This window comes from Vibrio sp. YT-15, assembly GCF_033337445.1.
In the GTDB taxonomy this organism is placed as follows: domain Bacteria; phylum Pseudomonadota; class Gammaproteobacteria; order Enterobacterales; family Vibrionaceae; genus Vibrio; species Vibrio alginolyticus.
Map to the genome: position 1 here is coordinate 57,672 of NZ_JAWOQR010000002.1, position 113,655 is coordinate 171,326.

Sequence of the window (113,655 nt, forward strand, 5' to 3'; positions counted from 1 at the left end):
CTACATCAGGCCTAGTGTGCATTGAATATGATTTACAAACACAAAATGGTGAAGTGCTATGGCATATTACGCCATAAGTGTCTAAACCAAAATAAGCGTTTGCAAATTAGAGACAGAATAAGAAAGGCAGGAGATCCCTGCCTTTTCGTTTCATCGTGTCTACGGTAAGCCTGTTACTTTTCAGGAATTGAAAGCAACACTAACAACGCACCATCACCACCAAATTCTAGTGGCGCTTGGTGAAAAGCCATAACGTCAGGATGCTGTGCTAACCAAAGTGGGGCTTTCTGTTTCAGGATGTGTTTCCCAATACCATGTTGCACACACGCACAATGAATCTCGTTTTTGATGCAATAGGCTATCATCGCACCAAGCTCGCGTTTTGCTTCTTGCTGTGTCATGCCGTGCATATCGAGGAACACGTCCGGTACATACACGCCACGACGTAGACGTTTGACTTCATAAGTGGAGACGTCGTCACGTGCATAACGAGTTGGACCTTCATCGTTTAATAGAGGGACAAACTCATCTGAAAAGTAAAATTCAGAGTCACTCGCTTCACGGTTGGAGCGCTTGATTTCTTTTTGCTTAGTATTTTTTTTTGGTTGCTGGATTATGGTATCCTGTCGCAACTTTTTTACGCCCTGTACTGCTTCCTGAAACAAGGCGAAATCGTCATCGTTCTCGGTGTCTTTTTTGCTCATTAGGTAAACAATTTCATTAATAAACTTTATTGGCAGTATTGTAGCGCTTTTCGGAGGCAATTTTGGATAAGATTTTTGTAGAAGAAGCGGTATCGGAACTGCATACCCTTCAAGATATGATTCGTTGGACGGTAAGCCGCTTTAATGCAGCGAACCTGTTTTACGGTCATGGTACTGATAATGCGTGGGATGAAGCGGTTCAGCTTATCCTGCCAACCTTATACTTGCCGATTGATGTGCCTCCGCACGTATTGAACTCTCGCCTAACGACAAGCGAGCGTCTGCGTATTGTTGAGCGCGTAGTAAAACGCATCAACGAGCGTACGCCAACAGCATACCTAACAAACAAAGCATGGTTCTGCGGTCTTGAGTTCTTCGTTGATGAGCGTGTACTTGTGCCACGCTCTCCTATCGGCGAATTGATTCAAGCGGAATTCCAACCTTGGTTGGTGGAAGAACCTACGCGCATCATGGACCTATGTACGGGTTCTGGTTGTATTGCGATTGCTTGTGCGCACGCTTTCCCTGAAGCAGAAGTGGATGCGATCGACATCTCTACAGATGCTCTACAAGTGGCTGAGCAAAACGTACAAGATCACGGTATGGAGCAGCAAGTGTTCCCAATTCGCTCTGATTTGTTCCGTGATCTTCCAAAAGAGAAATACAACCTGATCGTGTCTAACCCACCTTACGTGGATGAAGAAGACATGAACAGCCTGCCAGATGAGTTCACGCATGAGCCTGAGCTTGGTTTAGCCGCGGGTACGGATGGTCTAAAACTAGTGCGTCGTATTCTTGCTAACGCGCCAGATTATCTAACAGATAACGGCATTCTTATTTGTGAAGTCGGAAACTCAATGATTCATATGATGGAACAGTATCCAGAGATTCCATTTACTTGGATTGAGTTCGAGAACGGCGGTCATGGCGTATTTATGCTAACGCGTGACCAGCTGGTTGAGTGTGCAGAAGAGTTTAAACTGTACAAAGACTAATAGAGTCTTGCACTAAACATCAAAACACCGAGCTTTATGCTCGGTGTTTTTTTTATGCATACCTCGCCGATATTAACTCTTTACATCAAAACGTAATAAAGCCACTATGAATCCACGAAGAATTGGAAAGCAGCTATGCTCTGTTTTGAGAGAGCGTGGCGATAAAAACTTGAGGAAGTAATGGCAGGAAATAGTATCGGACAACATTTCCGAGTGACGACATTCGGGGAAAGTCACGGTATCGCACTGGGATGTATCGTAGACGGATGTCCTCCGGGGTTGGAAATTACAGAAGCAGATCTACAAATCGATCTCGACCGCCGTCGTCCAGGCACATCACGTTACACCACACAACGTCGTGAACCGGATGAAGTTAAAATTCTTTCTGGCGTTTTTGAAGGCAAAACCACGGGCACATCGATCGGTTTGCTAATTGAAAACACCGATCAGCGCTCAAAAGACTACTCTGACATCAAAGATAAGTTCAGACCGGGTCATGCTGATTACACTTACCACCAAAAATACGGCATCCGCGACTATCGCGGTGGCGGCCGTTCTTCAGCTCGTGAAACCGCAATGCGTGTGGCGGCTGGTGCAATCGCGAAGAAATACTTAAAAGATGAGTTTGGTGTTGAGATTCGTGCTTACTTGTCACAAATGGGTGATGTATCTATCGACAAGGTAGATTGGAGCGAAATCGAGAACAATGCATTCTTCTGCCCTGATGCTGACAAAGTAGAAGCATTTGACCAACTTATCCGTGACCTGAAAAAAGAAGGCGACTCTATTGGCGCAAAAATCCAGGTTGTGGCAACTAACGTGCCTGTTGGTCTCGGGGAACCCGTATTTGACCGTCTGGATGCAGACATCGCGCACGCACTAATGAGCATCAACGCGGTGAAAGGCGTAGAAATCGGAGACGGTTTCGAGGTGGTAAACCAAAAAGGCAGTCAGCACCGTGATACGCTTGCTCCTGAAGGTTTTGGTAGTAATCATGCGGGTGGCATTCTTGGTGGTATCTCGACTGGTCAAGACATTGTCGCAAACATTGCGCTTAAGCCAACATCAAGTATCACTGTGCCGGGTGAGACCATCACAAAAGAAGGTGAACCAACTCAGTTGATCACCAAAGGTCGTCATGACCCATGTGTGGGTATTCGTGCTGTGCCTATCGCAGAAGCGATGCTGGCTATTGTGGTGATGGATCATTTACTACGCCACCGTGGTCAAAACCATGGCGTAACAACTGAAACACCGAAGATTTAAGAGCTTTGTGTCATTCCAGCGAGCTATAGCGAGACTAGGAATCTAATTTCAGCACGATGAAAAGAGAAAGAAACATCTCTGACAACAGAGTGCTCGGATAATAGATCCTGAATCATGCTCCTTCGTCGCTGTTCAGGATGACTGAATATAAAATTATGCCACTCACTGAATCGCGGGTGGCACAATTTTATCAGGCAACCTTTTTTGTTTAAGTAGTTTTTGCTTAATGAATCGAGCCTTCGGTTTCCAAATGGAAAGAAGGCAGACGCCACTTAAAGCGTACCGCAGCCATACGCAACATGTAACCAGTAACCAGTGTAATAATAGTGGCAGTGACATCGGGAACATTGAATTCTAATAGCGCTAAGTACATTCCTGATGCGATAAGCGCGACAGAAGCGTAAAGCTCTTCATGCAGTACCAATGGTGTTTGGCGACAGATTAAGTCGCGAAGTAGCCCACCGAATACACCAGTTACTAACGCTGAAACCATACAAATACCAGGGTGCAAGCCCATGCCCATCGCAATTTTTGTTCCGATGATACTAAACACGATTAAACCTAATGCATCGAGGCGAATGAACAGACCTTTCAGCTTAATCACCCATTTCGCTAAACCTGTTGTTAGCACACCTGCAACACACGTAATTGCAAGGAACTCTGGGTTTTTTACCCAACCAAGAGGGTAGTGGCCTAATAGAATGTCACGTACGGTGCCACCACCAATGGCCGTTGCGCTGGCCACCAACATAACACCAAACCAGTCCATCTTTCTTCTACCAGCACTTAACGCACCTGTCATGGCTTCAGCCGTGATACCAATGATATACAACACACTTAGCAACATAGGGAAACACTCAACGTAAAAAGTCACTACGTTCTACGAGAATCAGCGTAGGCGAAGTAACAACACTTACAAACGGTTCTATCTCTCTTAAAAAGTGATTAAAACCAGCAACATGCTTGTAATCAAACGGCTTAAAAATAGCGGTTTGAACGGCATCAAAATAAGGCGAGAGTGTAGTGGTAAATAAGTACGCTGACGAATGAGAAATTGTATGGAGAAAGCGATGTTCAGATAAATTCAACTAATAACCAAAAATGTGGGGTTGCCTTTACCTCATAGCTAAAAACAGCGACAATATGCAGCGCATGTCAAACTGAAGTACAAACTCGACGATGACCCACGAATACCAAGACTTAATCACCATTTTTAATGACACCTTTTTAGAACAATTTAATACGAAATTAGAGTTAGGTGGTGATGAGCCTATTTATCTTCCTGCTGATGATGAACACCCTCATCATCGGATTATTTTTGCTCGGGGTTTTTACGCCTCTGCTTTACACGAGATTTCGCATTGGTGTGTGGCTGGTCCAGAGCGTCGTTTGCTGGAAGATTTTGGCTATTGGTATGAACCCGATGGGCGAACAGCAGAAGTTCAAGCGGAGTTTGAGAAAGTTGAAGTGCGACCTCAAGCTTATGAATGGATTCTGGCACAAAGCGCTGGCTTCCCTTTTACGGTGAGTTGTGACAATCTACACGGCGATTTTGAACCAGATAGGCTCGGCTTTATGAAAAAAGTGCATAAAGAAGTGCTAGGTATTTTGGACGTTGGCTTGCCTTTGCGAGTGAAAATGCTTTCTGATGCCCTGCGCGCATTTTATCAAACTAAGCCACTGGAAGCGTCGGACTTTTGCGTTAAATAACCACTAATAACCTCAGAGATACACCATGATTATTGAATTTGAAGAAAAACTACTGGAACTGATTGATGCTCGAATTGAAACAGCATCTGACGATGAATTGTTTGCTGGTGGTTATTTACGTGGTCACATCTCTTTATCCGCGGCGTCTTGTGAAGAAGAAGGGATTAGCGATATTACTGAGCTGAAGTCACGCATTGAGAGCAGCTTAGAAGATGCGCGTACCGAGTTAAGCCCGGCCGATCGCGTGATTGTCAGTGATTTGTGGCAAGAGCTTCAGGCTCAGGCTTAATCCCTAAGCAGCGTTCTCCCTTTATTTAATCCTAGTCATTTACTACTTCGAAAAATTCGAACCTCTCCATAAAATTTTTGTGGTTGTAGCGAAACTGTTCAACTTTTATTCTGATCAGCATAAAACGTGAACAAAGGATTACAACCATGAAAATTGTCGCATTTGGTGCATCTACCAGCTCTACCTCAATCAACAAACTACTTGCTACATACGCAGCAAATCAAGTCGAAGGCGCTCAAGTGAATGTTCTAGACTTAAACGATTATCAAGCGCCAATGTTTAGCGAGGACAAAGAGAAAGAAATAGGTCAAGCTGAAGGGGCTGTCGCGTTTTTACGTGACTTGGCGGAGGCTGACGCTCTCGTTGTTTCCTTCGCAGAGCACAACGGTTCGTACCCAGCGGCCTATAAAAACTTGTTCGATTGGGCGACGCGCATTGAGCGTAATGTATTTCAAAACAAACCTGTCGTTTATTTAGCAACTTCCCCAGGTCCCGGTGGTGCACAAAGTGTTCTTGCGGCGGCGACAGGTTCTGCACAATTTTTTGGCGCGGATGTAAAGGCATCGTTATCGGTGCCGAGCTTCTACGAAAATTTTGACGTGGAATCGGGTAAGGTTGTAAACCCAGAAGTGGCAGAGCAAGTGAAACAGGCAGTTGCACTGCTGAAGTAATCTCAGTACGAGCAACTTAGTGAGTTAGCGATTCCCGACACGTATCTGTGTCGGGAATTAAAACGAGAGAATACTCTTACAGCTCGGTAATGGCTTTGCCTTTTCTTAGTTTACGAACCCACATTCGACTTGGGTGAAGTTCGGTTAATACATCAACAGGTAATGGCAGCGGGTCCCCACAGATCTGGGAGGCCAACACTTCAGCTAATAGTGGTGCAGAGCTCAGTCCACGAGATCCTAAACCTAAGAAGCAGAATAGGTTAGGGTACTGATGAATGGTTTCTACCTCTTCTGCTTTTTGATTTTGTAAGTTGGCGTATTGCGTTTTGATCGTCTCAAAGTCACCCACATTTCCGACAAATGGTAAGTGATCTCGGCTAACACAACGAATACCTTGGCGAGATTGATTACCAGTGATATCTACCTCTTTTGCCCATGTTTGATTCGGTACACATTTCACTAGCTTTTCCGCATTATCTTTTTGGGCGTTTTCATCAAATTCGTAGTCAAGGTGACTGCGGTCGTAGCTTGCACCGATACACAAGTGTTGATTACTTGGGTTAACAGGTGTCATGTAACCGTCGTAACACAACACCGTTTTCAGCTGACTCAGCGTTTCGGTTGCTGGCGCATGACTGACTTGTCCTTTCACTTGTCCCATTGGTAGGGAAGCGGTTTGACTCAATGTCTGGAACTCATGGCCGTTCGCAATCACAACCGTTGAGTGCTCAAATGTTTGACCACTCGCCGTTAGTAGCCAGAGCTGACGCTTTTCATCCCAATCTAATGCCTCAACATGGTGTTCAAACTTCGTTGAGAGTAACGACGTCTGCTCCAATTGTTTAATTAACCCACGAGTTAACTCGGCAGGGCACAGCCACCCTCCCATTGGGTAGTGCACAGATGCCATATCAATAGGTAACCCGATAGTGTTCGCAGTCTCCTCGGCGGACAGCTTGTGAATGAGCTCTGGTGTGAAGTTACCCGCAAGTATTTTCTCCAGTTTGTCTGTGGATTTGTCATCCCACATCAACTGAGTCACGCCACACCAGTCATGATCAAAATCGATCTCTTGTGCTGCTTGTTCAACAAACTGACGTGCGAACAAAAATGCAGGAGCAAACACTCGTGAAACACCCGTGTGCGGGCCATTAAGCAGTGGATAAACGGCTCCTTGTCGATTGCCTGAAGCTCCTTTGGCTGGTTGTTTGTCTTTACAGTAAAGGGTGACGTTTTGGCCACGACGAACTAACGTTTTCGCTAACGCCGCGCTGGCTATACCACCACCAATGATGGCTATCGAATCAAGATTGCTAGATGCTGTGCGATTGAACCAAGGGAGATGGTTCGACTGCTTTTCACGTTGCTCCATAGAGCCGGCGATCATTTCTCGTTTAGTGCCGAAACCTTTCACCTTTTTCATTGTAAAGCCAGCTTCGTTCAAACCACGACGTACAAAGCCTGCTGCGGTAAACGTGGCAACTGTACAATCTTGCTTGGCTAGCTTTGCCATGTTGTTGAACAGGCCTTGGTTCCACATCTCTGGGTTTTTGCTTGGCGCGAATCCATCTAAGAACCAAGCATCAATCAAACCTTGTTCGTTGTATGGGACTTGCGGCATGCAGTCTTTAATGTCACCAAACCAAAGGTCGAGTGTGATTGCACCGTCTTCTAAAACAATGCGATGACACTCCGGCACAGCGGCAGGATAGTGCTTTTGTAACTTTTCCGCGTACTCAGCTAGCTCAGGCCAAGCTTCATGCGCCTTCTTTAAATCGGCTTTGCTTAATGGGTATTTTTCAAAGCTAATAAAATGCAGCTCTTTCAATGTTGCGTCCGGATGCTGACGACGAAACTCACTAAACCACTGGCATACTGCTAAGAAGTTTAATCCCGTGCCAAATCCTGTTTCACCAATGACAAAACGTCTTTGGTCAAATTCCTGCCATCTTTCTGGGAGATGATTTTGTTTTAAGAAAACGTAGCGTGTCTCTTCAAGACCGTTTACGTTAGAGAAGTAAACATCATCAAATTGGTCTGAAACCGGAGTACCAGCTTCGTTCCAACCAAGTTCTGCGTTTTTTATTGAAGTCATAATGGTGCAAATTTGTGATTTGGCGCGGTAAGAATGGGGCGATTGTACGAATTTATGGGAAAGCTGACCACTTTTGTTGACTATCTTAGTTATCATCTAGCGGATTTTTGAATTATAGGAATGTCATAATGAAACGAGTCGTAATCACCGGTATGGGTATTGTTTCAAGTATCGGTAACAACGTCGAAGAAGTTCTAGCGTCTCTTAAAGCGGGCAAATCTGGCATCACTGCATCTGAGCAGTTCAAAGAACACGGTCTTCGTTCGCAAGTATGGGGTGACCTAAAAATCAACCCGGCGGAACACATCGACCGTAAGCAGATGCGCTTTATGGGTGATGCGGCTGCTTATGCATACCTATCAATGGAGCAGGCAATCGCAGACGCTGGTCTTACAGAAGAGCAGGTTTCAAACGACCGTACCGGTATCGTTGCAGGTTCTGGCGGTGCTTCTGCATACAACCAAACGGTAGCGACAGACACGATGCGCGCCAAAGGCGTAAAGCGAGTTGGTCCTTACATGGTTCCTCGTACTATGTCTTCTACTGTTTCTGCTTGTCTTGCTACGCCATTTAAGATTCGTGGCGTGAACTACTCAATGAGCTCTGCATGTGCAACATCTGCACACTGTATCGGCCATGCTATGGAGCTTATTCAACTAGGCAAACAAGATATTGTTTTTGCTGGTGGCGGCGAAGAGCTAGATTGGTCTCAAACTATGATGTTTGATGCGATGGGCGCACTGTCAACCAAATACAATGACACGCCAGACAAAGCATCTCGTACATACGATGCAGACCGTGACGGTTTTGTTATCTCGGGCGGCGGCGGCATGCTGGTTATTGAAGAACTAGAGCACGCACTGGCACGTGGTGCGAAAATCTACGGTGAAATCGTAGGTTACGGTGCGACATCAGATGGCTACGACATGGTAGCGCCATCAGGTGAAGGCGCAATTCGTTGTATGAAGATGGCGATGCAAGACGTTGATGGTGTGGATTACATCAACACGCACGGCACATCGACACCAGTTGGTGACGTGAAAGAGCTTGGTGCTATCCAACAATTGTTTGGTGAGAACAGCCCTGCAATCTCTGCAACAAAAGCAATGACTGGCCACGCACTCGGCGCAGCGGGCGTGCACGAAGCAATTTACTCAACACTTATGCTAGACAAAAACTTCATTGCTCCAAGCATCAATATTTCAAACTTGGACGAAGCAGCACAAGGTCTGGACATCGTGACAGAAGCTCGTGATGCAGAGCTAACGACCGTAATGTCAAACAGCTTTGGCTTTGGCGGCACAAACGCAACTTTGGTTATTAAAAAGTACCAAGGTTAACTGAATTTGTTGGCGCCTTGCGAGAGTACTGTAAACGCCAACAATCCAGTTTCCAGAGCTTGATCAGTCACACTGATCGAACAGACGCAGACTCTATCCCATGGAGAGCGGGATAGGATCCTTTTGTTCTGGAACTTTGCCCGGCTATTTAGCCGGGCTTTTTCTTTTCTCTGTTTCTGCTTTTCTCTAGGCTTCCCGTCAATCGATTCTATAGGAGTTACCTCCTTGAGGTTTATTGGTGTTATATCTTGAGATTTTTCGGGAAAAGGGCACAATCGCTTTAGTTTCGCATCTTGCGAATAAACGAACTCTTACAAATGGATGTTAGAACGCTGGCGCTATGAAAATTATTGTTGATGAAAATATGCCGTATGCTGAAGAACTATTCAGCCAACTCGGTAACGTAATTCTAAAACCAGGTCGTACACTGACCGCCGATGATTTAGTGGATGTTGATGCCCTAATGATTCGCTCAGTCACCAAAGTGAATGCTGACCTGATCAGCAAAGCAAACAAGCTGAAGTTTGTTGGTACGGCCACGGCAGGCATGGATCATGTTGACCAAGCACTCTTAAAAGAGAAAGGCATTTTCTTCACTGCGGCGCCAGGGTGTAACAAAGTGGGTGTGGCGGAATACGCGTTCAGCGTGATGATGGTGCTCGCTCAGCAACAAGGTTTCTCGGTATTTGACAAGACGGTAGGTATTATTGGTGCAGGCCAAGTAGGTAGCTACCTAGAGAAATGTTTGAAAGGCATGGGTATTAAAGTTCTCATCAATGACCCATTCAAACAAGAGGCTGGTGATCCTCGTAGCTTTACTCCGTTGACAGAACTGATTGAAAGCTCAGACATCATTACACTACATACGCCAATCACCAAAGATGGCCCATACCCAACGCATCATTTGATTGATGAGAAGGTATTAAATGGTCTCCGCAGCGATCAAATTTTGATTAACGCGGCTCGAGGTCCCATCGTTGACAACGCTGCTTTGAAGCAACGTCTTTTGAAAAATGATGGCTTTACAGCGGCACTCGACGTATTTGAATTTGAACCAGAGGTTGATATGGAGCTTCTGCCTCTGCTAGCATTCGCAACCCCTCACGTTGCAGGCTACGGCTTGGAAGGGAAAGCTCGCGGTACAACGATGATTTTCAACAGCTACTGTGAGTTCTTAAATAACGAATTACGTGCGCATGCCAGCGATTTACTGCCAACCGCGCCTGTTCCTACTATGGTATTGGACAGAGCTTGGGACGAAGCAACACTGCATAACATCACGCAGTTAATCTATGATGTGCGTAGAGATGACGCTCTTTTCCGCCGTGAAATCAGTAAGCCAGGCGCTTTTGACCTGATGCGTAAAAACTACTGGGATCGCCGTGAATACAGCGCTGTCACGCTAGTGGGTAACAAAACATGTAACCTTGCTCCATTAGCAGAACTAGGTTTTCAGATTGAGGTAAGTCAATGAGCCAGCAATATAATGTTGCCATTTTAGGTGCGACCGGTGCGGTCGGTGAAACAATTTTGGATGTGCTTCAAGAGCGCAAATTCCCAGTAGGCGAAATCTTCCTACTCGCGAGTGAGCGCAGCGAAGGCAAGACTTACCGCTTCAATGGTAAAACGGTACGCGTTCAAAACGTAGAAGAGTTCGATTGGTCTCAAGCGCATATCGCACTGTTTTCTGCTGGTGGTGAGCTATCAGCCAAGTGGGCTCCAATTGCCGCTGATGAAGGCGTGATTGTTATCGACAATACATCACACTTCCGTTACGAGTACGACATTCCTCTTGTTGTGCCAGAAGTAAACCCAGAAGCGATTGCAGAGTTTCGTAACCGTAACATCATCGCGAACCCGAACTGTTCAACCATCCAAATGCTGGTGGCACTAAAACCAATTCACGATGCGGTGGGCATTGAGCGTATTAACGTATCAACTTACCAATCGGTGTCTGGTGCAGGCAAAGCGGGTATCGATGAGCTAGCAGGTCAAACGGCGAAGCTGCTAAACGGTCTGCCTGCAGACAAGAAGCAATTCTCTCAACAGATCGCGTTTAACTGCATTCCACAAATCGATCAGATGATGGAAAACGGCTACACCAAAGAAGAAATGAAAATGGTGTGGGAAACACAGAAGATCTTTAACGATCCATCAATCACAGTCAATCCAACGTGTGTACGTGTTCCTGTATTCTACGGTCACGCAGAAGCACTTCACATTGAGACTCGTTCACCTATCGATGCACAAGAAGTCGTTAACTTGCTTGAACAAACTGACGGTATCGAAGTGTTCCACGGTGAAGACTTCCCTACACAAGTTCGCGATGCGGGCGGTAAGGACCATGTAATGGTTGGTCGTATCCGTAACGATATCAGCCATCATAGCGGCGTAAACCTGTGGGTTGTTGCTGATAACGTGCGTAAAGGCGCGGCAACTAACGCGGTGCAAATCGCAGAAGTTCTGATCCGCGATTACTACTAAGTCGCTTACAGTTCATTTCAAAGCCTCGCACAGTGCGAGGCTTTTTTGTACGAACGAAACAAAATAGTGTGAGATTAGTACGAATATGGCGAGAGCCACACATTTTTTATTCTCAACGCTATAGTTTTGCATGCGATATCCGATATATTTAACCGATCACCATTTCAAATTGTATCTAGCACAAAACTGAGCCTTCTATGCGTCAAAATTATAAGCGTTTGTTAGCAGCCCTTGTGTTGATGAGCGCGACTCAGACATCATCAGTGGTTCAAGCCGAAGGAATTCGTCTTGTTGGACCGTCTGGTGAAGTGCAATCATCTCCGAGCTATGCTGAAGATATTGAGCGAGCATTACCTGCTCCTCCTGCGAATACTCAACCGTCACGTTTCTTTGGTCCGACTGGTGAAAATCAAACACTATGGTCGATCGCTTCAGAATTACGACCTTCACGCGGTGTTACCGTTCAACAAACGCTTCTTGCCATTTACCGAATTAACCCTCAAGCGTTTGAGAACCAAAACATTCATGAATTGATCCCAGGGAGTCGGCTACGAGTACCTTCTCTAGAGCAAGTGCAAAGCGCGACCACAGCGCAAGCTGTTGCGATTATGAAGGCGCATGAAGCTAAGTTAAAACAGCCGAAGCCGACAAATAGAGCGACGCCAGCACAACGAGTCACCGAGCAACCAAAGCCACAAATTAAAGTAGAACCCAAGCCTGCGACTAAGCCAGATACAGTGGCAGCAACGGAGCCAAAACCAACTCCGAAAACAATACCCGTCATCCCTGCGCCACCAGTAACCACCTCTCCGCAGGGTGAAAAGCAGGTCAGTGCGCTAAAGAACAAACTTCAAGGCTCACAAAGTGAATTAGACTCATTAGAAGAGAAGAACCATCGTCTTCGATTGATGCTGTCAGAAGTGCAAAGCGAAGTCGAAACTTTGAAAAGCGAGCTGAATGACGAAGAACGCATTCGCTCAGAAGTCGAGAAGCTGCTTGCTGAAGAACGCCAGCGCCTTGCTGAACAACAACGCATGCAACCAAGCACTATGGACAAAATTTTGTCGAATGGTTGGCTTGTTGGTCTTGCGGCATTAATTCCTGGTGCTTTGATTGCGTTGCTAGTTGTTATGCTTCTTGGTCGACGCTCTAAAGCGAAAGAGGAAGATGCGGCTGCACAGGAACAGCAAAACGTTGATCCTCTTGCGGCGCCAATCGGTTTAGCGGCGGCGGATGAGCTGGATGAAGAGCTCACGCTTGATGATGAATTGTTTGCAGATGAAGATATCAACACACAGTCTTTACAAGAAGAGAAGTCAGATTTAGAAGAAGACGTCTTTGCTAACCTCGACGATGAAGAACTTGATTTCAATCTGGAAGGGGACGATGACCCATTTGCAGATATTGGCGATGACGGTGACCTAGATGTTGGTCTGGATGAGTTTGAGTCATCGAACAATGGTATCCAAGTCAACGGCGAAGAAAAGGCGCTTGGTTTAGAAGAAATGGAGCGAGCCTTAGATGAGGTTGCTCCAGAACTAGAAGTGCTCGATGACGATGAGTCTGGCTTCGATCTTTCGGATGATACGAATGAGAAATCAGACTCGCTTTCAGACGATGCATTTGCCGAGTTACTTGCAGCCGATGAGCCGTCAGAAGAGTTACCAAGTGACACTGTCGACCAGGATATGCTTGATGACTTGTTTGCTGAACTTGGCAACGATGACTTCGATTTAGATACTGATGAGCCTGAGTTAAAACAGCCCGTTTCGGATGATGACTTTAGTGTAGGAGAGGCATCTGACGACGATATCGATAAGCTATTGGCCCAGTATGAACAACCGGCTAGTGAATCGGAAGTTCGAGAAGCTGACGCCAATGAAGGCCCTGTTCTAGATGAAAACAGTACAGAGCTACTCGATGAACTCATTGATTTTGATGAAGATGACACAGACGAGTTTGATCCACTAAACGAGCTAGAAGCAATCTCTGGTTTTGAAGGTGATGACTCGATCGAAGAGTTAGACGCAGATAGCACAGACTTACTGGATGAACTCATTGATGATGTTACCTCTGAACTTGATGAAGAGACTGAAGCTGATTTAGATCCGTTTGATGATCTGATTCGAGAGGACGAGAGCCCAGAGCAGAATAAATCGGAAGAGGAAGAGTTACTGAAATCACTTGGTTTTGGTGAGCCAGACGCCGACGAAAAGCCATCTTCCGTAGTTGAGTCAGAACAAACTCATGAAGATCAGGACATTGAGTCTGGGTTGGACATCGACGCTTTATTAAGTGAAAGCCAACCAGACACGCAACAAGCTGCAAAAGAGCAACCATTAACCGAGCCAGAGGCTGCTTCAGAGCCATTTAGCAGCGATGAATTTCTTGGTGATTTAGAGGACCTCTCACCAGAGAATGATCCTTTAATGAGCGAGCTAGACGACCTATTTGAGTCAGACAGTGAAGAGCTTCTGCCAACAGAACAAGAAAAAGCGGATTTTTCTGCTGAACTTGACGCTCTATTTGATAGTGAAGACGATTTACCGCAGCAAGTTGAAAAAACACAAACGGAGATAGAGGAAGCTTCATCACTACAACAAGAGGCTACCGATACTGATTCAACACAAGAACCATCCGTGGAGTCCGATACTGAGGTACAGCCTCACGTTGAGCAAGAGGAAGACATTCCAGCCTTCACACCGACACCAAATACAATAGAAAATGAATTCGGTGTTCCACAAGAAGAAGATTGGCTACTGGATGAACCTGAATTGGAGCCGGAAACTGAGTCGACCAACGATTCAGAAGATGAACTCAATTTTGATGAGCTAGATCTTCCAGAATTCAGCGAAGAAGACGCATTGGCGTCTATGTCGGATGAGCCGGAGTCAGAAACGTCCGAGTCCGTTGAGTCAGAACAAGTTGAAGCAGGCTTACCAACTGAATCAGAAGATGAATTCAATTTTGATGAGCTGGATCTTCCTGAGTTTAGTGAAGAAGACGCATTGGCGTCTATGGCGGATGAGCCGGAGTTAGAAACGTCCGAGTCCGTTAAACCAGAGCAAGTCGAAGCTGACTTACCAACCGAGTCCGAAGAAGAGTTCAATTTTGATGAGCTCGATTTGCCAGAGTTCAGTGAAGAAGACGCATTGGCGTCTATGACGGATGAGCCGGAGTTAGAAACGTCCGAGTCCGTTGAGCCAGAACAGGTTGAAGCCGACTTACCAACTGAATCAGAAGATGAATTCAATTTTGACGAGCTGGATCTTCCTGAGTTCAGTGAAGAAGACGCATTGGCGTCTATGACGGATGAGCCGGAGCTAGAAACGTCCGAGTCCGTTGAACCAGAACAAGTTGAAGCCGACTTGCCAACTGAATCAGAAGATGAATTCAATTTTGATGCGCTAGATCTTCCTGAGTTTAGTGAAGACGACGCATTGGCGTCTATGGCTGGCGAACCTGCGTTAGAAACGTCCGAGTCCGTTGAGCCAGAACAAGTTGAAGCCGACTTGCCAACTGAGTCCGAAGAAGAGTTCAATTTTGATGAGCTCGATTTGCCAGAGTTCAGTGAAGAAGATGCACTGGCGTCTATGGCTGGCGAACCTGCGTTAGAAACGTCCGAGTCCGTTGAGCCAGAACAGGTTGAAGCCGACTTGCCAGCTGAGTCCGAAGAAGAGTTCAATTTTGATGAGCTCGATTTGCCAGAGTTCAGCGAAGAAGATGCCTTGGCGTCGATGGAAGAAGAGCCAGAATTACCGAGCTCTGAGACTGCAGATATAGAACCAATCTCCGGTGAGGATGAAGAGTTAAGTTTTGACGACCAAGATCTTCCAGAGTTCAATGAGGAAGATGTTCTCGCGTCAATGAACGAGGGTGCGCCAGAGAGCCCTAAGGTTGAAGCAGAGACATCGAGACCAGCTATTCAAGCCGATAACGATCATGATGCTTTGTTTGAAGTATTTGCGCAGCAAAACGGCTTTGATACTGACCCAGAAGTGCAGCCAACAGCGACAGAGGGTGAGCCGCTCAGTAATTTGGATGATGAATCATCAATGGCTAACCTTCTTGCGGAAGACGCAAACTCAGAAGTATTTGAAGGTAAACTAGACAGTGACACCATCGCAAGTGCAGGTATGGATTTTGAAACCATGCTTGATGTTGGAGATGATTGGGATGGCTTTAAACCCGCTGCTGATAACGTAAGTTCTACTGAAGAAGTGCCTGAGGACCAGCGTGATGTTTGGAATTCGAGTGATGCACTAAGTCAGCCAGAGATCGCGCAAGAAAACTGGGCAGAGCAAAGCGACTTGGATGACTTCGACCCGAAGAAAAATCAATTTATGACGATTGATGAATTGATGGCTCAGGTCGACAGAGAAGGTGGTGAGTTCGAAGAAGAAGACCTTAAGCTCGATGTCGGATTGAACGAGTTTCCAGATGTTATCGGTGAGATCGGCGATATTGACGTAGATAGCAATGCTGAAGCGGCTGGGAAACTGGATTTGGCTAAAATCTATCTCGAGATGAACGATTCTCAAGGGGCGATTAAACTACTAGAAGAGGCGATTGTTTACGGTGAGGATGATATTCGCCGCGAAGCAAAAAGCCTGATTGACGCCATTAATGGCCGATAAACCGAAACAAAAGGGTAGCGTTTGCTACCCTTTTTGTGTCCCGTTAGTAGGATGCTACCTTTATGTCACCCTTGGTGAAACTGGCAACTTGAGGTGACTTGAGTATATACTTCCCGCCCCATTTTAGAGTTCGAAGGTTAAGATGAGAATCGCATTAGGTATCGAGTACAACGGTACAAACTACTTTGGTTGGCAGCGCCAAAGAGAAGTGAAAAGTGTCCAAGAAGAGCTAGAGAAAGCATTGTCCGTCGTCGCTAATCACCCAGTTGAAGTTCAGTGTGCTGGTCGGACAGACGCAGGCGTGCATGGCACGGGACAAGTTGTGCACTTTGATACCAACGTTACTCGAAAAATGGTAGCTTGGACCATGGGCGCAAACGCGAACATGCCAAGCGATATAGTGGTTCGTTGGGCTAAGGAAGTTTCAGATGATTTCCATGCAAGATTCTCAGCGACAGCTCGCCGTTATCGTTACATTATTTTCAATCATGCTTTACGTCCAGGCATCCTAAACTCGGGGGTTAGTCACTATCATGGTGAGCTCGACGAGAAAAAAATGCATGAAGCAGGGCAGTTCCTACTTGGCGAAAATGATTTTACGTCGTTTCGCGCGGCGCATTGTCAGTCTCGCAGCCCATTTCGAAACTTGATGCATCTGAACGTTACGCGCCATGGGAACTATGTGGTTATTGATATTAAAGCTAATGCGTTCGTGCATCATATGGTTCGTAATATCACGGGTAGCTTGATAAAAGTTGGACGTGGCGAAGAGAGTCCTGAATGGATCAAGTGGTTATTAGAAGCCAAAGATCGCAAACTAGCGGGTGCGACAGCGAAAGCGGAAGGTCTGTACCTGGTAGATGTAGACTACCCAGAAGAGTTTGGGTTACCTGAAGTGCCGATCGGTCCACTGTTTTTACCAGATAATTTGAACTAATTTTACAAACTTATTTCAAAATATCGGTAGTGTTTACATTGAATGTGAACGGAAAACATACGCTATTTACGATATCAAAAATAGGTACAACCAGTTTTTTATCTACAGTAGCTGCAAGATATGGTTTAATCCGTCGGTATTATGTCGAATTTATATCTTTCGCAATGAAGCGGAAGAGTTGAGAGAAAAGGTCTTCCATGAGTTGGCTTGAAAAGATTTTAGAGAAAAGCAATCTAGTAAGTTCACGCAAAGCTTCTATCCCAGAAGGTGTGTGGACTAAATGTACCTCTTGTGAACAGGTTTTATACCATGCTGAACTAGAGCGTAACTTAGAAGTTTGTCCAAAGTGTAACCATCACATGCGTATGAAAGCGCGTCGTCGTTTGGAAACATTTTTAGATGAAGGTAATCGAGTTGAATTAGGTTCTGAACTTGAGCCACAGGATAAACTGAAATTTAAAGATTCTAAGCGATACAAAGAGCGTATCTCTGCTGCACAAAAAAATAGCGGTGAGAAAGATGCGCTAGTTGTGATGCAGGGTGAATTGCTTGGTCTGCCGCTTGTGGCGTGTGCGTTTGAATTCTCCTTTATGGGTGGTTCAATGGGTTCAGTCGTTGGTGCTCGCTTTGTGAAAGCAGTGGATGCAGCCATTGAAAATAACTGTGCGCTTGTTTGTTTCTCAGCAAGTGGTGGTGCTCGTATGCAAGAGGCTTTAATGTCTCTTATGCAAATGGCAAAAACCAGTGCTGCGCTTGAGCGTTTATCAGAAAAAGGTCTGCCGTTTATTTCTGTTCTAACTGACCCTACAATGGGTGGTGTATCAGCAAGTTTGGCTATGTTGGGTGATATCAACATCGGTGAACCTAAGGCCCTCATTGGCTTTGCTGGTCGTCGTGTAATCGAGCAAACTGTACGTGAAGATCTTCCTGAAGGTTTCCAGCGTAGTGAGTTCCTACTTGATCACGGTGCTATTGATATGATCGTTGACCGTCGTGAAATGCGTCAGCGTGTGGGTGGTCTTATCGCTAAGATGACTAACCACAAGTCTCCTTTGGTGGTTTCGGTTAACGAATCTCCAAATGAAGAGCCATATTCTGTACCAGAAGCGGACGAAAAAGGGTAAAGTATCAACTAACATAAAAACCAAAGAATTTAATGGTTAAAGTTAGATGACCCAAAACCCAACTCCTCAAGCCACATCTTCATTAGAGATGTGGCTTGATTATTTAGCAAATATTCATTCCTCAGCAATTGATCTAGGCTTAGACCGTGTCCAAGCGGTAGCAAACAAAGCCAATCTTACCAAACCAGCTCCAACCGTAATCACCGTTGCCGGAACCAATGGCAAAGGCTCAACGTGTGCGTTAATGGAAGCCATTTTACTTGATGCTGGCTATTCAGTCGGTGTTTACAGTTCTCCGCACCTGATTCGTTACAACGAGCGTGTACGCATTAATGGCGTCGATGTTGTAGATGCAAAGCACTGTGAAGCATTCGATTATGTAGAAAAGCAGCGTGGTGATATTAGCCTTAGCCTCTTTGAATTCGGTACACTTGCTGCGCTACGTATTTTCCAAGTAGAGAAAGTTGACGTTGTCTTACTTGAAGTAGGACTTGGCGGTCGTCTAGACGCCACTAACGTTGTTGACCATGATGTTTCTGTTATTACGAGCTTAGCGATCGATCATGTGGATTGGCTTGGTGATGACATCAATGTTATTGGCTTTGAAAAAGCGGGCATTTACCGTTCAGGGAAGCCAGCAATTTGTGGGCAACCAACGCCACCAGCGACCGTGGCGGCTCATGCTGACGATATTGGTTCTGAGTTCTTCCAAGTAGGTATTCAGTACGATTACCAACTAACTGATAATGGTTGGAAATGGAGCAGTGGGGCATTTGAGTTAGAGGATTTACCAATCCCATCGCTACCATTACAAAATGCAGCCACTGCACTGATGGCACTAGGGGCTTCGGAATTGCAAATCACTGACATAAATATTGTCAATGGCTTGAATAATGCTCGTTTGGCGGGGCGTATGCAGGTACTGCATCACGAACCTGAAATAGTCCTTGATGTCGCTCATAACCCGCACTCTGCTGAGTATTTGGTAGAGAGAGTGAAGCAACAATATCTGGGTAAGAATATCCATATTGTGGTTGCAATGCTGCATGACAAGGACATTAAAGCAACCATTGAAGCTCTAACTCCAGTTGCAACACAATGGTATCCAGCGTCGCTTACTGGACCGAGAGCGGCGACCGCTGATGAATTGTGCCAATACTTACCTGATGGGCAAGTTCATTTTGAAAACCCTGTTGACGCCTTCGAGAGTGCGAGAAGCCACGCAAAGACAGGAGACGTTATTCTGGTGGTTGGCTCATTCCATACCGTCGGAGAGGTATTGGAACATTGGCAATCAAATAATAAATAAGTAAAGGTATTTTGATGGCAAGTAAATTCCAAAGTCGTTTAGTCGGCACCATCATTCTAGTCGCAGTCGGAGTCATTGTTCTTCCCGATGTGCTAGATGGTAAGAAACTGCACTACAAAGAAGAATTTGCCAGTATTCCTATCAAACCAGAACTTGATAGTGATGTGGAAAACTTCGAAATATTAGAGCCAGTGGAAGACGACATTACGTTACCGGATTCTCCGGTTGAAGCTGTAGTGCAAGAACGTGAGGATGCTCAAGTAGCCGTTTCTGAGCCCGAGCCAGCGCCAACATCTAAACCTGAGGTCATCAAACAACCAGAGCAAGTTGAGGTCGTCACTCGTCCTGTTCAAGAGAAAAATCAATATGAAGATTCAGCTTGGATCATTCAGTTGATGGCACTTAAGAATCACGAAAATGCTGTCGCGCTTGTCGCGGATTTGCAAAAGCGTGGTTATCAAGCTCACACAAAGAAAGAAAACGAGTTTACGAGAGTGATTGTTGGCCCTGATGTGTCAAAAAGTAAACTTGAACGACAAGTTCAAGAATTACAAAAAATTACAGGTTCAAAAGGTCAATTGCTTAAATTTAAGCCATTAAATCCATAAGAAAACGTTTGCGTCAGCATTTTTTCTGTTAAAATGCGCGCCAACTTAAGATGAAGAAAAGATGAATTGGATAGATTTTATCATTTTAGGTGTGATCGGATTTTCAGCTCTGATCAGTTTAGTTCGCGGTTTTGCTAAAGAAGCTTTGTCTTTGGTGATTTGGTTTGGAGCGTTTTTTATCTCCAGTAATTACTATGCCAAATTGGCGGTGTACTTCACCAACATCGAAGATGATATGTTTCGTAACGGAGCGGCGATTGCGGCGTTATTTGTCGCAACCTTGGTAGTTGGTGCAGTGGTGAATTACGTCATTGGTCAACTGGTACAAAAAACAGGGCTATCAGGTACGGACCGAATTCTCGGGATTGTATTTGGTGGTCTACGCGGAGTCTTAATTGTTTCTGCGGTGCTGTTTTTTATGGATGCGTTTACTGCATTCCCAAGCTCGGATTGGTGGAAAGATTCACAGTTGATCCCTGAGTTCAGCCGTATCATCGCCCCATTCTTCGAGCATTTACAAGCAACATCAAGTTTTCTGTCTGGCACTATCTAGTAGTGCCAGCTACTGTCGCAAATCGAGGATTAGGACATGTGTGGTATTGTTGGAATCGTGGGCACAACGCCTGTAAACCAGTCTATTTATGACGCGTTAACGGTGTTACAGCATCGTGGCCAAGATGCCGCTGGTATTTGTACCATAGAAAGCAATCGTTTTCGTCTACGTAAGGCGAACGGTTTAGTCAAGGATGTATTTGAAGCAAGACACATGCAACGCCTGCAAGGCGAGGTCGGAATTGGTCATGTTCGTTACCCTACAGCAGGCAGTTCAAGCGCTTCAGAAGCTCAACCTTTCTACGTAAACTCTCCTTTCGGTATTACACTTGCCCACAACGGTAACTTGACTAACGCTAACGAAGTTCGTCAGAAGCTGTTTGAAAAAGATCGCCGTCATATCAATACGACTTCAGACTCTGAAGTATTACTAAATGTACTGGCGCACGAAATTGACTCAGTAAAAGGAAATGTCACGACCGAAGACGTATTCCGCGCAGTCACCAATGTTCATCGCACAATTCGCGGTGCTTATGCTGTGACCGCCATGATCATTGGTCATGGTATGATTGCATTTCGTGACCCACACGGTATTCGCCCGCTCTGTTTAGGTAAGCGTGAAGTTAACGGCAGAGCAGAGTACATGGTTGCGTCTGAATCGGTGGCATTGGATGCGGTCGGTTTTGATTTCGTCCGTGATGTTGCACCTGGTGAAGCGATTTACGCAACGTTTGACGGTGAGCTTTACACGAAGCAGTGTGCAGATAATCCTAAGCTGAACCCTTGTATTTTCGAGTTCGTGTACTTTGCTCGTCCAGATTCGTTCATCGATAAAATTTCGGTATACAGTGCTCGCGTTGAAATGGGTAAAAAGCTGGGCGAACGTATTCGTGAAGATTACGCAAACCTTGATATCGATGTTGTCATTCCTATCCCTGAAACGTCTTGCGACATTGCACTGCAAATCGCTCAAGCGATCGATATCCCTTATCGCCAGGGTTTCGTGAAAAACCGTTATGTTGGACGTACGTTTATCATGCCTGGCCAGCAACAACGTAAGAAATCAGTACGTCGCAAGTTGAATGCTATTCGTTCGGAATTCAAAGGTAAGAATGTGTTGCTGGTGGATGACTCTATTGTTCGAGGTACAACGTCAGAGCAGATTATTGAGATGGCTCGTGATTCTGGTGCCAAGAAAGTGTACATGGTCTCAGCGGCTCCTGAAGTTCGTTTCCCGAACGTATACGGCATTGATATGCCAAGTGCTACAGAGCTTATTGCCCATGGCCGTGACAACGATACAATTTGTAAGCAGATTGGTGCCGATGCGCTTATTTATCAACGTCTAGAAGATTTGGTAGAGGCGGTAGGTCTTGGAAACCAAGATATTACTCAGTTCGATACATCCGTGTTTAACGGCGAATACGTAACGGGTGATATTGACCAACAATACCTAGATTTTTTAGATGGTCTTCGTAATGATGATGCGAAAACACAACTTGAAATCCAACAGGATTTAGCAAATCTAGAGCTTCATAACGAAGGCGCATAGGATGCGCTTTCTTAAGTCGTAAAAAAACCAGAGCTTTGGCTCTGGTTTTTTGTTTTCGCTATCTAGTTAGTGAATGTTATAAGCGATCACAAAGTCAATAAAGAGGCGAACTTTCTCTGGCAGGTGGTCTTTGTGGTTGTAAAGCATATAAATGTCGCGCGGGTTTGCACTCCAATCTGGCAGTATGCGTACCAAATCGCCGCTCTCGATGTACTCTTTGATCATGACATCTGGCATTAGTGTGATGCCTAAACCTTCGGAACAAGCACTGCGCACCACATTGAGCGCGTTTGCTTGAAAACGACCACGATCAACATTCACCACAGACTCGCCTTTGCTATTAATTAAGGTCCACTTAATAAGCGGGTACCCTTTTAGCAATGAATGGTTAGAGAGCTCTTCTGCATGATGTGGCGCAGGATTCGAGGTTAGATAGTCAGGGCTTGCAACGAGAATATCCTTCACTTCGCCAATCTTACGCGCGATGAGGCTAGAGTCGCGTTGAGGTCCCACTCGAAAAATTACATCCCATTCAGTAGGGTCAAGCTTGTCCGCATTATTCTCTGTCGTTAGCTCAATGTTGATGTCCGGGTACTGCTTCATAAAGCTGTTGAACATCGGCATCATCATTCGTTTAGTTAAGTTGTAAGGCGCGGATATCTTAATCTTGCCGGATGCTCCTCGGCAGTCGTCAGTGATTTCCTCTGCTGCGGTTGTTAGCCTTTGTAGTAAAGGAGAGCACTCATGGTAAAAACGTTCCCCTGCTTCAGTGAGCGAAAGTTTGCGAGCATGACGGTTCAATAGTCGAAGATTGACAGAGTCTTCTAGCGCTTGAATGCGTCGGGTGATGGTCGCAACCGGGATCATGGTTTTTCGCGAAGTTGCGGTGTAGCTCCCATTTTCGACAACCAGTCGAAACAGGTTTAAGTCATCTAATTTCATATTTCCAGACACATTAAATTACCGATTACGGTTAATTTATAATTAACTTTGTGATCAAAGCTTGCTTTAAGTCAACATGTTGCATCATTTGAACACAGCAACCCTGTTTGAGTAAATACTGTTATACGCCGTAATATTTGTATTAATGCAGTTTCCGAGCTAAGTTTTATAACAAGGCAAAGCGGCCTCAGGTCTTGCTGTGACACGTTTTGCTGGAAGTAAACACAACAAAAATAATGACTTAATAATAAATCTGTTTTTTTGACTGAGCTTTGTGAGGGATAAAGGTATGTTTAAGACTCACAGTCAAACGGCAATGGTCTCGGCACAGGAAGTGATTAATCAAAAACTAATAATGTTGGTGGACGATGATCCAATATTTCGTAAAGTAACCAATGCCTATTTAGAAAGTCAGGGTTTTAAAGTAGTAGAAGCAGAAAACGGCCTAGAAGCGCTTCAACAACTCAGGGAATGCCAACCCGATCTTATCTTATGTGATTTATCGATGCCGGTCTTAGATGGTATCGAGTTCGTCGAAGAAGTTAGTCTCGAATACCCATATATGCCGCTTATCGTGGTATCAGGCACGGATGAAATGTCCGATGTCGCGAAAGCGTTGCGATTTGGTATTAAAGATTTTCTTCCTAAACCGATAGGTAATTATGAGCACCTATCTCAGGCGATAGAGAATACGCTAGAAGATACCGATAGCCACTTCTCAGAACAACGTGACTTTTCAAGTCAGTGGTTCAGGGTTGATGATGGTGGTGAAATCCCAGATGAACAAGAGCTGTATTGGCATCTGGAATATTTACAACAGAATCCGAGTGCGGCAAGAGATTTACTGCAAGCGCTATTGCCAGAGAAGGATGCTGCTCAGGGAGATTGGCGCTGCTCGTACCGTTTATTGCAATCGACGGATGTGATGCCCTTGGTTTTCGATTATCGTTGGTTAATGAATGGTCAATTTGCGTTTTATCTAGTTGATTCTGCTTCCCAAGCTAATGATGGAGTTGCGACGACATTGCTCGTTAGGGCATTGTTTGACGACTATCTCCGTAACTTGAAAAGTTTCAGTGCTGATCTTAAGGACATGGTAGGGATCATTGAAAAAGGAATTGAGTGTTCGGAGTGTGCGGGTGCAGTCAATGCTGTGTTTGGTGTCGCCGACCTCGCTTCATCCTCGGTCTCTATATTGCCTGCGGGTTTAGATAGCCATTGGTCTGACGGAAATATGAATCAACACATCGCAGCAGGTAACCGTTTAGGGGGAGGAAGTATGAAAAACTTCATCACCCGCGATTTACCGCTTAGTGTTGCAGGACAGTTGTCTATCGGGTGTTTAGGTTCTTCAAGTTTTAGTTTAAGTATTACCCGGAAATCCCGACTAGTATAATTATGACTTGCAAACCAATAAGCAGCGTCCTTACGCTGCTTATTATCTTTTTAGAACCACCAAAACAACATACGTTTAGTTTAATAACCTTACTTTTTACTGGTGTTTAGATTTGGCTGTTTAATGTATAGTCAGCGCTTAAAACAATAATGACCCATTTGTGCAACGATAATTTAACGCTGTGCCTTGGGAGAAGCAAAGTCAACTAGTGAGAAGACACATCATGGCAGACAAAGATTTTAAAGAGCCTTATAATATTTTTTACTTTTTAGGTTTTATTGCAGTTCTTTTGATCCCAACACTTCCTGCAACGCTAACCTGGCTTCGTGTAATGAATGGTTACGCAGGCTTTTAATCTAGCTATTTTGTACCGGAGTTCACCATTCGTATTAAGCGTTACTTTTTCAATACTGTTGGTGGACTCTGTATTGTGCTCGGCATAGCCGGCATAGCCCTTCCACTTTTACCCACCACACCTTTTATTTTGCTTGCTAGCGCATGTTTTATGCGTGGTAGCCCCGCATTTCATCAATGGTTACATAACCACAAAACGTTTGGACCCATTCTCGACAATTGGCATAAGCATCGGGCTGTTACTTCAAAAGTAAAAAAGCGTGGTGCGATTTTTATTGCGCTTAGTTTCATGGTTTCAATCGTTGTTGTCCCCCTCGTTTGGGCAAAAATTGGTCTTTTAGTGATGCTAATCGTTTTACTCAGCTGGTTTATGCGTCTGCCTGTGATTGAGTTGGTTGCTGACCGAGAAGAAAATCACTAAGATTGTAGAGAATAGTGTGCCCGCTCTTCGAGTGGGCGTTTGTATTTTCAGCGCCTGTGACTTTTACGAAAATAAGCACATAGTGGTGAAAACCTATTGTTCGTTGCCCTCGTGATACTGCGATTAGAGAGGGCGATGAGCCAATCTAAGTAAATCGGTATTATGACTACAGAAACAATTTCACTGATCAAATCTAGCATCAAAAGCATCCAAGACTACCCAAAGCCAGGCATTCTATTTCGTGATGTGACGAGCCTTCTTGAAGACGCGAAAGCATACCAAGCAACGATCAACTTACTTGTTGAACGTTACAAAGATATGGGCTTTACCAAGGTTGTGGGTACGGAAGCTCGTGGCTTTCTATTTGGCGCGCCTTTAGCGCTTGAGCTAGGTGTTGGTTTTGTACCAGTGCGTAAACCAGGCAAGCTACCACGCCCTACTGTTGCTCAATCTTATGAGCTTGAATACGGCGTTGATACACTAGAAATCCATACAGATGCCATCGTTGAAGGCGACAAAGTACTGGTTGTCGACGATTTATTGGCAACGGGCGGTACTATTGAAGCGACGACTAAGCTGATTCGCCAACTGGGTGGTGAAGTTGAGCACGCTGCGTTCGTTATCAACCTACCAGAAATCGGTGGCGATAAACGTTTAGAAGCACTAGGTCTAAACGTGTACAGCATCTGCGATTTTGAAGGACATTAATACATTCAATGAGTTATTTAGCTTTAGCGCGAAAATGGCGTCCTAATCAGTTTGACCAAGTTGTCGGACAAAAACATGTCCTGACGGCGTTGGAAAACGCACTGGCGCAAAACCGTTTACACCATGCTTATCTGTTCAGCGGGACTCGTGGTGTGGGTAAAACGAGTATCGGTAGGCTGTTTGCCAAAGGCTTGAACTGCGAAACCGGCATTACCGCGACACCTTGTGGTAAGTGTGATACTTGTCGTGAAATTGATGAAGGTCGCTTTGTCGATCTTCTTGAAATCGACGCAGCATCACGTACTAAAGTTGAAGACACTCGTGAACTGTTAGACAACGTTCAATACAAACCTGCTCGTGGACGTTTTAAAGTGTACCTCATCGATGAGGTGCACATGCTATCGCGTCACTCTTTCAATGCGTTGTTGAAAACCCTGGAAGAGCCGCCAGAGTATGTGAAGTTCTTACTCGCGACAACCGATCCACAAAAGCTGCCTGTTACTATATTGTCGCGTTGTCTACAGTTCCATCTCAAACCGATCAGCGTTGATGATATTCATCAGCAACTTGACTACATTTTGGGTCAAGAGCAAGTATCGGCAGAACCAAAAGCACTGGGTATGATTTCACATGCTGCAGATGGCAGTATGCGTGATGCTCTCAGCTTGACCGATCAAGCAATTGCTTTAGGTAACGGTGCGGTGCAAACCGATATTGTCAGCCACATGTTGGGGACGATTGATACCGACCAAGCGATTCACTTACTAGAGTCAATCAGCAGCAAGCAACCTCAACCAGCCATGGATAAAATCCAGCAATTAGCAGCAAATGGTGTTGAGTGGGATGGTTTGTTGCAGCAAGTCGCAACACAGCTTCATCGAATTGCGATGTATCAAGCGCTGCCAGCGTCGCTAGACCGAGCGCAGCCAGATGCAGAAAAAATCGAGTTGTTGAGTAAAGCACTAAGTCCGCAAGACGTTCAGCTTTACTACCAAATTGCATTGAAAGGTCGTGAAGATTTGACTCTCTCGCCAAATGGGCGAGTCGGTCTGGAAATGATTGTGCTGCGTATGATGGCGTTCCGCCCATCAAGTAACAGTGGGGCAAATGTTGTTTCCAGTAACTGCGAATCAGCTTCAGCCCCAGTTCAAAGTGCCAGTCAATCAAAGACTGCACCAGCTCGGACAGTAGCAGCTCCTCGAGCTCAGCAGCCGAGTCCAGCACAAAGCTCACCACAAGTGGCGCCTCAACCTTCATCCAATTCACAACCTGAATATCACGCGAGTGGATATGAGACGGTTCCGCCACAGTATGATATGGCGCCGCCGATGAGCGAAAACCCTGCACCGCAGCATGAAACGCCACCTCAACAAGTGCAAGAGAGCGTTTCAACACCGGCGCGCGGTGGTCTAAGCGGTTTACGTCACCAATTACGTTCTCAGCGTCAAGGCCTACAACAGAACACTCCTCAAAATGGTGGCTCAAAAAAGCCTAAAGCGGCATCTGCACAACCAGAATCGGTTATCGACCGAGTAGCGCAATTGCATGGCAATTCCGCGCAGGTGTCGCCAAACTCAGCTCCGAAGTCGACGGAGCCACAAGTTGAGGAAGCGTATCGCTGGCGTCCAAGCAAGCCTGTTGAGACAAAAGTAAATACAAAACTGACACCTACGCAGCTCAAGCAGGCACTTGAGCATGAGAAAACGCCTGAAATGGCACAAAAGCTCATCGATGAGTCATTAGAACATAATGAATGGGCGAAGCTCATCAGCTTAATGGAGATCCCTAAGCTGGTAGAACAACTTGCGCTAAACTCTCATTATAGTAAGGAAGGAACAACCGTTTCGTTACTATTGAGAAGCAGCCAAGCTCATTTGAATACTGATAGAGCTCAAGCCGAATTGCTCAAAGCACTTAATACCGTGTTAGGTGAAGAGTGCCACATGAGCATCGAAATAGGGGAGAGTGGAGAAACACCACTTGAACTGAGAGATAGGCTCTACCAAGAGAAATTACAGCAAGCGCTGAACAGTTTAGAAAACGATCCAAATGTTCAATTTATTGAACGTCGTTTTGCTGCAGAGCTTGATAAAGATAGTGTGCGCCCTATCTAATAATCGAATGGAATGGGGTTGAAAACCCAAAGGTATAACCCCATTAATTGATGCAACACCTCATTAAACCAGAGAGATAAACATGTTTGGTAAAGGCGGTATGGGCAACCTAATGAAGCAAGCCCAGCAAATGCAAGATCGCATGCAAAAGCTTCAAGAAGAAATCGCGAATATGGAAGTAACTGGCGAGTCTGGTGCTGGCCTAGTTAAAGTTACTATCACTGGTAGTCACAGCGTACGTCGTGTTGACATCGATGAAAGTTTGATGGAAGACGACAAAGAAATGCTTGAAGATCTGATCGCTGCGGCGTTCAACGATGCAGCCCGTCGTGTTGAAGAAACTCAAAAAGAGAAAATGGCTTCTGTAACTGGCGGTATGCAACTACCACCAGGCATGAAAATGCCATTCTAATCTGCTGATATTTAATTAAGCGGACTTTTAATGCGTACCAGTCATATGCTGGAGCAATTGATGGAGGCCTTACGTTGTCTACCTGGGGTTGGCCCCAAGTCAGCGCAGCGTATGGCCTTTCATTTGTTACAGCGCGATAGAAAAGGCGGTTTGCAGCTTGCAGATGCGCTGAGTCAGGCAATGACAGAAATAGGTCATTGTACTGAGTGTCGAACCTTCACCGAAGAAGAAGTCTGTCACATTTGTACCAACCCAAAACGCCAAGAAAATGGTCAAATTTGTGTGGTAGAAAGCCCGGCAGACATCGCAGCCGTTGAAGCAACAGGCCAATATTCTGGTCGGTATTTTGTTCTTATGGGGCATTTGTCGCCATTAGATGGTATTGGTCCAAGTGATATTGGATTAGATGTCCTTGATTACCGCTTACGTCGCGGTGATATTACCGAAGTGATTTTGGCGACAAACCCAACAGTTGAAGGTGAAGCCACTGCCCACTACATCGCAGAGCTATGTAAAGAGCACCAAGTTGATGCCAGCCGCATCGCGCATGGTGTGCCTGTCGGTGGGGAGCTAGAGCTTGTTGATGGCACGACGTTGTCACATTCGCTATTAGGTCGACACAGAATTTAATAAAAAGCCGCTAAATTCAGCGGCTTTTTTGATTTTGGGAGTTAGGAACGATTAATCGTTCGATTCTTTACCAAGAAGATTTTTGTAGATAACCGCACCAAGCACGCCACCCACAATAGGAGCAATCCAGAACAGCCATAGCTGAGAAACCGCCCATTCACCCACATATACTGCGACTGCCGTGCTACGAGCAGGGTTTACTGACGTATTGGTGACAGGAATGCTGATCAGGTGAATGAGAGTCAAACACAGGCCAATTGCGATAGGTGCAAAGCCTTGTGGCGCACGTTTGTCTGTTGCACCCATAATGACAATCAGGAACATCATCGTCATGACAACTTCAGTCACAAGTGCAGCGATCATCGAGTATTGGCCTGGAGAGTGTTCACCATAACCATTGGCGGCAAAGCCAGAACCCACAACATCAAATCCTGCTTGTCCAGATGCAATAACGTAAAGCACGCCACCTGCGATAAGCCCGCCGATCACCTGTGAGATGATGTAGGGAGCAACGTCTTTTGTCTCAAAACGACCGCCTGCCCAAAGGCCAACTGTCACTGCAGGGTTCAAGTGACAACCTGAAATATGACCGATAGCAAATGCCATCGTCAGAACGGTTAAACCGAATGCCAAAGAAACGTCCAACAGACCAATACCCACTTCAGGGAAACCCGCAGCCAACACCGCGCTACCACAGCCGCCTAACACTAGCCAGAACGTGCCAACAGCCTCAGCCAAATACTTATTCATGTTCTTTCCTGATCTTTAATTAAATGACCCGCTGAACATAGTCGAGAATTGTCAATAAATTGTGAGGGAGATCGCGCGAAAACCGCAAATGGAACGCTATGTGGCAAGAGTTCTCAAGGGTGAGATAAAAAGCAGAGGGGGAAAGTGCTAAATCTTGAGTTTCCTTTGATTACTGCCGCGGAGAGAAACAACCGAGGTACTAACTTTAAACGTGTGGTCTAGAGTCGCATTACGTCAATTGTTCTAATTCAGTGATGTTGTCGAGTGCTTCTTGATTGGTCTTGCCGCATACAATCGGACACGGTTTAAAATCGTGACAGACTTTAGGGCGTTCAGGCTTACCAAATAGCTTGCACAAATTGTCGTCGTTGAGTTGCACACAACGAACACCTGCAGGTTTGCCCTTGGGCATTCCAGGTATTGGTGAAGAGATACTTGGCGCAATACAGCACGCTCCACATCCTAATCGACAATCCATAATGTAAACCTCTTAAAAAATTAAGGGGGCAATTATGGTCATTTTGACGTGGATTGGAAGAGTGAAGAAAGAAAAAAACAAAAGGGCGCGCTTAACATTACGCTCCCTTTTTGGTTTTTTGCTTTTAAATCATCGTGATTATTTTAAGAAACGGTTATAAACAAACAACAGAATAAATGCGCCTAGTGTTGCGGTAATGATACTACCAATGTTGACGCCAGTTGCTCCGCCGAAACCGAGAATGCCGCCAAGGAAGCCACCTACAAATGCCCCTGCAATACCAAGTAACATTGTTGCAATCCAACCGCCCCCATCTTTTCCTGGCATGAGCCATTTAGCAAGTGCGCCGGCGATTAAGCCCAAAATAATCCAAGAAATAATACCCATGAAAACTCCTTAATGCCTTCTTGATCAATTGAGTAATGGAAACTTGTTTAAGGATAGAACAGTAAAACGAAAGTAGTTGAATATCTCCACCGTTATGTGGGAAGGATGCAAGATCTTCTCAAAACTTGAACTTTTGCGTTGAGAAGAGTATAAATCGCCCCCTAAATTCCCTTGGTGAGACCTGAAGTATGAGCACTCCATTTTGGCAAAGTAAATCGTTAGAGCAGATGACAGAAGAGGAATGGGAATCTCTCTGTGATGGTTGTGGCAAATGTTGTTTGCATAAGCTGATGGATGAAGATACCGATGAAATCTACTATACCAATGTGGCTTGTAGCTGGCTGAACAGTAAAACGTGTTCATGTAAGGATTACCCAAACCGTTTCACTTCGGGTGAAGAGTGCACCAAGCTGACCCGAGAAGACATCGACGATTTTACTTGGCTGCCACACACGTGCGCTTACCGTCTGTTGGCTGAAAAGCAGCCTTTACCAGAATGGCATCCGTTGATTACAGGCTCTAAGTCCGCAATGCATTCGGCAGGGGAAAGTGTCCGTAACAAAGTTGTTTACGAGATTGATGTGGTGGATTGGGAAGACCATATTTTAAATCATCCCAACCGTCCTTAGTCGAATACAAACAAGTCTTTCATTGATTAAATGAAAGGCTTGTTTGCTATTGGGGCTCCCAACTTTGACGTCTCGCTAACGAAATGCTGCTCAGTTTATTATTTAGTGTTGTAAACTTAGGAGTATGATTTCAACGCTTTACACTTCTATTCCTGATTGTTTTGATCAGGATTGTTCCCTATGAGGTAAACATGACGTTTCATTTCCCCCAGAAACTGCGCCAGACATCTTGGGTGACATTATTCGCACTTGCCGTCATTATGTTCTCCCCAATGGCTGTTCATGCGACTGCTACTGACGATATCCAAGAGCCTTCTGCTGCCGAAATCTCGATTGACAACTTGAACCGAGAGATTGTGGATTTATCCCAAAGCCTCTCGCAAGCGAGTGGCGACGAGCGTGATGCCCTTCAACTGCAACTATTCCAAAAGAATGAAGAATTAAGAAGCCAGTTAGCGTCAGCGATTGAACGTGAAACTATCTCTCGCGACAAGCTGATCTTGCTAGTTAAAAAACAAGAACAATACTCTGAGGACGCGACGAACTATCTATCGGAAAAAATAAAGAAAGTCGTCGAGGATTTAAATAAGGCTAAGGATGAAGAGAAGCTTGCTCTTGTTAATGATTATCGAGAGCTACAGCGTTATCTTGATGTTAGCTTCGATTCGAGCTGGCAAAATCTCGCTTGGTTGAAGGAGCTAGGGGCCCAAAACGAGCGCGCAGAAGCGGAACTAAAAGATAAAATTGATAAACGTATGCGCTTACTGTCTGCTTCTATTGAGTACTTGAGTCAGCAAAGTGAGATCATTGGCTCCCAACTTTCGTCTAGCCCAGAGTCGGAAAAAGCGTCGTTGCAACTTAGTCAGCTCATTACTAAACAAAGGCTAAATATTGCGACAGAAAGCTTACGCAACCTGATTTCAATTGGTGATAAAGTCGGTTTAGAAACGTCTGAATACAAACGCCAAATTTTTGAAGTGACGGGTAATATCACCCATGATTTACTAAATACCAAAGTTGTGTGGTCAATACTGAGTCACTGGTCCAACTCGGCACTGGATTGGTTTGCCGAGAATGCACCGCAGCATATCTTCCAGTTGTTTGTTTTTGCGCTGATTTTATTGATCGCTCGCGGACTGGCTAAGTTAACGCGCAAAGTCGTCCGTAAAGCAGTTGCATCGAAAAACTTAAAACTTTCCCACTTGATGCAGGACTTCTTTATCTCGATGTCCGGCAAATTCGTGTGGGTGATCGGTATCATGGTGGGCTTATCTCAGCTTGGTTTGAACCTAGCGCCAATCCTAACCGGTTTCGGTATTGCTGGTGTGATTATTGGTTTCGCGTTGCAAGACACGTTATCCAACTTCGCGGCGGGTATGATGCTGCTTATTTATCGCCCATTTGATGTTGGTGATTTTGTGTATGCTGGCGGTGTGGATGGCAAGGTAAGCCATATGAGTTTGGTGAACACCACAATCCGTACGTTTGATAACCAAATTATTATTGTGCCTAACAGCAAAATCTGGGGAGATGTTATTAAGAACGTCACGCATGAACGCATTCGCCGCGTGGATATGGTGTTTGGCATTGGCTATGCGGATGACCTCTTAAAAGCGGAGTCAGTATTGTCTGATATCATTACCTCTCACCCTTCGGTACTTCGCACTCCAGAGCCAATGATCAAAGTTCATACATTAAATACGTCTTCTGTAGATTTTATTGTGCGTCCTTGGGTAAAAACGGATGATTACTGGGATGTATACTGGGATGTGACTAAAGAAGTGAAACTACGCTTCGACCGAGAAGGTATTTCGATTCCTTTCCCACAACAAGATGTGCATTTGCATATGGTGGAGAAGCAAGACGCTTAATCACAGATCCCAACTAGTGAAAGGCACTCTAGATAGAGTGCCTTTTTTGATCTTCGGTTAGCGCTATAGTTACAGTTCGTTAAAGAACACCAGTTTCGGCTCGCATTCTAACAAATTGTCGATCTGGCTAATCAAAAGAGCAAAGTGTTCTGTTTTACCATGAAGCTCAAATGCTTGTTGGTCTTTAAATTGCTCCTGAAAAACGAAGTGGCATGCATTGTCTTTATCTTGGAACAATTGATAACGAACACAACCTTCTTCATTGCGAGTAGGTTCAAGCGCTCGGGTAAGTACCTCTTTCAACTCTTGTTCTTTTCCCGGTTGTGCATGAAAGGTAGCCGTCAAGTGAATCATAATGTTTACTCTTTTTGTTATAGGTAACGCCCTTGGCGTTGCAGGAACTCAATTTTGTAACCATCAGGGTCGGTTACAAAAAAGAACGTTGCTAAATGCTTTTGTTGATGGTCAAAGGCTTTGATGTCACCAGTTTCAATGCCGAGAGATTTAATGCGTTTGTGGGCTTGTTCAATGTCCTCCACGCTGACGGCAAGGTGGCCGTAACCTGAGCCGTGAGTGTAGGGCTCACTTTGGTCGTGATTGTGCGTCAGTTCCAATTCAAAGCCAGTTTCTTGGTTGGCTAGATAGGTTAGAGAAAAGCCATCAAAGATGTATTGATCAGCGACTTCTAGTTCAAGTACGTCACAGTAAAATTGTAGAGAGCGGTCCAGATCACTTACTCGGATCATGGTGTGAATCATTTTTGTCATAGGTACTCCTTGATAGTCCGCACAGGTTAGCGATTTCAAAAGGAGTCTGGGTAGTACTCTAGTACGACAAGTTAGAAGATGCTCAAGGGTTTATAATACGGATGCATAGCCTAGGATGGTTATTGCTCGGTTGGTTGCTATTAACTGTTAAGTTGCGCAAGTGCTTGACGAGTGGTCTCTTGAGGTTGGCGAGCGTACGTGAGGCAAGCGCATCGAAGTAAGGAGGCAAAGTTGTTCACTTCACCATTGTATTCGAGTGCTTCTTGATAAACAGTGCTTATGAATTTAGGAACCGTCATGTTTTGAGCACTAGCGATTTCCTCAAGAATTGTCCAAAAGCTCGCTTCAAGTTTTACACTGGTCGCGTGACCATCAATACGGATAGAGCGGGTGATGAACTGATAGTTGTCTTGGGGTTGCTTAGCAAAGATTTCGCACATTTTCTTTATTCATATAATTAAAGACCCATAATTATTGTGGTGTACGATTTAAAACGTCAACTGTTTTCATGCATAAAAAAACGCTCCCTTGCGAGAGCGTTGAAACATCACGAGTTGTGAAGTAAGTGCAAGTTGATTATTTAATTTGTTGTTTCAAGTACTCGCCTAGTTGCGAGTGGTGCATGATTTTTGATACTGGAAGGATAGTTTCTGCAGGTCCCCAAGCAAATACGTTGACAGGAGTATGCGTATGAGTACCCGTCCCCCATACTGTGTTTTGCTTTGTTGCATGCTCACGCGCTAGCAAGTTGCCACGGTCGTTGTAAGGAAAGAAAGCATCAAAGTCATTGATTGTCGGTACGTTCTCTTCGCTTAAGTATTTGTGTCCAGCGAGTCGGTATGGATTTGGTTTACTTGCTAATACGCGTTCTGCTTGCTCAGGCGTAATCGAAAAATCGCTATTTGCGTTCACGACTTCCGCAAACTTCTCTGGAGTTTGCTCTTTCTTATCAAGCGCTTGGAATTCACTGATCATGCCGTAGTAACTTTTCTTTTGGTTGTATAAACCATCGAGGATCTCGAACTGACCAAAGTTGAAGTTTGGCGCGTAATCCTGATTTTTGAATGCTTCGCCGTCGCGTTTTTGTGGTTTAGGCAAGTTTGCTGATGAGTAGCTAAAGCCAAAAGAGCCGGTTTCGTGGTCAGCAGTAACAATGATCAGGGTGTCATCACGGCCTTTTGCCCACTCATAAACTGAGTTTACCGCTTCATCGAATTTAAGCATTTCATGCAGCATCGTACCTGCATCGTTACTGTGGCCAGCCCAGTCAATTTGGCCGCCTTCAACCATCAAGAAAAAACCGTCTTTGTCTTTTGAAAGAATGTCGATTGCTTTGGTGGTCATTTCTTTCAGCGATGGCTGCGTGCGTTTTGGATCGTTTTTGCTTTGACTGTAGGCAATACCATCGTTCATGCCCGAGTAAGCAAAAAGTCCAAGTAATTTGTCACCTTTAGCTTGTGTGAGCATATCGCGGCTGAAAGCTAAGCTATAGCCTTGGTCTTGCGCTTCGGCAAGCAAGTTGCGTTCGTCTTTGCGTTTCGATTTTAGGTAGACATTACCTTGAGTGAGCTTTTCAAGTTGCTCGTATGTCTCTCCCTTGTCGTTTGTCGACTTTGGAATCCAATGACGAAGTCCCCCAGACATCATCACGTCTACGCCTGTTTCGAGCATATCCGCCGCAATACTGTTTTCTAGGGAGCGATGTGGTTGATGAGCGGCAAATGCTGCTGGCGTTGCGTGGGTCATACGCGTATCAGAGACGAGCCCAGTTGCTTTACCTTTACTTTTGGCTTTTTCCAAAATAGTTTCGACATGGTTGCCTTGGCTATCAATGCCAATGACTTCAGAAGCGGTAGGGATTCCTGTCGCTAGCATCGTAGCTGAGCACGCAGAGTCGACGACAATTGCATCTTCTGGATTGGTCAGTGATGATCCAATCACACCTTCTTGAGCGAGTTTGTATAACGCTGTGCTTTCGCCTTTGTAAACCGAGTTAGGTGCGTGTTTTGCGTAGGTCTCGAGTAAACCAACTTGTTGAGGACCCATGCCGTCGCCGATCATCAAAATGACGTTTTTGATTTCAGCTGAGAGTGCGTTGAAAGAGAGGGTAGATGCAGCCACTGCCGTAACGATTGGAGATACTAAGCGCTTCATTATATTTTCCTTGTTTATTGAAAGCGCAGGCATTAAAGCAATGATTTATGAAGGTTTTGTGTCGGTAATAAAAGTTTAACCAAATTGTCGTTTTTGTTTGGTTTTGCAGAAAAAATGAGTCGCTCTCTAACGTTCGTTAGTTTGGAAAGAAGAAAGCCCACAAACGTGGGCTTGGATTACGCTTAGGAGTTGAAAGCATGGACTAAAGTTATCCATTCAGTGCCTTCACAAGAAACCTAGTTTAGGGAGCAATAAACGAGCATGTATTATCGGGCCACAAGAGCGGTCGAATTCACTTACGTTTGCATCATATCGTTCTTTGGCTTATTAAATTATGGGCTGCAGTAAGTGTTTGGTTCAAATAGGATTTGTTGTCGTGACGATTATCAGACTGGTTATCAGACTAATGCCAGTATGATGCCACCAACGGTAAGTGCCGCAGAAAGGTATTGACCCGCAGAATATGAGCCATCCTCTTCTTTCTCGATTTTATCGGGGTGATCCATGCCAAGAGCACCATGCGTGAAAGATTCGACCTTTTCACCAACAGATTTATCTTCTGCTTCTATTTTCTTGCTGTCGTGCTCGATTTGTTGCAGAGCGGCAAGTAGCGCTTTGCCTTCGGTCGAAAGCGTCACCTTATTGTGTTCGACTTTCAGCGGCGAAGCACTAGTTTCTTCTTGTGCAATACTTGCTTGTTTAGAGGCGACAGATTGTTTGGCATAGCTATTAACAGAAGTGCTTCCTACTGGATTCATCGAATACTCCTTGGAACATCGACACTCGGTCACTGAGTGCGGGTAAAAAGCAGTTATATTTTTATCGGCGGCAAAGTTTATTTCTGAAGCTATTTGGATAAAAACAGGTCTGCTTTTGCCGCTTCTAGTTTCTATTGGTGATCTTTAGCAAAAAATAGACCAGCAGGAAGCAGACCGTTGTCACTCTATGAACTCGGAGCGGTGTGATGATGCAACGCAACGACAAGGTAGTAACTTAAATTGAAGACCAGCTACTTACATTGAAGATCGTTATTGCGTTTAGTTAGATGTTGATATGCCGCCATGCGGTGAGCATCTTGTACATACCGTACTGGTGGTGCGAGAACCTCTAACTGATAGTCTGTATTATCAGAAAGCACGTTATCTGTTGGGCTAATTACAACCACTTTTAAGCTCGGGTTGCGGCTTAAGATTGATGCTGCCGTACCCAACCCTTGCTCGGTGTGAAACTTGCCCGCAACATGGACAATCTGAGCGCCTGGGTTGTCGTCTAGATAGCTAACGATAGATTCCGCCATAGTTTCATCCCAAGTAACTTGAGCTGCAAACTGTTTTTCCGTCTGCTCTGGCTTACCGTGATGCATGGATGCCATGAACTTTTCTTTGTACGGACTACTACCAGTGTTGATGGCTTGTGCAATGAACATCCGCTGATCATCATCGAGCTTGTTAATGTAATCTAGCCCTTGTCGACCAATGCATCGGACAATGCTCTTTGGTGCATTTGCTGCAATGACCGGGAGATTTTTCTGCTTAGCAAACTCCACGAGAGGGCGATAGTCGCTTTCATAATTGGGCCAAGCGTTGGCTTGTTTCATTAAGTACTGTTCGCCGATCTCCCCACGTAGGTAAGCGTCAACAACAGGTTGTTTGTCGCGGGTAAATTGTTCCATAGATAACGCGAGTGAGCGGTCGTAGGACGTAAGTTGTTTGAGCATATCGGTTTGAAAGCGATGAACGCCGGCGTGTGTGTGCCATTCACCAATAAGAATGACATCTGCTTGTTGCAGCTCAATTGGCAGTTTGCTTAGAGCGATGTGCTCGCCAGAAGGGGTGTATAGTTGATAGTCGTAAAAACTAGTGACTTCCGCTGAGGTTGCGTGAGAGTTGGTGTGCGTATATGAAGAGCAACCAGTAAGTAAGCCTGCAAAGAGCAAGCTCAAAGTAGAAAAGCGCATTGAAAAGCCTCCAAAAATGTCCGGATGATATTAATGGAGGCTGAGCAATGAATCAATATAAATGATAACTATTTGCGTTTGTTGTTTTTTTTGACTTATTAATTGAGTGTTTTTTTGCGATATACACGCAACATAAAATCAGCCTCACATTGGAAAAGTGTAGCGGATTTCAACTCTTCACGAAGAGCATCGGTTGCTTTCCATGCGAATGGCGTCATTTGCAATAAATCGATTGCGGCTCCGTTTTTCAAGTCCATAACATAGTTAAGATGCTGCTGGTGCTCTAATTCAAACCCTTCAATATGTTCTGGTTCTTCATTGTGAAGACGAACATCTTGATAAATGCGCTCACGCAGTTGGTATAAGTGGCGACTAGCAGGAGTAACCGTGACAACAACGCCGTCGTTTTTTACAACGCGCTGCAGCTCCTCAGCTTTACAAGGGGCATAAATGCGCAAAATGGCATCTAAGGATTCATTTGCGAAGGGAAGTCGGTGACTAGAAGCCACACTAAAGTTGCAGTGCGTGTAACGCTTCGCCGCGTAACGAATAGCAACTTTGGAAATATCTAAGCCATAAATCGTGGCATGGTTCGCTTGTGTTTCTATCGTCTTTTGTACTTGATCTGTGTAGTAACCTTCACCACAACCAATATCTAATAATTGATGAGTGCTCCCCTCAGTGTATGTTGCACACAGCTGCGCCACTTCTTGGCGCATTGGGTTGTAGTAATCTCCTTCAAGGAATCGACGACGAGCTTGCATCATCTCTTTGTTGTCACCAGGATCTTTAGAACGTTTGTGGTGCGCTGGCATCAAGTTAACGTAGCCTTCTTTTGCTAAGTCAAACTGATGATTGTTTTCGCACTTAAACGTTTTTTCATTTAACGCTAGAGCTTGGTGGCATAGAGGGCATTGATAGTTCATGACGATCTCGAACAGAAAGTAGGGCGGCAAATTCTATCAAAAAGCATGGTCTCAAGTGAAACAAAAAGAGCCGACTGGGTCGGCTCTTATTAAGTATTAGTGGAAGAAGTCGACTTGCTCTTTCAAGTTTCGTGCTTGTTGTTGAAGTTCAATGGCACTTTGCGAGGTTTTTGCGCTCGTGTTGCGGCTTTCTCGGTTAAGTTCACTGATAGAATGGGCATTTGCTGCAATTTCTTGTGAAACTTGAGCTTGTTCTTCTGAAGTCGCTGCAATGGCGTCGGCTTGAGAGGCTATCGACTGCACTTGTACTGCGATGGCTTCTAATGCTGTGCCCGCGTCTTGTGCTTTGTCCAAGACCTGGTTTGCACTGCGTTGGCTGTCTGTCATCATATTAACTGCATTATGAGTCGACCCTTTTAGTTTCTCGATAATTTCCACGACATCCTGAACTGAGCTTTGGGTTCGGTGCGCAAGTGTGCGCACTTCATCTGCTACAACTGCGAAGCCACGACCTTGTTCACCTGCTCGTGCTGCTTCAATGGCGGCATTCAAGGCAAGTAAATTGGTTTGCTCAGCAATTTCATCAATCATTTTAGTGACGGTTTGAATACTCTCGCTATCGCGATTTACTTGCTCGATAGCCGTTGCTGATTGATCCAATTGATCGTTAAGTTGAGCAACGTCGATACATACGCCTTCAACAATCGCGAGACCAGACTGGCTATCGGTATTTGCTGAGCGTACGTTTTCCGCAATGCTTTCGACTTGTTGTGCGACAGATTGAGCGGAAGAGGCCATTTCTTCAATCGCTGTCACAACTTGCTCGACTTCTTGTTGTTGTCGGTCGGCTTGGGTCAAATTGCTATGTGCATCGTTGGCAACGCTGGTGGAGTTGCTCTCCACTAAGTCGCTTGTTGAACGGATCTTACCAACAAGTTCATTGAGCTGACTTGCCATACTGGCGACACCCGAGCTCAGGTTCGTAATTTCATTCTTTGATGCTTTACGAGACGCTGGAATGTTCAAGCTGACTTCGCCGCCCGCTAAGCGAGTCATGTATGAGTTTAGAGTCGTGAGAGGTTGTAAGCTGCGATTCAAGAAAAGCGTCAGTACAACAAAAGTAATGATTGCCGCTACCGAAGAAATGATGGCAATGAGTGTGAGAAGCGTGTCGCTACCTTTTGTAACTTCTTTGATAAACGTACCGCCTAGCAGTTTCCAATTCCAACCTGGAACCTCTGTGTAGACAAGATACTTTTCGCCTACGTTACCTTGGTACTCGAAAGGGTAGCGAATTAATCCACTAGATTGTTCGAAAATCTGACCAAAAGGCTTGTGACCATTGTAGTCGGCGACTTCTAGTATTGACGAATCTGAGCCGCTTTTTGCTGGATGAAGTAGGTATTTACCAAGATTGTTTTCGTCGTTATCAACGATAATGGTGTAACCAGTGTCGCCCCATTTTATCTCTTCGAGTGCATCGAATAAGGTTTGTGTCGCTTGGTCTACTGGTAAACCAATAAACGATAGGCCTACTACCTTTCCTGTCGCATCTTTGATTGGGGCATAGTAGGTAATGTAGCGCTCGCCATACAATTTAATTTGAGCGTAATACGGTTGCCCTGCTTTAAGTTGCTGATAACCAGGATGGTTGATGCCTAGCGTGGTTCCGACCGCTCGTTGACCTTGTGGATCTTTTAGGGAGGTGGACACCCGAATAAAGTCGTCACCCAATGGTGCGAATAGCGTTGCTATAGCGCCGGTATCACGTGTGAAACTGTCGACCAACTTGGTGTCATTAATTAAGCTTTCACTGTATTGAGTGATGTTTGGTACTTCATGTCCCATGAAGTCAACCGTGTAATTTTCGACATAGACACCGGCAAGGTAGCCATTGCGAAAAGTAGATTCGAGGACTTTAGCGGTGTGCAGGTAAGCATCGAATTGGCCAGCAATGGTTTTTGCCATTGATTCTACTTTAGATTGGTGTTCTTTCAGCGTGCTTTCCAATAGAACATCGGAAGCGTTGCGGTAAACAAGCGCTGCAATACTGCTGAAAGCAATGAATAGACACAAAGTAATCACCAGTTTCAACTGGAATCCGACACTTTGATTTCGGTATCTCTCTAACATAGACTAATTCCTGATATTTTTATTATTTATGAGTTTTGTATCGGTATGCTATCGGTTTATATGATCAATTTTTTTGATATTTATTAATGAAACCGTCAAAAGTGACCAGTAACCAATAAGTTAGTAAAGATAGGACCATCTAAGCAGAGCTTTTATTACAAAAAAAGCCGGGTATCCCCGGCCTTTATATGGTGATTCTTACTGCGCTGAAATGACAGTGACAAGTTCATGTGTCTCACCTGGTTGGAGCGTTTGACCTTGCTCAATACTTGGTGCATGAACAGCAGACTCCACACACAACATGGTTTGATAACCATCGTCAGCCATGTCACCCATGCTTTGCGCACCTTCTGCCCAAGGGTTCCATAATACTGCTGAGTTGTGGCCTTGGTTGTGTACGCTTAGCGTACGATCCAATACCGGGTCTTTTACCAAAATTTTCGCTTCTGGTTGCGTGTAAACGCGATCAATCGTGTCAGTTAGTTGTAGAACATTACCACCTTGGCATACCGCATCAGCTTTCAAGCTATCAATGTACTCGGCACCCATGCCTGTCGTTTGTGCTTGCTTAATGTCTCCAACGTTTAGGTAAGTATGTAATGCGCCAGAGAAGGTCCAAGCCTCGTCATCAATGTTCATGACTTTGAGCGTCACTTTTAGCTCATCGCCCACTTCAATCACCAAACGAGCGTCAAACATATGGGGCCAAATATCGTGGATTTCTTCTGTCGGGAACAGAGCAAGTTCAACAATCACACCGTTATGGTTCTCACGATGTTCAACCAACTCCCATTCTGCGGTGCGGGCAAAGCCGTGAGCTGGAGCAGCAATACGCCCAAACCAAGGCCAACAAACCGGAATACCACCGCGAAGAGCAGCTTTACCATCGAAGACAGCTTTTTCGCTCATCCAGATCAGATCTTCTTGACCTTCAGGCGTGAACGACACGACATGACCACCGTGTAGCGAGATGCCTGCCGTTGCTTTGTCATGAATCACGCGGACGATTTTTATCTGATCAACTTCAACGATAGTGACGTTATCAGATAGCACCGTTAGGGCTGGGAGAGTTTTTAAATCCATGTGTAGTTTCCTATCGCTGGGGGAGAGCTTTTAGACGCGCTTCGCACATTAAATGCAACATCGAGCCTGCATTCTCTCAAATTCCAGATACAAAAAAGGCGACTCTAGAGCCGCCTTTTCTTTAACGAAGTTATTCGCTAATTGCTAACTTTCTAATTACTTAGAGATGTGAGCGATTAGGTCTAGAACTTTGTTTGAGTAACCGATTTCGTTGTCGTACCAAGATACAACCTTAATGAATTTGTCAGTTAGCGCGATACCAGCTTTAGCATCGAATACTGAAGTGCAAACTTCGCCGATGAAGTCTTGAGATACAACTGCATCTTCAGTGTAGCCTAGAACGCCTTTTAGTTCGCCTTCAGAAGCTTCTTTCATCGCTTTACAGATGTCTTCGTAAGAAGCACCGTTAACTAGGTTAACAGTTAGGTCAACTACAGAAACGTTAGCAGTTGGTACGCGGAAAGCCATACCAGTTAGTTTGCCGTTTACTTCTGGAAGTACAACGCCTACAGCTTTAGCAGCACCAGTTGAAGATGGGATGATGTTTTGAGAAGCACCACGACCACCGCGCCAGTCTTTAGCAGAAGGACCATCTACAGTTTTTTGAGTTGCTGTAGTTGCGTGAACTGTAGTCATAAGACCAGATTCGATACCGAACTTGTCGTTAAGAACTTTAGCGATAGGCGCTAGACAGTTAGTAGTACAAGAAGCGTTAGAAACGATGTCTTGACCAGCGTAAGTGTCGAAGTTTACGCCGTTAACGAACATTGGAGTAGCGTCTTTAGAAGGACCAGTTAGTACAACTTTTTTCGCGCCAGCAGTGATGTGCTTACGTGCAGTCTCGTCAGTTAGGAAAAGACCAGTTGCTTCAGCTACAACGTCAACACCGATTTCGTCCCATTTTAGGTCTTCAGGGTTGCGCTCTGCAGTAACACGTACAGTTTTACCGTTAACGATTAGGTTACCGCCTTCAACTTCAACAGTACCGTTGAAACGGCCGTGAGTTGAGTCATACTTAAGCATGTATGCCATGTAATCTACATCGATAAGGTCGTTAATACCTACTACTTCGATGTCGTTGCGCTCTTGCGCTGCACGGAATACGAAACGACCGATACGGCCAAAACCGTTAATACCTACTTTGATAGTCATTATAGTTGCTCCACAACTTAATTTCTGATTAAAGATAACTGGTAGTAAAATTACAGAATCCAGTAAACATCTGCAAGTGATAATCGGACTTAACTTGTTTAAAGTCAAAAAAAAGCGACGCTTTTTTTAACAATTCTTTGCAAATGTACGTTTTTTAAACTTTTAACTGATTCTTCTGTAGCCCAGTTGGCGTAATATAACTGGTGAGATAAGTGCTCTTATCAAATTAATTACTCATGGTGTCCTGGTGAGAAAGTATGTGCTACAAGTGTTAAGAGAAGCAAGTTTTTTGCTAAAAAAGTCAATACCAAGAACAGTAAATAAGGAGCCGAAAGTCGTGGAACAAAGCGGGAAAAAAGTGACGAAGTCAGATGAACAGTGGCGTGAGCAACTGTCTGATGAAGAGTTCCGTGTTTGCCGAGAGCAAGGTACAGAGCCTCCTTTCAGCGGTAAGCTACTGCATAATAAGGAAACTGGTGTTTATGCTTGTACCTGTTGTAATGCCCCTCTCTTTGTCTCTGATAACAAGTATGACTCTGGCTGCGGATGGCCAAGTTTTGATGCGCCTATCAACGATCAAGCGGTGCGCTATTTAGAAGATCTAAGTCACGGAATGGTACGTACAGAGATTCGTTGTGCAACGTGTGATAGTCATCTAGGGCACGTTTTTGAAGATGGCCCACAGACCACAGGAGAGCGTTTTTGTGTTAATTCTGTGTCGTTAATTTTCAACAAATCAGAATAATAACGACAAAATTGTGCTCGAGATTGTTTTATCCTTTCAGGATGATTCAAGCTCAACAGTGATCTGAGTGTCGCTCGACTTAAATAAAAACTCCCGCTCATTGCGGGAGTTTTTCGTTTATATCTCAATGGGTATCATTGCTGGGGAATAGATACCTTTCTCTATGGCTTTCGCCACCGATTCGGCTAATTCATCCAACTGCTTATATCGCTCTGGATGACTGAAATTGAACATACGTTGGAGCTGCTTTTCATCAGCAAGCGGTACGTCGAATCTCTTCGCGACCATTGCCCATAGATACGCTTGCTCTTTGTCTCCAAGCCCTTGATGAATACTTGCCATTGACTTGAGAATGACCGGATTGATGTTGTCTTCATCAGATAAAGACAACGCGTTATTAAGAAGCTCCAGGGTTTTCTTGGTATCTCGGTTGGTATAAAAAGTGGCTAATGCATATTGCATCTCAGCATTATTTAATTGGGGAGACCCTTCCATTTGTAAAAATGCGCGCCGAGCTTGAGTATCTCCCGTTTGAGACCATAAGAAATACAAAGTAGCCGGGTCTTCTGAGCCTTTTAACTCGTTTACGATGCGCTCTAGCTCATCAATACTGTGTACCAATGCATTAAAGCGTTGTCTTTTGAGAGCACTTTGATCAATAGGGGTGATCTGGGAGGCGAGTTCTAAGCATTTCCTATATTCAGCGACCAGACCGTATTCGATGATTTGGTTGGCCTCTGATGGGTTTTTCAATTGCTCAAACCGATGCCAAACCAAATTTGTTCTTGGAATTCGACATTGGCCGTCATCCATATTGAGCTGCTCGCAACGTAGCTCTGGTGTTTTTTGGCACAACTCTTCGGTTGTCACGTTACCTTCAAAACAGCCCGATAGCGCAAAACATGCGAGGCTGAGAAGTAACCAGTTTGTTCTTTTCATGGCTTTGCTTGTGATCCGTTACACCAATTCATTTTCGTATTCTTGACTCAGTTTCTTAACCCGTTATGTTCTGTAAATAGAATGTAATAAGAAGGTACACTATGGACGCAGAACAACTATTACAAGCGATGACTCCAGAAGTTTATGATCGCTTAGTCTATGCAGTAGAAACGGGAAGATGGCCTGAGGGTACAACACTTTCTAAAGAGCAGCGAGATTCGTGTATGCAAGCTGTGATGTTGTATCAATCAAAACATAATACTGATGCGCAGCATATGACGGTTGCAGCCGGTGGTGAAATCAGTTTTAAATCAAAACAAGAGCTTAAAAAACAATTCAGCGGAGAAGAGAGCGATATTGTTCGTGTCAATCCGAACATTGATTAATCCTTACGCCTTATTTCTCAAAATTTTATTATTTTGATTTTGAAAGAAAAAAGCCCAAACTGTATTGGGCTTTTTAGATCGTAGAAAGCTTGAACTTACAGGCTCATTTCACCACGCAGTACTTGTTGCATTCTCTCTTTTACTTCTTCGTAAGAAAGGTTTTGGCTTAGAAGGTAGTGTAGTTTTGCCAGCGCCGCTTCGGGCGTCATGTCAAAGCCACTGATAACACCAGAGTCTGCGAGCGCACAACCTGTGGCATATCCGCCCATATTCACTTTACCTGCCAAACACTGAGTCAGGTTGACAACAATAACGCCGCGCTCAGAGGCTTCTTTCAGGTGACCAAGCAGCTCAGGGTTCTGAGGAGCATTACCGACACCAAAAGTCAGAAGAATCATCGCATTCACGGGCTGACGAAGCGTGTTGCGGATAACTTCGTGTGAAATACCAGGGTACATGGTGATCACACCGATTGGTTGTGGCGTGATGTTGTGAACCTTAAACTCACCTTCTGGTTGTGCTCCAACGGTTACGCTGTTGCTAACTTGAATATTGATCCCAGCTTCCAATAGTGGAGGAAGGTTTGGTGAAGTAAAGGCATTAAAACCGTCTGCATGAGATTTTGTGCTGCGGTTACCACGCATCAATTGATTATTGAAGAACAAAGTTACTTCGTTGATCGGGTAGTTTGCCGCAATATGTAGCGCGTTTAATAGGTTTGCTTGGCCGTCAGAACGCAGCTCTGCGAGAGGGATTTGTGAACCCGTTACAATCACTGGCTTACCAAGGTTTTCAAGCATGAAAGACAATGCGGACGCTGTGTACGCCATGGTGTCAGTACCATGTAGGATAACGAAACCATCGTATTTGTCATAGTTGTCACGAATATCATTCGCAATCTGCTGCCAGTCAGCAGGTGTCATATCTGATGAGTCAATCAGAGGGTCGTATTCGTGGATGGTGTAATCCGGCATTTCAGGACGATGGAATTCGGGCATGCTTGCTAATTGCTTTTCCATAAAGCCAGCAACAGGCACATAGCCGTGGTCGGATTTTTGCATTCCGATGGTACCACCGGTGTAAGCGATGTAGATGTGTTTTCTAGTCATCGTTTTTTCTTTCGTGTAGGGGAACAGAGGCGGGGATTATATACCTAAATAACCTTGAGATGCGAGGCTATACGCACAGCATCAGAAAGTCATCTGAGGAGATGCAAAGCCTAATAAAAAGGGCACTTCAAGTAGAAGCGCCCTTTGTAATATTGATGGAAAAACTACTGCACTTGGCAGTTCAAACAAAATGCGTATTGACCTTTAGGATCGTTGAAGCTTTGGAGCAAGCTTGCGTCTTGTTCGAATTGTTGAGCTACGGGTTGAAGACTTTTTGGTAGCAAGCTTGTTGCATCAATACCTAGAGAGACTTTCACCTGTTTCATAAACTCTTGCAGAAATAGTTCAGTAGGTGAAAGAGGCTCTTCTACCCAGTAAATGCCGTAATCGGTCACGTTCGCTAGTTTCGCCGCTAGCTCTACAGCATCATCAAAGTCACCCATTTGATCGACAAGACCAAAGGATAGTGCATCTTGGCCAGTCCAAACTCGACCTTGAGCAACTTTGTCAACTTCCTCTAGAGACATATCGCGATTCTCGCCAACTAGAGAAATAAAGCGCTTGTAACCGTGTTCGATACCTAATTGGAACACTTGAGACGCGCCCTCAGAAAGGCCAGTGGTAATACCGTCACCTGAGAACGGCGATGTGCCAACGCCATCAGTATTAATACCTAACTTGCTAAAGCCTTTTTCAAACGTGGTGATGACACTAAATATACCAATGGAGCCCGTCAGGGTTGTTGGCTGAGCAACGATTTTGTCTGCGCTCATTGAAATCCAATAACCACCAGAAGCGGCCAAACTCGACATGGATACAACAACCGGCTTACCTGCTTGCTTCAGAGCTTCTACTTCGTTACGAATCACTTCAGAAGCAAAGGCACTGCCTCCTGGACTATCTACTCGTAATACGACCGCTTTCACTTTTTCATCATTGCGTGCTTGACGCAGCAAGCTTGCGACCGTGTCACCACCAACAGTTCCGCGAGGTTGTTGACCGTCCATAATCGCGCCACTGGCTAGAACAACGGCGATGTCGTGCTGAGGTAGTGTGTAATCGGGACGAATCGTTGCAAGGTAGTCGTAGTAACCAATCGCGTTGTAGCTGTCTTTGCCGTCACTACCAAACTGTTTTGCAAATAGAGTGCGAATGTCTTGGCGTGTCGCAAGTTCATCCACTAGCCCCAGTTTGACTGCGAGCTGAGCAATATCGCCATTTACAGACTTCATCTCGTTAATCAGCTCATCCATGGTTGGATTAAGCACTTTCGCATCAATGTTTCGGTTTGTTGTTACGTCATCAACAAAAGCACTCCACAATTGAGTAACCCAGCGTGTTGCTGACTCTTTCGCCGCATCGGACATGTCATCACGAATAAACGGTTCGATAGCGGATTTATAAGTACCTACGCGAAAAACATGAGTGGAAACGTCAAGCTTTTCAAGTAACGTTTTGTAGTACATTGAGTAAGCGCTGTAACCTTTAATCAATACACCACCATCAGGTGCCAGATAAACTTTGTCAGCGTAACTTGCCAAGTAATATTGGCTTTGGTTGTAGAAATCACCTACGGCGTAAACGGGTTTGCCTGACGCTTTAAATTCGTTCAACGCTTTCGCGATGTAACGTAGTTTCGTGAGATTTGTTTCTGGCATGTCTCGCAGTGCTAGCACTAATCCAGACACTTTAGGATCGTCTTTCGCGTAGCGAATAGTATCAACGATATCGAAAAGGACGTTTTCTTTCGGTAGCTCATTACCCAAAAGGGAACCAGCAAAAGAGTCCATTGGGTTTACATAACGTCTTTGTTCGACAATTGGGCCTGAAAGGTTCATCACCAATGCCGATTCTTTTTCGACGACAGGTTGACCGTCTCCGGTATAAGTAAAGGCAAAGTAGAAAACGGCAATCATCAGCAAGAAAATTAGGTTTGCCAGTGCGAGTCTGATGAAAGTGATACTTTTCCATATCCCTTTAAATATCAAACCAATAAATTTGAAGAGTTTTTTCATCTTGTCTCCATAACGAGATAGTTACGCCGAGTCTAACAAAGTATGGGTTCTTATCTCTAAGATCTCAAAAGATAACATTTTTTTAGCTTATCACGACCACTCAACAATTGGCATATTTTCACACGAGATTGATCGGTGTTACAAAAATGTAAACGCTTGTTTGATTTTTTGGTTGAGCAGGCTTAATCTGGTCAGACCATGATAATAACAATGGATGTTAAGTGATGTCTGCCATGTACCCAAACCTATTAAAGCCACTGGACCTCGGTTTCACACAATTACGAAACCGAGTTCTGATGGGATCAATGCACACGGGCTTAGAAGAGCACAAAGAAGGATTACAGAAGCTCGCGGCTTTTTATGAAGAACGCGCGAAAGGCGGTGTCGGACTGATTGTAACCGGAGGTTTTTCTCCTAACTTACGCGGTCGTTTACACCCGTTGAGTGCTGAATTCAGCAAGCCAAAACATGCTAAAGCCCATAAAGTTGTGACAGAAGCGGTGCACAAGCACGGTGGTAAAATTGCGTTGCAAATTCTCCATGCTGGGCGTTATGCAATGCATCCATTCTCGCAAAGTGCATCTGGCATTAAAGCGCCAATTGCAAAGTTTGCTCCGAGTGAAATGAGCGACCGCCAGATAAAGAAAACCATCGACGCGTTTGCTAATAGTGCGGAGTTAGCACAGCTTGCTGGTTATGATGGCGTCGAGTTAATGGGCTCGGAAGGTTACTTGATAAACCAATTCTTATGTAAACGTACTAATATGCGTTACGACGAATGGGGTGGCAGCTATAAAAAACGTATGCGTTTTCCGCTAGAAATTGTTAAAGCGGTACGCAAGGCGGTAGGTGACAAGTTCATCATCATCTTCCGTCTTTCTATGCTGGATCTTGTCGAGCAGGGCAGCACTTTTGAAGACGTTATCGAATTGGCGAAAGCACTTGAAGAGGCTGGCGTCACGATTATTAATACGGGTATCGGTTGGCATGAGGCTCGAATTCCGACAATTGCGACTCAAGTACCACGCGGTGCGTTTACATGGGTTACGGAAAAAGTTAAACCTCACGTTTCGGTTCCTATTATCACTTGCAACCGTATAAATACGCCAGATGAAGCAGAACGTATTTTATCTTCAGGTCATGCCGACATGGTTTCGATGGCGCGCCCATTCTTGGCCGATCCTTACTTTGTTGCTAAAGCCGAACAGGAAAAAGCGCAGCTTATTAATACGTGTATTGGTTGTAATCAGGCGTGTCTAGATAACGTGTTTAAAGGTAAGCGCGCCAGTTGCTTAGTGAACCCTCTAGCGTGCTATGAAACCGAAATTGTTGTTGAACCAGCCTTTAAAAAGAAAAACATTGCAGTTGTTGGTGCTGGACCTGCGGGCTTGGCTTGTGCGACCACACTGGCTGAACGTGGCCATAAGGTTGATTTGTTCGAAAAGAACGACCGCATCGGTGGTCAGTTCCGTCTTGCGATGCAGATCCCTGGTAAGGAAGAGTTTCGAGAGACGATACGATATTTCGCTAACCGTATTGATGAAACAGGCGTGAATCTGCACTTATCGACGGAAGCGAACTATGACTTACTCACAGAATACGATGAGATAGTGATGGCATCGGGTGTTGAGCCACGTAAAGTCAATATTGATGGAATTGATAACCCAGAGAAAGTCGTCGACTATCAAACTCTCATTCGAGACAAAACGCCAGTCGGTGAGAAAGTGGCTATCGTTGGTGCTGGTGGCATTGGCGTAGATGTCGCGACCATGCTCACAGAGCCAGTTGGACAAACGTTGGATGACTGGTTGCATGAATGGGGAATCGACAAGGAGATGTCTCAGCCGGGTGGTTTATACCCTTACCCTGATGCGGTCAGCGATAAAGAAGTCTGGGTACTTCAGCGTCGTAAAGGTCGTGTAGGTAAAGGTCCGGGTAAAACGACAGGTTGGATCCATAAACGTACCCTTGAAAAACGGGGCGTACATTTAGTCGGCGGCGTGTCTTACGATAAAATTGATGATCAAGGTTTGCACATTCATGTAGACGGAAGCGCGCAGGTACTTAATGCAGACAAGGTTATCATTTGTGCTGGGCAAGAGTCTGTACGTCCGTTTGAAGATAAATGGTCTGAACTTGGAGAGAAGATTCATATCATTGGCGGAGCTGACCATGCGGGTGAACTTGATGCTGTGCGTGCGATTCGTCAAGGTGTTAAATTGGCGGTAAAACTCTAGCTTTTTAATGTGTGTTTACCATAAAAGCTGCGCTTTGAGCGCAGCTTTTTTGTATAGAACTAGTCACTGATATCTGGCAGTTGTTTGGCCATTACCACGCCAGCAAAAGTAATAAAAGAGAACACTAACACCACAGCTGAAAGGCTCAAGAAGTTCGACATAACACCAAGAGAGCTCATTAGAAGCAGCATTATCCCAACCACTGTGTTACTCACGGCTACATAGCTCGTCCGTTTGTCACCTTCTGCGATATCAACTAAATAGGTTTTTCGTCCGACTCGTATTCCGTCGTGGGCAATACAAACACAAAAGTAAAGCAGAGGAATCACGAATAGGAAGCTTTGGCTAGCGGTGACCCATGTATCGTAAACAAATAACACAACACCAAGTAGCGCGCTCATCATTGCGCCTATGACCATCACACTGCGGCTAGAGCGATCTGACATTCTTCCCCAGAAAGGACCTGACACAAAGGAGGCTAAGCCACTCGCAAACATAAAGAGAGCTAGCACCCAGAGCTGTCCACCCAGAGATTGCTGTGCCAGCACAACGTAGTACGGTGCACTCAGCGCAGAACATAAAAATAGTGTCCGCGTGATAACGAATCGACGAAAGGTCACGTCTGTCTTAAGTAACGCGAGTTGTTTAAATGCTTCGAGGACGCCATTTCGACCACCATCTACCTCACCGGCATACTCATTAATTCGCGCATAGACGAATGCCGCGATGAGCCATATGACGCCCGCTAAGCCTAAACTCAGACCGTAAAAGCGCTCTGTCGGCTCTACGTCCCATAACCAGGCTAGTGCCAGAAGGCTAGCGAAAAGCAGCGTAACCAGGCCAGCAGCGCTTGAAGACCAGCCGTTGACTTGACCTCGTTGGTTTTTAGGGATGGTTTTGCCCAATACATCTTTTGATGCGACGGAATTTAAACCGCGTGAGAGGCTGAAGATCACAAGACATGCAATCACACCATAACCCGCAGCTGCTCCTGTTAGAGTTAATGCGACCAATCCGATTGCAAATATGGAAAGAGCCTGCAAGATGCTGCCAATTACCCAGACCCATTTTCTTACTGGAATGCGTCGGATGTAGTGCGCGATGCTAAGTTGTGGGATAAGGGATCCTGACTCACGAATAGGAACCAGCCAACCAATTAAGTAAACCGGAGCCCCGAGACTTTGTAGTATCCACGGCAACGTGACTTTAGGATTGATTAACGCATCGCCGACTTTCGTTAAAAACTGAGCGAGAATGATTTTAAGAAAGTTGCCGGGAACTTGATGACAAGCTGATTCAGGAATCGCCTTACAGGCACGGGCATCTTCGTCATTAACGATCTTTTCGTAAATGCTGTTTTGTTTGTCCTTGTTCATCAACCTGCCTATGTTCAACTTATTCATTTCGCGAATAAATTAACATTAAACCCAGATTGATGTTAAGTGAAGCACGTTATCAAGCCCACAGAAAACCGGTTGTTATTCGCAGGAGCAGATTGTGCTAAAGTGGCGTAAACAAAATAACAACGATATTCAATAAGGATTCTTTCATGGACGCTCTCGATCTTTTGCTCAATCGCCGATCTATCGCGAAGTTATCCGCGCCTGCACCAGAAGGTAAAGCACTTGAGAACATCATTCGTGCTGGCCTTCGTGCGCCTGACCATGCGGGATTAACCCCTTGGCGTTTCGTTATCGCACAGGGCGATGGTTTGAAAAAACTGTCAGATATATTGGTAAAAGCGGCAGAAGCTGAAAATAGTGATGAAGCGGTGGTCGAAAAGGTAAAGAATGCCCCATTTCGCGCACCAATGGTGATCACGGTGATTGCTAAAGTAACAGAACATGAGAAAGTACCAGCACTAGAGCAACACTTATCTGCGGGATGCGCTGTACAAGCGATGCAAATGGCAGCCGTAGCGCAAGGCTTTCAAGGGTTTTGGCGCTCAGGTAAGTGGATGTTCCATCCAGAAGTTCATCAAGCATTTGGTTTAGAGGGTGACGATGAGATTGTTGGTTTCTTGTACTTAGGCACGCCTGGTTGTACACCGATGAAAGTTCCTGAGCGTGACCTTTCTCAGTTTGTTGAATTCCTATAATTAAAAACTTAAATAAACTGACTGTTTATTTATACAGTTTTTCTTGATTTATTAGGGCTACATTCGATAATGTGGCCCTAATTATATTTATTTCCAAAACGTTATGTCTCGTCTGTTTATTGCTGAAAAACCAAGTTTAGGCCGTGCGATTGCCGCTGCACTGCCAAACCCTCAAAAGAAAGATCAAGGATTCATCCGCTGTGGGAACGGGGATATCGTTACTTGGTGTATCGGCCACTTACTCGAACAAGTCGAACCCGACGCTTACGATGAGCGTTATAAAAAGTGGAATATGGCAGATTTACCAATTGTTCCGCAGCAATGGCAGCTCAGACCGAGGAAAAGTGCAAGTAAGCAATTAACAGTGATTCGTAAATTGCTCAAAGAAGCTAACGAAGTCATTCACGCAGGAGACCCAGATCGAGAGGGTCAGCTGTTAGTTGATGAAGTTCTCGACTATTGCAAGTTATCTAAAACCAAGAAGGAATCTACACAGCGTTTGTTGATTTCGGACTTAAACTTACCTGCGGTTAAACGTGCTCTCAGTTCTATGCGCAGTAATCGCGAGTTTATCCCACTTTCAGTTTCTGCATTGGCCCGCTCTCGGGCTGATTGGCTGTATGGTATGAACATGTCTCGTGCTTATACCTTGCTTGGTCAAAAAGCAGGGTATCAAGGTGTTCTCTCGGTAGGGCGAGTGCAAACGCCAGTTCTTGGCTTAGTGGTGCGTCGTGATGAAGAAATCGAAAACTTTGTCCCGAAGGACTATTTTACCCTACATGCTCTGATCCCATATCAAGATGCCAATGGTACTTTTGATATTCGTGCTCGTTGGAAGCCAAGTGAGGCATGCAAGCCTTGGCAGGACGAAGAAGGTCGAGTGTTAAACCGTAAGTTGGTGGAAAATGTTGCAAACCGTATCGCAAGTCAACCTGCAAAAGTGACGGAGTCGGAACAAAAGCAAACCAAGCAATCAGCACCATTACCTTATTCGTTATCTGCTTTACAGATCGATGCCGCGAAGCGCTATGGTATGAGTGCGCAACAAGTACTAGATACTTGTCAGGCATTGTATGAAAAGCACAAGCTGATCACTTACCCGCGTTCAGATTGTCGCTATTTACCGATGGAACACTACTCACAAGCAGGGACGGTGACAACTGCTATTGCGAATAACGCAAAAGAGTTGCAAGTTGCCGTTCAGGGAGCAGACTTAACATTAAAGTCCAAAGCCTGGAACGATAAAAAAGTGGATGCGCACCATGCGATTATCCCTACACCGAAGCAAGCTAATGTGAATGCGCTTTCCGGCAATGAGATGAAAGTGTATCAATTGATTGCGCGCCAGTACCTCATGCAGTTCTATCCGGCGGCGGTTTACGCAGAAGCGAAATTGGTTTTCGATATCGCTGGTGGTACGTTTGTCGCGAAAGGTCGTCAGTTAGTTTCGCCGGGTTGGAAAGCGCTAATGGGCAAAACTGACAAGGAAGATGAAGGTATTGATGCCGTGCCACCGCTACCCGAAGGCACCGTGTTAACTTGTCGTGAAGGGGAAATAAAAGACCGAAAAACCGAGCCACCAAAGCATTTTACCGAGGCATCGCTGTTGCAAGCGATGACCGGGATCGCCCGTTATGTTGCGGATAAAGAACTGAAAAAAATCCTTCGTGACACTGATGGGCTAGGCACGGAAGCGACTCGCGCTGGTATTTTGGACACGCTGTTCAAACGCCAACTGCTTACGCGTCAAGGTAAGTCAATTCTCAGTTCTCCTGCGGGAAGAGGTCTCATTCATGCCTTGCCAGAAGATTCAACATACCCTGATATGACGGCTCATTGGGAGCACCAGTTACAAGGTATGGCAGAGAGAAATCAAGCATATCAGCCGTTCATGCAAGCACTGGAACAACGCATTGATAGCTTGATGGCACAAGTAAAAGCAGGGCCTATCCCTGATTCATTATGTCATCTACCCAAGGTGGAACGTCCTGCGTTTAAACGTAAAAAGCGCAGTTATTCAAAGAATGGTGGCGCGACTAAATCTCGTGCAACCAAAGGTAAGCAGGCATAGGACAAGCGCGGTGTAATTAAACACCGCGCATGCTTGAAAATAGATTACTCGAACAGGTCACCGTGGTTTTGGATCGCGCCTCTTACTTCACCTTGAGTTAACACGCGTTTGTCCAGTACCTCTTTCACCTGGTTGCCCAAGTCAACTAATGTATCTCGATTCGCTTGAGTTTGGCGTTTACCAGCACTTCTCAAGCAGTAATTTAGTTCGTGCTCTTCGCTAAAATTAACCAAATCCCTATCTGCTGCCATCGTGCTTTCTCCTTATTTGTTCTACTTTTTCCTAAGTCTGGATTGGATGTAGATAAATTCAAGTTAGATTGCGCGAATTATGCTGGTGGATCACTGATGAACATTATGTTTGCCAACCAAGTCACGATTATGAAGCCTGGCTTTGATGGTATTTGGTTTAGTGATGGTTGTGTCTTAATGCTGCTACCAAGGTAACTCAGTACCATCGTAGTTAATAAATCGACCTGAAAGCTGCGGTGTGCTCAGTTCTATCACGTTCGCTAGGCCTAGCGCGGAGGTTTGCGTATCTATCAAAGCATTTGGCCCGCCCATCGCCGTTTTTACCCAACCAGGGTGAAGCGCTAAAACGGTAAATCCTTCAGGTGTTAAATCATTACTTAAGCTTTTCACAACCGAGTTAAGCGCCGCTTTCGATGAGCGATAAATATAGCCGCCGCCGGACGTATTTTCGGTCATACTGCCGACTTTTGATGAGATACAAGCAATCTTTTTCATCTTGCCTTGTTGTAAGCGAGGGTAACAGTACTCAACCAGTTTTAACGGAGCAATGGTGTTTACTTCGAAGACTTTACGCCATGCTTCTACGTCAGTATTTCCAAAGCCATATCCCTTGGGGCCGTAATATCCTGCATTATTGATGAGTAAGTCGATGGCAGGGAGTTTATCGGCAAGCTTAGCGACTTGTTCGTAGTGCGTGACATCCAGTTCGTGCAAAACTAGATTGCTGAATTGTGAGGCTAGAGTTTGTAGTTCTGAACTGTTCTCTAAGGAACGGCTAGTAGCATGTACTTGGTGGCCTTGCTTCAGGTACAGCTCAGTTAAGCTAAGGCCAATGCCGCGATTTGCTCCGGTAATAAAGACGGTTTGACTCATACAAACACCTATGTTTTTTTGATTTCAGTTGAAAGTCATTGTGTTAGCTAAGCACCATAAAATCAACCAACCACCACGCACCAACAACAAGAGATGAAAATAGGGACAGAGCACAAAGAGAGCCAAACAGTGCGCCGAGAATAGCAAAGAAAGTAGAATTCATATGTATATTAAATTTAATTGATATTGAAAATTATTATCAATTAAATTGCGTTTTATTCAACCCTTGAAGTTGATACTATTTCGTTACCATTGTTATTAAGAATTTCTCATGCTGCCATTTATCTACCACACGATTTATTCTCAACTTGAGTTGCCAGAGGGGCATCGTTACCCAATTATGAAATACCAGTACCTCTATGAATCGGTATTGGTGCATATGGAGAAAGATAACTGGAAAGAGCACACGCAGTTTTTCCAGCCCGAAGCATTAACTGTTGGGGAAGTAAAACGTGTTCATGACGAGGAATACGTCGAGTTACTTGTTAGTGGAAACATGCCAGCTGCGAAGATGCGCCGAATAGGTTTTCCTTGGAGTGAGTCTCTCATTACCAGAACGCTAACTTCAGCAGCGGGCACGGCTCTGACCGCAAAAAAGGCACTTGAGTACGGAGTGGCCATTCATTTGAGTGGTGGGTATCATCACGCACACAAAGAGTTTGGTAGTGGTTTTTGTTTATTTAATGACTTAGTGATCGCGGCTAGGCAAGCACTCGAAGTTGAGCATGTCGATAAAGTATTGATCATTGACAGTGATGTTCATCATGGGGATGGAACAGCAACTTTATGTGACGATGAGCCAGATATCATCACGCTTTCTTTCCACTGTGATAAAAACTTTCCAGCGAGGAAGCCTCAGTCTGACCTAGATGTGCCTTTAGTGCGAGGAACAGGTGATGAGGATTTTTTAATGGCGTTTAAAGAAGTGGTCGATATGGCACTTAATCTTCATCGCCCTGATTTAGTTATCTACGATGCTGGTGTCGATATACATCAGGACGATGAGCTTGGATATTTTGATGTGTCGACGCAAGGGATTTTAGAACGTGATAGATTTTTAATGCAAACAGTGAAATCTCGAGGTATCCCTGTCGCAGCTGTCGTTGGAGGTGGATATCGAACGAATCATGCTGACCTCGTCCCAATTCATTTGCAGCTTATCAATGCCGCTAAAGAAGTCTTTATTGATGAGTAGATACAACTAGACGTAAATATCAAATTGATTCAACACTGGAACGAACGAAAAGGGCATTAATTTTTTGTGGGTTCTTTCTGAGTGTGGCGGAGTGCTTAGTTGCGTTCAAGAAGTGATAAGCGATTTGTACAAATCTTTTTAAGCCTGGAGATGCGAAAAAGCCCGCTAATTTCTTAGCGGGCTTTTTCTAAAAGTGGCGGAGAGATAGGGATTTGAACCCTAGATACGCTATTAACGTATGCCGGTTTTCAAGACCGGTGCTTTCAACCACTCAGCCATCTCTCCATTGTTGAGGCGCATAATATAAGGCTTTGAAAATGTTGTAAACCCCTAGTTGAACTGATTGTATGTTTACTGCGCAAATTTGTGGTTTGTGTTGTTTAAATAAACAAAAAACTCCCCAAAAAGGGGGAGTTTGAATAGTATATGGATTGCTAAGTATTAATCGTTTTTAGAATAAAAACGCTGTAACTCAGTTAAACCTTGCATCAAAACTGGCAACTTCGGTGCATCATCTCGAAGTCGTTTGTAGTTTTTGTCATACAGCTTGTAGTTGCCAAACTTATCGATCACTGTGGTTTGTGAGCTAGTAATTAAGGCAAGCTCGCGAGTATCGCCCGCCAAGATCCAGCGACGACGACTTTCATCGAATAGGTTGCGACCACTACTGTAATCATATGGGTTGGAAGATACGCCGAGCATATCTTGCAACAGTGTAACTGAGAGGTCCAAGTGACTTGTGCTGTGATTAAATTCGCCAGCCAGCATTCCAGGCCAATGGATCACCATCGGAACTTGTAATTGATAACGGCTGTAGTTGCTGTTTGCTCCCCAGCTGTTCGTATTGGTTTCGTTAAATTCACTACCGTGATTAGAAGTGATGATTACGATGGTGTTTGTCAGTTGTCCCGTCGTTTCTAGTTCATCAATAATACCGGCGATAGTTCTATCCGCCGACTTCACTGCATATTCATAAGCTTTTTTGAATCGCTCACTTGCGGGCATTTCTTCGTCATTATTTGAAGGAATCGATTCAAAATTATCAACGGTGGTGACTTCGATGTAACTAAACCATGGCTGACTTGCTTTCTCTGCTAACCATGTATTCCAGTTTGCGATAGATTGTTTATCGGTATGAGCTTGCGTGCCATCTAGGTCTTCCGCTAAGTTCAAGTCGCGGAAAATAATTTCTGAGTAGAGATCATCTTCAAACCCACTGCCACTGAATAAACCAAAGTTGTAGCCCTGATCTTTCAGTACATCGAGCAATACTGGGGAAGCACCTTGCGCCTTGATGCTTGATGCATAACTGGTCGGTAAGCCATAGAACAAACCAAAGGCCCCGTATGTATCATTACTTGAGCTGTAATGATTACGGAAGTTCTGATTGTTTTCAGCAAACTCATAGAGGTTAGGCATCTCTTCTTGGTTCAGCGCATCCGCTCGTAAATTGTTTATGCTGATCATCAACACATTGAGCTTATTAACTCGGCGGTTAAACTCAAGCTTTTCAAGAGGGTAGTTGACTAACTCTACGTTGCCTTCGTTTTCTGCTAAACGTTTTAGGTATTCCTCACGGTCAAGTAGACCATGTTTTTCCATAAAACTCTTCGCTGTCATCGGGTAAGACAACGGGAAGTTTGAACGCTGGCTAGTAATTGGGTTGTAAAAATACGCATCTGCCCAAATGTAAACCAAATGGCTGGTCATAAAGCTGAGGAAAAAGACGGCCGCGAGAGGGCGTCCTACGTGCTTATGAGATAGTTTGCGCTGTTTTCGCCATACCCATTCGGATAGTGCGAGTTGAATAAGGAAGATCAGCGGCATCACAACAAATAAATGTTGTAGGTCAGTGCTGAGTGCACTTTTGTCTTCGCTGAATAGTAACTCCCAGACAACGGGAGTTAAGTGCAAATTGATCGACTGATACGCTTGGGTATCAATTAATAATATGGTTTGCCCAACGGTTGCGAAAATCACTGCCACCAAACGGAACAATTTCCGCGATGGCAGGATAAACGTCAACGGGAATAGAACAAGCAAGTAAAGTGCGAAAACTAGAAAGCCAAAGTGACCAACCCAAGAAACCGCCAGATAAAACTGACCAAGTAACGTCTCGGGCCAAGGAGACTGAACAATGTAGCGTGTGCCTATCAACATCGATGCAACGATATTGAAGAATGCAAACCAGTGACCCCAACCAACTAGTCGAGATACACGTTCGCCGTATGAGTTTCCGCTGTCTACCATGTATGTGTTCTATTGTCCGTGATTAGTGTGTTTTTGGTGTTTCTAAAGAAGACATCAGCGCCTGAGCAAATTTTTCAGCAATCGCTTTGCGTTGTGAAGCAGCAACACGTTGATTTAAGACATTGGTTGCGATATTTCCGGCAATCATTAGCGTCAACTCAGGAGAAGCAGCGTGTTTTTCAAGAACTGTTGCTACTTCAGCAAGAATTTTTTCTACTTGCTCGTCAGTATATTTAGATGTAATCGGCATAAAGACTCTAATAATGATAGTAAAAGCGGCTTATGATAACCTACAATGCCCATCAACTAAAACCTTGTAGCAAGATAAAATCACTATGAGTCTTCATCTTTCAAACGTTATTCTGCATCAACTGTGCAAAAACGATCAGGACGAGCTGGTTGTAAACTTTCGTCCAGCATCATTAGAGAACGATGCATCTACAGAAAACTTAGTCGCTGAGCTTCACCGAGTATTCCATTCTAAAGCTGGTAAAGGTTTTGGCGCTTTCCAGTCAGACAGCGAATTTCAATTTTGGCTTCAAGAAATGCGCAAAGGAGAGCGAGATTTTTACGACTTCTCACAAATTAGTGCAAATCGCTTGAAAGAAGAGTTGATTAAGTACCCATTTGCGGATGAAGGTATCTTGGTTTTCGCTGAGTATCAGAGTTTAGCAACGGACTACTTGTTCATCGGTATCCTACCAATGAATCAAAGTTTAAAAGTGACCGAAGGTTTGGACATCAGTGCGACAGATTACTTAGATATCACCAAAATGGATATTGCCGCACGCATCGACCTGTCGAGCTACGAGACCGACAAGGAATCCAATCGTTATCTGCAATACATTAAAGGACGCGTTGGCCGTAAAGTGGCGGACTTCTTCCTAGATTTTCTGCAAGCGGATATTGGCTTAGATACTAAACAACAAAACTTAGTGTTGATGCAGGCGGTGGATGATTTTTGTGCTGACTCGAAGCTAGAAAAGCAAGAAGTGAACGAGTACAAGAAACAAGTTTACGACTACTGCAATGAGCAAATTAAATCCGGTGATGAAGTTCAAATCTCAGAACTTTCCGGAGAGCTTCCTCAAAGCCAAGATGGCACGAGCTTTATGGATTTCACCAAAGAGCAAGGGTACGAACTTGAAGAGTCTTTCCCAGGTGATCGTGCGACGGTTCGCAAACTGACTAAATTTGTTGGAGCTGGTGGTGGTTTGAATATTAGCTTCGATAGTCTCTTACTTGGCGAGCGTATTTTTTATGATCCAGAGACGGATACCTTAACGATTAAAGGGACGCCTCCAAATCTAAAAGATCAGTTAAGTCGCAATTAAAATCATATCGTTAAATAAAGAGAGCAAACGGCTCTCTTTTTTTATGTGAATAAGAAACATCCATAGTATATGCTTGTAATTAATGGAGATATGCGAGGGGCAAGTGTTGCTGAAGCTAAAAGAAGGAATACGGCGGTTTGTTTGGTTCTGGTTCGTTTTGTGGTGTGTTTTAGCACTTGGCATTTGGCTGCAAGCCAAACAAACGATTCAAACGATTTCGACTGTAAATGAGTTAGGAAGTAAAGTTGAAGAAGTCAGGCACTTTTTTAACTTCGATCTGCCTTACCGTGTTAAACACGTCGACCAAATTTCACTGAAACTTCAGTTGGCTTATGCAGTTCGCTTACAGCTTGAAAGTGAGTTTTCTGAAGGGAAAATCACACCAGACATCACTCAATTGCTTTATACGACCGACCGATTTTTAGAAAGTGCTCGAGCTTTTGTAAGAAGTGACAGTGAATTGGTTTCGTTAGCAGAACAGTTACGAAGCAGCCGTGCTCGAACAGAAAACTCTGAGCAAATTCAGGCAATGTACTATCGCTTAGGTGCGCTTGTTTTTGAGTCTGTCTTTAGTGACTCTGCAACGAATAGCGATACTTACCGTGACTTAGACCGACTTTTTATTGAATCAGAGACGCTCTCTCCCGAAGAGCGAAGCGCTCTTCAGCGCCAGCTTGCTCAAACCTCAAGCGCACTATCTGCTCAGGCACAGGGCAGTTATTTATCCAATCACCTGCTTAATCCAGATTTCCCGAACCAGTTAACTTCGATAAATGATCAGTTGGAACAGAAGCTAATGACTTTTATTGTTTGGTTGTCTGTAATCAGTGGTTTGCTCCTTTTCCTCATTTCATGGGGAGCCTTCTCCCCAAAAACGAGTCAACCGATACCACTACCCAGAACCGATGATAAAAAGTCAGAGCAAGTTGGCGATGATGAAAATGGAGCTAACACTGTTCCCTCAGCTCAGTCAGAAAATTTTCAAAACGTCCAAATGAACGAAAAAAGTTGTAATGAGGTGAATTCATCACAAGTGGAAGTAGTGGAACGTGAGCCGTACATAGATATCAATAAAATGTTAGATTCTCTGTCTGGTGACGAGGGCGCTGTGCGGATGTTACTGGAGGTCTTTATTCAGGATCACTCTGGCGATGGCACTAAAATGTATCAGCTGTTAGAAGAGGATAAAGAGCAAGCGCAAAGAGCCGCACACAGTCTTAAAGGGGTCTCAGGGAGTTTAGGTGCAATGCCATTGCACTGTATTTCGGGTGATATTGAACTGTTGATTAAACAAGGGCAAAAAGTGCCGGAAGAGAAGTTGGCATGTTTAGATGATGTCCTAAAACAAACCATACTTTTTGCTAATAATGTTCTCAATAGTGAAAAGATAACAGAAGCGCTAACAGATTGATATTGCTCTGACTTAATGTCATAAGAGTTGAGGTAATAAAGGCTCGAACTATATGACTTAGTTCGCTTTATTCCCGTTCTATACAATTTGTTAAAGGTGTTTTCATGTCCGTTCGCCGAATGTCTTCAATGATGTTGATAGGGCTGGTTATGATGCTTTCAGGGTGCTCCCTGCTCGAAGTCAAGATCGAGAGTCAAACCGTCCCTCTTACCAAACAAGAGCTCAATATGCGTCTTTTGACTCGTGAGTATGCGCAGCAGTTTTTTGCTCAGGTTGAGCAAGCAGCAGATGCACTACACGAACAATATGAGCCTCATGATAAAGTTCATCAATCTTATATTTTACTTTGGAAGATAAATGCTGAAGAAGGCATCCAAGCTTCTGCGTATCAAGTGTCCCCAATGGCTGCACTGATTGATACATGGACTTTCACGCTACAAATGGAACAGTTCTTTACTACCGCTTCTGGTAATGAGCTCTTTGCGTCTGATGAGGCCAAGTTAGTTTCCGTTTATTTAGCGAAAGAGGTAGATAAACTGGCTCAATCTTTATTGAAGAAAGAAGCATACATCAAGACACAAACGTTTGTTGCAGAGTTCGCCAAGCAGCATCCATTCGCTGATTTAAGCATGATTAGGACTCTGGCTTACCGTAAGTGGTTAGATGCAAACCAAATTAGCGAAGAGGAAGCCGTTACAACGTTAGGCACGATGCCAGAAGCACTTGGGGATGTCTCTGATCGTCTAAGTCTGGTATCAGAACAGACACCAAAAATAATGACGTGGAAAGCGCAGTTGTTGGCCTTGAATAGCTCTGCCAGCATCGAAAAAGTCAATGCGGCGCTCAATAGTTTGCAAGTTACCGCTGATTCGATGAGGGATTTTATCGATAACAACCCAGAGTACATGCGTTATTTGGCAGAACAAATGGCGCTGGAGTTACAACCTTTGGTTGACGATATCGATCAAAGGACGGAGGCGCGTTTATCTCAGTTGGGTGAAGAACGCCAAGCTATAGAGCTGATGGTTGCCAGAGAGCGCCAAGAAATCGCACAGATCATTACCCATGAGCGCGAGAAGTTTGCTCAAGATATGGATCGAGTGTCGCAAGAGGTTGTGAATCTCGCCATGACTAAGCTGATTGAACTTGTCAAAAGTACCATCATCTACTTTATTCTGTTCATTGCCGTTATATTCTTTGCACCGCTTGGATTGGGCTATTGGTTTGGGAAGCGTGCAGCCGTGAAAACGCCAGTCAAACAAAGCTAACGATTTGTTTTGGAAATAAAAAAAGAGCACTTTAAAGCGCTCTTTTTTAGTATTGAATTCGGAAGGGAGGTTCTTCCTATCTCTGCGAAGTTAAGCGGTTTGCTGCTTTAATTCGCCTTCAGCTTCTTCAACTGCTTCTGCTGTTGGTTCGCACTTATCAACAAACCAACCCATGTAAGAAGTGAAGATCGTTACGATGATACATACAAAACTCAGCCACATGAACGGGGCATAAGACAGTGTAGCAACACCCAAAATACTGGCCATGTAGATACCGTTGTCACTCCAAGGGACCATACCTGAGGTTAGCGTGCCGCCAAATTCTGCGTTACGAGACAAATTCTTACGTTTGTAGCCTAGACGGTCATAGTTCTTCGCACAGATTTTTGGGGTCAGAATAAGTGAAACGTACATCGCTGAACCAAATACGTTGCCCATAAAGGCCGTACCAATTGTGCTTGTTGCCAATGAACCTGCACTTTGAACGCGTTTTTCAAACAGCTTCGCGATAGTCTCTAGCACGCCTACTTTATCTAGTAGACCGCCAAAACCAAGGCCGAATACGATAACCGCTACCGACCCAAGCATTGAAGACATGCCGCCACGGTTAAGGATTGAGTCAATGAAATCTACGCCAGATGAGATTGCAAACGGAGCCCAAGCCGTGTTGAACGCGGTTAGGAAATCGACATCTTGGATCATCACTGCCCAAATAATACCTAGCAGAGAACCAAAACTGATCACTGGGAATGAAGGCATACGCATCGCTAGAAGTGACAATACGATGATCACAGGAACAAATGAGTAAGGGGTGATGTAGAACTGCTGTTCCATCGCTTTAATGACAGAGTCTACCTGGCTCATGTCAACTTGACCTGCGTAGTGGAAGCCAAATGCAGTAAACATAATGCCTGTAATAATGTAGCTAATGAGTGCTATCGGCAACATGCCTTTAATATGTTCCATCACTTCAACGTTAGACATAGATGAAGCAAGGATTACTGAATCCGATAGAGGCGACATTTTGTCACCAAAGTAACAGCCTGAAAGTACGGCACCTGCAGTGATTGGCGCAGGAACACCAAGACCTTGACCGATACCCATCATTGCAATACCTGCCGTGCCAGCCGCACCCCAAGACGTGCCAGTCGCTAGCGCAGTCAATGAACAGATGATCATGGTCGCGAGCAAAAAGATGGAAGGGTGGATTGCTTTAAGGCCGTAGTAAATAATGGTTGGAACAATACCACCAGAGATCCAAGTACCTACAAGCGCGCCAACGGCCAAAAGGATTAAAACGGCTCCAAGTCCATTGGAAATGCCATTTAGTGCTGCTTTTTCCAGATCTTTATACTGATGGCCAAGCTTTATGCCCAATATCATGACAATGAACCAACCGATGTATAGCGCTAGCTGAATCGGTAGGTCTAGCTTGGCTGTGAACGAAAATGCCAGCAGGAGAAATAAACCGAGCGAGATAAATACCTGTATCAAGCTTGGTAGGCGTGGTGTAACTTGCTTCATATGTGCCTCTGTCAATCTTGGAGCAATAGAGGAAGGCGCTCCTTGTTGTAATCGCGCATAACATACATTAACAAAAATTATATTTCGAACATTTGGTGTTTTATCTTGATGTTCGTCGGTAAAAACGTTTGCTTGTGAAATTAACTGTTAGTTTTTTTTAACTTTTTTGGTTTTAAATGTTGTGTAATGTGAAATTGTTGTGCTTCATGTGTTATTTTCTCATTGAGTGGTAAGACCAATTAGGGGACTAAAGTGCTTTCCCTACTTGAAAAATGGTTAAAACCGCAAACCAAACACTAAAAAATCTCGTGTAACCCGGTTTTTCAGAGGAAAAGGTTAAAAAACGCGCTTATTTACAAAATAGGGGTTGAGATTTTGCTGTGAAAAATTAACTATGGGGTAGGTTTTTTAATACATGGAGAGTTAATACGATGAGAGTTGGTTTAGTTGGTTGGCGCGGTATGGTTGGTTCAGTCCTTATGCAGCGTATGGTTGAAGAGAAAGACTTCGACCTAATCGAACCAGTATTCTACAGTACTTCTCAAGTTGGTATTCCTGCTCCTAACTTAGGAAAAGACGCAGGCTTACTGCAAGACGCGTATGATATTGAAAGCTTAAAACAGCTTGATGCGGTAATCACCTGTCAAGGTGGTAGCTACACAGAAAAAGTTTTCCCTGCACTTCGTCAGGCTGGTTGGAAAGGCTACTGGATTGACGCGGCCTCCACGCTACGTATGGCTGAAGATTCGATCATCACACTTGATCCAGTGAACTTAAAGCAAATCCAACAAGGCATCCACGGTGGCACGAACACATTTGTCGGTGGTAACTGTACGGTTAGTTTAATGCTAATGGGGCTAGGTGGTCTATTTGAGAAAGGCCTTGTTGAGTGGACAAGCGCAATGACTTACCAAGCCGCATCTGGTGCTGGTGCGCAAAATATGCGTGAATTGATCTCGCAAATGGGCGTTATCAATGACTCTGTTAGCTCTGAACTTGCAAACCCATCAAGCTCTATCCTAGATATCGATAAGAAAGTCGCGGATACAATGCGCAGCGGCTCTTTCCCTACCGATAAGTTCGGTGTGCCACTAGCTGGTTCGTTGATCCCATGGATCGATGTGAAGCGCGATAATGGTCAGAGTAAAGAAGAGTGGAAAGCGGGCGCCGAGGCGAATAAAATTTTGGGTTCTCAAAGTTCACCTGTTCCAATTGACGGTACTTGTGTGCGTATTGGCGCGATGCGTTGTCACTCTCAAGCACTTACTATCAAGCTTAAACAAAATGTACCAATGGACGAAATCGAAGAAATCATCGCCACTCATAACGATTGGGTGAAAGTGATTCCTAACGACCGTGACATCACTGCTCAAGAGCTAACGCCAGCAAAAGTTACGGGCACAATGTCTGTACCAGTGGGTCGTCTACGTAAGATGGCAATGGGTGATGATTTCCTAAATGCTTTCACTGTTGGTGACCAACTGCTTTGGGGTGCTGCGGAGCCATTGCGTCGTACTCTGCGAATTATTCTGTCTGAGAAAGCATAATCACATCAATCCTTTATTTGATGACAAAATAAAAGAGCTCCTTAGGGAGCTCTTTTTTCATGCGTCGTCTTCCGTTCGAACGACTCTTTTGTCTGGATCGGCCAGTTCACTACCACAATGTTTACAGTAAATTGCGTCAGAGTCGTGCCCTGCGTGGGAGCAGTTTGGGCATTTCACCAATACTTTGTGCGATTGCATCTCTTGGTGTAATTCGGCAGTGAAAATACCTGTAGGTACCGCCAAAATGGAATAACCCAGTAACATGGTGAGTGATGCAAGCCCTTTACCTAGGTCTGTTTGAGGGACCAAGTCACCATAACCAACCGTTGTGATGGTCACGATCGCCCAATAAATACTTTTAGGAATGCTAGTAAATCCGTTTTCAGGTCCTTCAATGATAAAAATCAATGAGCCGAAAATCGTTACCATAATGGCGACGGAACTAAAGAAGATAAAAATCTTTCTGCGCGCCATAAGCAGTGAACGTAAGAGGATATTGGACTCTTGGAGGTATCGGACTAACTTGAGTATGCGGAATATTCGCATCACTCGCAGCGCCCTGATCACACCCATAAACGAAGCGGATGGGAAGAAGAGTGCTAAATAGGTGGGCAAAATCGCAAGTAAATCGACGACACCATAAAAACTCTTTGCGTAGGCGGCAGGTTTAGGAGAGCAATAAAGCCTTAGAAGGTATTCAATCGTGAATAGGCCAGTAAATGTGTATTCAATAAACTTCAGCTCTTTTTCCCACTCGGCCCGAACGGAGGGTATCGAATCTAACACCAGTACGATTAACGAACTGATGATCGCGATAATGAGAGCAATATCGAACGTTTTACCAGCTTTGGTATGAGTACCAAAAATGGTGACATATAGAGTATGTTTAAGAGAGTCAGTCGTCATGACAAAGCGATCCATTGTTGAATCGCTCTATCATACAATTTTATAGAAACTCAGGCTAATCCTGGAAATAAGTTGCGTAAGCCATTCGCAATGAACTCTATGCCAAGCGCGCCCAATATCAAACCCATGATACGAGTAATGACGTTGATTCCAGTTTGACCTAAAAATCGTACGATCAATGGGGCAGAGCGGAACAATAGCCATGAACAAAGGCAGAACAAACCAATCGTAATACTAATGCCCACGGTATCGAACATGCTTGGGTAGCGTGCACCATAAACAATAGTCGAACTGATTGCACCAGGACCTGCCATTAAAGGCATTGCAAGAGGGACCACACCAATCTGTTCACGACTGACGTATTCCGTTTTCTCTTGTTTGTTCTGCTTATCTTCCCCCAGTTTACCGCTCATCATCGAGAATGCGATGCTAAGTAATAGCAACCCGCCAGCGACACGAAACGAATCCAGAGAAATACTGAACATGTCTAACAGTAACTGACCAGCAAAAAGCGAAATGATCAGGATGATCGCAACAGCCACATTTGCTGTTGTTGCCGTATTGCGCTTTTCGTCTGGTGTCATATGCCCGGTTAGTGACACAAACACAGGCATGATACCAACAGGGTTTACTGCGGCGACCAAACCGAGAAAAAACTGCAAGAAGATAGCAAGTTCAAAAGTTTGCATGTTGCGTACTCATCAAAGTTCACATTAGTGAAAAGGAGAAGGGGTAATTTGGGCGTAATGTAAGGCAAAAGTTAGGTTGTAAGAAATGAAAAAAACTAACGCATTCCCTGCCATTTAAGTGAGAAAAACTAATTCTTTAATAAACTGTATCTAATCTGGAAAGGAAATGTTACGTATAAAGTTGCTGATAAATTGCACTGTTTTACATAAACGTTAACATTCGCACATTTTTGATAAAAACCAAGGTGGTTTGTAGAGAGATGTATTCGGTTCGATATACTCTCAGTAGCACAAAGAATTGGGCCTACATGTAATTTTGTTGGTCAAAAATGAAACTTTTTTACAGGTTGTTGTAGTTTCTTTTATTTATTTGTCCATTTGCTTCTTTTTTACTCAATAAAAAATGAAAGTTAATTTATTTGTTTATCAGTGATTTATGTCATTTTGGTGTGATGAGGCACCACTTTGGTAGTATTTAGGTGGTGAGAACTGATCCAAGTCAATTTTTTTCACACTCTGAAATATTATACTCAGTCCTGAAAGCAATTTACTAAGACGTTTGTTTTCTAAGTGACTGATAAACAGTAAAAACGATAAGTAATAGCCTTAGTAAAAAGTTTTTAATATTTGTTAATTTTAGGAGATTCCCTATGCCTGTAACTAATATGGCTGAACTAGATGCAATGGTTGCTCGCGTTAAGAAAGCGCAAGAAGAGTTCGCTACTTACTCTCAAGAGCAAGTAGATAAAATCTTTCGTGCAGCATCGCTTGCAGCTAACCAGGCCCGTATCCCGCTAGCTCAACAAGCGGTAGAAGAATCTGGTATGGGTATTGTTGAAGATAAAGTAATCAAGAACCACTTTGCTTCTGAGTTTATCTACAACAAATACAAAGACGAACAAACGTGTGGCATCTTAGAAGAGGATGACAACCTAGGTACTATGACTATCGCTGAGCCTGTAGGCATCATCTGCGGTATCGTACCAACGACTAACCCAACTTCTACAGCGATCTTCAAATCTCTAATCTCTTTGAAGACTCGTAACGGTATCATCTTCTCACCACACCCACGTGCGAAAAACTCAACTAACGATGCAGCTAAACTCGTTCTAGATGCAGCAGTAGCAGCAGGCGCACCAAAAGACATCATCGGTTGGATCGACCAGCCTTCTGTTGAGCTTTCAAACGCTCTAATGAAACACGATGATATCGCTCTTATCCTTGCAACTGGTGGTCCAGGCATGGTTAAAGCCGCTTACTCTTCTGGTAAGCCAGCAATCGGTGTAGGTGCAGGTAACGTTCCTGTTGTTATCGATGAAACAGCAGACATCAAACGTGCTGTTGCTTCTATCCTTATGTCTAAGACTTTCGACAACGGTGTAGTATGTGCTTCTGAGCAGGCTGCAATCGTAGTTGACGAAGTATACGACGAAGTGAAAGAGCGTTTTGCTTCTCACAAAGCGTATGTCCTAAGCAAAGCAGAAGCTGATAAAGTTCGTAAAGTTCTTCTTATCGATGGCGCGCTAAACGCGAAAATCGTAGGTCAGCCAGCAGCAGCAATCGCTGAAATGGCAGGCGTTAAAGTTCCAGCAGACACTAAAGTTCTTGTTGGTGAAGGTCTGGGTAAAGTATCTCACGATGACGCATTCGCTCACGAGAAACTATCTCCAACTCTAGGTCTATTCCGTGCTGACAACTTCGAAGATGCGGTTGCTCAAGCGGTAACTATGGTTGAGATTGGTGGTATCGGCCACACATCTGGTCTTTACACTAACCAAGATACTAACGCTGATCGTATCCGTTACTTCGGTGACAAGATGAAGACAGCTCGTATCCTAATCAACATCCCGACTACTCACGGTGGTATCGGTGACTTGTACAACTTCAACGTTGCGCCATCTCTAACGCTAGGTTGTGGTTCTTGGGGTGGTAACTCTATCTCTGAGAACGTAGGTCCTAAACACCTAATCAACAAGAAAACTGTAGCGAAGCGAGCTGAAAACATGTTGTGGCATAAACTACCTAAGTCAATCTACTTCCGTCGTGGTAGCCTTCCAATCGCGCTTGGCGACCTAGAAGGTAAGAAACGTGCATTCCTAGTAACTGACCGTTTCCTATTCAACAACGGTTACGCAGATGACGTAGTAAGCCTACTGAAAGCTCAAGGCATGGAAGTTCAAACATTCTTCGATGTTGAAGCTGACCCAACACTGTCTGTAGTAGAAAAAGGTGCGGCTCAAATGGCTAGCTACCAACCTGACGTTATCCTAGCGCTAGGCGGTGGTTCACCAATGGATGCAGCGAAAATCATGTGGGTAATGTACGAACACCCAGAAACTCACTTTGAAGAACTAGCAATGCGCTTTATGGACATCCGTAAACGTATCTACAAGTTCCCTAAAATGGGTAAAAAAGCTGAGCTTGTATGTATCACTACAACTTCAGGTACTGGCTCAGAAGTTACTCCATTCGCGGTTGTTACTGACGACAAGACTGGTGCGAAATACCCACTAGCTGACTACGAAATCACGCCAAACATGGCAATCGTTGATGCGAACCTAGTAATGAACATGCCTAAGTCTCTAACAGCATTTGGTGGTTACGATGCAGTAACTCACGCTCTAGAAGCTTACGTATCAGTTCTTGCTAACGAATACTCAGATGGCCAAGCTCTTCAAGCACTTAAGATGCTAAAAGAGTACCTACCATCAAGCTATGCGAACGGTGCAAATGACCCAATCGCTCGTGAGAAAGTACACAACGCAGCTACTATCGCTGGTGTTGCATTTGCGAACGCATTCCTAGGTGTTTGTCACTCAATGGCTCACAAACTGGGTGCTGAGTTCCACTTGCCACACGGCCTAGCTAACGCACTACTTATCTCTAACGTGGTACGTTACAACGCGAACGACAATCCAACTAAACAAACTGCGTTCTCTCAATACGACCGTCCACAAGCACGTCGTCGTTACGCTGAAGTTGCTGACCACCTAGGCCTAAGCCAAGAAGGTGACCGTACTGCTCAGAAGATTGAACGTCTACTAGCATGGTTGGATGAACTAAAAGTTAACCTAGACATCCCAATGTCTATCCAAGCGGCAGGTGTTGCTGAATCAGATTTCGTAGCGAAACTGGATGAGCTAGCGGTAGAAGCGTTCGATGACCAATGTACTGGTGCGAACCCACGTTACCCTCTAATCAGCGAACTTAAAGATGTGTTGATGGCTTCTTACTACGGTAAAGCATTTGTTGAAGGCGAAACTTTCGAAGGTACAACTGTTATCAAGAAGAAAGCAGACCAAGAAGCAGCAAAAGCAGCACCTAAAGCAAAGAAAGAAAAAGCTGACGCGTAATTAAAAAATCGAGTGAGCAAGGTTTTCGCTAGCACGGAACCTTAATCGGGAAAAGGTTAAAGCCCCAGTCAAATGACTGGGGCTTTTTTTATTTTGGTGCAGGAGTTACATCTGGCTTGGGAAAACAGAGTTGCTGTGTATGCTTACACTTCGGTCGCAACTACTCGGCCACTGAAGTATTCATTCGCGACGATGTATGCTGTGTTGCGGACTAGTTCGTCTTGGATCTCAGCCCAGTGTCTCTCGTTGAGCTCTTCTTTTGTATGATTTACCGAGGGAATAACGCCGCCCACTCGAATGTTGAATGGTGTGAGTTCTTTTGCCCAGCTGTGAGTAAAACCTGACACCAACGCCGCCATGCTTTCAACTCCCGTAAAGTCTTCATGGTTGTCATGAGAAATGACGTTAACAATGACGCCTTTCTTGTTTCTGGCTCGAAAGCGCTCTGCTCCTACTTGGCCGTAGGTATAAAGGAAGCGTGCCGCAGACGACAAGTGATCAATGTAAGTACTCATTGGTTCTGGCGCCATTAAGCCAGGCATAGGAGAGCTGGTCCAGCAATTAACAATCACATCTGGTGTCGCACGTAGCTGTGATTCTATCTGGTCAAACAATAAGTTAATGGACGTTGTGTTATCACTACACACATTCATCGCATACACTTTGTCAGTGAAAGCGCTGATTTGCTCATAGCTCGCTCTCAAAGCGCTAGAATTTTGGTCACAAAGAATCAACGTTGCTCCAAGGTGAGCAAAGTGATTTGCACAGGTTCTTCCTATAACCGAACCTGCAGACGTGACGAGAATAATTGATTCTTTGATATCCATAGCACCTTCACTGTATCCATATGTGAAAAACAATACACCAGTGGTTTGTGCTAATAGCATGGTTGAAATTCGTTGAGTTCAGTGTGAAAGGCTTCAAACTAACGCTTTCGAGTGAGGACTATTGTGCGGTAATTTGTAAGACGTCACATTTCTGACGTGTAGGTATTGCAAGCTATTGGATAAAAAGCGGATCTCTATGCTTTAGCTTGAATTTGATGCTGACGTTGAGCCGTCACTAGCTGATTATATAGCCCAGCATCTGGGATCAGTTGTTTGTTGCGTTCGCCCAATCTGCGTCGCTCATGACCAGATAGGTTGTGATAAACCTCCTCTGGTAGGTTGAATGTGTCTTCAGGCAGGTAAGTCAGCGCATCTGGTTTTAGGTAATGGCTCAGCTTTGCGGAAGGCAATCCTGCATCGTGAAACTGTTTCGCTTGTTCAGCTGCGAGTTCATAGCTGCTGCTATCAGAACGAAGAGCTTGAGGTTGCGATAAACCCAATTGTTGGCGAAGAATACTGTCACTGGTGATGACTTCCTGGACCTCTTCAACTGGGACCACATCGCGAACATCATTAGAGAACATAGACAGAATCAGCGAGAAATCCGCACGACGACCTTCGTGTACGGCATGGTTAATACCATTACCGAACTGAAGTTCGTTGATAATTGCAGCTTTGTCTAACGTATGAATTTGCATGATGTTCCTCGCTCGATGCTCTTTTAACGGCGTGGCTAAGAAGAACTTTAGTAAAAGAGGGAATTATTTAAAGGTGCTAGGGAAGGCGAAAAAAAAAGCCCGCTAAATAGCGAGCTTTTGAATAAGACTAAATTGAACTTAGGGGGAAGTATATTACTTCGCTAGGTTCTCAGCTACGAAGTCCCAGTTTACTAGAGCCCAGAAGCCGTTCATGTAATCAGGACGTACGTTGCGGTAATCGATGTAGTACGCGTGTTCCCATAGGTCAACAGTTAGAAGTGGTTTTGTACCTTCTTCTGTTAGAGGAGTAGCAGCGTTAGAAGTGTTAACGATCTCTAGAGAGCCATCAGCTTTCTTAACCAGCCAAGTCCATGAAGAACCGAAGTTGTTGATTGCTGAATCAGTAAACTTCGCTTTGAATTCTTCAAAAGAACCGAATGCTGCGTTGATTGCGTCTGCAACTGCGCCAGTTGGCTCGCCGCCCGCATTTGGAGCAAGACAGTGCCAGTAGAACGTGTGGTTCCAGATTTGCGCTGCGTTGTTGAATACGCCACCAGTAGAAGTCTTGATGATCTCTTCTAGAGTTTTGCCTTCGAACTCAGTACCAGGGATAAGACCGTTAAGCTTAACAACGTAAGTGTTGTGGTGCTTACCGTGGTGGTAGTCTAGAGTCTCTGCTGAGATGTGTGGTTCTAGTGCGTCTTTCGCGTAAGGAAGAGCTGGTAGTTCAAATGCCATTACTCGATTCTCCATTGATGTGAAAGGATGACCTTTCGATTGCTTCCAGTGTTTTTTTATAGCTATGTCGCCTTTAAGGCTGACTTGGTAAGTATTTTAGCAAGTTTTTACTTTATTAAAACCCCGATATGAAAATATTTTAAGAGGTTAGCAGTGGTGAAGTGCTGCATTGCTCGCCAATGAGCAACCTAAAATTAAGCCTTATTAATTATATGGTTTTTATTCTGTCGTTATTGAGTAGAATGTGGCAAATAAATAAAGTTCAAACCCATGAATGAGGAAGCGATGGAAACTATCGACAAAATCAAACAGCAGATCTCTGAAAACTCAATCCTGCTGTACATGAAAGGATCACCGAAACTACCTAGCTGTGGTTTCTCTTCTCAAGCGTCACAGGCACTAATGGCATGTGGTGAGAAGTTCGCTTACGTAGACATTCTGCAAAACCCAGATATCCGTGCTGAGTTACCAAAGTACGCGCAATGGCCAACTTTTCCTCAACTATGGGTTGAAGGTGAGCTTATCGGCGGTTGTGACATTATTCTAGAAATGTTCCAAAAAGGTGAACTGCAGCCTCTAATCAAAGAAGCAGCAGCGCGCGCTGAAGATCAAGCTGAGTAATTCGTAAATACTCACATTTAGCGATAGAATACGAAGGAGCCGTACTGGCTCCTTTTTCTTTTTAGGTTAGTGGAATGAACATAAAGCTTTACTACGTGCATGACCCAATGTGCAGTTGGTGTTGGGGTTACAAACCAACGCTGGATAAACTAAAACAGCAACTGCCAGGAGTGATTCAGTTTGAGTATGTGGTTGGTGGTCTTGCGCCAGATACTAATTTACCGATGCCGCCCGAGATGCAACAAAAACTCGAAGGTATTTGGAAGCAGATTGAGCGCCAGTTAGGCACTAAGTTTAACTACGATTTCTGGAAGCTTTGTACGCCAGTTAGAAGCACTTACCAATCTTGTCGTGCGGTTATTGCAGCGGGCTTTCAAGACTCTTATGAGCAGATGCTAGAAGCGATTCAGCATGCGTATTACTTACGTGCGATGCCTCCTCATGAAGAAGCCACTCACTTGCAACTAGCGAGAGAAATTGGCTTGAATGTTCAGCAATTCAAGAATGACATGGATGGCTCTTTCTTAGAGGGTGTGTTCGAAGATCAATTGAGCCTTGCAAAGAGCCTAGGTGTGAACTCTTACCCTAGCTTGGTTCTTAAAATTAACGACGCTTATTTTCCGATTGCCATCGATTACCTGTCGACAGAACCAACCTTGAAGCTGATTCGTGAGCGTATTATTGACAATATGCCAGCGCAATAACCACAGTTATGAATAACAAAAAGCCGCTCATTGAGCGGCTTTTTCGTAACTAATGTATATCCATCCAAACAATAGTATTAAAGCACCATTGCTGCAATCCAACCAAAGATGATTAGAGGGATATTATAATGGATAAAGGTTGGAACGACTGTTTCCCAAATGTGCTCATGTTGACCGTCGGCATTTAGACCAGATGTAGGGCCTAATGTAGAGTCAGAAGCTGGAGAGCCTGCATCACCTAACGCCGCTGCAGTACCTACCAGTGCAATCGTTGCCATCGGCGAGAAACCGAATGCTAGCGCAAGAGGCACATAGATAGTTGCAAGGATTGGAATCGTAGAGAACGATGAACCAATGCCCATTGTTACTAATAGGCCAACGATCAGCATCAGTAGTGCAGCTAGAGGCTTATTGTCACCGATGCTGGTTGATAGCGATTGTACTAGTGTTTCAACACCGCCAGTTTGCTTCATTACTGCTGCAAAACCTGCCGCTGCGATCATGATGAAGCCAATCATTGCCATCATGTGTACACCTTTAGTGAACACGTCGTGCGTCTCTTTCCATGCGATAACGCCGCCGAAAGTGAACACCATAAAGCCAGCTAGAGCACCGATAATCATTGAACCCGTGTAAAGCTGAACACCCAAAGCAGCGACAATACCAAGTGCCGCAACTAAGATGTGCTTTTTATTAATGACGTGATCGGTTTCGTCAACGACAGTCAACTCAGTTTCTTTGTAGACACGCGGTTTACGATAGCTCACAAAGATAGCCAGTAATAGACCAAACAGCATCCCTGCACCTGGCAGTAACATGGCGGTTGGGACTTGGCTTGCAATCACATTCTCCAAACCGTTGTCATGTAGGTTCTTTAATAGAATGTTGTTTAAGAAAATACCGCCGAAACCAACAGGTAAGATCATGTAAGGTGTGATCAAACCGAAGGTAAGAACACACGCGACCAAACGTCGATCGAGCTTAAGTTTCGCAAATACGCCCAAAAGAGGTGGAATCAAAATTGGAATAAAGGCGATATGGACCGGAATTACGTTTTGAGATGACATAGTGACAAGAACGAGCGCGACTAACACCGCGTACTTTAACCCGGTAGTTGACGCCGAGTTTTCTTTACCATTTAAGCGCTTGATAACACTTTTGGCCAGTAGATCCGTGATGCCTGATTTCGAGATGGCAACAGCGAAAGTACCTAACATGGCGTAGCTTAGCGCGATAGTTGCACCGCCACCTAGACCACTTTCAAATGCGGCAACCGTATCCCCAAGGCTCATGCCTGCGACTAGGCCGCCTACGATGGCACTAAACGTGAGGGCAACCACCACGTTTACGCGCATCAATGCTAACACGAGCATGACGCACACTGATATAACGACAGGATTCATACTTTTCCTAATATGTTGTGTTTACTTATTATTCTTCGTCGACAAGCGGCCAACCGCCGAGGGCCTTCCATTTGTTGACAATACCGCAGAATAATTCTGCTGTTTTTTGTGTATCGTAAAGCGCAGAGTGTGCTTCACGGTTATCAAATTCCATCCCGGCTGTTTTGCATGCTTTAGCGAGAACTGTTTGGCCATAAGCAAGGCCACTTAATGTAGCCGTATCAAAAGTAGCAAAGGGATGAAAAGGGACTCTTTTTAGTTTACAGCGTTCATTTGCTGCGTTTACAAAACCCAAGTCGAATGCTGCGTTATGAGCAACCATAATTGCACGTGAGCAATCTGCGGCTTTTTGTTCTTTGCGAATAAGCTTATAAATTTCCTTTAGCGCCTCTTGCTCAGAAACAGCACCTCGAAGAGGGCTGAAAGGGTCACGAATACCATTGAATTCAAGCGCTTCTTTTTCTAAGTTAGCGCCTTCAAATGGTTCCACATGAAAATGAATGGTGGAGGCCGGATGCAACACGCCATGTTCGTCCATTTTCAACGTAACGGCACAGATTTCTAAAAGTGCATCAGTTTGAGCATTGAAACCAGCGGTCTCAACGTCTACTACCACAGGGAAATAACCACGAAAGCGTTTTTTCAAGGTTAGAGCTTCATTTTCTAGTGTCATGTTGGCTTATTTTTGTGTGACGAAGGCTGCATTATTGCAGATTATACCGATGAGAAAAACCGCAATTTAAGAGAAAACCGGAATTCTATTTTGCATCCAATCAATAAGTTTGTATTGCATATTATGTAGACGTTTATTCGCCATACTTTGCATCATGTAAACCGATAAAACATGAGGAAGTAAAACGCTAAGTGGCGGTTAAGGTGATTGGAACACGGTGGCTCACATTAATGGCAGTGTGACAGATAACCCTATATTGGCGAGATTTTTGCATGCCGGTTGAAGTGGTTTTATTGATGCAAATTGACGGCAACAGGCTGCCGTTTAAGAGACAGTATTAGATGAAGAAATGGCTGATTACCAGTGGTGTTGTATTTTCGTTGTTTAGCACAAGCAGCTTCGCTTTGATGGGCAAACGTTATGCTGCAACTCCACAGCAATCTCAATGGGAAATGGTGGTCAATACACCATTAGAATGTCAGCTTGTACACCCCATTCCAAGCTTTGGAGATGCGGTATTTTCATCTCGTGCGAATAAAAAAATCAATTTAGACTTTGAGTTAAAAATGCGTCGTCCGATGGGAGAAACACGTAACGTCAGTCTCATTTCTATGCCGCCACCTTGGCGGCCAGGTGAACACGCCGATCGAATTACAAACCTAAAGTTTTTTAAACAGTTTGATGGTTATGTCGGAGGGCAAACAGCATGGGGCATTTTGTCTGAGCTGGAAAAAGGCCGTTATCCGACTTTTAGTTACCAAGATTGGCAGAGCCGAGATCAGAGAATTGAAGTCGCATTGTCATCAGTACTATTTCAAAACAAGTACAACGCGTTTAGCGACTGTATTTCCAACTTATTGAAATATAGTTTTGAGGACATTGCTTTTACGATTTTGCACTACGAAAGACAAGGTGATCAGTTAACCAAGGCTTCTAAAAAGCGTTTATCACAAATTGCAGATTATATCCGACATAATCAAGATATCGATCTCGTGCTGGTGGCGACGTACACAGATTCAACCGATGGTAAAAGTGCGAGTCAAAGTTTATCAGAGCGACGTGCAGAGTCACTTCGTGACTATTTTCAGTCTCTAGGGCTACCGGAAGATCGAATTCAAGTGCAAGGGTACGGCAAGCGTCGTCCTATTGCAGATAACGGTTCCCCAATAGGAAAAGACAAAAACCGCCGAGTCGTGATATCTCTAGGGCGAACCCAAGTGTGATGCTTATAAAAACGCCGAAGCTGAAAGTTTCGGCGTTTTTGATTTACTGACGTTGTTAATAATATTTTAGTGGTATTTTGCCAAGCACCTTTCGGTGATTCCTGCTGTATAATTTGAATGTTAGTTTAAGCGGAATTTGGCAATGACTTCGCAATTGGTTGCGGTATCTATTTTTTCAACCTGTTTGGCAATAGCTGGATTAGGGTGACGCTTCATAAAGTCTATCAACGCCTTAGTACAGCATCCTATCGAGTCGATAAAGCTTGCACACTCTTTATTTGGGCATTGTGGGATAAGTGTTAAGACTTTCTCAGAGGCCAGTTGAAGGTATTTGAGTTCATAGTCAGTATCTCCGGCCCAACGCCAGAACTGAGCTAAGTTATGACAAGAAATCACAGAAATTAATAATCGCTCGTCCGCCTCAATTTCCACACATTCGCTAATATCTTCACTCAGGCTTAGGGCTTGCTGGTAATGAAGAATGCTGCGAACAGGGTCATCTAGTTGAAGTGCCGTATCGGCTAGAAGTGTGTGTTTTTCCCATTCACTGATCATTATCGTAATCCCGCATATCGAAGTTGCGGATAAATCTAAACGATAACCATTATCAAGTAAAGAGTTTTGTTTATAAAAGGACAGGCAGATCGCAGACCTGCCTGTAATCGGAGTTCAACTTGCAGTACAAGTGATTATTAGAAGTGCCGCTTAGCCTTCAAGACCTGCTGAAGCTTGCTTATTTTGAATAAGCTCAATCATATAACCATCTGGGTCTTTTACGAATGCAATGTGCGTGCTTCCGCCTTTTACTGGACCTGGCTCACGCGTCACATTACCGCCCGCCGCTTTGATAGCGTCGCAAGTTGTGTAGATATCGTCAACACCAATGGCGATATGACCAAAAGCGGTACCTAAGTCATACTCAGTTTTACCCCAGTTGTAAGTCAGTTCGATCACTGCACCTTGGGATTCGTCACCATAACCAAGAAACGCTAGCGTGTATTCGTACTCTTTATTTTCGTTAGTACGAAGCAGCTGCATGCCCATAACTTCAGTGTAAAACTTGATGGATTTGTCTAGATCACCTACGCGAAGCATAGTGTGGAGAATTCGACCGTTTGACATTTTTTGCTCCTAGCTTTGATTTACAAATAGCGTTAGCTATCTGGGTATACTTTCTCTTTATATTCGCACAAATCTTCGATAATGCAGCTACCGCAGCGAGGCTTTCTTGCTACGCACGTATAACGACCATGAAGAATGAGCCAGTGGTGCACATCGAGTTTGAACTCTTTTGGCACAACTTTTAATAGCTTCTGCTCGACATCATCAACCGTTTTTCCCATCGCAAATTTAGTGCGATTCGACACGCGATAAATGTGCGTATCGACGGCAATAGTTGGCCAACCAAAAGCGGTGTTGAGCACGACGTTTGCGGTCTTGCGACCTACGCCTGGTAGCGCTTCTAACGCTGCACGATCTTCAGGAACTTCACCATTGTGTTTTTCCAACAAGATCTTACAAGTCTTGATTGTGTTTTCTGCCTTTGAGTTAAACAAACCGATGGTCTTTATGTATTCTTTTAAGCCATCGACTCCCAAATCAAGAATGCTTTGAGGTGTATTCGCTACAGGGAAAAGCTTATCGGTGGCTTTATTGACGCTTACATCGGTTGCTTGAGCTGATAGTAATACAGCGATTAGCAGCTCAAAAGGGGAGCTCCAGTTAAGCTCAGTTTGAGGATTCGGATTGTTTTCTCGTAATCGCTCAAGAATTTCGATTCTTTTTATTTTGTTCATTGCTGACTTCCAATACCGTCTCTGCGGTTTATGAAAAAGGCTCCTATGACAGAGCCTTATCTTGTTATGCGTTAGTGACGCGAGCACGTTCTATGGTTGGTTTTTCTTCTTTTGGTTGACGTGCCTGAATTGAATTATCTATGACATTTTTGAGCGCTATCAACAGCCCAACACCGATAAATGCACCAGGTGGGAGAAGCGCTAACAGGAAGCTATTGTCAAATTGGAAAACTTGAATCCGTAGAGCTGAAGCCCAGTCTCCTAGGAGAAGGTCTGCTCCGTCGAATAGTGTGCCATTACCAATTAATTCGCGCATGGCACCTAAAACAACCAAGACGCTCGTCATACCAAGGCCCATCCACAAACCATCTAGCGCAGCGGGTGCAACATCATTTTTTGACGCGTAAGCTTCTGCTCGGCCAATAATAATACAGTTCGTTACAATCAGAGGAATAAAGATACCTAGAGACAGGTACAAACCGTACGCATAGGCATTCATTAACAACTGAACGCAGGTAACGAGTGAGGCAATGATCATAACGAATACAGGTATACGGATCTCTTTTGGCACATAGTTACGGATAAGAGAAACTGTTACGTTGGATCCAACTAGCACGAGTAAGGTTGCAATACCAAGACCTAATGCATTGGTTATCGTGGAAGAAACCGCTAGCAGTGGACATAAGCCCAGCAGTTGTACGAGAGCGGGGTTATTACTCCACATACCGTTTTTCATCAGTAATTTATTCTCATTCATTACTGCTCTCCTTCACAGCCTAACGGCTGGCTAAGAATGTCTTCACGAGATTGGTTTACGTAGTTAACGGTATTTCGCACCACTTTTACGACGGCTCTTGGCGTGATCGTTGCACCAGTAAATTGATCGAAATCGCCGCCATCTTTACGAACTTTCCACGAATTCCAATTGTTTTCCGTGACTTGTTTTCCTGTAAAGCTCAGGATCCAGTCGGTGACACGAAGATCGATTTTATCGCCCAGACCAGGGGTTTCTTGGTGGTTTAGGACGCGTGTCCCCAAAATATTGCCCTGATTATCAATCCCAGTAATCACTTTTATCTCACCATTGTAGCCATCTGGCGCGATAGATTCTATTGCGATTGCTGTTGGTTCACCATTCTTCGTGGCGAGGTAGGCTGGCATCGCACGTAATGTCCCCAGATCTGGAGACGTGACCATTGTACAAGCTTGTGTGAGTGCGTTGTCATGCATGTTTTCTGGAATGACTTGATTCAAAACAGAAAGTAATTGTTTTTGCTCTTGTACCTTGATTTGGTCTTTTGTTAGGTACTGAGTAAGGGCGACTAATCCGGTTGTTGCACAGGCAAATATCGCGAGTGTCAGACCATTTTTTCTAATAGCGGTTAACATGTTTACCTCAGTGACCGTAAGTTCTAGGTTTGGTGTAGTAATCGATCAGTGGCACACACATATTTGCAAGCAACACTGCAAATGCAACACCATCTGGGAAACCGCCCCAACTGCGAATGATAAAAACCAAAGCACCAATAAGCGCACCGAAGATTAAACGTCCTTTGACGGTGGTAGACGCCGAAACGGGATCGGTTGCAATAAAGAATGCGCCAAGCATGGTTGCACCAGATAACAAGTGTAAAACTGGCGACGCAGTTTCCCCTGGCGTCAGCAACGTGAACACGAGGCTAAACAGAGTCAGACTCGCAAGGAAACCTGCTGGAATATACCATTGGATGATACGCTTTTTGATCATGACTATGCCGCCAAGAAGGTAAGCAAGGTTTACCCATTGCCAACCAATACCACCTAAGCCATCAAATATTGGCTGCGACATTACTTCGCTTGGAGTGGCACCTGTAAGAATGCCAGTCTTAAATGCATCAAGTGGTGTCGCCATTGTCACGCCGTCAACACCTGAGCGAACTTGCTGAAGTGATAAGCCGTCGTAATCATAGCCCGTAAAAATTAAAGAGAGTGTATCTGCAAAATTTACATGATCAGGTATGAGTGATGTCGGTGCACTCCAACTCGTCATTTGTACTGGGAAAGAGATCAACAAGACCACATAAGCGACCATTGCAGGGTTGAATAAGTTTTGTCCAAGGCCACCATAGAGGTGTTTAGCGATTACTATCGCAAAAATAAGCCCGATCACCATAATCCACCACGGAGACCATGGTGGTATAGCAACGGCTAACAACCAAGCGGTAACTATTGCACTGTTATCACGTAGCGCTCTCATTGGTGAGCGTTTACGACAGATCATGACTAAGGCTTCAAGGGATACAGCGACTGCAATGGCAAAAATCAGTTGAATAAGCGTACCCCAGCCAAAGAAGTAGGTTTGAGCTACTAAACCTGGAAGTGCGCAAAGTGCCACCCATTTCATTAAGTCTGGCGTACTACGACGACTGTGGGTATGCGGTGAACTGGCAATAAAAAACGACACTACTCGTTCTCCTCAGTATTATTTTTATTAGCTTCTTGTTGCGCTTTGCGTGCCTTCGCGCGCGCAATTGCTGCGGCAACCGCGGCTTTCTTCGGATCCACTTCTGGTTCTTCGGAGGTTGCTTCTTCAACAGGCTCTGTTTGCGTTTCTGGCTTCGCTTTGCGCGCTTTGGCACGTGCAATGGCAGCAGCCACTGCGGCTTTCTTCGGATCGTCGGTTTGCTCAGCAGGTGCTTCAGCTTCTTCCGCTTCAGTTGAGTCTGCTTGTTTCGCTTTACGTGCTTTGGCACGTGCAATCGCGGCAGCCACGGCGGCTTTTTTCGGATCTTCGGTTTGCTCGGCAGGTGCTTCGGCTTCTTCCGCTTCAATTGAGTCTGCTTGCTTCGCTTTTCGTGCTTTGGCACGTGCAATCGCAGCAGCCACGGTGGCTTTTTTCGGATCTTCGGTTTGCTCGGCAGGTGCGTCAGCTTCTTCCGCTTCAGTTGAGTCTGCTTGCTTCGCTTTACGTGCTTTGGCACGTGCAATGGCAGCAGCAACCGCGGCTTTTTTCGGATCGCCGTCTTGCTGCGCAGACGTTTCCGATTCTACAGATTCAGTTGAATCTTCTTGTTGTGCTTTTTTCGCTTTAGCTCGGGCGATGGCGGCCGCAACTGCCGATTTTTTATCATCAGCGTTATTGTCTGGCGTTTCGCCTTGTTCTTTTTGCGCTTTACGTTCGCGAGCAAGACGTTTGCGTTCTTCGCGCAGTTTTGCCATTTCTGAGTTATCAGGTTCACTAGAGCCTGCTTTAGCTGCTGCCGCTTGTTTCGCCTTCGCTTTGGCAATGGCTGCCGCTACGGCGGGTTTTACTGCTGGCTCTGCTTTTTCTGTGGTTTCTGTCTTTTGAGCTTTCACTCGTGCGATTGCTGCTGCTATCGCATCATCGCCGCCAGAAGACTTCATCTCTTTACGGCGCTGATCGGCAGCTTTCTTGAAGCGATTTTCACGTTCTGCTTTTTCGCGTTCCATACGCGCTTTTTTCTCTTCAAAACGCAGTTTTGCTCGCTCTGCAGCTTCCGCTTCTTGTGTTCTAGTTCTAATTTCTGCTTTCGCTTGGCGGTAGTACTGTACGAGCGGAATTTCACTTGGACATACAAACGCACAAGCGCCGCACTCGATACAATCCTTTAAGTTTAATTCTTCGAGTTTGTCATACTCTTCAGCTTTTGCATGCCATTGCAGTTGTTGAGGCAGCAGCGAAGCAGGGCACGCTTCTGCACATTGGCTACAGCGAATACATTCCATCTCATACTGGTGCGGAGAGATCTCACGACGAGTCGGAGCAAGGATACAGTTTGCTGTCTTGGTAATCGGCACTTGGGAGTGAGGAAGGGTAAAGCCCATCATTGGCCCACCCATAATTAAACGCTGTAACTTCTTATCTGCTTTATAGCCAAACTCATCCAACAGTGCTTGTACTGGTGTCCCTAATAATGCCCAAACGTTGCGTGGTTGTTTGAAGGTTTTACCAGTGAGAGTCACGATGCGTTTTATCATCGGCTCACCGTCGATGACTGCGCGTTTTATAGCGTAAAGAGAACCAACATTCTGGACCAAAATACCAATATCTGCTGGAATCGCGCCACTTGGCACTTCTTTATTGGTTAAAATTTTGATCAGCTGTTTTTCACCGCCAGAAGGGTATTTAGTTGGGATAACGCGAATAACGATGTCTTTGTTTATAGCCGCAGCTTCTAGCGCTTTGATTGCTTCTGGTTTGTTGTCTTCAATGCCAATAATCGTGAGCTTTGGTGTCAGGATATGTTCGACAATTTCGATACCTTGAATAAGCTCTTCGGCATGTTCTTGCATGAGCTTGTCATCAGACGTGATGTATGGCTCGCACTCTGCTGCATTAACGATAAGAATCTCGGTACGAGCAAAACCTGATTGGATTTTTTTTGCAGTAGGGAAGCCTGCGCCACCCATACCAGAAATACCAGCGAGACGAATAATATCAATCAGTGCGTCAGGGGTTTCTTGTTGGTAATCTGCGACGGGGTTTCTTTCACACCATGCATCTTTCCCATCAGGCGTGATGACTGCGCACAACTCACTTAACCCAGAAGGGTGCGCGACAGTTCGTGGCTCAATCGCGGTGAGCGTACCTGATGTTGGAGCATGCACTGGAACCGTAAAGCCGGTCTCCGATTGCGTTAATGGCTGACCTTTTAATAAGTAGTCACCTTCGGCAACCAGTAGGTTACCCGCTTTACCAATGTGCTGTTTTAGCGGCAATACAATTTCTGACGGGATAGCCGCATGAGCGAGTTCAGTTTTGTTGGACTGCTTTTTATTTTCTGCCGGATGCACACCACCTGGGAAATCCCAAAGCGCGCCTGTACGAATTTGTTCAATCAAAGACAACATGTGAAACCTTACTTAATTGAATCTTTCACGTTCGCTGCATTGTCGGCAGCATCCGTAATGTTAAGTACCGGAATGGAGTGAAGTTGCCACTTCCAGCTTTCTGTGGTCGTTGCCACAGGAATCATTTCAATACAATCAGTCGGACATGGGGCAACACACAAGTCACAGCCCGTACATTCATCTTTGATTACGGTATGGACCGCCTTTGTTCCGCCTACAATTGCATCCACCGGACACGCCTGAATACACTTAGTGCAGCCAATACACATGTCTTCATGAATAAACGCAACGGTTGGAATTTTGCTGTCGAGATCGTGCGCAGATTCTTCTGGCTCAACACCCATTAAGTCGGCGAGCTTTTCGATTGTTGCCTGACCACCAGGGGGACATTTGTTGATGTGGTCGCCATTTGCAATTGCTTCAGCATAAGGGCGGCAACCAGGGTAGCCACATTGACCGCATTGAGTTTGCGGTAAAATGGCGTCGATTTGATCCACAATAGGGTCCGCTTCAACTTTAAAGCGAATAGAAGCAAAACCAAGTATCGCGCCGAAAATCGCAGCCAGAACCGCTAACGCGATAATCGCAATTAAAATCGTACTCATCGCTTACTTCACCAAACCTGTAAAGCCCATAAAGGCGAGTGACATTAAACCTGCTGTAATCATTGCTATTGATGCCCCTTTAAAAGGCACAGGAACGTCGGCGGCGGCTATGCGCTCTCGCATGGATGCAAAAAGTATCAACACCAATGAGAAACCAACAGCGGCGCCGAAGCCGTAGATGATCGATTCAATAAAGTTATGGTTTTCATTAATGTTAAGAAGTGCCACGCCCAATACTGCGCAGTTTGTTGTGATCAGCGGTAAGAAAATGCCAAGCAAGCGATAAAGCGTCGGGCTGGTTTTGTGCACAACCATTTCGGTGAACTGCACCACAACGGCTATCACCAAAATAAAACTCATGGTTCGAAGGTACTCAATACCCAGTGGACGAAGGATGTAGCTTTCCACTAAATACGCACACACTGACGCGAGCGTTAGCACAAAAGTTGTCGCTAAGCCCATACCTATTGCTGTTTCCAGTTTTTTGGACACGCCCATGAAAGGACATAGGCCCAAAAACTTCACCAGTACAAAGTTGTTCACCAGCACAGTGCCGACCAACAACAAAACATATTCGGTCATAGTTATTACGTTCTTAAAATCCGATCTTGATATTATCGTGTTTTGTGACACCAATAACAACCAGTGAACGATGTGGTTTTACATACACGATGGAAAAATAGTCGTCTATTTGATCTATTTTGATGAATCAATAAGAAATTGAATCGTTTGCTGAATGTATTGTTAGCGAGAGGATACTACCTATTAATTTTCATCTAATGTGTGATTTTAAAAAAAGCCCGCCTCTCCCAGGTAGAAAAGAGAGGCGGGCAATGCATATTTACAAGCTAATTATTTAAACTTTCTGAGTGCTTGATGGACTGTGTTTATATCTTATTCGTGAAGGTACGAGTGATGACGTCTTGCTGTTGCTCTGTCGTTAGAGAGTTAAAACGTACCGCATAACCAGACACTCGAATCGTCAACTGAGGGTATTTCTCTGGATGTTCAACCGCATCCAATAACATCTCTCGGTCTAGAACGTTGACGTTAAGGTGTTGACCACCTTCAATCGCAATGCCCTCGTTGCTTGCTTCGTGATGGAAGTAACCATCCATTAGCGCAGCTAGGTTCTTCTTCTGACTCAAGTCATCTTTACCCAATGCGCTCGGCACAATTGAGAAAGTGTAAGAAATACCATCTTTAGCGTAAGCAAACGGTAATTTAGACACCGATGCCAGAGACGCAACCGCCCCTTTTTCATCACGACCGTGCATTGGGTTTGCACCCGGTCCAAAAGGCATACCTGCGAGACGGCCATCAGGTGTATTACCCGTTTTTTTACCGTAAACCACGTTAGATGTGATTGTTAAAATCGATTGAGTTGGCACTGCTTCGCGGTAGGTGTGCATCTTCTGAATTTTCTTCATGAAGCGCTCAACTAGATCACAAGCGATGTCATCAACACGGGCATCGTTGTTACCAAATTTTGGATAATCACCTTCGATTTCAAAATCAACGGCGATGCCATCTTCATCACGAACAGGTTTCACGGTCGCGTATTTAATTGCCGCCAAAGAGTCAGCGACAACAGACAGACCTGCAATACCACACGCCATCGTGCGGTGCACGTCGCGATCCATCAGTGCCATCAGTGATGCTTCGTAGCTGTAACGGTCATGTGAGTAATGGATGATGTTCAACGCTGTGACGTATTGCGTTGCTAGCCACTCCAACATATTGTCGAAACGAGGCATCAAAGCGTCAAAGTCGAGAATTTCATCTTGAACTTTGTCCACTACCGGACCCACTTGCGCTTTCGATTTTTCATCGATACCACCATTGATGGTGTAAAGCAGTGCTTTTGCAAGGTTGGCACGTGCACCAAAGAATTGCATGTGCTGACCAACAACCTGCGGGCTCACACAACAGGCAATCGCGTAGTCGTCATTGTCGAAATCAGGACGCATTAGATCGTCGTTTTCGTATTGAACCGAAGAGGTATCAATCGACACTTTTGCAGCATATTGTTTGAACGCTTCAGGTAATTGCTCTGACCAAAGAATCGTCATGTTTGGCTCAGGAGCAGGGCCCATAGTATGTAGAGTATGTAAGTACCGGAATGTCGTTTTAGATACTAGCGTACGGCCATCAACGCCCATACCAGCCATGGCTTCGGTTGCCCAGATTGGGTCGCCAGAGAACAATGAATCGTATTCTGGTGTGCGTAGGAAGCGAACCATGCGTAGCTTCATGATGAAGTGGTCAATCATTTCTTGCGCTTGTGATTCATCAATCAAACCGTTTGCTATATCGCGTTCTAGATAGACGTCTAGGAAAGTCGAAGTACGGCCCAGTGACATTGCTGCGCCGTTTTGCGATTTAACCGCCGCTAGGTAGCCAAAGTAGGTAAATTGGATCGCTTCTTGTGCAGTTTTTGCAGGTAGCGACATATCAATGCCGTATTTCAGACCCATTTGACGAATGTCTTCAAGCGCTTGAACTTGATCGGCTATTTCTTCGCGCAGACGAAGTGTTTTCTCAAGATCGTTGCCTTGTTCTAAGAACGTTTGTGTTGAGTTGTATTGCTCTTTTTTGTCTGCTTTTAAGAAGTCGATACCGTATAGGGCGAGACGACGATAGTCACCAATGATACGACCACGGCCATAAGCATCAGGAAGGCCCGTGATGATGCCTGATTTACGACACGCCAGAATTTCTTGGGTGTAAAGGTCGAAACACGCTTTGTTGTGAGTTTTACGGTATTCAGTGAAGATTTTTTCAACCGTTGGATCTAGCTCGCGGCCATAAACTTCGCACGAGTTTTTTACCATGCGAATCCCGCCATTGGCGATGATTGCACGTTTTAGCGGTTGATCAGTTTGTAAGCCAACGATCTTTTCCAGATCTTTGTTGATGTAGCCTGCATCGTGGGAAGTGATTGTTGAGGGCAAGTCTGTGTCAAAATCAATAGGGGCGTGTGTGCGGCTTTCTTGTTTTATGCCTTCAAGCACTTGGTTCCATAATGCTGAAGTGGATTCGCTAACTTCAGCTAAGAAAGTCTCGTCTCCCTCATAGGGTGTATAGTTTTTTTGGATGAAGTCACGAGTGTTGACAGAGTTTTGCCATTCACCAGCAGTAAATCCAGCCCATGCATCTAGCATGTCAGTTGTCGGAATAGTCATAAGTAAATCCCTAAGTTATTGATAATTAGAATGGAGGCGACGAGTAGGACGGAACCATTCTTAACCCTTTTAATCGTATGGATTTATTTGGTATGAGTAAAATGAATGCTTTTCATTTTTTCAATGATTAAATTGCATTAATAATAGATTCAATTGGTTATGATTGTTTTTTGCTAGAAAAGAGACAGAATTAAATGTGTGGTACTGTGAGAACACTATCTATGACAATGTTATGAGTTCTGTAATTTGAACTTATTTCGGTGTGATTTTATGACGCCTAGATTGGCTTAGATTTCATGGCGATTAAGATACAAAAAAAGCCGTGTCTTGCGACACGGCTTTTCTATAATCTGGCTCCTCCTGCTGGGCTCGAACCAGCGACCTGCGGATTAACAGTCCGTCGCTCTACCAACTGAGCTAAGGAGGAATTGCTTTGCTTGAAAGCGGGACGAATCTTACCGAGCACTCATGTAACCTACCATCTAATATGAAAAACATAAGGAATAGATAGGATTTGGCCGAAATAAGTCGGAAGTCCACGTCTTTCAACGGCTGAGGATACTATCAGCTCGAAAAAACAAAATCCACTAGAAATGAAAAAAATCTGCTGAAATTTTCCTAGTTAGCGCAAAAAATGAGAAAACGCTCAAATTGATAAAGAGTATCCGATTTGGCGTTTAAAGCTCATTTAAATGTCTGTAGCTCTCTGAACCACACGGCCTACGATGCACAACTGATCTAGCTTGTCTTTTGGTACTTCGATTGGAGCGTAATCCTTGTTGTCACTGATAAGAGTCAGTGAGCCGTCATAGCTCTTCTGGATTCTCTTGGCATAAAGCTCATCACCCAGGCGAACCACATATATTTTGCCGTCAATAGGGGTTGTTGAATCCCTATCAACCAACAATGAGTCATTGTCTGTAATAGTGTCGGCCATAGAGTCGCCTCTCACGAACACAACAGCACAGCGCTCAGGGTTTAATCTCTTGAACTTAAGGTATTTCTTTCTGAAAGCCAGCCAACGCTTAGGTTCCTGGTCAAATGCATCACAGCCATTGCCGGCTGAAACCTGAATATGGAAGCCTGGTACTAAGCAAAACTCCTCTTCAAACACTTCTACTGGATTGATAGGAGAAGGCTTAGCTGGAGTAGCGTCAGCTGCTTTGCCATCTTGGCTGCTTTCTTTGCCTGTTGCCAACCAATCAATAGATACACCACAGGCTGAGGCTATCTTAAATGCTGTTTCTAGGTTGGGTATCGAGCCTTTAAGTATCTTTCTTAAAGCTCCTTCTGTTACTTCAGTACGCTTTGCGAACTGGCGTAAGCTTTCTTCGCCAATCAATTGTTCCAAGCGCACAGCTACCGATCCGATTCCCTCTGGTTGAATCGGATCATCGATCCGTTTTGTCATCTGAAGATCCGTTTTTAAAAATATCCAATCAAATCAAAGATATATATTTCTTTAATAGCTAAAGATCGCATTAATTGAAACGGATGCGTACCTTGGTGTTGAAATTAACTCCGGTACGCACTATTATCATTACCACAGTGCGCAGTGCGTACTGTGGTTCGTTTTAATTAAGAGTTCGCAGTGCGAACGAGAACAAGAGTGTAACTGAAAGCATGGATATAGTCACTGCAAGAGACATACATGCAGCTTTAATCCGCAAAGGTTATAGCTGTCGCAGTTGGGCTATCGAGCAGGGTTACTCGCCTAGGACGGTGCAGAAGTGTATTCAAATACATGCACCGGAATCCCAAAAGAAAATTAAGGGCAGAATTTACATGGATATTATGAAAAAGCTGTCTGAAACGATTGGGCAAGATTTGGTTGGAGGTCCACATGAATAAGGAATGGTTTACTCCAACTGAGCTAGCTGGGCTGCCAGGGTTACCTAGTACCGATAGGAATGTAAGAACAAAAGCACAGAAGGAGCTATGGAAATCTCAGAAGCGTACCAAGGGTAAGGGCAGTGAATATCACATATCTTCACTACCACTAGAAACAAGATCTTACCTGCAAAAAATGATGGTTTCTAAGTTGGCTAAGTCTGATAAAGCCACGCAAGAAGCCGTAAAAGACGTTGCATTATTCGAAGGTGGTGAAAAGCAGTCTTTTGCATCAACTCGTCAAGCGAGAATGAAGTCGGCTATTGCCTTAAATAGCTTACCTGAGGCTCAGCAGAACCGAGCTAACGCCAGAGCACGGATTGTAGAGTTGAGAGCTATGTTTCTGGAACCATTCAAACTGGCCAACAACTTAGTTGCAGGTGAGCACGAGTTTGTTAATGCATACAACAGCGGGCTGCTTGAGCTGGATAACTGGATTCTAAGAGAGGTATCTCAAGTCAGTTTCAGTACGTTGCGCCGTTGGAAAAAGCAGTTAGAGCAGGAAGGTATTGCACGTTTAGCTGGTAAGTATGAGTCCAATAAAAAATCAGGGCTTATCGAGCAACAACCAGAAATTCAGAATTACCTAATTGCGCTGATTACTAACAAGCCTCACTTAGCGAAGCGACCAAATGTGATGCACAGAATGCTAAAGGAAAAGTCGTCTGCGTTCCCGCATTGGAATATTCCCTCGGCCAGCTCTGTTTGCCGTTGGCGAGATAAGTGGCTTGCGGGTAATGGGGCGAAGTTTACCAACTTGACCAACCCCGACGCATACAACAACAAGCATCGACCTCTATACGGGAAAATGTACCCATGGATTTCAGCTCCTAACGATTGCTGGGAGTTCGATAGTACGCCAACAGACGTTCAACTAAACGTGGATGGCAAGCTGGTTAGGCACAGCATTATTGCCGCGATCGATGTCTACAGTCGCAGAGTGAAACTGTTGCTTGCTCCTACTTCATCGTCAGAAGGCATTTGCTTGCTACTGCGTAAATGCATCCTCGACTGGGGCATCCTTAACCCTGGTGGTGTAGCTCGTACCGATAACGGTTCTGACTACGTCTCGAATCGAGTTAGTACCGTAATGCAGATGCTGGATTTGGATCAGTCGAGAGCTAATCCGTTCTCTGGTTGGGAAAAGCCATATGTCGAGCGCTTTTTCGGGACGCTAAGCCGAGCTCTATTTGAGTTACTGCCTGGTTACATCGGTCACAGTGTCTCTGATAGACAGCAGATTGAAGCAGCAAAAGCTTTTGCTCAGAGAATTGGTGAAGGCAAGAAGAAGCTACAAAAAGAAGCGTTAGAGTTGGCATTAACACCCGCTCAATTAGAGGAGGTGATGAACGATTGGCTGGAGCATCGATACAACCATACGGCGCACGAAGGGCTTAAAGGTGATACGCCATTTAACCGTTATGTGTCTAGTGGCTACAAGCCAAGAAAACTGTCAGACCCGCACAGTATCGACCTTCTACTCAACTTTGTTGGTGAAGCAACCGTAATACGCGGTGGAGTGAAAGCACAGTCAGTTAGGTACACAGCTCCAGAGCTAATGAATCCAGACTGGGACCGCAAAAAAGTACGAGTGTTTTTGGACCCATCTGATGTTGGCTCCGCAACCCTTTACTCGTTGGAAGACATCGGTACTTACGTTGAAGCGGTTAACGATGAGTTGGTCGGTAAGAGCATCTCACCTGAGAAGTTCAGAGCCGCTCGTAAGAAGTTCAACAAAGAAATTAGCAATTTCCGAAAAAGTGCTAAGCGCCTGCAAAGTGAGTTCGGCATTGACACTCAATACGCTGAATCTCTGGCAGCTGATAAGGCCAAAAACAACCTGGCAGGGTTGGATCTACCAGCTGAAACGGTAGACAACCAAGTATTAGGCGCACTATCAAAAGCCAACAAAGCGAAGCACAAAGACACCTCTCGAAGTGAAGATGAGCTGGAGCGCTTAGAGATAGCAAGGCAGCACCTAATTCAACAAGAAGAACAGGTTCGAGAACAGAAAGGCATGGCAATCAGAAACATTCATGAGAAGGCGAAATACATTGCCAGTCAATCTCTTGAACGTGAGTTAACTGAAAAAGAGGAGGAATTCTTAACGAAGTATTTGAAGAACCCAGAGAACAAATTCAGCCGTAAGGCTATTGAAAATATTATGGCGCACCGCCGCCAAGCATGATGCGCCATATAAACACCGTCAGTAAAAGTTCAAACTTAAAAGTGCTATAAAGGAGTTTAGCAATGAAACCAGTAGTTGCACCAGTTAAAAACCTTCTTGCTACACAGATCGCATTAGAGATGTTGTTACAACGCTCATATGGCGTTCCTGGTATCGGTTTGCTGCATGGACCCAGCGGGCTAGGAAAGACCACAACAACAACCTACCTCTACAATCAGGTCAATGGCATTTATGTCAGTACCCGAGCGCATGATTCGACAAGCAGCTTGCTGCAACGAATTGTTGAAGAACTTGGCGCACAGCCAATGCATCGCATCAGCAAAAATGTGGACTTCATCATTGAGCAGATGAGTATGCATGAGCGCCCTTTGTTCATTGATGAAGCGGATTACTTGATGAATGACAAGCGCCTGCTCGAAACCATTCGTGATTTATATGATGGCACTGAGGTGCCAATCATCCTCATCGGGATGGACCAAATTGCACGTCGTATTAGCAGTCATAAACAGTTTTACAACCGTATTTCTGAATGGGTCGAGTTCAAACCTGCCGACATTAGTGACGTCAGAACCATGGCTGAATCTCTGCTTGAGCATGATATTCAAGTTGAGGATGACTTATTAGAGCACCTCCGCATGGCGACTGGTGGTGAGCTACGTCGAATCACTATTGGTCTGCAAAAAATTGAATCTCTAGCAGTCGCTAATGACCTCGATCTTGTCACGCTCGATGCGTGGGGCGATCAGCCTTTCCACGGAATGAGAGTTTAGCGAGGGTGTTATGACAGAGCGACAGCTTGCTTGGTCGTATATCAAGCAGCTCGGCGGCAAAGAGTTCACCGGGATGCAGATAGTGCAGGCAGTAGAGTTAAACAATTCAAGAACCAAGAGCCTTATTTCAATGCTAGTTGAGTTAGGGCGAGTGGAGTTAGTGGATAAAGGGCCAAGCCTTTTAAAGAATCGATATCGCGTTGTCGATCCTAGCCCAATTCCTAATCGGTTCTTAAAAAAGAAAAGACCGAATCGCCCCAAAGTAAATCAACGGTTATGGAATTCATGTCGAGTACTCAAAGTTTTTTCTCTTCATGACTTATGCGCGACTTCTTCAGCTGCTCTATCAACAGGACGCAATTTTTTACGTCCGTTGATGAAAGCGAAGATCATCCGCAAGGTTAATGGCCCAGACGGAGAGCTTTACCGCTTGAACGCTAACTTGAGTAGCGCATGTCCAGAAATTACGGCCGATGGAGTGCTGATTAAAGGGCGCTTCTTTCCTTTTCAGGAGGAAACCTGATGAGTGAAAAAACTTGGTTGGATGCGTTAAAAGCAGAGATAGAAAAGCCTGGTAACTCTCAGAACAAAGTTGCGAAGGAGCTGGGCATCAGCACATCTAAACTCAGCCAAACGCTTCGAGGTGTTTATCCAGGTTCTGTGGAGGATATCCGAATCAAAGTTGAGGGTATGTACCTGACAAGGACAGTGACTTGTCCTGTCAAAGGTGACATCCCAATACACGAATGTGCAGATAATCAGCAGCGCCCGTTTTCTTCGTCCAACAGGGAGCGAGTGCGGTTGTACAAGGCTTGTCGTTCAGGTTGTCCTCATTCGAAATTGGAGCAAACCACCAACACTAAAGCTATCAGCGTAGTTTCGGAAGAAAGCGACATCTACAACCTAGATAACCAATTGGCGTTTTTAAAGAGAGAAGCAAAAGGCAACTCACTTCGATTAAACGAATTGCTGGAGGCGGAGTTAATAAAGCTTGCCGCCAAATACAACCAGTTACTTTGGGCATCGAAGTATAAAAAATAGCCAAAGCAATAACCGAAGTGAATCAGCTTCCTCCTATATAAAGGAGGAAACTGGTTCACAAGGAAGGTGATTTATGACCATTACAACGAACACAATCAGCAACCAAGAAAGACAGGCTTCCCACGTTATAAAGAAGCTTCGCCATTACGGTTGCAAAGTAGTAGTAGCAATGAAAACACCACGCGGCGTGATTATTAATATCGAACAGCCAACGCCTGAAATGAAAGCTAAAGCCGTCGAGATTAAACAGTTTTTAAAGGGCGTTTATTCCACGGTTTACACACTGCAGGTTGACGGTTGTACCGTGAACTGGAAGCAAGGAGACCTGCCATGTCGACTGCATTAAGTGCCCAAGTGGTTATCGATGTATCGCTGGATACAGAAAACAACAAGGTGCGTTACGCGGTTCTCACCAACGAAGGTGATTGCAGCGGCATTAACCAACTGGCTGAAAAGCTCACCAAAAGAGTCTTACTTGCGCTTCCTGAATGCGCGAAACCACAAGGAATTACTAAATGTCAGAAGTAGCAGTACCAGAAGGCTATCGCCTAAAAGCCAATGGAACCTTAGTACCTGAATCTCAGGTTAAAGATATCGATAAGTTACGTGATGATTTGGTCACGGAAATCGTGGAGAAAGCCAAGGCCGCTCAACAAGCTTTAGCTGAATTCAAAGCCATGGCAATGAGCCAGATTCGTGATTTTGTTGACCTTTCGGCAGAGGAATACGACGTGAAGTACGGCGGCACCAAAGGCAACGTTTCATTGCTGTCGTTTGATGGCAAGTACAAGTTGATGCGTGCTGTGGGTGAGCACCGCGTATTCGATGAACGTATTCAAGTGGCGAAGAGCAAGATTGATAGCTGTATCAGCCGTTGGTCAGAAGGTGCGAATGACCACATTAAAGCGCTGGTGGAGCATGCGTTCCGAGTCAATAAGCAAGGCCACATTGATTTGAATTCAGTGCTTTCATTGCGCTCACTCAATATCGATGAGCCTGACTGGATGGAAGCAATGGAAGCGATTGCTGATTCAGTACAAGTCACGGGAACCAGTGCTTACCTGCGTATTTATGAGCGTCAGGAAAACGGCCAGTACAAGCAGTTCCCTCTCGATATCTCAAAGCTCTAAGGAAGGAAAAGATGGCAAAGGAAAAAAGCAATTATCCAGACTATGCCGAGCATGCGGCCAGTTTAGAACAGGTCGGCTACCTCAAAGATGCCGCTTTTGCCTGGCAGGTAGCAGCAAACTACGCAGTTAAACCAGAGAACCGTCACTGGGCAGAAAGCCGCTCTCAGTTTTGTGAGAAGTGGGCTTGGCGTTACGAGAAGGAGGCAGCATGACACAGTTTACCAGCCCCCATGACCAAGAGGCCGTCGAGAAAGAAATCGATCTAGCGCAGACGCTGATTGAAATCGAAGGAACGGGATACCACGATGATACCTACGAAGACGGCGTGATAGCCGCCCTGAGATGGGTGCAAGGGCGATGGTCCGCCCCAACCAGTGATGCCATAGAGCACTTAGAACGGTAGCCAACAGATGTATATCCCCGCTATCGCGGGGATTTTTTTACCCAAAATTCAGGAAATATTATGTTTGAAGCAAAGTTAGTATGTGACGCTAACGGGTGTCATGAAGAGCTAGACCTCCGTTTAGAACATCCCGACGATGGTGTGATCGAAGTTGAAAAGGCAGAAACTGGTAACGGTTGGGACTTTGATTGGGATACAGGGTTTAGTTACTGCCCAAGCTGTAAGTTGAAAGTGGAGGCGGAATGCAATGGTTAACCGTAACCGCCTTATCCAAATCATCCATGTTGCCAAACGCGAGCTGGTTCTGGAAGATGATGTTTATCGTCTGCTGTTGGAAAGTGAAACGAACAAAACCTCTTGCAGCAAAATGAACATCAAAGAGCTTGAACAAGTGCTTTCGGCATTAGAGGTCAAAGGATTTAAACGCAAGGTAAACAGCAGTAAAAAGCCATTTAAACGCCGTTTAAGCCCTAAGTCGGGCAAGTCGAAAAACACCATTATTGATAAGTGCCGTGCCATTTGGATCTTGATGGCTATCCATGGCTTTGTACGTGACCGTTCTGAGAGTGCACTGGATAAATACACTCAGCGCATCCTCAAAAATCAAAAAGACAAAGTGGACTGCATTGCCTGGTGTGATGAAGACCAAGCCTCACAGGTGCTAGAAGCGCTTAAACGCTGGCACCGTCGAGTCATGATTGACGAGATGAAAGACAAGGGTTGGACCGTACCGTGGAATGAGCGCACCAATAAACCCATGGGTTATGACGCTATTGCCGAGCATTACAACTGGATGCTGAATTTACGTAAGGAGGCCGAGTGAGCAATTTGAATCGCAAGGCCAAGGAGCTTATTAAGCACGTGCGAACCCATGGCAGTAAAACAGAGGAAGAGGCGATAGCTTACCTTGAACGGCATTGTGGAGATTGGCGAAACACACCATTACCAAGGGCCAAAAGAATAAAATCATTAGGTACAGGGGAGGTTGAATGAAGTTATCGAGATGTCCTGTTTGTCATGCCAACCTGCACTTAGAAGCGCTGGTTCAGGATGATGCAGGTCGAGAGCTTTTGGGAGAGGTGGCAAAGTTGCCAGATTTTGTCGCCAAACCAATGTTGAGCTATTTGGGCCTGTTCCGTCCGGCCAAGCAGGATTTATCCAATGCGCGAGCGGTGAAGCTGCTGCGAGAAGTATTGGAAAAGTACCGAGCCGATCATGTCTTGGCTTCAGCCTTAGCGGAAACAGTCAGTAAGATTCATGAAAAACGTTCTAGCTATAGCGATTCAAAACCCTTAGCAAACCACAACTACTTAAAGCAGGTCTATCAGTCTGCAGCGACTCGATTAGGTGGCTCTCCAGATGGCAAGCAAGCTGGGCCGCAAGTGAGTCAACCAAATGACGATGGCTCTGCCTGGTACTTTGAACAGGCTGAACGCATGCTCAAGGCGGGACAAGACCCATTAGGCAAAGAAAGCTCTATTGCGAGTCGGTTGAAAGAGCTTGGCTGGCAACCTTAGAAATGCACCTACCTTTATCCAAACCACTCTTCGGAGTGGTTTTTTATTATGAGACAACGTTCATTTTAAAATGCAATCAGGGGCGTATACTATATGCCGTTCAGTGGGACTAAAAATAAAGGAACTATATGTTTAATAATAAATTACTTTTAGTAGGGTTGTCGTTAGCTGCGTTGGGTGGCTGTACATCTGTTCAATACAATGGTTCGCCAGCAAACTCGATCACTAAAGTTGACTATCCATCTGTTGGTGAAGTTAAAACTGCTTATGTCGGAGACCATTTGGTAAGTAAAGGCACAATGGCTGAAATGAGCGTGTTACGCGTTACAAGCATGATTGAAAGTTTCTCGTATGATATACCCGAGGGTGACTACAAGCAGCTCGGATATGATAGCAAGCAACAGTTTTTCTCACCTGTTGGAGTGATCAAAGCTGCATTAGCGGACCCTATACAGGGCATCGCTGTAGAAAATAATCAACAAAATGAGGTTTGTTTTGTCACCATTTTTGGTGCTAAGGCTTGTGCAGACGATGCTTATGGGAAGTTCTCTATCACTAAGAAGCTGTCAGAATTTCATGACAGCTTCCAACAGACTTTGATATACAGCGGTAAGGTAGGAAATAAAATCAATATTAGTTACCGTGAGTTTTCCAATGATATGGCAAGACCAGCTTTTAATAATGAAGCCGAGTATGACCTAAGTGAGTCGAATCAAATTGGTTATAAGGGTGCTTTGATTGATGTTTTGGAAGCAGACAATACCAAGATTACGTATCGGCTTATTAGAAACTTTCCAAACTAAATATTGGCCCTCGAATGAGGGCTTTTTTACGACCACTTCTAAACGAATTTAAAATAAATATGCACCTATCTCTTATCCAAGCCACTCTTCGGAGTGGTTTTTTTTGTGGTTGAATTCTTGTTTTCTTGGAGCGCGTTCTATTGTGACGCTCAAATCAGTTACTATGCATTTGGTTACTATTCAAATGGATGTGTTTTAATGAAAAAGTCAATATTACTTTTGCCTGTATTCTTATCTGCCTGTGCAACTTCGCCAAGTGTCCATTGGGTCGCAGATAGTTCAGTTGACGAGTTTACCGATGAATCTCGCTGTAAAGTGACAGTAGGCTCTGTCTATACAGGCAATAGTGTTTACTCTGAGGTTGGCAAGCTGTATCCATTTGTTGAGCAAGTGGGTGGAGAACTGCGAGTTGGTGTTATGAGCGGCGGTAAATACCAAGTTCCGGTTGGCACTGTACAGCTGCGAATTGATAGCAACAAAGCTTGGACAATCACCAATGCAGAGACGCCAGTAGACAAGAGCATCGACTTTTCAGCGATGAACAGTTACTACGAAAACCTGCCTGAAGACCAACAACAAATTGTTAAGTCCGCTATCGAAACCTCAAAACAGACAACTAACCAAATGTTGCAGCCCTATACCGCGACGACTGGTGACAAAGCGAGAGCAATTCTCAATGAAATGCTGCAAGGTAAGACACTAATTTACCGTTCTGAAGGTGTGACAAATTCAGGCACAACCGGAAAGTATGAGTTGGATGAATCCTTATCTACTGCGTTGAAGAGTTGTGGGATTAGAGTTTAGTAAATTAGTGATTAGCTCTTGAGTACTTGGTATGTCTACTGGAAGAGCTACATGGAGATTGAACAAAATATGCAAATTGATGAATTATATACTTTGTCGAAGTGGTATTTGGAAAACGTGAGTAGTTTGAACTTGAATGCTACTCTGTCCAACGTAGTTACCGTTACTAAAAATATACAAGCGCAAAAAAATTCGAAGTCGTATAAACCACACATACAAACAAGGCTTTCCGAATTGAAAGGTTTGCTAGAGCAAATCGATTATAGTGGCCTGACATCAAATCAAAGGCGTTGCCTAAACCATCTCAACTTGAGTTCAATAGTGACAGAGAATGCATTTAGTCATTTTGAGCTTTTGTTTTCGATGGCCGAAGACGATCCCAATTACGTTCTTACAACCTTAGATAGTTATCTCAAAATATTACAAAAAGCTAATGCTGCGTTTACTCAAATTAACACTCAACTGCCTGTAGTAATTGAGGGCAAGACGTTGTTGCCGATCGAGGTTCCAGAAGGAAAGGTTTTAACCCGGATCACTTTCCATAATGAAGCATCTATAAACAACCTAGTAGAGTTTAATACTTGGGCTAAGAGCTGGAATATGATCGCGAGGGGTTTCTCGATGTCTGTAGGAGAAGCGCCAGAAACCTTTGAGGTTGTAAACGCGGATAGAGGCTCTTTTATTGTCGATCTTATCGTAGGTGCGGCAGCTATGAAGGTTCTTTTTGAAGCTTTGAAGTCATTTACTGACTTGGCTATTTCCATCACAGATTTAACGATGAAGCTTACACAAGCAAGAGAACTGAGAAACGCGGTTTCGGATGAAACTTATGCTCAATTTGTTGAAGAGGCTGAAAGAAATATTGAGGAAGAGGAGCAGAAAATCGTCGAGAAAGTAATTGAGCATTTAGAAAATGAACAGCTAATTAAGGTGCCTCAGGCTAAAAATGATTTGGCGCGTTCAATTAAAGAAGTTTATAAATTCAATGCTAGTGGTGGAACAATGCACTGTCTAGCGAGTAACGATAATGATTTTAATGAACAGTCAGTCGCAATGCTCAATGAGTCTTATCGTCAACTACAAGACAAGTCTGAACTAAAACTTATTGAGGACAAGAAGGACGAAAAAGGTAAGGATTCTTGGAACCTGTGACGATCTTTTCGCAGGTAACTTCCTCTTGAGGATCATTTTCACTGTTTCATACTTCCCATATGAAGTGGGAGGGTGTGAAGATGGCTCAGCGAGAAATGTTTAGTGACGAAGAAATCGATAGCAAGGTGCTAGACCATATTGGTGATTTACCAGAAGGCAGTGCAGCTTGGCCTGCAATGCTTTTGGAACTGCATGGTGTTGTGGCCAACGAGCTAAAGCAAGCCGGTATCGAAACTCCTGACTTACCGTTAAAAGTGGTGATGAGCATTGGCGAGTACATGGGCGGCATGCAGGTGTACTTGCCACGCGGTGACAAACTCAAGCAGCAAATCCGCGATATGGAGATTTTCAACGAGTTCAATGGCCGTAACGTTCCGCAGTTAGCCAAACGTCACCACCTGACCAGCAAAACCATCTACGAAATCATTGCCAGGATGAGACAAGTAGAAATCCAGCGCCGTCAATTCAGCCTATTTGAATAACCAACGCCTCCAACTCTGGGGGCGTTTTTTTACCTGATCTTTTTTCAACTCTCCATTGTTGCGGGTGAATTCCTGCTCCCCACCAACCCAAATCAAAATGTTCATAACAATCAACGGAATCTATGCAATTCGTGAGGATATGAGCATGCCTGAAAGCCTACAAACTTTAGTTCTTCACCGTCGAGGTTTTGAACACGGCACCTTTGGTGTGCTGTGTGATGAATTCGGCAATGAAATCTGCAAAACCATCGAGCGCCCGTGGAAGGACAACGCGCCCATGATTTCTTGCGTTCCTGATGGTCACTACGACCTGGTGCCTCACCAGAGTCCTAAGTTCGGCAAATGCTACGCCCTTGATGGCGAAGAGCAAGGCGTCACTATCTGGGGGCCATCGCAGCGCACTCACATTCTTATCCATGTGGCGAACCGAGTTGACCAACTGCAGGGCTGTATCGGTGTGGGGTTTGATTTCGGAGTCCTTAAAGACAAACAAGGCCGTAATCAGTGGGCAGTACTCGATTCTCGTTCAGCCTTTAATCACCTCATGCACCAGCTGGGTGGCAAGCCAGCCAAGCTAATCATCAAGTCGTAGGTGCAACATGGGGCGCAACTGGGATTGGTCATATCAACGTGGGCGAGAAAAACGGCTAGAGGCTGAAGAGCAAGCTCAACACAACAATGCTGCTGTGCCATCACGTCCACCGTTACATAGTCACGATGCCACCCTGCAATCCTATTTTAATCGCGGCTGGAAGAGTATTACGCCAGCCGACATTCACATCCATTTGGGCCTGGTGAAAGCACCAACTTCGTCAAGCCCGTTAGAGAAACTCAGGGAGATACGCTCATGTCACTTTCAACAATAGCTGCACTGGCGTTACAGGTCGGCCCAGCAGCCATTCGTGGTATTTCTGCGTTGCTTGGGGGCAACAACGCTGCAGATAAAGTTGCGGATGCTGTGGAAGTTGCTCATCGAGAGCTGACAACGACAGACGCCAAACAAGCAGCAGTGAACCATTGTCTTGAAGCGTTGCCACCAGAACAAAAGCTAGAGTTAGAAACGCTTCGTGTTCGTCTTGAAAAAGAGCTCACCGAACGCGCCAAAATCGCAGCACAAGACCGCCAAGCTGACCACCATGAAACCCAAGACACCATTCGAAAGGGCGACACGGCGACAGACAAAGTCGTACGTTGGTCGCGTCCACTAATGGCACTCGTCAGTTGTGGCTCAGCGAGCTATTACCTGATCACGACTCCAGCACCTGATTTAACCGTTGCCTCGTTACTTCTTGGCTTAGCTGTGACTTACATGGGCTTACGTCACCGTGAGAAAGATAAAGGACTGACTCAATGAGCGATTGGATCGACAAGTCGGTCGAGAAGCAACACAGCGAGTTGGAGCGGTGTATCAAGAGCGCGAGAACGCAACGTGGTCAGGGCATTCAGAAGAAAATTGCTGATGTTGTGATTTGCTCTGAATGCCTGGAGCCAATCCCAAAAGCGCGATTAGCGATTAAGCCAGACGCGACGCACTGCGTGGATTGCCTGGCTGAAATGGAGGCACCGTGAAGCCTGAATCGTTGGAGCTAATCCGAACCTTTACCCCTTGGGTGATGAGCGGCATCACGCTTGGCTGGATCATCGTGGTGTTTGTGCTCAAAAAAACTTACGCCAAAACCGAAGACCTGATTGCCGTCAGGCAGGAAATGACAGCCATGCACGCGAAAGTGGATGCCTTACCTGGTCATGAAGAAGTAACCCAGCTGCGCATCGAGCTCTCTGATGCAAAGGCTGAAATCCGAGAACTAAGGGCCGAGCTTAAACCCGTTAACCATCTGGCTCAGTTGCTACTCGAAAACGAACTAAAGGAAAGAAACAATGGCAATGGTTGAACTTCTGCAGCAAGACCGACGGTTGGTGATGCTGCGTATTCTCAATGAATCAGTGGGCTACACCGCTAATGACAGTGTGCTCGACCACAGCTTAGATGCGTATGGTCACCTAGTCAGTCGTGATACCGTTCGCGCCGAAATCTACTGGCTCGAAGAGCAGGGCTTGATCTCAACCAAAGACATCAATGGCACCTTAGTCGCCACGATTAAACAACGTGGGATTGATATTGCCACAGGGCAAGCGGTTCATCCTGGTGTGAAACGTCCAAGCCCATAAAAAGCAGGTGAGTCTATGTCAGAACCAATGAAGATTTACTTGTTGTGGGTGGCGTCTTATAGCGCGTTCCAATACGCGAAGTTTCGTTATTACATCCGTTGTCGCCCGATTATTCGCCCGGCGTTGTCATCGTTTACTCGTCGTTTAAGAGGGCTTTATGACCGATTCAAAGAAACACACTAAGCACCGCGTCAGTAAAATTGACCAATTGCCGGATGAACTTAAAAGCCAGTTAAACATGCTGTTGCGTGATGGCCGAATGAGTCAGGAGCGTATCCGTACGCTGATTAATGATGAAATCGACCAGAAAGGATTATCCGAAGACCCTGAGTACATCAAGCGCAATGCGATGAGCCGCTATGCCCAGTCCTTTCGCAAAGGGATGGAGCGTTACGCCCAGGCGCAAGAGCTAACCAAGCAGTGGGTAGGTCAGTTTGGTGAGATGCCACAAACCGATATTTCACGCGCTTTGATTGAGATCGGCAAGTCACACATCTTTGAATTCCAGATGGACAAGCTTGAGGAAAATAAACCTATCGATCCTAAAACCATGGGGCAGCTGGCTCTCGCGATTAAGCGTCTGCAAGAAGCTCAAACGGGCAGCGTGAAGTTAGAGCAGGAGATCCGTAAACAAGCCTTTACTGAAGCTGCCGACAAAGCTGAAGCGGTTGCGAAGAAAGCAGGCATGACAAGCGATACCGTTAAGATGCTTAAAGCAGAACTGCTGGGGATTGAATAATGACCATTGCCAACCTGCCAGAACTCAACGAAGCAACCAAAGGGATGCTGATAGAGTTTGATCCAGATGAGTTGCTACTCGGTTACCAAAAGCGTTGGATTCAAGATGACTCAGTGCTCAAGATTGCGGAGAAGTCACGCCGTACCGGTTTAACTTTTGCGGAAGCGGCAGACTCGGCATTAACGGCAGGCACAAGCAAGACCGATGGTGGCTCTAACGTCTTTTACGTTGGCTCGAACAAAGAGATGGCGCGTGAGTTCATCGATGCCGTCGCCATGTGGGCCAAGATGTTCGATAAAGCCGCAGGCGAAGTGCAGGAAGATGTTCTGAATGATGAAGATAAAGACATCCTTACCTTTGTCATCTATTTCGAATCGGGCTTTAAAGTTCAGGCGCTATCAAGTAACCCATCCAACCTGCGCGGTATGCAGGGCACGGTTATCATCGATGAGGCAGCGTTTCATGATCGCTTAGCTGAAGTGTTGAAAGCCGCACTGGCTCTGACCATGTGGGGCGCAAAAGTCCGCTTAATCTCCACCCATAATGGTGTCGATAACTTATTCAACCAGCTTATCCAAGAAAGTCGCGCTGGGAAAAAGCGTTATAGCGTGCACACCATTACGCTCGATGACGCCTGTGCGGAAGGCTTGTATCAGCGTATTTGTCAGATTCAAAAAGTCGAGTGGACCCAAGAAAAAGAAGACGAGTGGAAAGCAAACCTACTCAAAGATACTGCCACTGAAGATGATGCGCTCGAAGAGTATTACTGTGTGCCGAAAGCCTCCAGTGGGCAGTACGTGCCTATCGTTCTTATCGATGCTGCAATGAAAAGCGGAGCAGCGTGCCTTGAGATTGAAGCGCCCAAGAACTTCATGGAGTGGCCGGAGAGTGCTCGAAATCTATTTGTGCAGCATTGGTGTGAAACCGTCTTACAGCCAGAACTGGACAAGCTCAATCCCCAGCATCGTTTCTCGTTTGGGGAAGACTTTGCACGCCGTGGTGACCTTTCGATTTTTGTGCCACTGGGTGAGCGTCGTGACCTGACCAAATACGTCCCTTTCTATGTTGAGCTGCGCAACATGACCTATGACGCTCAGCGTCAGGTGATGTTCTATCTGTTGGATCGTCTGCCTCGTAAGCGTGGTATGGCCTACGATGCGACGGGTAACGGTGGCTATTTGGCAGAAGCAGCGGCACTTCGCTACGGGACGGAGATGATTGACCAGGTATCACTCAATGACCCTTGGTATCGAGAGTGGATGCCAAAACTGAAAGCGGAATTCGAGAGTCAAAACTTAGAGCTGCCACGTAATGAAGATGTCAAAGGAGACCTTTGCCATATCCAGGTGGTGAACGGGGTGCCGAAAATCGACAAAGGCAAAACCAAAGGCCAGGACGGTAAGCAGCGTCACGGTGACTTTGCGGTTGCGCTTGCCATGGCCGTTCGCGCCAGCTGGATGGAAGGCAGCGCCATTGAATTCACTCCCATTCCCAATTCTAACGACGATGATTATGACGACTACCATGCCTTTGAGCGTGGTGCCTGGTAGCAAACAGGCAAGGAATACTTATGGCTAAACGACAATCAAATATCGTGGACTTATGGGGCCGTCCGATTGAGATGGATGTGCTTGATGAGCCACAAACCAAAACAGACGCAAAGTTGGCAACCTTGCATCGAGAATTTGCTGACCACCCATCCTCTGGTTTAACACCGGCTAAATTGGCTCGACTAATGCGCGATGCTGAGCAGGGTGATTTAAAAGCGCAGTGTGAACTTGCCGAAGATATGGAAGAGAAAGACGCTCATATTCAAAGTGAGTTAGGCAAACGTCGTATGGCGCTGCAGGGCATGGACTGGAACATCAAACCACCACGTAACGCCACAGCACAAGAGAAAGCCGATGCCGAAATGGTTCAGGAAGTATTGGAAGATGCAACCTGGCTGGACGATGCCATTTTTGATTTGAGTGACGCGACCTTAAAAAGCTTTTCCAATGTTGAGCTGGATTGGGAATATGAGGGTGGGGTGCACTATATCCAAAACGTGCATCATCGCGATCCTTCCTGGTTCAAAACGCACCCTGACGACCGTAACCAATTGCGTTTACGTGATGGCAGCCATGAAGGGGCTGAGCTGCAGCCGTTTGGCTGGATACGCCATACCGCTAAAGCGAAATCCGGTTATCTCACGCGTCGTGGCTTAGTGCGTGTGTTGGCATGGCCGTTCTTGTTTAAGAATTACAGTGTGCGCGACTTGGCTGAGTTCCTGGAGATTTATGGTTTACCAATCCGTCTGGGTAAATACCCAGAGGGTGCGACCGAGCAAGAAAAGATGACGTTAATGCGTGCGGTCATGAGCATTGGCCATAACGCTGGTGGCATCATTCCTAAAGGCATGGATATTGATTTCCAAAACGCGGCAGATGGGCAATCTGATCCGTTTATGGCAATGATAAGTTGGTGTGAGAAATCGCAATCTAAAGCGATTCTAGGCGGCACGTTGACCTCTCAGGCCGATGGCAAGAGCAGCACCAATGCGCTGGGTAATGTGCACAACGAAGTAAGAGAAGAGATCCGCGACTTTGATTTAACCAGACTCGCGGCCACGTTGACTCGTGATGTGGTGTATCCACTTTATGCGCTAAACGGTAAGAGCTATCAGCACCATCGCCGAACGCCTCGCTTCGAGTTTGACCTGACCGAAGCGGAAGATTTGAAGCATCTATCTGATTCGTTGCCTGGCTTGGTTGGTCTTGGTATGCGAATTCCTCTGCAGTGGGCACACGATAAAACCCAAATCCCGATGGCGAAAGATGGCGAAGCAGTACTGAGTTCATCTGCATCAACACCACCAGAGCCAAATGCTCCTGGCAAGGTCGCTAATCAGGCCGCGCTCAAAGCTCAGTCAGATAAAGATGTGGTCGATGACCAGCTCGTCAATCTGCACAGCCAGTCCGCAACGTTATTGGAAGGCATGATTGAGCCGGTGCGTGATCTAGTCGAAAACGCCACTTCGCTCAAGCAGCTGCGCGACGACATCCTCGGGTTGCAAGGGCAAATCAGTATCGATGAGTTGGGTGAGCTTATGGCTCAGGCCATGGCTGCAGCAGAGCTGGCAGGTATCAATGATGTGGAGGATGGGAAGTGATGGACGAGTCTTTGTTAAACGTATTTACGCTTGGCGCTGGGTTTGGTGGAGTGATCGGGCTGGTCATTGGAATGGTTTTTGGTTTGGTTGTTGGCACTTATGAGTGGGTAAGAGAAAAGCATGGTCGGGATAGTTAACTACGGCTCGCTCCCATTCGAAGAGCAGATTGCCTACTTTCGCAATAAGGTCAACGTTCCCACTGAGCGTTGGGCTGACATGTGGAAGCAGGCTCACGACCGCAGCTTTATCGTTGCTGGTGCAATGAAGGACGATTTACTGGCAGATTTTCGCTCAGCGGTCGATAAAGCCATTAGTGAAGGCAAGAGTTTAAACTGGTTTAAAAGCGAGTTTAAACACATTGTTGCCAAGCATGGTTGGGAGCATAACGGACATGCGAATTGGCGTAGCCAGGTCATTTATGAAACTAATCTTCGCCAAAGCTACACCGCTGGCCGTGAGCAACAAATCGAACAAATTAAACATCGACGCCCGTATGGCATCTATAAACATTCCGGTTCTGAGCACCCGCGCCACGATCACCTTTCCTGGAACAACATGGTGCTGCTACTGGACGACCCATGGTGGAAGACGCATACACCAATCAACGGCTTTGGTTGTAAGTGCAAAAAGCTCACCGCCAGCAAGCGAACTTTGGAGCGTCTTGGCCTTGAAGTAAGCCAGGCACCAAAGATTGAGCATTATGATTGGGTGGATAAGGTAACTGGCGAAGTGCACCGAGTACCGAAAGGTGTAGATCCAGGTTTTGACTACACACCCAAGTCCAGCGCAGAGTTAACCGAGAAGACCAAAATGCTCGTTCAGGCTAAGCCACCTCTGGAAGAGCGATTGCCAACGCGAGCGGTCGAAAGTGCTTTTTCTACGATTAAAGGTGTTAATGCTTCGGAAATCAGCCGCGTTCTGGAGCAAACAGCAAGCCCACAGCTAACAGCCTTTACTGAGTTCCTGAACAAGCATGAAGTGAAAACCCTGGTACTCAAACAGAGCGAACTATCTGGAAAGGCGAAAGGCCGGGCACTCGTCGAACCGATTGAAGAGTATCTGCAGTCGGGGCAAAGAGCGCCAATCCTGAACTTCTTTCATCGCAATGCCACACGTACCAATGGATTTACCAGTAAGCACTGGAACCATGTGGTAGTCAAAGCGAAAAGCACAGATACGCTAAAGCGAGTCACGGCAGAACAACTAAGAGAAGCCATGGAACGCGCCATGGTTTTGAGTGCAACAAGCCAGCAATACAGTTTGTCTACTATAGTGAAAGCGATGTATGGAGACTCGGCAAGAGTGGTGAATACCTGGGCGCATGAGATGGGCCACCAAATCCACTTTAAAGCCGGTTCGCCTGCAGCACCTGTCGCTTATGGCATTACACAGTATTCCGAGCAGAATGAGTTTGAATGGTTTGCGGAGCACTTTGTCGCATGGCTGTTTGCGCCAGAGGCACTGAATGACCGCTATCCAGAAATCTTTAGCTTCATTACAGACACGGTTAATAAGGCGATTTAAAGTTATATTATGAATATCTACGAACAAGCACTCGAACTCACCAGACCGCCAGTGACTCTTGAAAACCTTCAGCAATACGATGCGCTGCTATCAAAAGCAAAAGGCGAAGAGGCGGATCGCATTGGTGATTTATACACGGTATTGATTAGCCACGCCGACCCTGAAGTGTATGAGCAGTACGTATTGCTTTCTATGGGTGAAATCTAATGGCTGGAGTGAATTACACCCTTAAGTTTGAAGAGAGCCAAAAGCTGCAGCGTCGCTTTAATCAGCTTTTAAAGCAGGGCACCAGTCTGCAACCGGCCTTTCAAGATATTGGTGAAATGCTATTGCTCAGCCACGACCAACGCTTTAGGGATCAGGTTAGCCCCGATGGTGAACCGTGGGCTCCGCTGTCACCAGCCTACCAAGCCAGAAAGCCCAAGCGCCAAAATGATATCTTAACCCTGAACAGTATCTTAAGCGGCAACCTCAGTTACATTGCCACCGGCTCTAACCTGTTCTTTGGTACACCGACCGAATACGGCGCGATTCACCACTTCGGTGGCAGTGAAGATATGCGACCTGCCAATGCCGCCATTCCTGCCCGTCCCTGGTTAGGTGTGGACGATGACGATAAAGCCGAAATCTACGACATCCTGTCTGACTTTTTACTCCAAGAATAAAACGCGCTGTAAGCGATTCTAAGCGCATTAACGTAATAATTGGTGCAATGCCTCATGTGATGGCGGTTAAATTCAAAATAAACAATTTTAAACGGGGTTTAAACACGTCTCGACTTTATAAGTGAGCATGGATTACCATTTTGGCTTAAACGTCAGGCATGGATATAAAATGAAGAACTATTTTAAGTCACTATTTGAAGAGCAACCGGAAGAGCGTTTTTTTAGTCTAAAGCTTACCAAGGTAGTACTTTGGTCTTTTGGTATCGCGTTTGCCGTTACCTTTATGATCAGTTTGAACGAGTCGATAGCTCTAAAACCAAGTTTTACTAGTGATGGAGTTAATTATTTAGTATTTGAGCTTTTTAAAGCTCCAGTCGCCGTTGCGGGCTTTGCGTTACCGATATTGGGTTTGATTGGTTTGAATCATCGCTCAGAACAGACCAAGAAACAAATCTCTGCAACGGGAGAGCAAAACCGATTTGCAAACTACTTTAAGCACTTAGAAGAATTCAAAAAGCACGTTGAAGGTTTGGAAGTACGAAAGCAAATAGACATGACTAATATCCGCATGATTCACGATAATCTATTCTCACGAGCCTATGCGTTCGGCGACTATAATATTGATAGCGAAGAGCTGGAAATAGTGCATGATTTTCTAATAGCTGCTGATAAAGATATGAAACGCGCAAATAGCGAGAGCTATTTTGCTAATTTGCCTGAAGAGCTAAGTTATTTGTTTTCTGCTCAGAGCCTGTTTGGTATGAAGAATGTCATACGGCAAGATATCGCAAACTTTTCATCGTTAGACCGCACACAGAAAATTAAGATAAATAAGGATTTTATTTTAGACTTAGTAGAATTTGCGAAAGTTTTGCGTTCTATCATCGCTTTTTCAAATAGTGCCGTTTGGGACGGCCGGCTGGGAGTTTTGGCAAATAGTATCACACTCAATTACGAAGTCGCTGAACGTGAGATTGCCAGAAAGTTTAAGTTAAATCTTCGCCGCCAAGAACTTGCCGAGACTATAAAAGAAGTGGATATAAAATGAAGAACTATGTCGAGTCACTAAATAATTATTTTACGTCACTATCAGAAGAGCAACCTGATGTAAGGTTTTTTGGTTTAAGACTGGTCAGGTTTGTGAGCGCCATTTTTGGTAGCGTGTTCCTCTTTACGTTTCTGGTTACCTTGTTCGATACATCCACGTTAGATTGGAAGCTCGATGTAGAAGGGCTCAAGTTCTTTTTCCTCGACGCAATGAAAGTGCCTGGAAGTATATTGGCGTTCTATCTAGCCGTTCTGGGGTTAATCGGGGCTAATCACCGTTCTGAACAGACCAAAAAACAGATAGAAGAAGCTCGCGTGCAAAATGACTTCGCGAATTATTACAAGCACAAAGAAGAGTTCTTGAAGCACGTGGAAGATATAGCCGAAGGATATTACTTTATTCCTGCCCAAAGGGTTCGAATCCACCATTGGTTTTTCCCAAATAGTAGACATCAAAAATTTCAGATTAATCCTGAGTGTACCCATAGTTTAGACAGTTATATAAGTGCCTTTGCAGGCTACATTTCTGTGTTGGTCGAAGAGTCTTCCTATCAAGGCGCACTCAATAGCTTAGAAAACTTACATAAGGAAATTGAAACTAAGTTCAGCATGAAGTCTACATATAATGGTGATTTTAAGTGTTCTTTGTCACGTAATACAGGTTGGGATAGTGATTTCTCGGATTATGTAAAGCAGTTCGTAGATGTGTTTAAACGTATAGATACTCTATTTCAATTTGACCAGGACTATGAACCTTCTGAAAAAATGGGGTATCTACTGGATTTTTCTGCAACATGGCCGAAAGTAGATACGTTGGATTTTAACGATTTGGAGGCATCTCAAGTGGAGGCTTATAAAAAGATTGCTAGAACTCTCCTCGAAAGTTAAACCCACCAACGTGAATCTCAACTAACCCCGCATGCCCTTCATTATGGAGGGCATGAAAACACATACCTTTACACCTCACCCAATCGCACAAGCGGTACTCTCTGCCAATAAGGGCAATGAGCCGTTAGCGGTACTGACTGCCGATTTATCAACGCATGATGATGGTTGGTATCAGCTGCTGCCAGCTGGCAAGTTTAAAGCGCCTGATGGTCGACCTTCTGATACTGCAGACGGTCACTGGCATTTAGATGCTGATGGTGCAAAAGCTTTTATCGCAGCAACCAAAGCGCTTCGCGATAAAGTCCTGGTCGATTATGACCACCAAACCCTTTATGTCGAACAGACAGGAAAAAGAGCACCTGCTGCAGCCTGGCTAACTGCCTCTACCGATATCGAGTGGCGTGAAGGTCAAGGTATCTACATCCGTCCTGAATGGACATCCAAAGCCCAGTCGATGATTGACGAGAAAGAGTATGCGTTTCTCTCGGCAGTTTTCCCTTACGACACATCGGGCAAACCTCTCTATTTACGCATGGCAGCCATTACCAACGATCCTGGTATTACCAAGATGGAGTCGGTCGCAGCGCTGGCAGCGGATTTCAATGTGCGTCTCTCTAAGAACGGAGTGGACGTAAATCTCTATGGCGAAACGGAGGATGCATTCGTGAACGAAGCACTCAAAAAGCTGTTAGCCCGACTGGGTATCACGGTCGACGGCGAACTCACTGACGAAATGGCAATGGCGGCGTTATCGGCCATCGATGCGCTGCAGACAAAAGCCGATAAGGTCGATGGTCTGGAGACACAAGTGGCAACGCTCTCTGCACAAGATGACAAGGTCGACTTATCCAAGTTCGTACCTATTGATGCTTACAACGGCGTAGTCGGTGAGCTGGCAGTTTTAAAAGCGGATTCAGACCAAACCAGCATCACCTCGCTAATCGATACCGCAAAGCAAGATGGCAAAGTGGTTGAAGCCGAAATGGCATACCTCACTCAGTTTGGTGAGCAGCAAGGTGTTGCATCCCTTAAAGCGATGCTCGATGCGCGTCCAGCTATCGCGGCATTAAAAGCCACTCAAACCCAAGGCAAAAAGCCACCTCAAGAACAGGTCAATGAAGATGACCTATCCGAAACCGAACAGGCGGTGCTCAAAGCGACAGGCTTAACCAAAGAGCAGTACCTCGCCACCAAGCAAGAGGAAGCATAAATGAGCTCAGTTTTCGCACGTCGATCAGGTTTAAAAGGTGCCTACCCACTGGCGGCAGCTGCAGTGGTGGCAGCATGTTCTCCGGTGTTTCTCACAGCAGGTTTAGCCGTGCCGTTTGCTAGCGCAGGTGGTACGTCCAAGTTTGCTGGTATCGCCACGTTTAACACCGACAACAGCGCAGGTGCTGACGGTGCATTAAAAGTCGAAGTCGAGAAGCAACAAATCGCTTTGTTGAACTCGGGCGACATCGATGACAGCCACGTTGGCACCACGGTGTATTTCAGCACGGAAAACAGCGTGTCCATTGATGATTCTGCCGCATCTCGCCCAACAGCGGGTGTAGTGAGCGAAGTCGATGGCGATTTGGTGTGGGTGCAACCTGCAGTGGTATAGCGCTTAACGCGTGATCCTTTAGTGAATTAGTTCTCAGGAGAGAAAGATGAAAACAAGCGGAGCGAATCTCAGCGTTCTCTATACGGCGGTTAAGTCCAACTTCCAGATGGGGCGACAAGGTTACACACAATTGTGGCCAAAAATTGCGACCTTAGTACCGTCAACAACTTCAGTCGAAACTTATGCCTGGCTAGGTGAGTTCTCTCGCTTACGTGAGTGGATTGGAGAGCGTCAAATCAATCGCATGAAGTCGCATGGCTACACGCTACCAAACAAAAAGTTTGAAGCGACGGAAGGTATCCCACGTGACTACGTCGAAGACGATACCTATGGCGTACTGATGCCGAAGTTCCAGGACATGGGTTATGCAGCGGCGACACACCCAGATGAAATGCTGTTTGCATTGCTGTTGGCTGGTTTTGACAACCTATGTTACGACGGTCAGAACTTCTTTGATACTGACCACCCAGTAGGTGATGAAGGCCAAGAGCAATCTGTTTCTAACATGCAGGCAGGTGCCGGAGAGGCGTGGTTCCTACTCGATACCTCGCGACCTCTGAAACCTCTGATTTATCAGCGCCGCAAAGACTACAACCTGAATAACAAGACCGATGCTTCCAACAGTGA

The 113,655-nt window shown here is 45.0% G+C and carries 118 protein-coding genes and 2 tRNA genes (2 of these 120 running past the window's edge); 74 read left to right on the forward strand and 46 right to left on the reverse strand.

All coding sequences use genetic code 11. From position 1 onward, the window contains the following. On the forward strand, positions 1-77 hold the 3' end of the coding sequence (gene sixA, locus R7D93_RS04325) for a phosphohistidine phosphatase SixA (RefSeq protein WP_005380537.1). The gene continues 388 nt to the left of window position 1, outside the view; only the last 77 of its 465 coding nucleotides appear in the window; the start codon falls outside the window, past its left edge; the stop codon is at positions 75-77. Between the two features lie 96 nt (positions 78-173). Here sixA and smrB read toward each other — a convergent pair whose 3' ends face one another. After that, the gene (gene smrB, locus R7D93_RS04330) at positions 174-704 is read right to left on the reverse strand and encodes an endonuclease SmrB (RefSeq protein WP_005380539.1); all 531 of its coding nucleotides are present in this window, start codon (positions 702-704) and stop codon (positions 174-176) included. Between the two features lie 62 nt (positions 705-766). Between smrB and prmB the strand changes: the two genes are divergently transcribed. Further along, a complete protein-coding gene (prmB, locus tag R7D93_RS04335; protein ID WP_005380541.1) occupies positions 767-1,699 on the forward strand; it encodes a 50S ribosomal protein L3 N(5)-glutamine methyltransferase in 933 nt (310 codons plus the stop codon). Positions 1,700-1,879: 180 nt separating this feature from the next. Then, entirely contained in the window at positions 1,880-2,965 is a 1,086-nt protein-coding gene (gene aroC / locus R7D93_RS04340; protein WP_033907375.1) for a chorismate synthase, read from the forward strand. 223 nt (positions 2,966-3,188) lie between these two features. Here aroC and R7D93_RS04345 read toward each other — a convergent pair whose 3' ends face one another. Beyond that, entirely contained in the window at positions 3,189-3,812 is a 624-nt protein-coding gene (locus R7D93_RS04345) for a trimeric intracellular cation channel family protein (protein WP_005380544.1), read from the reverse strand. A 332-nt stretch (positions 3,813-4,144) separates the two neighbouring features. Here R7D93_RS04345 and R7D93_RS04350 point away from each other — a divergent pair, with 332 nt between their 5' ends. From R7D93_RS04350 to R7D93_RS04360, 3 genes are all read left to right on the forward strand, one after another. Beyond that, positions 4,145-4,675: an elongation factor P hydroxylase gene (locus R7D93_RS04350; RefSeq protein WP_005380546.1), complete on the forward strand. Its 531-nt coding sequence runs from the start codon at positions 4,145-4,147 to the stop codon at positions 4,673-4,675. A gap of 25 nt (positions 4,676-4,700) precedes the next feature. Further along, positions 4,701-4,964, forward strand: a complete 264-nt coding sequence (locus tag R7D93_RS04355; RefSeq protein WP_005380548.1) for a YfcL family protein — start codon at positions 4,701-4,703, stop codon at positions 4,962-4,964. A 146-nt stretch (positions 4,965-5,110) separates the two neighbouring features. Further along, the gene (locus R7D93_RS04360; protein ID WP_005380552.1) at positions 5,111-5,635 is read left to right on the forward strand and encodes an NADPH-dependent FMN reductase; all 525 of its coding nucleotides are present in this window, start codon (positions 5,111-5,113) and stop codon (positions 5,633-5,635) included. Between the two features lie 76 nt (positions 5,636-5,711). On the opposite strand, the gene mnmC is transcribed toward R7D93_RS04360, so the two are convergent. Next, positions 5,712-7,730 (reverse strand): bifunctional tRNA (5-methylaminomethyl-2-thiouridine)(34)-methyltransferase MnmD/FAD-dependent 5-carboxymethylaminomethyl-2-thiouridine(34) oxidoreductase MnmC, encoded by a 2,019-nt coding sequence (gene mnmC / locus R7D93_RS04365; protein WP_213868040.1) that lies wholly within the window; start codon positions 7,728-7,730, stop codon positions 5,712-5,714. Between the two features lie 128 nt (positions 7,731-7,858). Here mnmC and fabB point away from each other — a divergent pair, with 128 nt between their 5' ends. The 10 genes from fabB (at position 7,859) to purF (ending at position 22,273) form a co-directional block, all read left to right on the forward strand. Continuing rightward, positions 7,859-9,070 carry a beta-ketoacyl-ACP synthase I gene (gene fabB / locus R7D93_RS04370; RefSeq protein WP_005380557.1) on the forward strand — a complete coding sequence of 404 codons (1,212 nt, stop codon included), beginning with the start codon at positions 7,859-7,861 and terminating at the stop codon, positions 9,068-9,070. A 340-nt stretch (positions 9,071-9,410) separates the two neighbouring features. Beyond that, positions 9,411-10,544, forward strand: a complete 1,134-nt coding sequence (locus R7D93_RS04375; RefSeq protein WP_005380560.1) for a 4-phosphoerythronate dehydrogenase — start codon at positions 9,411-9,413, stop codon at positions 10,542-10,544. Further along, on the forward strand, positions 10,541-11,554 hold the full coding sequence (locus tag R7D93_RS04380; protein ID WP_005380562.1) for an aspartate-semialdehyde dehydrogenase: 1,014 nt from the start codon (positions 10,541-10,543) through the stop codon (positions 11,552-11,554). The genes R7D93_RS04375 and R7D93_RS04380 overlap by 4 nt, the downstream gene beginning before the upstream one ends. A gap of 197 nt (positions 11,555-11,751) precedes the next feature. Then, positions 11,752-16,191, forward strand: coding sequence for a FimV/HubP family polar landmark protein (locus tag R7D93_RS04385; protein WP_225495510.1), 4,440 nt, complete (start codon positions 11,752-11,754; stop codon positions 16,189-16,191). A 142-nt stretch (positions 16,192-16,333) separates the two neighbouring features. Beyond that, complete coding sequence (truA, locus tag R7D93_RS04390) at positions 16,334-17,128, forward strand: tRNA pseudouridine(38-40) synthase TruA (RefSeq protein WP_225495509.1); 795 nt, start codon at positions 16,334-16,336, stop codon at positions 17,126-17,128. Between the two features lie 197 nt (positions 17,129-17,325). Beyond that, complete coding sequence (gene accD, locus R7D93_RS04395) at positions 17,326-18,252, forward strand: acetyl-CoA carboxylase, carboxyltransferase subunit beta (RefSeq protein ID WP_005380583.1); 927 nt, start codon at positions 17,326-17,328, stop codon at positions 18,250-18,252. Positions 18,253-18,298: 46 nt separating this feature from the next. Continuing rightward, a complete protein-coding gene (gene folC / locus R7D93_RS04400) occupies positions 18,299-19,561 on the forward strand; it encodes a bifunctional tetrahydrofolate synthase/dihydrofolate synthase (RefSeq protein WP_053349561.1) in 1,263 nt (420 codons plus the stop codon). Between the two features lie 14 nt (positions 19,562-19,575). Then, positions 19,576-20,169, forward strand: a complete 594-nt coding sequence (locus R7D93_RS04405; RefSeq protein WP_017820797.1) for an SPOR domain-containing protein — start codon at positions 19,576-19,578, stop codon at positions 20,167-20,169. Positions 20,170-20,230: 61 nt separating this feature from the next. Beyond that, positions 20,231-20,722, forward strand: a complete 492-nt coding sequence (locus tag R7D93_RS04410; protein WP_005380590.1) for a CvpA family protein — start codon at positions 20,231-20,233, stop codon at positions 20,720-20,722. 36 nt (positions 20,723-20,758) lie between these two features. Beyond that, positions 20,759-22,273, forward strand: coding sequence for an amidophosphoribosyltransferase (purF, locus tag R7D93_RS04415; protein ID WP_005380592.1), 1,515 nt, complete (start codon positions 20,759-20,761; stop codon positions 22,271-22,273). A 66-nt stretch (positions 22,274-22,339) separates the two neighbouring features. Here the strand turns inward: purF and R7D93_RS04420 are convergent, their stop codons facing one another. Beyond that, positions 22,340-23,215: a LysR family transcriptional regulator gene (locus R7D93_RS04420; RefSeq protein WP_005380599.1), complete on the reverse strand. Its 876-nt coding sequence runs from the start codon at positions 23,213-23,215 to the stop codon at positions 22,340-22,342. A gap of 289 nt (positions 23,216-23,504) precedes the next feature. Between R7D93_RS04420 and R7D93_RS04425 the strand changes: the two genes are divergently transcribed. The 7 genes from R7D93_RS04425 to recR all read left to right on the forward strand — a co-directional run bounded on the left by R7D93_RS04425 (position 23,505) and on the right by recR (position 29,250). After that, complete coding sequence (locus tag R7D93_RS04425) at positions 23,505-24,611, forward strand: response regulator (protein WP_203345859.1); 1,107 nt, start codon at positions 23,505-23,507, stop codon at positions 24,609-24,611. Positions 24,612-24,834: 223 nt separating this feature from the next. Continuing rightward, positions 24,835-24,966 carry a hypothetical protein gene (locus R7D93_RS04430; protein ID WP_005380608.1) on the forward strand — a complete coding sequence of 44 codons (132 nt, stop codon included), beginning with the start codon at positions 24,835-24,837 and terminating at the stop codon, positions 24,964-24,966. A gap of 33 nt (positions 24,967-24,999) precedes the next feature. Beyond that, positions 25,000-25,386: a YbaN family protein gene (locus R7D93_RS04435; protein WP_372584779.1), complete on the forward strand. Its 387-nt coding sequence runs from the start codon at positions 25,000-25,002 to the stop codon at positions 25,384-25,386. Between the two features lie 162 nt (positions 25,387-25,548). Beyond that, complete coding sequence (gene apt, locus R7D93_RS04440; RefSeq protein WP_005380615.1) at positions 25,549-26,094, forward strand: adenine phosphoribosyltransferase; 546 nt, start codon at positions 25,549-25,551, stop codon at positions 26,092-26,094. A gap of 8 nt (positions 26,095-26,102) precedes the next feature. Then, positions 26,103-28,208 (forward strand): DNA polymerase III subunit gamma/tau, encoded by a 2,106-nt coding sequence (gene dnaX, locus R7D93_RS04445; RefSeq protein WP_225495508.1) that lies wholly within the window; start codon positions 26,103-26,105, stop codon positions 28,206-28,208. 82 nt (positions 28,209-28,290) lie between these two features. Next, a complete protein-coding gene (locus R7D93_RS04450) occupies positions 28,291-28,620 on the forward strand; it encodes a YbaB/EbfC family nucleoid-associated protein (protein ID WP_005380618.1) in 330 nt (109 codons plus the stop codon). A 30-nt stretch (positions 28,621-28,650) separates the two neighbouring features. Beyond that, positions 28,651-29,250, forward strand: a complete 600-nt coding sequence (gene recR, locus R7D93_RS04455; RefSeq protein WP_005380619.1) for a recombination mediator RecR — start codon at positions 28,651-28,653, stop codon at positions 29,248-29,250. A 51-nt stretch (positions 29,251-29,301) separates the two neighbouring features. Here recR and aqpZ read toward each other — a convergent pair whose 3' ends face one another. The 3 genes from aqpZ to R7D93_RS04470 form a co-directional block, all read right to left on the reverse strand. After that, a complete protein-coding gene (gene aqpZ, locus R7D93_RS04460) occupies positions 29,302-30,000 on the reverse strand; it encodes an aquaporin Z (protein WP_225495506.1) in 699 nt (232 codons plus the stop codon). 229 nt (positions 30,001-30,229) lie between these two features. Next, on the reverse strand, positions 30,230-30,478 hold the full coding sequence (locus R7D93_RS04465; RefSeq protein ID WP_065767476.1) for a YkgJ family cysteine cluster protein: 249 nt from the start codon (positions 30,476-30,478) through the stop codon (positions 30,230-30,232). 138 nt (positions 30,479-30,616) lie between these two features. Beyond that, the gene (locus tag R7D93_RS04470) at positions 30,617-30,865 is read right to left on the reverse strand and encodes a GlsB/YeaQ/YmgE family stress response membrane protein (protein WP_005380625.1); all 249 of its coding nucleotides are present in this window, start codon (positions 30,863-30,865) and stop codon (positions 30,617-30,619) included. Positions 30,866-31,053: 188 nt separating this feature from the next. On the opposite strand from R7D93_RS04470, the gene R7D93_RS04475 reads away from it, so the two are divergent. Together R7D93_RS04475 and R7D93_RS04480 are read left to right on the forward strand one after the other, a co-directional pair. After that, positions 31,054-31,494: a YcgN family cysteine cluster protein gene (locus R7D93_RS04475; protein ID WP_225495504.1), complete on the forward strand. Its 441-nt coding sequence runs from the start codon at positions 31,054-31,056 to the stop codon at positions 31,492-31,494. Between the two features lie 191 nt (positions 31,495-31,685). After that, positions 31,686-33,365, forward strand: coding sequence for a mechanosensitive ion channel family protein (locus tag R7D93_RS04480; RefSeq protein WP_138939547.1), 1,680 nt, complete (start codon positions 31,686-31,688; stop codon positions 33,363-33,365). A 69-nt stretch (positions 33,366-33,434) separates the two neighbouring features. Here the strand turns inward: R7D93_RS04480 and R7D93_RS04485 are convergent, their stop codons facing one another. The 10 genes from R7D93_RS04485 to gap form a co-directional block, all read right to left on the reverse strand. After that, positions 33,435-33,719: a putative quinol monooxygenase gene (locus R7D93_RS04485; protein ID WP_025767189.1), complete on the reverse strand. Its 285-nt coding sequence runs from the start codon at positions 33,717-33,719 to the stop codon at positions 33,435-33,437. A 17-nt stretch (positions 33,720-33,736) separates the two neighbouring features. Continuing rightward, entirely contained in the window at positions 33,737-34,132 is a 396-nt protein-coding gene (locus R7D93_RS04490; protein ID WP_005380685.1) for a VOC family protein, read from the reverse strand. 140 nt (positions 34,133-34,272) lie between these two features. Next, entirely contained in the window at positions 34,273-34,572 is a 300-nt protein-coding gene (locus tag R7D93_RS04495; protein ID WP_005384938.1) for a ribbon-helix-helix domain-containing protein, read from the reverse strand. Positions 34,573-34,708: 136 nt separating this feature from the next. Next, the gene (locus R7D93_RS04500; protein ID WP_047104402.1) at positions 34,709-36,286 is read right to left on the reverse strand and encodes an alkaline phosphatase; all 1,578 of its coding nucleotides are present in this window, start codon (positions 36,284-36,286) and stop codon (positions 34,709-34,711) included. 398 nt (positions 36,287-36,684) lie between these two features. Beyond that, positions 36,685-37,044, reverse strand: a complete 360-nt coding sequence (locus tag R7D93_RS04505) for a hypothetical protein (RefSeq protein ID WP_005380688.1) — start codon at positions 37,042-37,044, stop codon at positions 36,685-36,687. A 251-nt stretch (positions 37,045-37,295) separates the two neighbouring features. Continuing rightward, complete coding sequence (locus R7D93_RS04510; protein WP_054701560.1) at positions 37,296-38,243, reverse strand: ChaN family lipoprotein; 948 nt, start codon at positions 38,241-38,243, stop codon at positions 37,296-37,298. A 98-nt stretch (positions 38,244-38,341) separates the two neighbouring features. Beyond that, entirely contained in the window at positions 38,342-39,169 is an 828-nt protein-coding gene (rlmA, locus tag R7D93_RS04515; protein ID WP_225495501.1) for a 23S rRNA (guanine(745)-N(1))-methyltransferase, read from the reverse strand. A 96-nt stretch (positions 39,170-39,265) separates the two neighbouring features. Next, complete coding sequence (locus R7D93_RS04520; protein WP_225495499.1) at positions 39,266-41,302, reverse strand: methyl-accepting chemotaxis protein; 2,037 nt, start codon at positions 41,300-41,302, stop codon at positions 39,266-39,268. Between the two features lie 198 nt (positions 41,303-41,500). Further along, positions 41,501-42,385, reverse strand: a complete 885-nt coding sequence (locus R7D93_RS04525) for a D-hexose-6-phosphate mutarotase (protein WP_033907352.1) — start codon at positions 42,383-42,385, stop codon at positions 41,501-41,503. A 156-nt stretch (positions 42,386-42,541) separates the two neighbouring features. Beyond that, positions 42,542-43,537, reverse strand: a complete 996-nt coding sequence (gene gap, locus R7D93_RS04530; RefSeq protein WP_318129445.1) for a type I glyceraldehyde-3-phosphate dehydrogenase — start codon at positions 43,535-43,537, stop codon at positions 42,542-42,544. A 337-nt stretch (positions 43,538-43,874) separates the two neighbouring features. Between gap and msrB the strand changes: the two genes are divergently transcribed. Next, on the forward strand, positions 43,875-44,282 hold the full coding sequence (msrB, locus tag R7D93_RS04535; protein WP_005380698.1) for a peptide-methionine (R)-S-oxide reductase MsrB: 408 nt from the start codon (positions 43,875-43,877) through the stop codon (positions 44,280-44,282). A 117-nt stretch (positions 44,283-44,399) separates the two neighbouring features. Here the strand turns inward: msrB and R7D93_RS04540 are convergent, their stop codons facing one another. Next, the gene (locus tag R7D93_RS04540) at positions 44,400-45,221 is read right to left on the reverse strand and encodes a DUF2989 domain-containing protein (RefSeq protein WP_225495497.1); all 822 of its coding nucleotides are present in this window, start codon (positions 45,219-45,221) and stop codon (positions 44,400-44,402) included. 101 nt (positions 45,222-45,322) lie between these two features. Here R7D93_RS04540 and R7D93_RS04545 point away from each other — a divergent pair, with 101 nt between their 5' ends. Beyond that, a complete protein-coding gene (locus R7D93_RS04545) occupies positions 45,323-45,607 on the forward strand; it encodes a YeaC family protein (RefSeq protein WP_005380700.1) in 285 nt (94 codons plus the stop codon). 95 nt (positions 45,608-45,702) lie between these two features. Here the strand turns inward: R7D93_RS04545 and ansA are convergent, their stop codons facing one another. After that, complete coding sequence (gene ansA / locus R7D93_RS04550) at positions 45,703-46,716, reverse strand: asparaginase (protein WP_017635822.1); 1,014 nt, start codon at positions 46,714-46,716, stop codon at positions 45,703-45,705. 164 nt (positions 46,717-46,880) lie between these two features. Then, positions 46,881-48,731, reverse strand: a complete 1,851-nt coding sequence (gene sppA, locus R7D93_RS04555) for a signal peptide peptidase SppA (protein WP_005380705.1) — start codon at positions 48,729-48,731, stop codon at positions 46,881-46,883. A 224-nt stretch (positions 48,732-48,955) separates the two neighbouring features. Here sppA and R7D93_RS04560 point away from each other — a divergent pair, with 224 nt between their 5' ends. Further along, positions 48,956-50,968, forward strand: coding sequence for an NADPH-dependent 2,4-dienoyl-CoA reductase (locus R7D93_RS04560; RefSeq protein ID WP_005380708.1), 2,013 nt, complete (start codon positions 48,956-48,958; stop codon positions 50,966-50,968). Positions 50,969-51,027: 59 nt separating this feature from the next. Here the strand turns inward: R7D93_RS04560 and R7D93_RS04565 are convergent, their stop codons facing one another. Further along, positions 51,028-52,344 (reverse strand): MFS transporter, encoded by a 1,317-nt coding sequence (locus tag R7D93_RS04565; RefSeq protein WP_025767195.1) that lies wholly within the window; start codon positions 52,342-52,344, stop codon positions 51,028-51,030. A gap of 173 nt (positions 52,345-52,517) precedes the next feature. On the opposite strand from R7D93_RS04565, the gene R7D93_RS04570 reads away from it, so the two are divergent. Both R7D93_RS04570 and R7D93_RS04575 read left to right on the forward strand, forming a co-directional pair. Further along, positions 52,518-53,066 (forward strand): NAD(P)H nitroreductase, encoded by a 549-nt coding sequence (locus R7D93_RS04570; protein ID WP_005380711.1) that lies wholly within the window; start codon positions 52,518-52,520, stop codon positions 53,064-53,066. Between the two features lie 103 nt (positions 53,067-53,169). Further along, positions 53,170-55,137: a DNA topoisomerase III gene (locus tag R7D93_RS04575; protein ID WP_213872643.1), complete on the forward strand. Its 1,968-nt coding sequence runs from the start codon at positions 53,170-53,172 to the stop codon at positions 55,135-55,137. 44 nt (positions 55,138-55,181) lie between these two features. Here R7D93_RS04575 and R7D93_RS04580 read toward each other — a convergent pair whose 3' ends face one another. Both R7D93_RS04580 and R7D93_RS04585 read right to left on the reverse strand, forming a co-directional pair. Beyond that, positions 55,182-55,388: a hypothetical protein gene (locus tag R7D93_RS04580; RefSeq protein ID WP_005380717.1), complete on the reverse strand. Its 207-nt coding sequence runs from the start codon at positions 55,386-55,388 to the stop codon at positions 55,182-55,184. Between the two features lie 183 nt (positions 55,389-55,571). After that, positions 55,572-56,261, reverse strand: a complete 690-nt coding sequence (locus tag R7D93_RS04585; RefSeq protein ID WP_054575561.1) for an SDR family oxidoreductase — start codon at positions 56,259-56,261, stop codon at positions 55,572-55,574. Between the two features lie 271 nt (positions 56,262-56,532). Here R7D93_RS04585 and R7D93_RS04590 point away from each other — a divergent pair, with 271 nt between their 5' ends. Next, entirely contained in the window at positions 56,533-57,456 is a 924-nt protein-coding gene (locus R7D93_RS04590) for a histone deacetylase (protein WP_225495495.1), read from the forward strand. A gap of 194 nt (positions 57,457-57,650) precedes the next feature. Here the strand turns inward: R7D93_RS04590 and R7D93_RS04595 are convergent. The 3 genes from R7D93_RS04595 to R7D93_RS04605 all read right to left on the reverse strand — a co-directional run bounded on the left by R7D93_RS04595 (position 57,651) and on the right by R7D93_RS04605 (position 59,956). After that, positions 57,651-57,741 (reverse strand) — tRNA-Ser (locus R7D93_RS04595). Between the two features lie 156 nt (positions 57,742-57,897). Beyond that, positions 57,898-59,706: a DUF3413 domain-containing protein gene (locus R7D93_RS04600; protein WP_005380721.1), complete on the reverse strand. Its 1,809-nt coding sequence runs from the start codon at positions 59,704-59,706 to the stop codon at positions 57,898-57,900. A gap of 22 nt (positions 59,707-59,728) precedes the next feature. After that, a complete protein-coding gene (locus tag R7D93_RS04605; protein ID WP_005380722.1) occupies positions 59,729-59,956 on the reverse strand; it encodes a YejL family protein in 228 nt (75 codons plus the stop codon). An 85-nt stretch (positions 59,957-60,041) separates the two neighbouring features. Here R7D93_RS04605 and yejK point away from each other — a divergent pair, with 85 nt between their 5' ends. From yejK to R7D93_RS04620, 3 genes are all read left to right on the forward strand, one after another. Beyond that, the gene (yejK, locus tag R7D93_RS04610) at positions 60,042-61,040 is read left to right on the forward strand and encodes a nucleoid-associated protein YejK (protein ID WP_005380723.1); all 999 of its coding nucleotides are present in this window, start codon (positions 60,042-60,044) and stop codon (positions 61,038-61,040) included. Between the two features lie 82 nt (positions 61,041-61,122). Further along, positions 61,123-62,451, forward strand: coding sequence for an Hpt domain-containing protein (locus R7D93_RS04615; RefSeq protein ID WP_225495493.1), 1,329 nt, complete (start codon positions 61,123-61,125; stop codon positions 62,449-62,451). Between the two features lie 104 nt (positions 62,452-62,555). Beyond that, positions 62,556-63,719, forward strand: coding sequence for a chemotaxis protein (locus R7D93_RS04620; protein WP_225495492.1), 1,164 nt, complete (start codon positions 62,556-62,558; stop codon positions 63,717-63,719). A 90-nt stretch (positions 63,720-63,809) separates the two neighbouring features. On the opposite strand, the gene nhaC is transcribed toward R7D93_RS04620, so the two are convergent. After that, positions 63,810-65,243, reverse strand: a complete 1,434-nt coding sequence (gene nhaC / locus R7D93_RS04625) for a Na+/H+ antiporter NhaC (RefSeq protein ID WP_005380726.1) — start codon at positions 65,241-65,243, stop codon at positions 63,810-63,812. 431 nt (positions 65,244-65,674) lie between these two features. On the opposite strand from nhaC, the gene asd reads away from it, so the two are divergent. Further along, the gene (gene asd, locus R7D93_RS04630; protein WP_005380727.1) at positions 65,675-66,790 is read left to right on the forward strand and encodes an aspartate-semialdehyde dehydrogenase; all 1,116 of its coding nucleotides are present in this window, start codon (positions 65,675-65,677) and stop codon (positions 66,788-66,790) included. Positions 66,791-66,847: 57 nt separating this feature from the next. Here the strand turns inward: asd and R7D93_RS04635 are convergent, their stop codons facing one another. Then, on the reverse strand, positions 66,848-67,711 hold the full coding sequence (locus R7D93_RS04635; RefSeq protein ID WP_005380728.1) for an ion transporter: 864 nt from the start codon (positions 67,709-67,711) through the stop codon (positions 66,848-66,850). A 35-nt stretch (positions 67,712-67,746) separates the two neighbouring features. Then, entirely contained in the window at positions 67,747-68,385 is a 639-nt protein-coding gene (locus R7D93_RS04640) for a YchE family NAAT transporter (RefSeq protein WP_005380729.1), read from the reverse strand. Between the two features lie 650 nt (positions 68,386-69,035). On the opposite strand from R7D93_RS04640, the gene adhE reads away from it, so the two are divergent. Continuing rightward, the gene (adhE, locus tag R7D93_RS04645; protein WP_005380731.1) at positions 69,036-71,738 is read left to right on the forward strand and encodes a bifunctional acetaldehyde-CoA/alcohol dehydrogenase; all 2,703 of its coding nucleotides are present in this window, start codon (positions 69,036-69,038) and stop codon (positions 71,736-71,738) included. 143 nt (positions 71,739-71,881) lie between these two features. Here adhE and R7D93_RS04650 read toward each other — a convergent pair whose 3' ends face one another. The 3 genes from R7D93_RS04650 to sodB all read right to left on the reverse strand — a co-directional run bounded on the left by R7D93_RS04650 (position 71,882) and on the right by sodB (position 74,001). Then, positions 71,882-72,625 carry an SDR family oxidoreductase gene (locus tag R7D93_RS04650; protein WP_005380732.1) on the reverse strand — a complete coding sequence of 248 codons (744 nt, stop codon included), beginning with the start codon at positions 72,623-72,625 and terminating at the stop codon, positions 71,882-71,884. Positions 72,626-72,759: 134 nt separating this feature from the next. Further along, complete coding sequence (locus R7D93_RS04655; protein WP_033907342.1) at positions 72,760-73,263, reverse strand: VC2046/SO_2500 family protein; 504 nt, start codon at positions 73,261-73,263, stop codon at positions 72,760-72,762. Between the two features lie 153 nt (positions 73,264-73,416). Then, positions 73,417-74,001 (reverse strand): superoxide dismutase [Fe], encoded by a 585-nt coding sequence (sodB, locus tag R7D93_RS04660; protein WP_225495491.1) that lies wholly within the window; start codon positions 73,999-74,001, stop codon positions 73,417-73,419. 285 nt (positions 74,002-74,286) lie between these two features. On the opposite strand from sodB, the gene R7D93_RS04665 reads away from it, so the two are divergent. Continuing rightward, complete coding sequence (locus R7D93_RS04665; protein ID WP_017635833.1) at positions 74,287-74,622, forward strand: Grx4 family monothiol glutaredoxin; 336 nt, start codon at positions 74,287-74,289, stop codon at positions 74,620-74,622. 74 nt (positions 74,623-74,696) lie between these two features. After that, a complete protein-coding gene (locus tag R7D93_RS04670; protein WP_005384890.1) occupies positions 74,697-75,326 on the forward strand; it encodes a DsbA family protein in 630 nt (209 codons plus the stop codon). A 77-nt stretch (positions 75,327-75,403) separates the two neighbouring features. Here the strand turns inward: R7D93_RS04670 and R7D93_RS04675 are convergent, their stop codons facing one another. Beyond that, on the reverse strand, positions 75,404-76,729 hold the full coding sequence (locus R7D93_RS04675; protein ID WP_005384889.1) for a Na+/H+ antiporter family protein: 1,326 nt from the start codon (positions 76,727-76,729) through the stop codon (positions 75,404-75,406). A gap of 28 nt (positions 76,730-76,757) precedes the next feature. Then, on the reverse strand, positions 76,758-77,402 hold the full coding sequence (gene rnt, locus R7D93_RS04680; protein ID WP_005384888.1) for a ribonuclease T: 645 nt from the start codon (positions 77,400-77,402) through the stop codon (positions 76,758-76,760). A gap of 341 nt (positions 77,403-77,743) precedes the next feature. On the opposite strand from rnt, the gene motY reads away from it, so the two are divergent. Further along, entirely contained in the window at positions 77,744-78,625 is an 882-nt protein-coding gene (gene motY, locus R7D93_RS04685; protein ID WP_005384887.1) for a flagellar protein MotY, read from the forward strand. A gap of 120 nt (positions 78,626-78,745) precedes the next feature. Here motY and R7D93_RS04690 read toward each other — a convergent pair whose 3' ends face one another. From R7D93_RS04690 to R7D93_RS04745, 12 genes are all read right to left on the reverse strand, one after another. Next, complete coding sequence (locus R7D93_RS04690) at positions 78,746-79,180, reverse strand: DUF2753 domain-containing protein (protein ID WP_005384886.1); 435 nt, start codon at positions 79,178-79,180, stop codon at positions 78,746-78,748. Positions 79,181-79,330: 150 nt separating this feature from the next. Further along, complete coding sequence (gene gloA, locus R7D93_RS04695) at positions 79,331-79,747, reverse strand: lactoylglutathione lyase (protein WP_005380739.1); 417 nt, start codon at positions 79,745-79,747, stop codon at positions 79,331-79,333. A 32-nt stretch (positions 79,748-79,779) separates the two neighbouring features. Further along, a complete protein-coding gene (gene nth, locus R7D93_RS04700; protein ID WP_005380743.1) occupies positions 79,780-80,421 on the reverse strand; it encodes an endonuclease III in 642 nt (213 codons plus the stop codon). Between the two features lie 64 nt (positions 80,422-80,485). Next, positions 80,486-81,178, reverse strand: coding sequence for an electron transport complex subunit E (locus R7D93_RS04705; RefSeq protein WP_005380745.1), 693 nt, complete (start codon positions 81,176-81,178; stop codon positions 80,486-80,488). Beyond that, positions 81,178-81,810: an electron transport complex subunit RsxG gene (gene rsxG, locus R7D93_RS04710; protein ID WP_005380747.1), complete on the reverse strand. Its 633-nt coding sequence runs from the start codon at positions 81,808-81,810 to the stop codon at positions 81,178-81,180. Before rsxG ends, R7D93_RS04705 begins: the two co-directional genes overlap by 1 nt. 7 nt (positions 81,811-81,817) lie before the next feature. Beyond that, positions 81,818-82,864, reverse strand: coding sequence for an electron transport complex subunit RsxD (gene rsxD, locus R7D93_RS04715; protein ID WP_005390256.1), 1,047 nt, complete (start codon positions 82,862-82,864; stop codon positions 81,818-81,820). Next, the gene (gene rsxC / locus R7D93_RS04720) at positions 82,864-85,272 is read right to left on the reverse strand and encodes an electron transport complex subunit RsxC (protein WP_225495436.1); all 2,409 of its coding nucleotides are present in this window, start codon (positions 85,270-85,272) and stop codon (positions 82,864-82,866) included. The genes rsxD and rsxC overlap by 1 nt, the downstream gene beginning before the upstream one ends. 8 nt (positions 85,273-85,280) lie before the next feature. Beyond that, positions 85,281-85,877, reverse strand: a complete 597-nt coding sequence (gene rsxB, locus R7D93_RS04725; protein ID WP_005380760.1) for an electron transport complex subunit RsxB — start codon at positions 85,875-85,877, stop codon at positions 85,281-85,283. A 3-nt stretch (positions 85,878-85,880) separates the two neighbouring features. After that, positions 85,881-86,459: an electron transport complex subunit RsxA gene (rsxA, locus tag R7D93_RS04730; protein WP_005380762.1), complete on the reverse strand. Its 579-nt coding sequence runs from the start codon at positions 86,457-86,459 to the stop codon at positions 85,881-85,883. Positions 86,460-86,764: 305 nt separating this feature from the next. Next, on the reverse strand, positions 86,765-89,062 hold the full coding sequence (pflB, locus tag R7D93_RS04735; RefSeq protein WP_205390964.1) for a formate C-acetyltransferase: 2,298 nt from the start codon (positions 89,060-89,062) through the stop codon (positions 86,765-86,767). Positions 89,063-89,413: 351 nt separating this feature from the next. Next, positions 89,414-89,489: transfer RNA gene (locus R7D93_RS04740), tRNA-Asn, on the reverse strand. Between the two features lie 261 nt (positions 89,490-89,750). Continuing rightward, on the reverse strand, positions 89,751-90,473 hold the full coding sequence (locus R7D93_RS04745; protein WP_140249196.1) for an XRE family transcriptional regulator: 723 nt from the start codon (positions 90,471-90,473) through the stop codon (positions 89,751-89,753). 432 nt (positions 90,474-90,905) lie between these two features. Here R7D93_RS04745 and R7D93_RS04750 point away from each other — a divergent pair, with 432 nt between their 5' ends. The 35 genes from R7D93_RS04750 to R7D93_RS04920 all read left to right on the forward strand — a co-directional run. Beyond that, positions 90,906-93,140: a DNA-binding protein gene (locus tag R7D93_RS04750; RefSeq protein ID WP_140249197.1), complete on the forward strand. Its 2,235-nt coding sequence runs from the start codon at positions 90,906-90,908 to the stop codon at positions 93,138-93,140. 62 nt (positions 93,141-93,202) lie between these two features. After that, positions 93,203-93,910 carry an AAA family ATPase gene (locus R7D93_RS04755; protein WP_025636970.1) on the forward strand — a complete coding sequence of 236 codons (708 nt, stop codon included), beginning with the start codon at positions 93,203-93,205 and terminating at the stop codon, positions 93,908-93,910. Positions 93,911-93,920: 10 nt separating this feature from the next. Further along, the gene (locus R7D93_RS04760) at positions 93,921-94,433 is read left to right on the forward strand and encodes a hypothetical protein (RefSeq protein WP_140249198.1); all 513 of its coding nucleotides are present in this window, start codon (positions 93,921-93,923) and stop codon (positions 94,431-94,433) included. Continuing rightward, the gene (locus R7D93_RS04765) at positions 94,433-94,951 is read left to right on the forward strand and encodes a helix-turn-helix domain-containing protein (RefSeq protein WP_180803834.1); all 519 of its coding nucleotides are present in this window, start codon (positions 94,433-94,435) and stop codon (positions 94,949-94,951) included. The genes R7D93_RS04760 and R7D93_RS04765 overlap by 1 nt, the downstream gene beginning before the upstream one ends. Positions 94,952-95,024: 73 nt before the next feature. Continuing rightward, entirely contained in the window at positions 95,025-95,297 is a 273-nt protein-coding gene (locus R7D93_RS04770) for a hypothetical protein (protein ID WP_140249199.1), read from the forward strand. Further along, positions 95,282-95,479, forward strand: coding sequence for a hypothetical protein (locus R7D93_RS04775; RefSeq protein ID WP_140249200.1), 198 nt, complete (start codon positions 95,282-95,284; stop codon positions 95,477-95,479). Before R7D93_RS04770 ends, R7D93_RS04775 begins: the two co-directional genes overlap by 16 nt. Then, positions 95,467-96,081: a DUF3164 family protein gene (locus tag R7D93_RS04780; RefSeq protein ID WP_140249201.1), complete on the forward strand. Its 615-nt coding sequence runs from the start codon at positions 95,467-95,469 to the stop codon at positions 96,079-96,081. Before R7D93_RS04775 ends, R7D93_RS04780 begins: the two co-directional genes overlap by 13 nt. 11 nt (positions 96,082-96,092) lie before the next feature. Then, a complete protein-coding gene (locus tag R7D93_RS04785; RefSeq protein WP_140249202.1) occupies positions 96,093-96,293 on the forward strand; it encodes an ANR family transcriptional regulator in 201 nt (66 codons plus the stop codon). Next, a complete protein-coding gene (locus R7D93_RS04790) occupies positions 96,290-96,484 on the forward strand; it encodes a hypothetical protein (protein ID WP_140249203.1) in 195 nt (64 codons plus the stop codon). Before R7D93_RS04785 ends, R7D93_RS04790 begins: the two co-directional genes overlap by 4 nt. Before the next feature lie 60 nt (positions 96,485-96,544). Beyond that, positions 96,545-96,739 (forward strand): hypothetical protein, encoded by a 195-nt coding sequence (locus R7D93_RS04795; RefSeq protein ID WP_140249204.1) that lies wholly within the window; start codon positions 96,545-96,547, stop codon positions 96,737-96,739. Further along, positions 96,732-97,307: a gp16 family protein gene (locus R7D93_RS04800; RefSeq protein ID WP_140249205.1), complete on the forward strand. Its 576-nt coding sequence runs from the start codon at positions 96,732-96,734 to the stop codon at positions 97,305-97,307. The genes R7D93_RS04795 and R7D93_RS04800 overlap by 8 nt, the downstream gene beginning before the upstream one ends. A gap of 166 nt (positions 97,308-97,473) precedes the next feature. Beyond that, positions 97,474-98,001, forward strand: coding sequence for a hypothetical protein (locus tag R7D93_RS04805; RefSeq protein WP_140249206.1), 528 nt, complete (start codon positions 97,474-97,476; stop codon positions 97,999-98,001). 128 nt (positions 98,002-98,129) lie between these two features. Further along, positions 98,130-98,804 carry a hypothetical protein gene (locus R7D93_RS04810; protein WP_140249207.1) on the forward strand — a complete coding sequence of 225 codons (675 nt, stop codon included), beginning with the start codon at positions 98,130-98,132 and terminating at the stop codon, positions 98,802-98,804. Positions 98,805-99,002: 198 nt separating this feature from the next. Beyond that, the gene (locus R7D93_RS04815) at positions 99,003-99,608 is read left to right on the forward strand and encodes a hypothetical protein (RefSeq protein WP_140249208.1); all 606 of its coding nucleotides are present in this window, start codon (positions 99,003-99,005) and stop codon (positions 99,606-99,608) included. A gap of 51 nt (positions 99,609-99,659) precedes the next feature. Further along, positions 99,660-100,760, forward strand: a complete 1,101-nt coding sequence (locus tag R7D93_RS04820) for a hypothetical protein (protein ID WP_140249209.1) — start codon at positions 99,660-99,662, stop codon at positions 100,758-100,760. An 80-nt stretch (positions 100,761-100,840) separates the two neighbouring features. Next, the gene (locus R7D93_RS04825; protein WP_031831645.1) at positions 100,841-101,242 is read left to right on the forward strand and encodes a Mor transcription activator family protein; all 402 of its coding nucleotides are present in this window, start codon (positions 100,841-100,843) and stop codon (positions 101,240-101,242) included. Positions 101,243-101,387: 145 nt separating this feature from the next. Beyond that, complete coding sequence (locus R7D93_RS04830) at positions 101,388-101,834, forward strand: DUF5675 family protein (protein WP_140249210.1); 447 nt, start codon at positions 101,388-101,390, stop codon at positions 101,832-101,834. A gap of 7 nt (positions 101,835-101,841) precedes the next feature. After that, positions 101,842-102,108, forward strand: a complete 267-nt coding sequence (locus tag R7D93_RS04835) for a hypothetical protein (RefSeq protein ID WP_170890454.1) — start codon at positions 101,842-101,844, stop codon at positions 102,106-102,108. Further along, the gene (locus R7D93_RS04840) at positions 102,090-102,596 is read left to right on the forward strand and encodes a hypothetical protein (RefSeq protein ID WP_140249211.1); all 507 of its coding nucleotides are present in this window, start codon (positions 102,090-102,092) and stop codon (positions 102,594-102,596) included. The genes R7D93_RS04835 and R7D93_RS04840 overlap by 19 nt, the downstream gene beginning before the upstream one ends. After that, positions 102,593-102,811, forward strand: a complete 219-nt coding sequence (locus tag R7D93_RS04845) for a TraR/DksA C4-type zinc finger protein (RefSeq protein ID WP_140249212.1) — start codon at positions 102,593-102,595, stop codon at positions 102,809-102,811. The genes R7D93_RS04840 and R7D93_RS04845 overlap by 4 nt, the downstream gene beginning before the upstream one ends. Next, positions 102,808-103,134: a DUF2730 family protein gene (locus R7D93_RS04850; protein WP_081280737.1), complete on the forward strand. Its 327-nt coding sequence runs from the start codon at positions 102,808-102,810 to the stop codon at positions 103,132-103,134. The genes R7D93_RS04845 and R7D93_RS04850 overlap by 4 nt, the downstream gene beginning before the upstream one ends. Next, positions 103,121-103,411, forward strand: a complete 291-nt coding sequence (locus R7D93_RS04855) for an ArsR family transcriptional regulator (RefSeq protein WP_140249213.1) — start codon at positions 103,121-103,123, stop codon at positions 103,409-103,411. Before R7D93_RS04850 ends, R7D93_RS04855 begins: the two co-directional genes overlap by 14 nt. Before the next feature lie 15 nt (positions 103,412-103,426). Continuing rightward, positions 103,427-103,594, forward strand: coding sequence for a hypothetical protein (locus R7D93_RS04860; protein WP_180803835.1), 168 nt, complete (start codon positions 103,427-103,429; stop codon positions 103,592-103,594). After that, a complete protein-coding gene (locus tag R7D93_RS04865; protein ID WP_140249214.1) occupies positions 103,569-104,150 on the forward strand; it encodes a DUF3486 family protein in 582 nt (193 codons plus the stop codon). Before R7D93_RS04860 ends, R7D93_RS04865 begins: the two co-directional genes overlap by 26 nt. Then, the gene (locus tag R7D93_RS04870; RefSeq protein WP_140249215.1) at positions 104,150-105,700 is read left to right on the forward strand and encodes a terminase large subunit domain-containing protein; all 1,551 of its coding nucleotides are present in this window, start codon (positions 104,150-104,152) and stop codon (positions 105,698-105,700) included. The genes R7D93_RS04865 and R7D93_RS04870 overlap by 1 nt, the downstream gene beginning before the upstream one ends. A 20-nt stretch (positions 105,701-105,720) precedes the next feature. After that, positions 105,721-107,301 (forward strand): DUF935 domain-containing protein, encoded by a 1,581-nt coding sequence (locus tag R7D93_RS04875; RefSeq protein WP_140249216.1) that lies wholly within the window; start codon positions 105,721-105,723, stop codon positions 107,299-107,301. Next, positions 107,301-107,438: a hypothetical protein gene (locus R7D93_RS04880; RefSeq protein ID WP_180803836.1), complete on the forward strand. Its 138-nt coding sequence runs from the start codon at positions 107,301-107,303 to the stop codon at positions 107,436-107,438. The genes R7D93_RS04875 and R7D93_RS04880 overlap by 1 nt, the downstream gene beginning before the upstream one ends. Continuing rightward, positions 107,422-108,825 carry a phage minor head protein gene (locus R7D93_RS04885; protein WP_140249217.1) on the forward strand — a complete coding sequence of 468 codons (1,404 nt, stop codon included), beginning with the start codon at positions 107,422-107,424 and terminating at the stop codon, positions 108,823-108,825. Before R7D93_RS04880 ends, R7D93_RS04885 begins: the two co-directional genes overlap by 17 nt. A 9-nt stretch (positions 108,826-108,834) precedes the next feature. After that, on the forward strand, positions 108,835-109,032 hold the full coding sequence (locus R7D93_RS04890) for a hypothetical protein (protein WP_140249218.1): 198 nt from the start codon (positions 108,835-108,837) through the stop codon (positions 109,030-109,032). Next, positions 109,032-109,490 (forward strand): phage virion morphogenesis protein, encoded by a 459-nt coding sequence (locus R7D93_RS04895; RefSeq protein WP_140249219.1) that lies wholly within the window; start codon positions 109,032-109,034, stop codon positions 109,488-109,490. The genes R7D93_RS04890 and R7D93_RS04895 overlap by 1 nt, the downstream gene beginning before the upstream one ends. A 169-nt stretch (positions 109,491-109,659) precedes the next feature. Beyond that, the gene (locus R7D93_RS04900) at positions 109,660-110,538 is read left to right on the forward strand and encodes a hypothetical protein (protein WP_140249220.1); all 879 of its coding nucleotides are present in this window, start codon (positions 109,660-109,662) and stop codon (positions 110,536-110,538) included. Beyond that, positions 110,535-111,425: a hypothetical protein gene (locus tag R7D93_RS04905; RefSeq protein ID WP_140249221.1), complete on the forward strand. Its 891-nt coding sequence runs from the start codon at positions 110,535-110,537 to the stop codon at positions 111,423-111,425. The genes R7D93_RS04900 and R7D93_RS04905 overlap by 4 nt, the downstream gene beginning before the upstream one ends. A 52-nt stretch (positions 111,426-111,477) precedes the next feature. Beyond that, positions 111,478-112,635, forward strand: coding sequence for a phage protease (locus R7D93_RS04910; protein ID WP_140249222.1), 1,158 nt, complete (start codon positions 111,478-111,480; stop codon positions 112,633-112,635). Beyond that, on the forward strand, positions 112,636-113,028 hold the full coding sequence (locus tag R7D93_RS04915; protein ID WP_140249223.1) for a hypothetical protein: 393 nt from the start codon (positions 112,636-112,638) through the stop codon (positions 113,026-113,028). Positions 113,029-113,074: 46 nt separating this feature from the next. Continuing rightward, on the forward strand, positions 113,075-113,655 hold the 5' portion of the coding sequence (locus R7D93_RS04920) for a Mu-like prophage major head subunit gpT family protein (protein ID WP_140249224.1). 313 nt of this gene lie beyond the right edge of the window; the window shows 581 of its 894 coding nt (coding positions 1-581); the start codon lies at positions 113,075-113,077; its stop codon lies beyond the right edge, outside the window.

Excerpts from the sequence above, each read along its gene's own strand:
- smrB (WP_005380539.1), bottom strand. The coding sequence starts at position 704 with ATGAGCAAAAAAGACACCGAGAACGATGACGATTTCGCCTTGTTTCAG.
- aroC (WP_033907375.1), top strand. The coding sequence starts at position 1,880 with ATGGCAGGAAATAGTATCGGACAACATTTCCGAGTGACGACATTCGGG.
- R7D93_RS04345 (WP_005380544.1), bottom strand. The coding sequence starts at position 3,812 with ATGTTGCTAAGTGTGTTGTATATCATTGGTATCACGGCTGAAGCCATG.
- R7D93_RS04350 (WP_005380546.1), top strand. The coding sequence starts at position 4,145 with ATGACCCACGAATACCAAGACTTAATCACCATTTTTAATGACACCTTT.
- R7D93_RS04355 (WP_005380548.1), top strand. The coding sequence starts at position 4,701 with ATGATTATTGAATTTGAAGAAAAACTACTGGAACTGATTGATGCTCGA.
- R7D93_RS04360 (WP_005380552.1), top strand. The coding sequence starts at position 5,111 with ATGAAAATTGTCGCATTTGGTGCATCTACCAGCTCTACCTCAATCAAC.
- mnmC (WP_213868040.1), bottom strand. The coding sequence starts at position 7,730 with ATGACTTCAATAAAAAACGCAGAACTTGGTTGGAACGAAGCTGGTACT.
- fabB (WP_005380557.1), top strand. The coding sequence starts at position 7,859 with ATGAAACGAGTCGTAATCACCGGTATGGGTATTGTTTCAAGTATCGGT.
- R7D93_RS04375 (WP_005380560.1), top strand. The coding sequence starts at position 9,411 with ATGAAAATTATTGTTGATGAAAATATGCCGTATGCTGAAGAACTATTC.
- R7D93_RS04380 (WP_005380562.1), top strand. The coding sequence starts at position 10,541 with ATGAGCCAGCAATATAATGTTGCCATTTTAGGTGCGACCGGTGCGGTC.
- R7D93_RS04385 (WP_225495510.1), top strand. The coding sequence starts at position 11,752 with ATGCGTCAAAATTATAAGCGTTTGTTAGCAGCCCTTGTGTTGATGAGC.
- truA (WP_225495509.1), top strand. The coding sequence starts at position 16,334 with ATGAGAATCGCATTAGGTATCGAGTACAACGGTACAAACTACTTTGGT.
- accD (WP_005380583.1), top strand. The coding sequence starts at position 17,326 with ATGAGTTGGCTTGAAAAGATTTTAGAGAAAAGCAATCTAGTAAGTTCA.
- folC (WP_053349561.1), top strand. The coding sequence starts at position 18,299 with ATGACCCAAAACCCAACTCCTCAAGCCACATCTTCATTAGAGATGTGG.
- R7D93_RS04405 (WP_017820797.1), top strand. The coding sequence starts at position 19,576 with ATGGCAAGTAAATTCCAAAGTCGTTTAGTCGGCACCATCATTCTAGTC.
- R7D93_RS04410 (WP_005380590.1), top strand. The coding sequence starts at position 20,231 with ATGAATTGGATAGATTTTATCATTTTAGGTGTGATCGGATTTTCAGCT.
- purF (WP_005380592.1), top strand. The coding sequence starts at position 20,759 with ATGTGTGGTATTGTTGGAATCGTGGGCACAACGCCTGTAAACCAGTCT.
- R7D93_RS04420 (WP_005380599.1), bottom strand. The coding sequence starts at position 23,215 with ATGAAATTAGATGACTTAAACCTGTTTCGACTGGTTGTCGAAAATGGG.
- R7D93_RS04425 (WP_203345859.1), top strand. The coding sequence starts at position 23,505 with ATGTTTAAGACTCACAGTCAAACGGCAATGGTCTCGGCACAGGAAGTG.
- R7D93_RS04430 (WP_005380608.1), top strand. The coding sequence starts at position 24,835 with ATGGCAGACAAAGATTTTAAAGAGCCTTATAATATTTTTTACTTTTTA.
- apt (WP_005380615.1), top strand. The coding sequence starts at position 25,549 with ATGACTACAGAAACAATTTCACTGATCAAATCTAGCATCAAAAGCATC.
- dnaX (WP_225495508.1), top strand. The coding sequence starts at position 26,103 with ATGAGTTATTTAGCTTTAGCGCGAAAATGGCGTCCTAATCAGTTTGAC.
- R7D93_RS04450 (WP_005380618.1), top strand. The coding sequence starts at position 28,291 with ATGTTTGGTAAAGGCGGTATGGGCAACCTAATGAAGCAAGCCCAGCAA.
- recR (WP_005380619.1), top strand. The coding sequence starts at position 28,651 with ATGCGTACCAGTCATATGCTGGAGCAATTGATGGAGGCCTTACGTTGT.
- aqpZ (WP_225495506.1), bottom strand. The coding sequence starts at position 30,000 with ATGAATAAGTATTTGGCTGAGGCTGTTGGCACGTTCTGGCTAGTGTTA.
- R7D93_RS04465 (WP_065767476.1), bottom strand. The coding sequence starts at position 30,478 with ATGGATTGTCGATTAGGATGTGGAGCGTGCTGTATTGCGCCAAGTATC.
- R7D93_RS04470 (WP_005380625.1), bottom strand. The coding sequence starts at position 30,865 with ATGGGTATTATTTCTTGGATTATTTTGGGCTTAATCGCCGGCGCACTT.
- R7D93_RS04475 (WP_225495504.1), top strand. The coding sequence starts at position 31,054 with ATGAGCACTCCATTTTGGCAAAGTAAATCGTTAGAGCAGATGACAGAA.
- R7D93_RS04480 (WP_138939547.1), top strand. The coding sequence starts at position 31,686 with ATGACGTTTCATTTCCCCCAGAAACTGCGCCAGACATCTTGGGTGACA.
- R7D93_RS04485 (WP_025767189.1), bottom strand. The coding sequence starts at position 33,719 with ATGATTCACTTGACGGCTACCTTTCATGCACAACCGGGAAAAGAACAA.
- R7D93_RS04490 (WP_005380685.1), bottom strand. The coding sequence starts at position 34,132 with ATGACAAAAATGATTCACACCATGATCCGAGTAAGTGATCTGGACCGC.
- R7D93_RS04495 (WP_005384938.1), bottom strand. The coding sequence starts at position 34,572 with ATGTGCGAAATCTTTGCTAAGCAACCCCAAGACAACTATCAGTTCATC.
- R7D93_RS04500 (WP_047104402.1), bottom strand. The coding sequence starts at position 36,286 with ATGAAGCGCTTAGTATCTCCAATCGTTACGGCAGTGGCTGCATCTACC.
- R7D93_RS04505 (WP_005380688.1), bottom strand. The coding sequence starts at position 37,044 with ATGAATCCAGTAGGAAGCACTTCTGTTAATAGCTATGCCAAACAATCT.
- R7D93_RS04510 (WP_054701560.1), bottom strand. The coding sequence starts at position 38,243 with ATGCGCTTTTCTACTTTGAGCTTGCTCTTTGCAGGCTTACTTACTGGT.
- rlmA (WP_225495501.1), bottom strand. The coding sequence starts at position 39,169 with ATGAACTATCAATGCCCTCTATGCCACCAAGCTCTAGCGTTAAATGAA.
- R7D93_RS04520 (WP_225495499.1), bottom strand. The coding sequence starts at position 41,302 with ATGTTAGAGAGATACCGAAATCAAAGTGTCGGATTCCAGTTGAAACTG.
- R7D93_RS04525 (WP_033907352.1), bottom strand. The coding sequence starts at position 42,385 with ATGGATTTAAAAACTCTCCCAGCCCTAACGGTGCTATCTGATAACGTC.
- gap (WP_318129445.1), bottom strand. The coding sequence starts at position 43,537 with ATGACTATCAAAGTAGGTATTAACGGTTTTGGCCGTATCGGTCGTTTC.
- R7D93_RS04540 (WP_225495497.1), bottom strand. The coding sequence starts at position 45,221 with ATGAAAAGAACAAACTGGTTACTTCTCAGCCTCGCATGTTTTGCGCTA.
- R7D93_RS04545 (WP_005380700.1), top strand. The coding sequence starts at position 45,323 with ATGGACGCAGAACAACTATTACAAGCGATGACTCCAGAAGTTTATGAT.
- ansA (WP_017635822.1), bottom strand. The coding sequence starts at position 46,716 with ATGACTAGAAAACACATCTACATCGCTTACACCGGTGGTACCATCGGA.
- sppA (WP_005380705.1), bottom strand. The coding sequence starts at position 48,731 with ATGAAAAAACTCTTCAAATTTATTGGTTTGATATTTAAAGGGATATGG.
- R7D93_RS04560 (WP_005380708.1), top strand. The coding sequence starts at position 48,956 with ATGTCTGCCATGTACCCAAACCTATTAAAGCCACTGGACCTCGGTTTC.
- R7D93_RS04565 (WP_025767195.1), bottom strand. The coding sequence starts at position 52,344 with ATGAACAAGGACAAACAAAACAGCATTTACGAAAAGATCGTTAATGAC.
- R7D93_RS04570 (WP_005380711.1), top strand. The coding sequence starts at position 52,518 with ATGGACGCTCTCGATCTTTTGCTCAATCGCCGATCTATCGCGAAGTTA.
- R7D93_RS04575 (WP_213872643.1), top strand. The coding sequence starts at position 53,170 with ATGTCTCGTCTGTTTATTGCTGAAAAACCAAGTTTAGGCCGTGCGATT.
- R7D93_RS04580 (WP_005380717.1), bottom strand. The coding sequence starts at position 55,388 with ATGGCAGCAGATAGGGATTTGGTTAATTTTAGCGAAGAGCACGAACTA.
- R7D93_RS04585 (WP_054575561.1), bottom strand. The coding sequence starts at position 56,261 with ATGAGTCAAACCGTCTTTATTACCGGAGCAAATCGCGGCATTGGCCTT.
- R7D93_RS04590 (WP_225495495.1), top strand. The coding sequence starts at position 56,533 with ATGCTGCCATTTATCTACCACACGATTTATTCTCAACTTGAGTTGCCA.
- R7D93_RS04600 (WP_005380721.1), bottom strand. The coding sequence starts at position 59,706 with ATGGTAGACAGCGGAAACTCATACGGCGAACGTGTATCTCGACTAGTT.
- R7D93_RS04605 (WP_005380722.1), bottom strand. The coding sequence starts at position 59,956 with ATGCCGATTACATCTAAATATACTGACGAGCAAGTAGAAAAAATTCTT.
- yejK (WP_005380723.1), top strand. The coding sequence starts at position 60,042 with ATGAGTCTTCATCTTTCAAACGTTATTCTGCATCAACTGTGCAAAAAC.
- R7D93_RS04615 (WP_225495493.1), top strand. The coding sequence starts at position 61,123 with ATGGAGATATGCGAGGGGCAAGTGTTGCTGAAGCTAAAAGAAGGAATA.
- R7D93_RS04620 (WP_225495492.1), top strand. The coding sequence starts at position 62,556 with ATGTCCGTTCGCCGAATGTCTTCAATGATGTTGATAGGGCTGGTTATG.
- nhaC (WP_005380726.1), bottom strand. The coding sequence starts at position 65,243 with ATGAAGCAAGTTACACCACGCCTACCAAGCTTGATACAGGTATTTATC.
- asd (WP_005380727.1), top strand. The coding sequence starts at position 65,675 with ATGAGAGTTGGTTTAGTTGGTTGGCGCGGTATGGTTGGTTCAGTCCTT.
- R7D93_RS04635 (WP_005380728.1), bottom strand. The coding sequence starts at position 67,711 with ATGGATCGCTTTGTCATGACGACTGACTCTCTTAAACATACTCTATAT.
- R7D93_RS04640 (WP_005380729.1), bottom strand. The coding sequence starts at position 68,385 with ATGCAAACTTTTGAACTTGCTATCTTCTTGCAGTTTTTTCTCGGTTTG.
- adhE (WP_005380731.1), top strand. The coding sequence starts at position 69,036 with ATGCCTGTAACTAATATGGCTGAACTAGATGCAATGGTTGCTCGCGTT.
- R7D93_RS04650 (WP_005380732.1), bottom strand. The coding sequence starts at position 72,625 with ATGCTATTAGCACAAACCACTGGTGTATTGTTTTTCACATATGGATAC.
- R7D93_RS04655 (WP_033907342.1), bottom strand. The coding sequence starts at position 73,263 with ATGCAAATTCATACGTTAGACAAAGCTGCAATTATCAACGAACTTCAG.
- sodB (WP_225495491.1), bottom strand. The coding sequence starts at position 74,001 with ATGGCATTTGAACTACCAGCTCTTCCTTACGCGAAAGACGCACTAGAA.
- R7D93_RS04665 (WP_017635833.1), top strand. The coding sequence starts at position 74,287 with ATGGAAACTATCGACAAAATCAAACAGCAGATCTCTGAAAACTCAATC.
- R7D93_RS04670 (WP_005384890.1), top strand. The coding sequence starts at position 74,697 with ATGAACATAAAGCTTTACTACGTGCATGACCCAATGTGCAGTTGGTGT.
- R7D93_RS04675 (WP_005384889.1), bottom strand. The coding sequence starts at position 76,729 with ATGAATCCTGTCGTTATATCAGTGTGCGTCATGCTCGTGTTAGCATTG.
- rnt (WP_005384888.1), bottom strand. The coding sequence starts at position 77,402 with ATGACACTAGAAAATGAAGCTCTAACCTTGAAAAAACGCTTTCGTGGT.
- motY (WP_005384887.1), top strand. The coding sequence starts at position 77,744 with ATGAAGAAATGGCTGATTACCAGTGGTGTTGTATTTTCGTTGTTTAGC.
- R7D93_RS04690 (WP_005384886.1), bottom strand. The coding sequence starts at position 79,180 with ATGATCAGTGAATGGGAAAAACACACACTTCTAGCCGATACGGCACTT.
- gloA (WP_005380739.1), bottom strand. The coding sequence starts at position 79,747 with ATGTCAAACGGTCGAATTCTCCACACTATGCTTCGCGTAGGTGATCTA.
- nth (WP_005380743.1), bottom strand. The coding sequence starts at position 80,421 with ATGAACAAAATAAAAAGAATCGAAATTCTTGAGCGATTACGAGAAAAC.
- R7D93_RS04705 (WP_005380745.1), bottom strand. The coding sequence starts at position 81,178 with ATGAATGAGAATAAATTACTGATGAAAAACGGTATGTGGAGTAATAAC.
- rsxG (WP_005380747.1), bottom strand. The coding sequence starts at position 81,810 with ATGTTAACCGCTATTAGAAAAAATGGTCTGACACTCGCGATATTTGCC.
- rsxC (WP_225495436.1), bottom strand. The coding sequence starts at position 85,272 with ATGTTGTCTTTGATTGAACAAATTCGTACAGGCGCGCTTTGGGATTTC.
- rsxB (WP_005380760.1), bottom strand. The coding sequence starts at position 85,877 with ATGAGTACGATTTTAATTGCGATTATCGCGTTAGCGGTTCTGGCTGCG.
- rsxA (WP_005380762.1), bottom strand. The coding sequence starts at position 86,459 with ATGACCGAATATGTTTTGTTGTTGGTCGGCACTGTGCTGGTGAACAAC.
- pflB (WP_205390964.1), bottom strand. The coding sequence starts at position 89,062 with ATGACTATTCCGACAACTGACATGCTAGATGCATGGGCTGGATTTACT.
- R7D93_RS04745 (WP_140249196.1), bottom strand. The coding sequence starts at position 90,473 with ATGACAAAACGGATCGATGATCCGATTCAACCAGAGGGAATCGGATCG.
- R7D93_RS04750 (WP_140249197.1), top strand. The coding sequence starts at position 90,906 with ATGAATAAGGAATGGTTTACTCCAACTGAGCTAGCTGGGCTGCCAGGG.
- R7D93_RS04755 (WP_025636970.1), top strand. The coding sequence starts at position 93,203 with ATGAAACCAGTAGTTGCACCAGTTAAAAACCTTCTTGCTACACAGATC.
- R7D93_RS04760 (WP_140249198.1), top strand. The coding sequence starts at position 93,921 with ATGACAGAGCGACAGCTTGCTTGGTCGTATATCAAGCAGCTCGGCGGC.
- R7D93_RS04765 (WP_180803834.1), top strand. The coding sequence starts at position 94,433 with ATGAGTGAAAAAACTTGGTTGGATGCGTTAAAAGCAGAGATAGAAAAG.
- R7D93_RS04770 (WP_140249199.1), top strand. The coding sequence starts at position 95,025 with ATGACCATTACAACGAACACAATCAGCAACCAAGAAAGACAGGCTTCC.
- R7D93_RS04775 (WP_140249200.1), top strand. The coding sequence starts at position 95,282 with ATGTCGACTGCATTAAGTGCCCAAGTGGTTATCGATGTATCGCTGGAT.
- R7D93_RS04780 (WP_140249201.1), top strand. The coding sequence starts at position 95,467 with ATGTCAGAAGTAGCAGTACCAGAAGGCTATCGCCTAAAAGCCAATGGA.
- R7D93_RS04785 (WP_140249202.1), top strand. The coding sequence starts at position 96,093 with ATGGCAAAGGAAAAAAGCAATTATCCAGACTATGCCGAGCATGCGGCC.
- R7D93_RS04790 (WP_140249203.1), top strand. The coding sequence starts at position 96,290 with ATGACACAGTTTACCAGCCCCCATGACCAAGAGGCCGTCGAGAAAGAA.
- R7D93_RS04795 (WP_140249204.1), top strand. The coding sequence starts at position 96,545 with ATGTTTGAAGCAAAGTTAGTATGTGACGCTAACGGGTGTCATGAAGAG.
- R7D93_RS04800 (WP_140249205.1), top strand. The coding sequence starts at position 96,732 with ATGGTTAACCGTAACCGCCTTATCCAAATCATCCATGTTGCCAAACGC.
- R7D93_RS04805 (WP_140249206.1), top strand. The coding sequence starts at position 97,474 with ATGAAGTTATCGAGATGTCCTGTTTGTCATGCCAACCTGCACTTAGAA.
- R7D93_RS04810 (WP_140249207.1), top strand. The coding sequence starts at position 98,130 with ATGTTTAATAATAAATTACTTTTAGTAGGGTTGTCGTTAGCTGCGTTG.
- R7D93_RS04815 (WP_140249208.1), top strand. The coding sequence starts at position 99,003 with ATGAAAAAGTCAATATTACTTTTGCCTGTATTCTTATCTGCCTGTGCA.
- R7D93_RS04820 (WP_140249209.1), top strand. The coding sequence starts at position 99,660 with ATGGAGATTGAACAAAATATGCAAATTGATGAATTATATACTTTGTCG.
- R7D93_RS04825 (WP_031831645.1), top strand. The coding sequence starts at position 100,841 with ATGGCTCAGCGAGAAATGTTTAGTGACGAAGAAATCGATAGCAAGGTG.
- R7D93_RS04830 (WP_140249210.1), top strand. The coding sequence starts at position 101,388 with ATGCCTGAAAGCCTACAAACTTTAGTTCTTCACCGTCGAGGTTTTGAA.
- R7D93_RS04835 (WP_170890454.1), top strand. The coding sequence starts at position 101,842 with ATGGGGCGCAACTGGGATTGGTCATATCAACGTGGGCGAGAAAAACGG.
- R7D93_RS04840 (WP_140249211.1), top strand. The coding sequence starts at position 102,090 with ATGTCACTTTCAACAATAGCTGCACTGGCGTTACAGGTCGGCCCAGCA.
- R7D93_RS04845 (WP_140249212.1), top strand. The coding sequence starts at position 102,593 with ATGAGCGATTGGATCGACAAGTCGGTCGAGAAGCAACACAGCGAGTTG.
- R7D93_RS04855 (WP_140249213.1), top strand. The coding sequence starts at position 103,121 with ATGGCAATGGTTGAACTTCTGCAGCAAGACCGACGGTTGGTGATGCTG.
- R7D93_RS04860 (WP_180803835.1), top strand. The coding sequence starts at position 103,427 with ATGTCAGAACCAATGAAGATTTACTTGTTGTGGGTGGCGTCTTATAGC.
- R7D93_RS04865 (WP_140249214.1), top strand. The coding sequence starts at position 103,569 with ATGACCGATTCAAAGAAACACACTAAGCACCGCGTCAGTAAAATTGAC.
- R7D93_RS04870 (WP_140249215.1), top strand. The coding sequence starts at position 104,150 with ATGACCATTGCCAACCTGCCAGAACTCAACGAAGCAACCAAAGGGATG.
- R7D93_RS04875 (WP_140249216.1), top strand. The coding sequence starts at position 105,721 with ATGGCTAAACGACAATCAAATATCGTGGACTTATGGGGCCGTCCGATT.
- R7D93_RS04880 (WP_180803836.1), top strand. The coding sequence starts at position 107,301 with ATGGACGAGTCTTTGTTAAACGTATTTACGCTTGGCGCTGGGTTTGGT.
- R7D93_RS04885 (WP_140249217.1), top strand. The coding sequence starts at position 107,422 with ATGGTCGGGATAGTTAACTACGGCTCGCTCCCATTCGAAGAGCAGATT.
- R7D93_RS04890 (WP_140249218.1), top strand. The coding sequence starts at position 108,835 with ATGAATATCTACGAACAAGCACTCGAACTCACCAGACCGCCAGTGACT.
- R7D93_RS04895 (WP_140249219.1), top strand. The coding sequence starts at position 109,032 with ATGGCTGGAGTGAATTACACCCTTAAGTTTGAAGAGAGCCAAAAGCTG.
- R7D93_RS04900 (WP_140249220.1), top strand. The coding sequence starts at position 109,660 with ATGAAGAACTATTTTAAGTCACTATTTGAAGAGCAACCGGAAGAGCGT.
- R7D93_RS04905 (WP_140249221.1), top strand. The coding sequence starts at position 110,535 with ATGAAGAACTATGTCGAGTCACTAAATAATTATTTTACGTCACTATCA.
- R7D93_RS04910 (WP_140249222.1), top strand. The coding sequence starts at position 111,478 with ATGAAAACACATACCTTTACACCTCACCCAATCGCACAAGCGGTACTC.
- R7D93_RS04915 (WP_140249223.1), top strand. The coding sequence starts at position 112,636 with ATGAGCTCAGTTTTCGCACGTCGATCAGGTTTAAAAGGTGCCTACCCA.